This is a genomic window from Serratia sp. HNCC26DJ244 (assembly GCF_057180565.1).
Genome location: NZ_JBXUGO010000018.1, coordinates 1 through 98,171, shown reverse-complemented (window position 1 = coordinate 98,171; position 98,171 = coordinate 1). Strand labels below are relative to the sequence as shown.

Below are 98,171 nucleotides of genomic sequence, written 5' to 3'. Positions count from 1 at the left end.
GCTGCCGGTATTGGATAAGCTAAAATCATACAGCCCGTTGGCTACACGCTCACTATTTTGAGTGATGCCATAGCGCACACCTGGGTTCACTGCAGCCCCATTGAGCTGCATGTTTAACCCATTGACACTCCCGGCGCTGGTGGCGTTGACCAACTGAGTCCACTGGGTATTTATATTCTGGTTAAGTAAAGAACGACTCCCTATTAACGTATTAGTATTGATGGCACCATCGCCCACAATATTAATGGTGCCAGTGGTGGCGGTCAGTCCGGCGGCGCTAATGATGCTATCCGCACGATCACTGAATAAATTGCTATAAAACGTTAACCTGCCACCCGCTATGCCCAAACTGCCGATGGTTTGCGTCGTGGGGGCTCCCGCAGCCCCAACGGTGGTACTATTACCACTGCTTAGGGTAAGTGTCGCTCGGGTTAACGCTGTCGTATTATTACCGGTCAAGGCGAATAGGCTGTTTTGTAGATTCACGATACCGGTAAAAGCACTGCCGGCATTGGCACCAAAACCAAAGCTCAAATTCGCATTGCTGCCATTGACATTAATTTGCCCTGCACCGGTAATGCCATTATTCAAGGTATAGTTGGCGGTATTATTAATCAGCAAGCGGCTATTCGCATTGGTCATATTAAACCGGGCATTGCTATTTAATGATGTGGCGTTATTAATGGTTAAGCTTGAGGTGTTGATTAGGTTAAAAATACCGGTAAAGTTGCTGGCATTGGTACGGCTGGCCATACTGACATTACTGCCATTTAACGCCCAGGTCCCCGCACCACTTAAGGTATTGGCAAATGTTGAACCGGTAATACTGGTAAATAATAAAGTCGCGCCATTAGCCACACTAATGGTGCCATTCCCCAATGCACCGATAACACTCGTTCCTAATGTACCGGCGGAGATAGTCCATGGCGAAGTGGTGGTACTGCTACCGGTCAGTGTCCAGGTACTATTGCCGGTTTTTTGTAACGCCGTGAAACTGGTGAATTGACTGGCTAGCAGGGACATATTAAAGATAGCGTTAGTCGCCCCGCCCAAAGTCAACGTATTAGCGCCACTCCCGCCGACATTACCATTAATCGTGTAGCCCGCCTGTAACTCCAGGCGATTAGTACCCGCAGTAAATGAAATTGCCCGGCTGCGCGTGCCACCAGTACTAGTTAGACCACCACTGATAGTACCGGAGTTGATGATGGTCATATTACTGCCAGTGATACCAATGCCACCCGCCGCCAGTGCCCCCGGTGTACCCGACGCACCGGTGCCACTCGCTCCGCCATTCCCCCCCTGAATAGTTCCAGTGCTAGTGTTAGTGATGGTCAATGATGACCCGGTAATGCCGGTGCCACCAACCCCACCAGAGCGGCTGTGCGCAGCGGTGGTGGCATTGGTTCCGCCCACCCCGCCATTGCCACCGGAAATGGTCCGACTATTGCTGATACTGACGCCACTACTCACTATGCCACTACCACCACCACCACCAAAACCACCACCACCACCACCCGCGCCGGATCCTCCATTCCCGCCAGCACCACCAGAGATAGTGATATTAGTATTCACTGTGGTGGTACCGGTCCCTGTCAGTACAGCACCGGCACCTCCACCGCCACCACTGCCACCATCTGAACCACCGGTCGCTAAGGCATTACCCCCACTACCCCCATTGCCACCACGGATAGTCGCCGAGATCGCATTTATTGTGCTCCCGACAAAACCAGCACCCCCGCCCCCCCCACCACCAGCACCAAAACCATTAGAACAAGAAGGTGTACAGACGGCGTTTCCCCCAGCAATACCCGCTCCGCCTACCGGGGTACCCGCACTCCCTACGTTTCCACCTGCGCCTCCTGCTCCCACAGGATCATCGGCGTTTGTACCCGTACCTCTTGAGCCTGCGCCGCCAGTACCATTGGCTAAACCAGCGGAACCCGCTATAGAACGGGAACTAGGTCGCCCACCAGTGCCACTTGCTCCCCCGCCCCCGCCAGCACCACCATAAGCGCCATTGCCCCCCAAGAAAGAAGCGTTATCGCCACCCGCGCCATTGGCAAATACCCCTTGAGAGAATAAAAGCAGGCAAACCGCACTCAGCAGGGGCCAACCCCGTATTGATAAAGCGCTTTTTTTAAGTTGCTGACTATCTGCAACGTGATCACCGGAACCTTCAACCACGGTCTGACCAGAGGATGACTTACCAGTACGGCGCGTAAACTCAGAAGCCACCTGCATAAGCCCTAAAGCGTAGTTAAAAACAACACGGTATACACGATTCATAGTGTCCATCCCCTCTATATCAGTGTTATTCTAAATGAGGTGACAATATCTTGAATTTATTGGTTATATGGTGTCACCCATCGCATAATTATTTATGCAACACTGATACAGGTTTGTTAAATAAATTGAGTTAATGTTTTATAAAGTAAAGTGATAAGGTGTGAACCCTTTATGTCCTGCTTCATTCAAGTTACCGGTAAAGCCCTTTCGCACCCACATTACCTCTGGCGCCGAAACGAGTAATTACAGGGAACCAGGCTGAATAACTCAACCAACAGCCCTGTAATTGAAGTATGAGGAGTCTCATGAGTATCGGGTGAGAAACTCATTCGCTTCTTAAGAAAGTGTAGTAGAAAAAAAAGATCGGTTAGCCATTCTTTTATCTCGTTAATCTACTTTAAATGACCAAGTAAAATGCAGATGGGTTTAAACAACGTAAACCGCTAAGCAGGTGAGAAAAAGGCCCAATAATGGGCCTGATAAAACAGCGGATGATATAAACATGGCAGTCGCTTGAAAAATGGCAGAACGCTTTGCCGCCGATAGTTAATACAATTTCTGTGGTGGACCGGCAAAACTCAAGGGGCCTACGCTGTTCATCTCCACCTCGACCACTGATGGCCCTGAGTAGTTAATCGCCTCTGCCATCACACCGGCAAACTGCTCGGCATGATTCACTTTCCAGGCTTTGATTCCCATAGCTTCGGCAACCTGGCAAAAATCTGGGGTATGTAATTGGTTATAGTACTGCCGCCCGGCAAAATACTTATCTTGAATACCCCGCATCACACCATAACCATCATCATTCATAATCAGCAAAGTGATATTGGCTTTCTCCTGCGCCATGGTCGCCAATTCCCCTAACCCTAGCGCCACCCCCCCATCTCCCACCAGCCCCACCACTTTGCGTTGTGGGTTGGCAATCGCCGTACCAATGGCCATCGACAACCCCATGCCGATCGCCCCCGCCAAGGAGTGAATATTGCACAAAGGTGAAATAGCACGGAACAGGCGGCTGCCCCAAACACTGCCAGAGACGGTGATATCACGGACCAGTAAACCATCCGGTGGTAATGCGCTGGCGATCGCATCATTCAGTTTGGCGTATTCCCCCGACTGCTGGCGCAGTGCCGCTTCTGCCTGCTCTACCGCCTGAGCAATTTCCCTATCCCAGTCGGCATTCACTTTTTCTCCTGGGGTCAACCGTGCTGCCAATGCAGTGAGCAAAGCAGCACAATCACCAGAAATCTGTTCATCTGCCAGATAGTTACGGTTGGCTGCCGCCGGGTCGATATCAATCTGTACCAACGGGCGAGGCAGTGGTAGCGACCAAGTACGCGTTTCATTACTACGTAGCCGAGAACCCGCCACCAGCGTTAAGTCACACTGCGTCAGGATCGCCTCAACACTGGGTGAGTTATGGAATGCCCGCAAGCTGCGCGGGTGGCTATCGGGCAAAATACCACGCCCATGGGTGCTGGAAATGACCACCACGCCGGCATCTGCCAACTGTTTAACCGCTTCACGGCAGGCCAGTGCACCGCCCCCCACCCACAGTAGCGGGCGTTTGGCACTGCGCAAGCGCTGGTATAGGCGCTCTACCGCCACGTCAGCCGCCGCTGGCAACACCGGTGGCAAAATGGCATGACCTACCAGATTGGCAGGGATCAGACTGTTTTGAATATCGATCGGGATCTCTATCGCTACCGGGCCACAAGGAACGGTCTGCGCATCCAGAATAGCCCGTTGCAACACCGCTACCGCCTGTTCGGGCGTATGCACCCGATAAGCCTGCTTGGAACAAGCACGCAGAAAACCCAATTGATCTTTGGTTTCATGAATAAACCCGGCATCAGCATCCAGATAGGCTTTTTCTACCTGGCCGGTAATGTGCAGTAATGGCGTATTGGCATTCAGTGCTTCAATCATTGCCCCCACCGCATTGCCCGCCCCAGCGCCGGTGCTGGTCAACGCCACCCCCAGGCCAGAAAAACGCCCGTGAGCATCCGCCATGGTCACCGCCCCAGCCTCGCCGCGTGCAGGCACAAAGCGGATCGCCCCACGTTGCCCAATAGCATCGGCCACTGGCAGGTTATGGATTGAGATAACGCCATAGATTGCAGCCACTTGGTACTGTTCCAGCGTTCGGGCTATCGCCTCACCAACCGTTATTTTTTCGTTCATCTTCTACCTTCTTGATTATCTTGTTTTATGGAAGACGCTCAGTCACTCCAACGATTGGGCTGATTACTCAATGCCAGATACAGGCTTTTTTGTTGCATATAAGCCTGAATACCCTGGCGGCCCTTTTCACGCCCCAAGCCACTCTGTTTAAAGCCGCCAAATGGCGTAGAAATCGAGAATGTTTTGTAGGTGTTAATCCACACAGTGCCGGTTTCCAACTGTTCTGCCAGCGCCATCGCACGGGTAAAATCACGGCTCCAGATACCTGCGGCCAGGCCATATACTGAGTCGTTGGCCAGTTCAACCAACTGTGCTTCATCATCAAACGGCATTACCACCAGCACCGGGCCGAAGATCTCCTCTTGGCAGGCCCGAGCGCTATTACTCAGCCCTTCTATAATCGTTGGCAGGTAATAACTGCCTTGCGCCAGTTGTGGATCGGCGGGTACCTCGCCCCCCATCAGGATCCGTCCCCCTTCCTGCTGAGCCAACGCCACGTAGTCCGCGACGCTCTGGCGGTGTTTTTGGCTGATTAATGGGCCCAGATGAATACCGGGCTGTAGTGGGTTGCCGATACGCAGACCCGCCGTCAGTTCACACAAGCGTGCCAATAAGGGCTGATACAATGAGCGGTGTACAAACAACCGCGAACCGGCAATACACGCCTGCCCCGCCGAACTGAAAATACCGTAACAAATACCCCGTGCCGCTTGTTCCAGGTCAGCATCCGCTAAGACTATCGTTGGTGATTTACCCCCCAGTTCCAGTGAAGTGGGGATCAGTTTTTCAGCCGCAATATGGGCCAGATGACGGCCAGTGCCGGTACCGCCGGTAAAAGAGATCTTCTTCACTAGTGGGTGACGCGCTAGCGCTTCGCCAATCACTGACCCTTTACCCGGCAATACACTCAGCAAGCCGGCAGGCAAACCCGCTTGTTCAAACAATTCCGCCAGTTTCAGCGCCATTAAAGGCGTCGCTTCGGCAGGTTTAAGCACCACGGCATTTCCTGCAGCTAACGCCGGTGCCACTTTCTGCATTTCACTGGCAATGGGGGAGTTCCAGGGGGTGATGGCCGCAATCACCCCCAACGGTTGATATTGGCTTAAGGTCATTACGTCACGGTTGCGCTGAGTGGGCAGTTCCCCCTCAAGTACTTCGCAGGCGGCGGCAAAATAGCGCGCAGTGGCTGCAGCACTCATCACTAATCCACGGGTTTCCGCTAATGGCTTACCGTTATCACGGGTTTGCAGTTGTGCTAGGCTCTCTACCTGTGCGCTGATCAAATCACTAACACGGTACAAAATAGACGCACGCTGATGCGGCACCAGCCCCCGCCAGTTTGGGTTGCGCCAGGCTTGTTCCGCTGCCGTCACCGCTTCATTGACATCTTCAATGCTGGCGGCACGCAAGTGGGCATTCACGCTGCCATCAGCCGGAAAAACCGACTGCATCTCGTCACCTCGCCCCTCACACCAGCGGCCAGCAAGAAAAATCTTTAACGTTTCCATCAGGTACTCCTGTTGTTCAGGCAATAAAAACTAAGGTCAAAATCTCGGCTATCGCTGGCGTTCGCGGACCATTACAAGTCACGGCAGGCTTGTACCGCACTCAACGCTGCCAACATTGAGGTTTTGGGGTTACTCGCCAACGGGTTGCCACAGAGCTCAATCTGGAACTGGCCAAAGCGGCCAGATACCTGTAAGCGATGGGTATTGCGTTGGGTATGTGGATCCACCTGCAAGCGTACTCGCGTGGCATCCATCCCCAAGCCATGCAGTGCAATGGTGGCAGCCACATTGGCATTGGCTGGAAAGAGCCTTGCCGCCTCACGGGCTGAGCCTTCAAAGAACACTCGCGCTTCAGTGACACTATCCAGGTCGATCAATTTTTCCGCTTGGCTACCACGCCAACTGGCCGGGCTTTTGCTGGATTGGTAAGTGACACTTTCCAGCCCCCCCTCACGAGCCGCCGCCAGTCCATCCATACCCGCCACCGCACCAGACAGCACCATCAACCGGCCATGATGCGCTGCCACCGCCTGCTGTAAACGCTGTTGTAATGCGCTATCAGCCAACGCACCGGTAGAGATCACCGCCAGCGACCAACCACGTTTCAGGATAGCTTCACCAAACTCGGCAACGGCCTGTTGGCTGGCGCACTCCAACACCAGGTCAGGCCGCTCGCTGCATTGTGCCGGGTCACTCAATGCCACCACGCGCCCATTAAATGCCGCCGCGATCTCGCCATGATGTTTTTCCCGTGCCAGGATCCAACCCAATTCAACACCTGCCGGTAATCGTGCCACCACCTCTTTGGCCATTGAGCCATAACCTATCATCATGATTTTTTTCATTTTCTGGCCCTATCAGAGATGCCGGTTAAAACCACCGGAAACGTCCAGTGTCGCCCCAGTCGTAAAGGAAGCCATGGGTGAGGCCAAAAACAGCAAGGCCCGTGCCGCTTCTTGGGGTTTACCCAGTCGTTTCATCGGAATACCACGCCGCTGCGCGAGCGCCGCTGTCCACTGCTCCCAGCTCTGCTGCGGATCATCCCGTTGAGCAAAGCGGCGCTGCCACTGACCAGATTCCACCATTCCCAGCAGGATCGAATTGACACGCACTCCCTTACTCACCAGCTCTTTCGACAAGGTCAGTGTCATATTAAGTAGCGCAGCCCGAGCCGCCGAGGTGGCAATCATGTGCTCTTCCGGTTGCAAAGCCAGTAACGAGTTAACGCAGGTAATCGAAGCAATATCTGAACGTTGTAACGCGGGTAAAAATGCCTGTACCGGGTTAATCACCCCAAACAATTTGAGTTCTGCTTCATGCAGCCAGGCTTCACGTGGTGTTTGCTCAAAATTCGCCACAAACCCTTGCCCGGCGTTATTGATCAACATATCCACTGCACCAAAATGGTGGTTCACCTGGTCAGCAAAGTGGGCAACCTGGTCAACATCAAGCACATCACAGGGTAATGCCAGGATTTGTGCTTGTGGAAACTCATCGCGCAAATTGGCCTGTGCAGAAGCCAGTTTGTCTGGGTTACGACCACAGAAAGCCACTTTTGCCCCTTCCGCCAGTAACAGACGCAAGGTTGCAAAACCGATCCCTGAGGAGCCGCCAGTGACCACGGCAACTCGTTGCTCTATTTGAAAGTTCATGATGGGATCCCCCCCGTAAACTGCTGCAAATAACGGTTAAACAGTGCTGCGGCATCAAGATAGCTGGCATGCCCTGCCGCTGGGATCAGGCGCATCGGCGCAGCATACTGTTGTGCCAGACTTTCAGCCCCTGCAGGCGGGGTGATGCGGTCTTCACTGCCACACCACACCTGTAAGTGGCCCCGGTAAGCGCGCAAATATTGATGGATGTCATCATTGGCCAACATCCACGCCGCATTAAGAAAACCAGCGGGATTAAGCTGCTGCATACCACGACCTACCCAAGCGATATCCTGCGAATCCGCCCCCTCACGCAGTAACGCAGCCGCACGCTGCTCTGCGTAACCTTGTAGGCCGAGTGTTGCCATCAATTGTTTACGCTGTGCATAAACCTGCTGGCGTTTCTCTGCGCTGGCCGTGGCATAACCTTGCGCCGGATCAGCCAGGACCAAGCCACTGACACCATCAGGATGGGCGGCTGCGTAGGCACTGCCAATCAACGAGCCAAGGGAATGCCCAACAATCAGTGGCTGTTGCAACGCCAACTCAGCAACCAAGGCCGCTAACGCCTTGGCATAGTCGGCGGCACTGGCTGTCGTTTGCGCCAGTACCGCACTCTCACCATAACCCGGGGCATCCCAGGCGATCAGACGATGGTTAGCCGTCAAGGCGCTATCACTGAACTGCTTGACCCAGGAGGCGGAGCCGGAACTGATACCATGCAGTAACAACACCGCCTGGCCCTGTCCCGCCTCACGCCAGCTTAATGGGTAGCCGCCACAGTTCGCCTGTTGGCGTTGCGGTAAACCACTCATCAGTTACGCTTCACTTTGGATAAAGGGTGATCCGCCGGGTAGGTCGGTGTTTCCGGCTTGGGGGTACCCAGCATCACGCACATCAGGGCTTCTTCTTCACCATGGTTGAACAGGCCGCGATAAATCCCTGCCGGTACGGATATCAGGTCACGCTCTTTCAGGGTGGTTTCGTAGTATTCGTCACCATCTCTGATCATCACCGTGATGCTGCCTTTCAGCATAAAGAACACTTCTTCAACATCCGCATGGAGGTGCAGCGGCCCTTCGCATTTGGCGGGCAGCACCATGGTGGAAAAAGTAAAGTGCTCTGCCGGAACGGTGTTGCTATCGCTGGCGACACCGGTAGCACCAGTACCCAGATAGCGCATCTGCGCACGACGATATTTCGGATCATAATCCGCCTGAAACTTCAGTGCGTTCCAGTCGTATTTACGCCCCTCAAAGCGGGCGATGCGTGACTCTACCCGTTGTTTTATCGTCAGATCCTGCGGCTTGGTCACTGCTTTATCTTCAACTTGAGACATAGTTTCTCTCCTTTGTTATATCAAAATGGTCACATCAATATTTTTTCACTAACGGCAGCAAAATGACGCAGCCAACCAAGGCCATCACCACCAGGAACAGCAAGCCGTTATCCATATTGCCGCTAGCGGCGATCAACGCCCCCATCAGCACCGGAGCCAAAGCACCGGCAAAGTTACCTAACCCGTTAAAAATACCGCCAGCTGTGGCGCTAACCCGGCTGCTGGTGGCCTTAGCCAACAGTGCAAAGATATTGGGTGCCCCGGTACCCCACATAAAGGTGCTGAAAGACATGGCGGCGATCACGCTGTAAGTCCCCTGCAGATGTAACACCACCCACAAACCCAAACCGGCCCCAAACAATGAGATAAAACAGGCCAAAGCCCGACGATCCATTTTGTCTGATAGCCAGGCACCCAGCACTTCACCTAACAGCATGGCAATAAACGGCAGTGATGACAGGTAGCCAGCATGTTCCAGATGAATACCTTTGCCTTCAATAAGATAGCTAGGTACCCAACCATTCATGCCCCACAGGTAGGTCAGAAATGCAATATTGAATAGGCAAATCATCCAGAAATGCGGTGTCCGAAACAGTTCAGTGCGTAGCTGCCTACGCTCAGCAGCCAGCGGTTTGCTGCTACCGGCCCGCACGGGGCGATCCACATTCAGATGTCTGGTACCCCAAAGCACCAACAACATGACCGGCAGTGTCAGAAATGCCATAAAGAAGAAGGTACTTTGCCAGTCAAAGTTGTGCAGAATATATAAGGTTGCCGGGAAGCCGAGCGCCGCACCGATCGGCGTGCCTAATAACCACATCATGGTGGCGCGTGCCTGCAAATGTTGCGGGAACGCTTGGCGTACAATGGTGTAAGCCATCGGTATCAGTGGGCCTTCTGCAATCCCCAGCAAAACACGCAAGGTAATCATGCTGTAGTAGGAGCGTGTCAGGCCCATTAAGACCATCAGCACCCCCCAAGTCACCATCATACCGATCAGGACTTTAACTGGGTTTAACCGGTCACCAATACCACTCAGCAACATGGAAGAGATGCCGTAAGAGAACAGGAAGGCACTCATCAGTAATCCCAGCCGGGCAGGATCAAAACCAATGCCCATCGCCTGCTGAAACTCGGCGTCAGAAAACAGTGCAGCAATACTGATCTTGTCGAAAAATGCCAGCAATACGCAGGCAAACAGGGCGATAGGCGCTGACCAACGCACTCTGGTTGGCAAATTTTCGGCAACAACATCCCCCACCCGAGTATTACGGGTGTCAATATCTTGTATCGTCATAAAACGCTCCCTCAGGTCGGCGGCTATTTCAACGCCATCAGAGAAAACTCCACATCCGCCAGTTGCTGCGGATCCAATATCCGGCCACTGGCCAGCCAACGTTTACCCAGTTTGATGGCGCGTGCATCATTAAACGCCACCATTTGCACCAGTTGCTGCTCAGCATTCAGGGTAAAAAACAGCGATGATTGCGGTGTTCGGCGCACCACGGAGTGAACACCCCCATTAGGGATGCCAAGGATCTGGATATTGGCGTCATATTGATCTGACCAAAGCCAGGCGGCTTCATCGTAAGGTGCCGCAGTGGCATCCAGCATCGCGTGGGCGGTGCTAATCGCCTGGTTCTGTGCGTAAGCCCAAGACTGTAGACAGAGGCCAAGTTTAGGATGACGTGCCACATCGCCAGCGGCAAAAATTGCCGGGTGGCTGGTTCGCCCTTGCCCATCGACCACAATCCCATGCTCAACCCGCAGCCCAGCACTGTGTGCTAACGCCAGGTTTAGCTCCACGCCAATGCCCACCACCACCCGATCAAAAGATTGTGCGGCGCTTTTGCCACTGGTTATCCACGCAGTTCCCTGCCGGTCCTCAAGGGTGAGTTCGCCACAGTCGCAATGCACCGTCACACCCTGCTGTTGATGCAGTTCCAGCAACGCCTGCGAGACCTCTGACCCAACACTGCGCATACACAATGCAGGTTGCCGCTCAAATACCGTCACCTCAATGCCCAGCTTGCGGGCTGAAGCGGCGATTTCCAGGCCAATCCAGCCACCGCCAACAATTGCCAGTTTTTTACAGTGCAGCAAATTGTGGCGCAGGCGAATGGCATCATCCCAAGAGCGCAATGTCATCACGTGCGGATGACTGGCCCAGTGGGCATCCGGCAAGCGTGGCTGCCCACCGGTGGCCAGCAACAGTTGTTCAAAATGTAGTTGGCAACCATTATTGAGCGTCACCGTCTGCTGATGGGCATCAATCGCCTCAGCCCGTAATGGGCGATACCAGTCGATATCTAGCGCGGCAACTTCTTCTTCACTAAACAGGCGGCTTAGTGGAGCCTGTTCATCCAGCAACACGGATTTAGACAGCGGTGGGCGCTCATAGAAATCATAAGGTTCATCACTCACCACCGTGAGTTTGCCGTTGTAACCATCTGCGCGCAGGGTTTTGGCGGCCCAACCACCCGCTTGCCCAGCACCAATAATCACAATACCTGCACTCATAGCGCCCCCGTTTTGTGATGCTGGCGGCGGGTATCGTGGTCTATTCCCCCTTCGACCGCCCATTCGGTAAATGACACCAGCGAATGCTCCAGCTCACGGGGTTGCCAGTTTTCGGTCAGGTAATCATCATTGGTATAGTATTCAAACGCGCCGCCGGTCGGGCTGTTGACATACCAAAAGTAGGCAGAGGAGATCGGGTGGCGGCCCGGGCCAAGAAAAGTGCTCCACTGCTGTTTATTCATGGCGATACCACCGCCGATCACCTCATGGATATCACGCACGGTGAATGCCACATGGTTCAAGCCACGCGGGCGGTTGGGCAATTTGAGCAGAAACAGGTTGTGGTGAACCCCGCGTACCTGGGTGCGTAGAAACACCGCGCGGTCAATATAGCGGTCAGACACCTGGAACCCGAGCACATCGCAGTAAAAACGCTCCGTAGCCGGTAAGTCTTCCACAAAGAACACCACATGGCCGATATTAACGGGTTGTGCCTGGGTATAAACCGGGCTGGCTTGATCGATGCGGCGTACATCTCCCCACTGGTTAATCGGCGATACCGGCAGACTCACTGGCTGCTGCGCACTGACAGCAAAGCGTACCGTCATGCCGTTAGGATCTTGGCATTCAAACTCTTCGCCCACCTGGTGGAAGCCTGGCATGGGTGCCAGTTTCTTTTGTAATGTAGCCAGAGCAGTTGGGCTTTCAACCGCCCAAGTGATACGGCGCAGCGTAGAACCCGCTTCAAACGCTGGGGGTAATGCCCCGCTGTTTTGTGGATACAGCACCACTTTGGCCCCAGTGAGGGTGGTAAACTCACGGTAGAGATCCCCCTGCTGTTGAACCACTGGCTGCAAGCCAAAGTCTTTTATAAATTTTTCACACGTTGGCAGATCTTCAACGCCAAATTCCAGCTTTTCGATTCCGCTTATGCTCATTCGTTGTGCCTCAGGTTATCGCTGAATATGTTTTTCAGGCATGAGCGAACCCTGGCCCATTAATTTGCATGAGCCTGATTACTGCCTGAGTTAAAGAATCAGTCTGGTTGTAACAGTGACCTAGCTGGCGTACTCCTGCACCGATGCCCCTAGAAACCCGGATATTTTCACTGCGGCATCACGCACTTCGGCGCGTAACCGTTCGCGGTCCGCTTTCGGGATCTCATTCGAGGGCACCATAATGCTGACTACTGCCTCCACCTGCCGTTCGCGGTTAAAGATCGGGTAGACGATCGACGAGATACCTAGCCGGAAGAAGGATTCACCAATCACATAACCGCGCGCTTTATCTTGCTGCACCATTTGCCACAAAGCCTCACGGCTAGCGGGCGTACCCGGTGCCCTATCAGGTAAGGTTTCCTGCGGAAATAGCTTCTCAAACTCTTCCCGGCTGGTACTGGTCAGCAACATGCGGCCAAGAGAAGTACGGTGTACTGGCAAGCGAGTGCCCACACTCACCTGATTTATCTGCGAACCCGCCGCGCTGACACGGGCAATGTAGATCACATCATGCCCATCGCGGATCGCCAGATGACTACTGCACTGGCTGCGATCACGCAATTGCTCAATCACCGGTTGACCCACCTGAGCAACATCCAATGAGGCGATATACTCAAAGCCTAACCGCAGCACTTTGATCCCCAACGCAAAGGTATTGGTACGTGGATTACGCTCCAAAAAACCCAGATGTTCCAGTGTTTGTACCACCCGATAGGCCGTAGCTTTTGGCATATCGACCAGGCGATGTAATTCTGCAAAGGTCATTTCCTTATGCTGCTCACCGAATGCCAGTAGCAGTTGTAACCCGCGATCCAGCCCGGGGATAAGATATTTACACGCTTGTTCGTCTGCCATGTGCTACCTCTTAAGTCGTTGCCTACCTGTCAATTAAACACAAAGCCACCATTGACCGGTAATAACTGGCCAGTGACAAAATCCGCCAATGGTGACAGCAGATAAATCACACTGCCAGTCACATCGTCTGGATGTTGTACCCCCGTCAAAGCTCGGCCTTGCTGATACAATTGGTGCCGTTCAGCGGGAACATACTCTGTGGCTTCTACCCGGGTCAAACCTGGAGCAATGGTATTAACGCAGATCCCCTGCGGCCCCAGCTCGCGAGCCATGGAACGGGTCATGGCGATCACCGCCCCTTTACTGGCCACATAAGCCATCAATTTGGGCGCGCCCCACAACGCGGTATCTGAAGCGACATTAACGATTTTGCCATGGGCCGTCTGCGCCAACAGTGGAACCGCCGCCTGGCTTACCAACCAAGTACCACGCACATTCACCTGCATCACCCGGTCCCACAGATCAATATCGTACTCCATCATGGTCTTACCGCCCACGCCGGTGGCCAATGCGGCGTTATTCACCAAGCCATCAATCACGCCACCTTTAGCGATCTCGCTAAAAGCGGTGGTGATGGAAGCGGGAGAGGCGAGGTCGATAACCTGTACTTCCACCTGTGCCCCCTGCTGACGCAAGCTGTCGGCACTATCCTGCAATTCTGCAGCCAGGATATCGCACATCACCACACTGGCGCCGGACTGAGCCAGTGCCGCCGCAAAGCTGCGCCCAAGCCCCCGGGCAGCACCAGTGACCACTATCCGTTTCCCTGCCAGCAGGCCGCTCACTGGGCGGTCTCCTGTTGGCTGAGGGTCGCCAATTGTTTTTGGGCTTCCTTCTGCATTACACGCCGCAGGCGGGAGAGCCCCACATCATGCTGGTAAAGATATTCACGGCCACGTGCGTTCGGTACCATGTTTTCCAGCACGATACGGTCTTGCTCCAGCACGTCCCAATGTAAACCTTCCAAACGATTGCGATACATAAAACGCCAGGCATCACGCTGCCAATCTTTCACTTTACGGATCCGCCAGAAAAATACCCGGCAGTGATCTTTATCTTCCGGTACCGCCATCCCGATGATCCAGAAATGTCCCCCCGGCCCAAAGCGTTTTTTATACGGGATCGACAGGCGCATCCAATACGCCCCACTACTACCTAACTCTACCCAGTCAAAGTTCACACCACTTTGTTCATCCTTTTTAAAGATGAATCCACTGCCAGTGGGCTGCAACGACATATTGGCCTTGCGATCCCCTTCCGCCATAGAGTGGGAGGCGGAATGGAGATAAGAACCGTGCATCGGGTCCATCACGTTTTCCAAGGCATACTGGTAATTACAGTCCCAACTGGCAGTACAGAGGAAATGGCTATAACTTTCGCCATCCGCCAACTCCTGAGGAAACGTCAGTTCTGCAGGTGGTTCGTCAGCTGTGACCCCAAAATAGAGGAAAACCGCGCCGTAGGCTTCTTTCACCGGATAAGAACGCAGGCACTTCTGCCCCACCAGTGGACAACGATCTACCGCTGGGACATCTTTGACTACACCGTCACCATTAACTTCGACACCGTGATACCAGCAGGCGATGCGATCACCTAAGTTCCAGCCCACAGAAAGGCGCGCACCACGATGGGGGCAGCGATCTTCCAGCGCATGGAGTTGGCCTTGGCTATCACGCCATAATACGATCTGTTGCTCCAGGCGGGTGATCCCCACCGGGTTACTGCTCACTTCCCAACTAGCCAGCACCGGATACCAGAGACCACGTAAACCCTGATCGAGGTACTCCTGTACTGTCTGCGCGGAGGATGGGGTCTGATTTGTCATGTTCTTCTCCTATGCGGCTCAGAAACCGTTAACCTGAAGGAATTGGCGGAAAGTGTCTTCGTTCCATGGCTGCCCATGGCGATCAAAAAAGCGGCGCTGATTGAGGGCCTGGATAATCTGATCCAGCTCTTCCGCCCCCTGTTCAAAAATCTCTTCCAACGCGCCGACCAGGGCAGTTTCAAAGCCGTCTGGAACCCGCGCCCGACTTTGCCAAATGACATTTTGATATTTACCGGGATGATGGATTTGACCATTACCACCAAAACGGGAGGGAATCACTTGTTGGCTATCCGGTAGCCAAGGGTTGAAATCAGTAATCGGCTGCATGCTTATTCCTCTGTGATCAAGGTGATTTGGATTTGATTGTCGATCATCCGGGTAGGGTAGGTTCGCAGATCACGGCCACCCGGCTCGCGCAAACACTTGCCAGTACGCACATCAAACTGGGCTTCGTGCAGCGGGCACTCCACTTTTCCGTCATCAACAAACCCTTGGCTGAGCAAGGCATAGGCATGCGGGCAAACATCTTCCAGCGCGTAATATTGCCCCTCCACCAGGAAAACGCCGATCTCCCTACCCTCTATGTTCGCAGAGAAAGGAAAATCCTCGGTTACCTGAGATGCCTCACACACATTCTTCCAGCTCATATCTTCCATCCTTAACTATTTGTCTCATATATGAAACTTAGTTTATTATTTAATACAAGCACTATAAATATGGCGATTCTTTAGTCAAGGAAATCACCGATGGATTGTTAACAAATGGTTATTTAAAAGTTGCCTTTGAGGTGATGATCACAAAAAACGTACAGTTATAAAGCAACACAACAATTGCTTTAGTGACAAATAACGCAGTCAATAACGAGGGGAATAGCGCGACAGTTTTAATAATAACGGGGATAAAGAAGGGGCTGGTAGTCCTACCCAGCCCCGTAGCAGCCTAACAGCCTGGCCATCAAGCCATTAATGCAGTGGAGTTATCCCTCCAGCTTTTTGGCCGCTTGCAAATAGAGCATTTCCAGCCCTAGCGTTGCCGCCGCCAATGCGGTGATCTCTGACTGATCATAAGCCGGAGCCACTTCCACCACATCCATGCCGACAATATTCAACGACTGCATACCACGTACCAGTTTCAGAGCACGATCAGACGTCAGGCCACCAATCACCGGTGTTCCGGTACCCGGTGCAAAAGCCGGATCCAGGCAGTCAATATCAAACGTCAGGTACACGGGCATATCACCCACGATCTCCCTGATCTGGGCCAGAAGATCATCCACACTGCGGTCATTCACTTGCGCAGCATCCAGAACAGTAAAGCCGTTGTCATGATCGAACTCGGTACGGATACCAATCTGCACTGAATGATGAGGGTCGATCAGCCCTTCATTTGGCGCATGGAAAAACATGGTGCCATGATCGAATTTGCTGCCATTGGCATAGGTATCGGTATGCGCATCAAAATGTACCAGTGCCATTTTGCCAAAATGTTTGGCATGGGCGCGCAGCAATGGCAGGGTGACGAAATGGTCACCACCAAAAGAGAGCATGCGTTTACCCGCTTGCAGCAACTTTTCTGCGTGTGCCTGCAGTTTGTCACTCATATCTTGCGCATCACCGAAATTGAACACGATGTCACCACAATCGATGACGTTCAAGTGATCACGCAGTTCAAAACGCCATGGCCAGCGAGCCCCTTCCCATGCCAAGTTGGTAGACACCTGACGAATAGCAGCCGGGCCATGACGACCACCGGCACGCCCAGAGGTGGCCATATCAAATGGAATGCCGGTGATAACCCACTCAGCATCACTGTCGTAGGGCATGAAATTCAGTGGAAAGCGCAGAAAACCAAAGGCATTGGAGACTAAAGAATTATCAGGGTGATGGCCTAAGGTACTCATATTTAACCTCTTATTTAAACGGACTGCCCGTCGCCAATCGCTTGGGCGATAGCAAAAATACGATTAAATCCGTTGGTCATACATCGTTAAATCTAAATCTAATCGAACAGATTTAGCCAATTGATGTTAGGCGTGAAATACCACCTCTCACACCCAAGGCCGACTCATGGCACCTAATGACCCCATGGTCAGAACCTTCACTTTAGCAACAGTTTCAGGGCTAGCTAGTCGCCCTGAAACTGTCAATCCTCACTCGACAACCAATCAATCAAATAGATTTACTCATCTTCGAGATAGGTATAGCCATACAACCCAGCTTCAAACTCCTCCACAAACTGGGCCTGCAGTTCACTATCCAGATCGGTTTTTTTCACCTGGTCGCGGAATTTCGCCAGCAACGCTGTGGGATCGAGCTGCACATATTCCAGCATATCGGCAACGGTATCCCCCTCATCAGATAACTCGGTTTCCGCGCTACCATCAGGGAACACAAACACATCCACTGCGGAAGTATCACCAAACAGGTTATGCATATTCCCCAGAATTTCCTGGTATGCCCCCACCATAAAGAACCCCAGCGCCGGTAAATTTTCCGGGTCGTAAGGGGGCATCGGCATAGTAGTTGCCACACCATCACCATCAATATAGTGGTCAATGGTACCGTCAGAATCGCAGGTAATATCCAGCAACACCACCCGACCTTCCGGTGGTTTGTCCAACCCCTCGAGCGGCAATACCGGGAACAGTTGATCAATACCCCAAGCATCCGGCATTGACTGAAATAACGAGAAGTTAACGTATAACTTGTCTGCCATCCGCTCTTGCAACTCATCAATAACCGGGCGGTGAGCTCGATTACTTGGGTCAAGCTGCTGCTGAATTTTATTGCAGATATTCAGATACAACTGCTCGGCATAGGCTCGTTGGGTCAGGTCCAGCATCCCGTGAGTATATTGGGTATGCACATCGTGCAGATCCATCTGGCTATCGTGTAACCATTCACGCAGTGAACGCCGATTTTCCGGTTCATTCATCTCCTGCCAGGTTTCCCACATACTCTCCAGTGCGCGCGGCGAATCTTCCGGTGGGGGAACAGGCTCACAGAATTCGTTACGCTCAACCCCAATGACATTAGAGACCAGCACAGTATGGTGAGCGGTTACTGCTCTGCCCGACTCAGTGATCACCGTTGGATGCGGCAAATCATACTCATTGCAAGCATCCCCAATGCCCCAGATCACATTGTTGGCGTATTCGTTCAGACCGTAGTTAACCGAGCAATCGGATTGCGAACGGGTCCCTTCGTAATCTACACCCAGGCCACCGCCCACATCGAAACATTGAATATTAACGCCGAGCTTATGTAATTCGACATAAAAACGCGCAGACTCACGGACTCCGGTGGCAATATCGCGAATATTGGCCAACTGAGAACCCAGGTGAAAATGCAGTAATTGCAGGCTATCCAGGCGACCCACATTACGCAAGGTTTCCACCAATTTCAGCACCTGAATAGCGGCCAGGCCGAACTTGGATTTTTCCCCGCCACTGGCTTGCCATTTACCTGAGCCTTGGGAAGCCAGACGAGCACGAACCCCCAAACGAGGTATCACATTCAGGCGTTCGGCCTCTTCCAGTACCAGGCGAATTTCCGACATCTTCTCGATCACCAGATAGACTTTGTGGCCCAGCTTTTCGCCAATCAGTGCCAAACGGATATACTCGCGATCTTTATAACCGTTACAGACGATCACCGAACGAGTCATACCGGCATGTGCCAATACGGCCATCAACTCTGCCTTGGAACCCGCTTCCAACCCTAATGGCTCACCCGAATTAACCAGCGACTCAATCACCCGACGATGCTGGTTAACTTTGATCGGGTAAACCAGGAGGTAATCACCTTGATAACCAAAAGATTCACGCGCACGTTTGAAAGCGGCATTAATTGATCGCAAACGATGCTGCAAGATCTGAGGAAAACAGAACAGAGCAGGTAAACGCCCCCCCTCTGCCTGATGTTCTTTGACCAATTCAGCGAGATCAATACGCGCCTGTGGGACGTCTGGATCCGGGCAGACGCTGATATGTCCCAGTTCATTAACGTCATAATAATTGTTGCCCCAGTAGGCGACGTTATAAGTGCGCAGCATCTTGCTGGCAACCTGATCATTCATGGCAACCTCCTGCATGGAGCATAAAAATAAATTTCACCCGTTAATGGCGGACATCTATTCAGCATATACCCAAGTTCACCCAAGTTGCAGGCGTATTAACTGCAACTTGAATCAACGGCAAATTCACACCCTGCGTAATGCACTAAAAGCATTCTGGCGCTGTTTTTACCGGACACTCAAGGAAAATGCAAAATGAAAATTTGCCAGAAACTGTTTCAAGCGATGAAAATGGCGTAAAGACGGGCGATCGCGAGCACAAAAAATCAGAAATTGCTGGCAATCTTCTCAGCTCCTGACTTAAAATAGACGTCCAGATGTTAATCCATCTATACTTTTCTACTGCTTGACAGCTTTGCCTGAGAGGCGTTGCAGGATCAATTTATCACCACCAGAGCCCTGATGCTTTGCTGTTCGGATCGCCAACGCTGTGCAGTTATTTTTAACCCGTTTTGTGCAAGGTAAAGAATCACCATGGCTAAACACCTTTTCACGTCTGAATCTGTCTCTGAAGGACATCCAGACAAAATTGCCGATCAGATCTCCGATGCCGTTCTTGACGCCATTCTAGAACAAGATCCTAAAGCGCGCGTAGCCTGTGAGACCTACGTAAAAACCGGTATGGTGCTCGTTGGCGGCGAAATTACTACCAGCGCCTGGGTTGATATTGAAGAAATCACCCGCCAAACCGTGCGTGAGATTGGCTATGTTCATTCTGATATGGGGTTCGACGCCAACTCCTGCGCGGTTTTAAGCGCCATCGGTAAACAATCCCCAGATATCAACCAGGGTGTAGATCGTAGTGACCCATTGGAGCAAGGGGCTGGCGACCAGGGGTTGATGTTTGGTTATGCCAGCAACGAAACCGACGTGTTAATGCCGGCTCCAATCACTTACGCACACCGCCTGGTTCAACGCCAGTCTGAAGTGCGTAAAAATGGCACTCTGCCATGGCTGCGTCCAGATGCTAAAAGCCAAGTCACCTTCCAGTATGACGACGGTAAAATCGTGGGTATCGATACCGTGGTACTCTCTACACAACATTGTGAAGAGGTCACGCTAAAAGCGCTGCAAGAAGCAGTGATGGAAGAGATCATCAAGCCCGTGCTGCCCGCTGAATGGCTGAGTGCTGATACCAAATACCACATCAACCCGACAGGCCGTTTCGTTATTGGTGGCCCAATGGGTGATTGCGGCCTGACCGGGCGCAAAATCATTGTTGATACTTACGGTGGTATGGCGCGTCATGGTGGTGGGGCATTTTCCGGCAAGGATCCTTCCAAAGTTGACCGTTCCGCTGCCTATGCTGCCCGTTATGTCGCGAAAAATATCGTGGCCGCCGGGTTGGCTGAGCGTTGTGAAATCCAGGTTTCTTATGCTATCGGCGTGGCTGAGCCAACCTCTATCATGGTGGAAACCTTCGGGACTGAGAAAATTTCAACTGAGCGGTTGACCGTGCTGGTGCGCGAATTTTTCGATCTGCGTCCTTATGGGCTGATCCAGATGATGGATTTGTTAAAACCGATCTATCGCCAAACCGCCGCTTATGGCCACTTTGGTCGTGAACACTTCCCTTGGGAAGCCACTGATAAAGCCCCTTTGTTGCGTGAAGCTGCTGGCTTGAAATAAGCCCATATGAGGGTAGTAAAAACGGCGAGCCACTGGCTCGCCGTTTTTGTTACTGGATATATTTTATTGACCAAACATATCCTTGATCCACCCAGGAACACCATCGGCATCTTTCTGCTCATCCAGTTTTGGCTGCTGAGATTGCTGTGGCTGAGTTTGCTGCGATGGCTGTTGAGCCTGTTGTACCACCGCCTGACTCCCCTGGCATAATCCCTGTGGGTTTTCCGTCCACACGGGGAGGGTACGCGAGCCATTACCGCCACAAATGAAATTACCGTCAGAATCGATGGCCATCTGGCTGATTCCTTCTGGCTGTTGCAACGTCAACGCCAACGGCGTCTGATTCTCCAGATAGCGACGGTACAGTGTCAGAGCACCATTAGCACCGGTTAATTTAGCTGGGCCATTATTATCACGCCCAACCCAGGCTATCGCCACTTCCTTGCCATCAATACCTGCAAACCAACTATCGCGCAAATCGTTGGTGGTACCGGTTTTGGCCGCCAAATTGTAGTTGCCATATTTACCAGACAGTGAACGCGAAGTACCACGGACTACCCCCTGTTGCATCGCGTACAATGTCAGATAAGCCGCTTGAGCCGGGACCATACGCTCTGCCTGTGGCAAGCTCTGATACAACACGGTGCCATCCTCTGCAATCACTGAACGTACTGCAGACAGCGGGGCACGGTTCCCCCCGCTGGCGATAGTCTGGTATTCCTGTGCCACTTCCATCGGAGTCAGACCAATGGCCCCCAGCAACATAGAAGGCACCGGAGAAATGGCGGTTTTAGGGATACCCAAGCGTTGTAGCGTCGCGCTGATCTGATCCAGCCCCAACGACATCCCGAGATTGACCGTTGGCACGTTGAGGGAGTTGGCCAAGGCATCAACCAACATCACCCGGCCACGGAACTGGCGATCATAGTTGTTCGGTTGCCACGAGGTACCATTTGGCAACTTTATCGACAGCGGCTGATCCGCCAGCCAGGTATTCAGGCGGTACTTATCGGGCTGCGACAACGCCGCCAGGTAAGTCGGTGGCTTGGCCAGTGACCCCACCAAACGCCGCGCCTGAGTTGCCCGGTTGAAACCAGCAAACTGAGAATTAGCTCCCCCTACCATGGCACGAACTTCGCCGGTGAAACGATCCACCACCACCATGGCAGCTTCCAGATCATCAACATGACGAGCTGCACGCAGCGCCGGGACCCCTTCCTCAACCGCTTTCTCCGTCGCATCTTGCGAAACCGGGTCCAGTGTGGTGAAGATCTTCACCCCTGAAAGATCATTAATCTTGTCACCCAGCTTATTCTGCAACTCCTGACGCACCAGTTGCATAAAAGCGGGCTGCGGTGAAATCACGCCCCCTTTCGGCTGCACCCCCAACGGACGACTACTCAGCATGTTATAGAGCTCAGCGTCAATCATCCCCTGCCCCTGCAACAGCTTAAGCACCACATTACGGCGTTCCAACGCTAACTGCGGGTTACGCCATGGGTTATACAACGAGGCGCCTTTGACCATGCCCACCAGCAAGGCCTGTTGATCAAGACTCAACTCATTAACCGGACGACCAAAGTAATACAGGCTCGCCAGTGGAAAACCGCGGATCTCATCACCACCACTCTGCCCCAGGTAGACCTCGTTAAGGTACAACTCCAGAATACGGTCTTTGCTGTAACGATAATCCAGCAGCAACGCCATATAAGCTTCATTGAGCTTGCGCGAAAGTGAACGCTCACTGCTCAAGAACAGGTTCTTCACCAATTGTTGCGTCAGGGTACTACCGCCTTGCACCGCATGACCGGCGGACAGGTTAACGAATACTGCACGGCCAATAGAATAAAGACTGATGCCTTCATGCTCGTAGAACTGACGGTCTTCGGTGGCGATCAACGTATCCACCAGCAAATCCGGGAAGCCACTACGCGGTACAAACAGGCGCTGTTCACCATTGGGTGACTGCATCATGGTTATCAAACGCGGATCAAGACGGAAAAAACCAAAGTTACGCTGATTATCCATATTAACGATTTTTGCCAAGCCGTTGTTCTGGAAATCGAGCCGGGCGTGGATCTGCCCCTCTTTGCCATCCGGGAAGTCAAATGGACGGCGCTGCAGTTCAATACTGTTGCCCTCCACCGTAAACTCCCCTGGGCGCGTCATGCGACTAACCTGACGGTATTGCATCCCTTCCAGCAGATTAACCATCTGCTGTTTACTGTATGGCATTCCAGGTTCCAGGTTAACCATTCGGCCATACACCGCCGCTGGCAACTCCCAGACTTTGCCATCAATACGACTGCGGATCTGCGAATCGAGATAAACGCCATAAACCGCCAACAATGCGGCAACCACCAGGAACAGCTTGATCAGTAAACCCAGCCAACGGCGTTTTTTACGTGATGGGCGCGCTTTTACCTTGCGCGACATGCGTTTTTCCTCATATTCCTCATCATAGCCATCCTCGTCGTCGTCATACTCATCCTGATACTCGTTTTCTTCGTATTCATCATAATCGTCATAATCCTCATCACGACGACGGCGCATCGGTCTACGTGGCGCCTGACGTTTAGCTTGTCTCCCTTGGCGCCCAATCGGCTTGCGGTCATCCCCAGCCATTACTGTTGCTCTCCATATTGTGGCCCTGATGGCCATTATTTATCGCTTAATCTAGTCCTGTAGCAGGCTACAGAACAGAAGAAACTTCTGAATTATACCCATCACCCTTCAAAGGTGCAGAAAACCCATCCCCCTAAACTAGCGGTACCGTTATTGATATTTTTTGGTACGTCGGGTCGGGGGACTATTGGCTGGGTCATCCGGCCATACATGTTTGGGATAGCGCCCTTTCATCTCTTTTTGTACCTCTGGGTACGCCCCCTGCCAGAAAGCAGCCAGATCGCTGGTAATTTGCAATGGTCTGTGTGCGGGTGAAAGGAGCTCGAGCACCACCGCTATACGCCCCTCGGCCAACATTGGGCTACGTTGTTCACCAAACATCTCTTGTAAACGCACCGCCAGCACTGGCAGATTATCGCTGTCATAGCGAATCGGTAAGCGGCTGCCGGTGGCTACAGTGTAATGAGTCGGTAACGCATTATCCAGCCGCTGTTTTTGTTGCCAGTTCAATAGACGCCCCAGGGCTTCAGCCATATTTACCTGCTTGAGTCCACGAAGATCGCGCACGCCCCCCAATGACGGTAATAACCAACTTTCCAATGTCGCCAACAGCGACTCATCATCTACCGCAGGCCACGCAGCCTCAGGCAGCCAGCGCTGAGCGCAGTGTAAACGTAAACGTAACTGCTCTGCGGCGCTGTCCCAACTGAGTACACCCACCCCCTGCGTGCGTATCCAGTTTATCAGTGCCTGTTGCAACTCTGCATCTGCCGGTTTGGCCAGCGGTTGAGCCCGCAAGATTAAGCGGCCTATCTGTTGCCGCCGCCATGCGCGCAGAGTGCCTTTATCTTCGTCCCATTCAACGGCAGTCTGGCTGCTGACCAGCTGTGGCCGTTGAGTCACCAGGCTGTCAATCTCGATCGGTAACGCCAACAGGATACGAGCATCCGGGTTGTTGTGCCCTTGCAACAGGGAAGGAATGATCAGCCAAGGGTACCTGGATAGTGCGTCATGCTGATCCATAGCGGCCCCTAAACCATTCGCCAGCAAATAACGCCCATCGTGCCCACGCTGCTGCGCTAGACGGTCGGTAAAAGCCGTTGCCAGCAAAAAAGGGGCAAGCTCAGTATCCACCTGCCCTGATTTTTGAAGTAAGCGCTTACTTAGTTGAGTCGCCCGGCGTTGCCAATGTGATTGGGGGCAACTCAACCAATAGCCAATATCGATCTGCCCACCACGCGGCGGTTCTTCAAGCAGAGCCGCTAACATCGCTGCTGTCGCTAATCCATCAGGCCCCATCTCTGCGCCAGCGCAGAGCATGGCCGCTAACCGGGGTTCGCAACCCAATCCCGCCATCTTGCGACCTTGAGCCGTGAGTTTGCCCCCACTGTCGATGGCCGATAAGGTGTGTAACAACTGGCTGGCTGCCATCAATGCCCCTTGAGGAGGCTTATCAAGCCAGGTCAGTTGTTCGACATCCACACACCCCCATTGCAATAATTCAAGCCATAAGCTGGCGAGATCACTTTGCAGGATTTCCGCTGTTGCGTGCTCCGCCGCACGTTCCGCCTGCTCCCGGGTAAACAGATGCCAGCAGATACCAGGCTCCAGACGCCCAGCACGCCCGGCACGCTGTAACATGGAAGCCTGGCTGATGCGCTGGGTGACCAAACGAGTCAGCCCACTACGCAGGTCATAGTGGGCTACGCGCTCCAGGCCCGCATCAACCACCAGACGAATCCCTTCAATGGTCAAGCTGGTTTCCGCGATATTGGTGGCCAGCACCACTTTGCGGCGTCCCTTCGCTGCGGGCTGAATCGCTTTTTGTTGCTGCATCAAGGGCAATGCGCCGTATAGCGGGCAGAGATCAATGTCAGTGGCCACATCCCCTGTCAACCGTTCCAGTACCCGATTGATTTCCGCCACGCCAGGTAAGAAAAGCAGCAATGAACCCTGCTGCTCAGACAGTAAGCGCTTCACCACCGATGCCACCCCCTCCTCAAACCGCTGATGGCTAGCCAGTGGTTGATAGTGGCGCTCAACAGGATAACTACGCCCTTCTGAAACCACCACCGGTGCTGCCGGCAGTAATTGCGACAAACGCACATTATCCAGCGTCGCTGACATAATCAGTAACTTCAAATCGTCACGCAGCCCCTGTTGCACATCAAGCAATAAGGCCAAGGCCAAATCCGCTTGCAAGCTGCGTTCGTGGAATTCATCCAGAATGACCAAGGAAACCCCCTGCAGTTCAACATCCTGCTGCAACATGCGGGTCAGTATTCCTTCAGTCACCACTTCCAGACGAGTCTGAGGGCCGATTTTGCTTTCAGCCCGCATACGGTAACCGACGGTTTGGCCCGGCTCTTCCCCCAATTGCTGTGCCAGGCGATAGGCCACGTTTCTGGCCGCCAACCGCCGCGGCTCAAGCATGATAATACGCCCTGGCAACTGAGCTTTTGCCAGTATTTGTAGTGGCAACCAAGTAGATTTACCGGCACCGGTCGGCGCATGCAGCAAGACCTGAGGGGCGGATTGCAGTGAGGCAAGCAGTTGCTCAACAACCGCACTGACGGGCAATAAGGACACTAAATTCTCCGTGGAGTGGTTCGTGGGGTAGTTAATGAATGACACCCATTGTAGCATTACCCTCAGCGTTTAATTCACTTACCGGGGTTACATGTCCAGTTCGCGCCGCTTGTTCTTTGCACTTCCGTTACCTGATGCCTTGCAACAACAGGTGATACGCTGGCGTGCCACTGCCTTCGCTCCCGAAGATGGCCGCCCGGTTGCTGCTGCCAACCTACATCTGACTCTGGCATTTCTGGGCGAGCTTAGTGAGCAGAAAGAGCGAGCATTAAAAGCGCTGGCCGGACGCATAGTGCAAGCTGGCTTTCAGCTCTGCCTTGATGACCTCGGTCACTGGCCGCGCCCGGGTATCGTCTGGCTTGGCACCAAGCAGGCACCACGCGCCCTGTTGCAGTTGGCGGCCTTACTCCGCTCGCAGGCGGCCCGCAGTGGTTGCTATCAGAGCCCATTACCGTTTCACCCCCATATCACGTTACTGCGGGCGGCGACTAAACCGCTGGTTCTTCCCCCGGGCACGCCGGGTTGGCATTTTGATGCCCGTCATTTCTCGCTCTATCAATCGGTGTTTGAACAAGGTCGTACCCGCTACCATGAACTTGAGCAGTGGACACTCAACCAACAGGATAAAACATGATTTTTACCCCACCGCTAAAATCTGCCCAACTGATTAAGCGTTATAAACGTTTTCTGGCTGATGTGATTACGCCAACAGGCGAAACCTTGACCTTGCACTGTGCCAATACCGGGGCGATGACCGGCTGTGCGACACCGGGTGATACGGTTTGGTACTCCACGTCAGAGAATGCCAAGCGTAAATATCCCCAGAGTTGGGAACTCACCCATACGCAGGGAGGTGACTGGATCTGCGTCAATACGCTGCGTGCCAATACGCTGGTGCGTGAAGCAATTGAACAGAATATAATCACTGAATTATCCGGTTATTGTAAAATCAGCAGTGAAGTAAAATATGGTACGGAAAATAGCCGTATCGACTTGTTATTACAGGCAGAAAACCGGGTTAACTGCTATATTGAAGTCAAGTCTGTCACACTATTGCAACATGATCGTGGTTATTTCCCAGATGCTGTTACGCTCCGAGGACAAAAACATCTACGTGAGTTGCAAAGCGTGGTTGAACAAGGTCAACGGGCGGTACTGTTTTTTGCGGTATTGCACAGTGGTATCGCTCAGGTGACTCCGGCACATCATATAGATAAGCATTATGCGGCACTACTCAAGCAAGTTCAGCAGACAGGAGTGGAAGTGATTTGTTATGGGGCAAAATTATCACCTGACGGTCTATCACTCTGTGATAAGTTACCGTTTTTTATCGATTAGCGCGTGCGGGCAGTGATTAATTTTGCCACCAGATAGCCGCGTCGATTACGCCTTCCTTCACAGCATTGTCAAGTAGGCGACAGGAATAATTGCCATCCCTCTTCCCTTCTGTTATTTATAGCGGCCTGTTTTTCCCCTCTTCGGGGATTCGATATACCTGAACATCGTTGTAATAAAGGTATAGTGCGTGTGTATGTAGGAGAAGCAATATGCAAGAAGGGCAAACCCGTAAAGCCTCGTCCTTGAGCATTCTCGCCATCGCTGGGGTGGAGCCGTACCAAGAGAAGCCGGGCGAAGAATACATGAATAGCGCTCAGTTGGCGCATTTCAGACTCATTCTTGATGCATGGCGTAACCAGCTTAGGGATGAAGTTAACCGCACGGTTTCACATATGCAGGAAGAGGCAGCTAATTTCCCTGATCCAGCAGACCGAGCAACTCAGGAAGAAGAGTTCAGCCTTGAACTTCGTAACCGAGACCGTGAACGTAAACTGATCAAAAAGATCGAGAAAACGCTGAAGAAAGTAGAAGACGATGATTTCGGCTACTGCGAATCTTGCGGCGTGGAGATTGGCATTCGTCGCCTTGAAGCGCGTCCGACTGCTGATTTGTGCATCGATTGCAAGACGTTGGCCGAGATCCGTGAAAAGCAGATGGCTGGCTAAGCCGTCATTACCGCCTGTGGCGCGTGCCTCTATACGCGCCACACCGAGTAAAGGACACTGCTTCCTACTGCTATGGTAGACAGTCACTATGTGGGGCGTTTTGCCCCATCGCCTTCTGGAGATCTGCATTTCGGTTCGCTGATTGCCGCTCTGGGAAGCTACCTTCAGGCTCGTGCTCAACACGGGCAATGGCTGGTACGCATTGAAGATATCGACCCTCCGCGGGAAGTGGCTGGTGCAGCTGACCGCATCCTGACGACATTAGAACACTATGGCCTCCACTGGGATGGTCAGGTGCTATATCAGTCCCAACGCCTCGACGCCTACCGAGCTACCCTTGATTGTTTACAACAACAGGGAGCAAGTTATTACTGTACCTGTACACGCCAGCGTATCCAGCAGCTTGGTGGGCTATACGATGGTCATTGCCGTCAGTTACGACTTGGCCCACAAGGTGCGGCAATCCGTTTGCGACAATCAAACCCGATCTATACCTTTAACGATCGGTTGCAGGGGGAATTGCAGGCTGAACCCGCCTTGGCAGAAGAAGATTTTATCATTCGCCGCCGTGATGACCTGTTTGCCTATAATCTGGCTGTGGTGATTGACGACCATTTTCAAGGGGTGACCGAAATCGTTCGTGGTGCCGACCTGATCGCCCCCACCGTGCGCCAAATTGCGCTATACCAGCAGTTACAAGCCCCGGTTCCGCACTATATTCATTTGCCATTGGCATTAGGCCATCATGGGATCAAGCTGTCGAAACAAAATCAAGCACCGGCGCTACCCAGTGGTGACCCACGCCCGACGCTGATTAAGGCCCTCAAGTTTCTCCAGCAACCACAGCCAGAAAGCTGGCAAGATCTGAGCCTGTCGTTATTATTGAACTGGGCTGTGCAACATTGGTGCTTAGAAAATGTACCACGCCAACGGGCTATTCATCTCACCCCAGATTCATTGTAGTGATAACAGACGTCAATATAGTGAGTAAAATCACAACAGCATTCTCAAAGACGCCATGGTGAGCTATTATTAGCCGCTGTTTTTAATTAGCACTTTTTTATCCGTCACTATCGAGGTGTACTATTTTTACCCGAGTAGCCAATTTCTGCCGTAAGGTGCTTATCCGCGATGACAAATTGAACCGCGATAATGCGCGGGACAGCGAGCAAGCCCCAACTAGCGAGGAACTCGCCCCCGTAGAACAACCGGCGAAACAATCACCCCGCTCTGCTACCAGCGGCGCCCATAACCCTGCCCGCCGTCCGGCAGCGCGCAAGCGTGCGCCATTGCCGACCACAGCAGACGCACGCTCAATCACCGTGATCCCGCGTGATCAGCATTCGATTTCACGTAAAGACATCAGTGATAATGCCCTGAAGGTGCTATACCGTCTGAACAAATCCGGCTATGAAGCCTATCTGGTCGGTGGTGGTGTACGCGATCTATTGCTTGGCAAAAAGCCCAAAGATTTCGACATTACCACCAATGCTACCCCGGATCAGGTACGCAAATTATTCCGTAATTGCCGTCTGGTTGGCCGCCGTTTCCGGCTGGCACATGTGATGTTTGGGCCAGAAACTATCGAAGTTGCCACCTTCCGTGGCCATCACGAACAGCATCAAGAGTCAGACAAGAACTCTTCGCAACAAGCGCAGAGTGGCATGTTGCTGCGCGACAATATTTTTGGTTCTATTGAAGAAGATGCCCAGCGCCGCGACTTCACCATCAATAGCCTGTATTACGGCATTGCGGATTTTACCGTGCGCGATTACGTCGGTGGCCTGAACGATCTGCAACAAGGTGTCATCCGCTTGATCGGCGATCCAGAAACCCGCTATCGTGAAGACCCGGTGCGGATGCTACGTGCGGTACGCTTTGCCGCCAAACTGGACATGACCCTCAGCAAAGAAACTGCCGAGCCAATCCCTCGGCTAGCTTCATTACTGAGCGAGATCCCGCCAGCTCGTCTGTTTGAAGAATCGCTGAAATTATTGCAGACAGGGAGTGGTTATCAAACCTACCTCAAACTGTGTGAATATCAGCTGTTCCAGCCGCTGTTCCCACTGATTGCGCGCCACTTCACGCCAGACCAGGATACGCCAATGGAACGCATTCTGGTGCAGGTACTGAAAAATACCGATCACCGTCTGCAAAACGGTCTGCGTGTCAACCCGGCTTTCCTGTTTGCTGCCATGTTGTGGTACCCACTGCTGGAACACGCACAGAAGCTGGTTCAGGAGAGTGGGCTAACCTATTATGATGCCTTTGCACTGGCAATGAATGATGTGCTGGATGAAGAGTGTCGTTCATTAGCGATTCCCAAGCGGATCACCACATTAGTGCGGGATATCTGGCAGTTGCAATTACGCTTGTCCCGCCGTCAAGGCAAACGTGCCTATAAGCTGATGGAACACCCCAAATTCCGCGCCGCTTACGATTTGCTGGCACTGCGCGCCGAAGTGGAAAACAATGCCGAGATGCTGCGCTTGGTCAAATGGTGGGGCGACTTCCAGGAAGCTACTGCGGCACAGCAGAAAAATATGGTGAGCACGTTGGGGGAAGACCCGGCACCACGCAGAACGCGTCAGCGCCGCCCGCGTAACCGATCCCCACGTAAAGAGGAAGTATAATGGTACGCGTTTATATCGCTCTTGGGAGCAACTTGGCGCATCCCATTGAGCAGATAAATAACGCACTGGCAGCATTGGATCATCTACCACAGACCCAGCGCATCCTTTGCTCGCCGTTCTACCGTACCAAGCCGCTGGGGCCACAAAACCAGCCGGATTTTCTTAATGCGGTGGTGGCACTGGATACGCTGTTATCCGCAGAACAATTGCTTGATCACACTCAAGCGATAGAGCGCGACCAAGGGCGGGTCCGCAAAGATGAGCGCTGGGGGCCACGCACACTGGACCTGGACATCCTGTTATATGGTGACCAGGTGATTAATACCGAGCGCTTAACCGTGCCACACTATGGCCTGAAACAGCGTGAATTTGTGCTCTATCCGCTAGCGGATATTGCGCCAAATCTGGTGTTGCCGGATGGTGAAAGCCTGGCAGACTGCCTGAAACCTGTACCTAAAAACGGCATGACGTTATGGTAATCACCTGCCTGCTGAAACAACCCTAGAGGAACGTCTGCCACCTCACCACCCTGTATCATTAAGGTGGTGTCAATATACCCCAGCATTCCGCCCCCCGCTTACCACCTGCATGGCGCTGGGGATAAATTGTACGGCTATTCTTTGGAGAGATGATCGTGAAACCCACCACCGTGAGCCACTTACGCCAGTGGAAACAGCAAAAGAACAAATTTGCCACCATAACGGCTTACGATGCCAGTTTTGCCCAATTATTCGAGCAACAAGGCATTAAAGTGATGTTGGTTGGTGACTCGTTAGGGATGACACTACAAGGGCATGACTCCACACTCCCCGTTACCGTCGCCGACATCGCCTATCATACTCGTGCGGTGCGTCGTGGCGCACCAGCCTGCCTGTTATTGGCCGACCTTCCTTTCATGAGTTACGCTACCCCTGAACAAACCTGCCACAGTGCGGCAGAACTGATGCGTGCCGGGGCTAATATGGTCAAACTGGAAGGGGGCAGTTGGCTGATTGATACCGTAAAAATGCTGACAGAACGTGCTGTTCCGGTTTGTGGTCATCTCGGGCTGACACCGCAATCGGTCAACCTGTTCGGTGGTTATAAAGTGCAAGGGCGCGAGGAAGCCACAGCAAACCAACTGTTGGAGGATGCCAAAAGCCTGGAGCAGGCTGGCATGCAACTCCTGGTACTGGAGTGCGTTCCGAGTGAACTGGCGCGGAAGGTGACAGAAGCCTTGTCTATCCCGGTAATTGGCATTGGTGCCGGTAATGCTACCGATGGTCAAATACTGGTCATGCATGACGCCTTAGGGATCACCAGTGGCCATATTCCAAAATTTGCCAAAAACTTTCTGGCACAGAGTGGTGATATCCGCAGTGCAGTACAACGCTATATTCAGGAAGTTGAACAAGGTGTCTATCCTGCAGAAGAGCACTCGTTCAACTAATTTTGTCATTGCTTGAATGAATGATTGTTTGAAAGATTGATTGAAACTCCAGGAGTTATGGAATGGTAATTGTCGAAACTCTGCCATTGCTACGCCAACAAATCCGCCGCTGGCGGCAAGAAGGCAAGCGCATCGCACTGGTCCCCACCATGGGAAACCTGCATGAAGGCCACATGACGTTGGTTGATGAGGCTCGTGCTCGTGCCGATGTTGTGGTTGTGACTATTTTCGTTAACCCGATGCAATTCGATCGCCCTGATGATTTGGCTCGCTACCCACGCACACTGCAAGAGGATAGTGAAAAACTCACTCACCGTAATGTTGATCTGATATTCGCCCCATCACCAGCAGAAATTTACCCACAAGGATTGGATCAGCAAACCAGTGTCGATGTTCCTGGTATTTCCACCATCCTTGAAGGTGCCAGCCGTCCAGGGCATTTCCGTGGTGTAGCTACCGTGGTCAGTAAATTGTTTAATCTGGTTCAACCTCATCTGGCCTGCTTTGGCGAGAAGGATTACCAGCAACTGGCACTGATCCGCAAGATGGTCGAGGACATGGGGTACGATATTGACATTATTGGTGTACCCACAGTGCGCGCCAAAGATGGGTTGGCACTCAGTTCACGCAATGGCTACCTCAATGCCGAAGAGCGCAAAATTGCACCGCAGCTAAGCATGATTATGCATGGCATAGCAGAGCAACTCAGCCATGGTGAGCGCCATGTGGATAAATTACTTGGGCAGGCTGCGGAAAGGCTGCGCACTGCTGGCTTTACCCCTGATGAATTATTTATCCGTGATGCCGACACGCTGCAACCATTAGGTATAGAGAGCCGCCATGCAGTCATATTAATGGCTGCCTGGCTGGGTAAAGCGCGCTTGATCGATAATCAACAGGTCGACCTGTCGTAATAAGCCCTTTATAGAACACGGTTGCCGTGGTGACTTCATTGGCAGTAGACTGAGCCTGTTTATTGCTGAAGTGACCCGCAAGCAGAGTCAGATTTCAATCCAGTTGGCTGAAAAGCCGATATTCAGTTAGGTAACGCTATGATACGTACTATGTTGCAAGGCAAACTGCATCGGGTAAAAGTGACTCAGGCTGACTTGCATTATGAGGGTTCCTGCGCCATCGATCAGGACTTTCTGGAAGCGGCAGGGATTCTGGAATATGAAGCGATTGATATTTACAACGTTGATAACGGTCAGCGTTTTTCCACCTATGCCATCGCTGCTGAACGCGGTTCACGCATTATATCGGTCAATGGTGCGGCGGCGCGCTGTGCCTGTGTCGGTGACAAACTGATCATCTGTTCCTATGTGCAGATGAGTGATGCCGATGCGCGTCAGCACCATCCGAAAGTCGCCTATTTTGAGGGCGATAACCTTCTGCAACGCCAGGCGAAAGCCGTTCCTGTGCAGGTTGCCTGATAAAAAAAACGGGCGCGTAGAGCGCCCGGTTTTTTATCTTCCATACCCCAGCCAACTCACCCGGGTTGAATAAACATTTGCATCTGACCGATCATCATCAATGAGGCAAACTGCCCCCAGAAATCCATTAGGTCAACTGACTCCTGAGATTTCCCGTCACCATGATCTAACGACAAACTGGATAAACTTGGGTACAACGGTGTCGATAAGGATTCCCGCGTGTTGGCAACTCGCTCTGCCATCGAAGGAATAGAGTCGGTGCGTAGGATATATAACCGTTTCAAAGTATAAATATTATCCCCTGGCTTCACTTTGCCTTTTACCGTCGAAAACGCCAGATGCAGCCCTGCTTCTTTTGCTGCCTCGACCGCATCCTGGTTATAGCCGCCAAATGGGTAAGCGAGATAATAGATTTTCGGGTTAAACTGTTCCAACGCCCTTCTTGAACGCTCAAAGTCAACCCGAATATTATGTAGCGAACGACTCAGCAAAATGGGCCGGTGCTTGCCATCGGTACGATGCAGGAAATGGGTATGCGATTGAATATCAAAAACATCCTGAATTTCTTGTAATTCAGAAATACTCATAAACTGCAATGTATCTGCGTTCCACTGCTGTGGATGGCGCTTGATACGTGAAGAGATAACAAATGTTGTTGCCTGAAAACCGTTCGCCTTCAGTACTGGATAGGCATAGCGATAAACCGATTTCAAACCATCATCAAAGGTCAGCACCACAACCTTAGCAGGTAGATTGATCTGATTATTCAGATAAGCTTCCAGTTGATACAAGGTGATAGTGTCATAGCCAGCCTGTTTCAGATACGCCATCTGATTACTAAATGCCACATCAGAGGTGGTGGTTGACGTATTCCGAAAACGTTTGTTCTCTTCATTTTTCAACATGTGGTGATAGGTCAACACCGGGATACCATTGTCAATCTCGCTATCCTGCGCCCTGATAAAACCCAGACGATCGCCAATGTTAACTTCAAACCAAGTGTTATGCATCCGGTCTTTCAGTTTACCAATAATCGGATAACGCAGATTCTCTTCCAGTACAGCAAACACTTTACTTTGAACATCCGGAGTAGAATAAACCTGGGTTGGCCGCTGAGTAATCAAATGTTGTGGATTCGCGGGCTGTTTGCTCAGTTCCTTTGAGTCATCCTTCACCTGACGTGATTTAATGATCGGGCGAACATTGGCTTTATCAATAAAACCGGTACCATGCCCAAATTTGAACTCATAATATTGCGCATCTGCACGGAACACCTGGAGCAGTTGACCTTGCTTCACTTGCCCTACTGGAATGACCTGTTCGCCCACCAACGAATACATTTCGCTGTCTCGTTCTGCTTCCATGTACTCGGTTTTGACCGTACTGTCTTGCGACACCACCACCGCCGCGGCAGTTGGCAGCAGCAACGATATAACAATACCGAGTAATCCTGCGATTATTCTATGTTGAGACTGCATGGTTTGTTCTACTTACTAATCCCCGATAAAAGTGCGCTAGCATAACATGATTTAAATCACAGGTAGAAAGTGCTTATTCTGATCATACGGAGACCTGATAAATTAAAGTTACAAACAGTTAACAATGGTATCAGGTAACAAAAGAATATGTCTTTATGTGTACAGGGCAGACGCGCAGGTCTGCCCGCTTGGGGAAAGTAAGGAGTCAGTGGCGCTGCTAATGCGCCCGGCAACTTCAATGGCTACATCAAGTGCGTAGACCTTTGCCACGCTCAATCAGATACCAGGCCAACCCATAAAACACCACGATAAAAGCTACCAGCACCGCCATGGTCAGCGCTAAAGGAACATCGGCAATGCCAAGAAAACCGAAGCGAAATCCACTGATCATATACACAATCGGGTTTAATTTGGAGACCATTTGCCAAACCGGCGGCAGCAGTGTCAACGAATAAAAGACGCCCCCCAGATAGGTCAAGGGTGTCAGCACAAAAGTCGGGATCAGGCTGATATCATCAAAGGTAGTGGCATATATGGCATTTAGTAGTCCCCCCAGTGAGAACAGGATCGCCGTCAATAACAGTGTTACGGCAATCACCCACCAAGCATGTACCTGCAAGGGAACAAAAAACAATGAAATGGCGGTGACCAAGATACCCACACAAATACCTCTGGCCACGCCGCCCCCCACATAACCGGCAATCATGATATGAGTCGGTACAGGTGCGACCAGGAGTTCTTCAATATTGCGCTGGAACTTGGCACTGAAAAACGATGCAGCCACATTGGCATAGGAATTGGTAATCACCGCCATCATAATCAGCCCTGGAACAATAAACTGCATATAATCAAAGCCATGCATCTCGCCAATTCGCGCACCAATCAGGTTGCCAAAAATAATAAAGTACAACGTCATGGTGATCACCGGAGGAACCAGCGTCTGGACCCAGATACGGGTAAACCGGTTAATCTCTTTCGCCCAGATACTCTTCAAAGCCACCCAATACAAATGCATCATGCTTTTTCTCCATGGCTATTCACCAGTTTGACGAATAGCTCTTCCAACCGGTTAGCCTTGTTTCGCATACTCAGCACCTGTACCCCTTGGGCACTCAATTGGCTAAACAGCGAGTTCAAACCTTGTTCACGCATCACTTCTACTTCAAGCGTCGAGGTGTCAATCAAACGGCTTTGGTACCCCTCCAACTTAGGTAATGGACTTTTGGCTGCCAAATCAAGAATGAAGGTTTCTGACTTGAGCTTCGACAGTAGCCCTTTCATTGAGGTATTTTCCACCAATTCGCCATGCTGAATAATGCCAATGTTTCGGCACAGCATTTCCGCTTCTTCCAGATAGTGTGTAGTCAGAATAATCGTGGTGCCTTGCGCATTCAGCTCTTTCAAAAAAACCCACATCGAACGGCGCAACTCAATATCCACCCCGGCAGTGGGTTCGTCGAGGATCAATAATTTTGGTTGGTGCATCAAGGCACGAGCAATCATCAGGCGGCGCTTCATACCACCAGAAAGCATACGAGCCCGCACGTTACGCTTATCCCATAAATCGAGCTGGTTAAGATATTTTTCTGCCCGTGCATGGGCCTCGCGACGTTCAACACCATAGTAACCGGCCTGATTGGCGACAATCTGAAATACCGTCTCAAACGGGTTGAAATTGAATTCTTGTGGCACCAGCCCAAGCTGACGCTTGGCATTGACAATATCTTTGTCAATATCGTAGCCGAACACCCGCACAGTGCCTGACGTTTTGTTGACCAGCGAACTAATAATCCCAATGGTGGTTGATTTCCCAGCACCATTGGGTCCTAACAGAGCATAAAAATCCCCTGCCTCTACCTTGAGATCAATACCGCGCAATGCCTTTACGCCACCGGCATAAATTTTGGTCAACTGCGCTATTTCCAGTGCATAATCCATCATTGATGAGAGTGCCTTGTGAAGATAAGTATTTTGCTAGCATATACCCGAGTTTGCTCGAGTTGCCAGCAAGCTATAGCGATAGGAAACCTACCCCACGCAAAAAAATAGCTGTACGGTTTCCATTTCCAAATTGTGATGCTTACCCTATATTACATCAACGCAATTCGTTCATCACAGGTCAATCACTGCCATGAAAGAAATCGAAACGCTTATAGCCAACAACCAAACCTGGTCCGCTAACATCAAGCTAGAAGATCCTGGCTTTTTTGAGCGGTTATCCCAGGCGCAGAAACCACGATTCTTATGGATAGGTTGCTCCGACAGCCGAGTACCCGCAGAGCGTTTGACTGGCCTGGAGCCGGGAGAACTGTTCGTCCACCGCAATGTGGCAAACCTGGTCATTCACACTGACTTGAACTGCCTGTCCGTAGTGCAATATGCCGTTGATGTGCTCGAGGTTGAACATATCATTATCTGTGGTCACTTGGGATGCGGTGGTGTGGAAGCGGCGGTAGAAAACCCGGAACTGGGGCTGATCAACAACTGGCTGCTGCACATTCGCGACCTCTGGTACAAGCACAGTTCATTGCTGGGGGAACTGGAGCCAGAACAACGCCTGGATGTCCTGTGTGAAATCAATGTGATTGAACAGGTTTATAACCTGGGCCATTCCACCATTATGCAGTCTGCCTGGAAACGTGGCCAGAAAGTGATGATTCATGGTTGGGTCTATGGGATCCAGGATGGTCGTTTACACAATCTGGAGGTCACCGCCACCAGCCGTGAAAGCCTGGAGATGGGCTACCGCAAGGCTATAGCCACCCTCACCCGGGACAAAGGTGTATCCTAGTGCCTGATGGGGCCACCTTGTGGCCCCCATCGTTTAATCACTCATCCAACATCACCACTTTACCAATGTAGGGCAAATGGCGGTAACGCTGGGCATAATCGATGCCATAGCCAACGATAAACTCATCTGGGATAGAGAAACCGACATATTCCACCGGGACGTCCACTTCTCGACGCTCAGGTTTATCCAGCAAGGTACAAATCGCCAAGGATTTTGGCCCACGCAATGCCAAAATCTCGCGCACTTTGTTCAAGGTGTTGCCGGAGTCGATAATATCTTCCACGATCAACACATCTTTACCATGGATATCTTCATCCAGATCTTTGAGGATCTTGACATCTCGAGAGGTCGACATGCCGCTGCCATAACTGGAGGCGGTCATAAAGTCCACTTCATGCGGCACCTCAATAGCGCGGCACAAATCGGCCATAAACATAAAAGAGCCACGTAGCAGCCCAACCAGCACCATCTCACTACCACTATGACGGTAATCTTCACTAATTTGCTGCCCAAGTTCGGCGACGCGGGTGCGTATCTCCTGCTCGGAAATCATTACTTCTACAATATGTTTCATGGTTTTTAGGTCAAATAGTTTTAGGTCAATTACCGGAACACGTTGCCGAAGTTTAACATAGCTGGCAAACAGTGGCGATGTGAGAGCCTACAACAGGCCCTCATTCACGATGTCGCTTGCATAATGGCAGGTCTATCAAGCGGTAACGGTAAAGCCCAACATCATGCCAGTATCTTCGTGCTCCAGCAGGTGGCAATGAGCCATATAAGGCTGCTGCGCATTAGCCAAGTGATTAAAGCGTACCAGGACTTCACTGCGTGCGCCCTCAACCAGCACGGTATCCTTCCAACCCACACGATGAGCCGCTGGTGGCTTACCATTCTCTGACAGAATGCGAAATTGCGTGCCGTGAATATGGAACGGGTGCAGCATCATGTCGCCCTCTCCAGAAATGGTCCATTTCTCATACTGACCACGTTTGGCTTCAAACATTGGCTTGTTCATATCGAACGCTTTGCCATTGATGGTATTGGCATGACTGAAATCAAACGATGAGTGATTCTGCTTCATGCCGCTCATCTTGCTATGATCCATACCCTGCATATCACCATGATCCATTTTTCCATGAGCCATCTTTCCATGATCCATTTCTGCCATGTTATGGTTTGAACTGCCGTGGTTCATACTCATGCCCGCCATCGCCTGATGTCCGTAGCGATCCATCAATGCTTTCATACCCATCATATCGAGTTTCGGATCCATCATCAGTTGTAAGAATCGCTCTGGTCCCCCACTCGATGAAGGCAACACGGGAAGTTTGACTAAACTGTCAGGCATTGATTTGATGCCCTGAGCCAAGGAAGGTTGAATATGTAATACTGGCAATGGTTGATCGAATGGCGCTAATGTCATGCCCATCTGCTTCACGGGCAAAGTGACAATATCAAATGGCTTACCATCCGTCGCATCGACCATGACCTCAAAGCGTTCCCCCATAAAAATCGGCAATTCAGTCAATTTTACCGGCTCGGCAAGAAATCCGCCGTCACTGGCAATCACATATAACGGCCGATTGTCACTGGCTGCCAGATTGAGAGTGCGGGCATTACAGCCATTCAGGAAACGCAAGCGTAACCAACCGCGTGGCGCGATATGTTGTGGATAGAGGGCACCGTTGGTAAACATGCGGTCACCAAACCAGCCTACCGCAGCACTGATAACATCTAATTGATATTCGATCTGCCCCGCTTTATCCAAGCGTTTATCTTGCAAGATCACCGGGAAATCATCCTGGCCCCAGGTTTTGGGTAACGGTAACTGACTGCTTTCGTCATCTTCCAGCAGGACTAATCCGCCTAACCCCTTCATCACTTGCTGACCGGTTGTCCCATGTGTATGGGGGTGAAACCAACAGGTGGCAGCACTTTGATCAACAGTAAAAGCCACAGTGCGCGTACTACCCGGCTGAATCAAGGCTTGTGGCCCCCCATCAACATCCCCCGGGATCTCCAGCCCATGCCAGTGCAGCGTGCTGGCTTGCGGCAATTTATTATGGATATCTACCGTGACCGACTGCCCCCGTTGCAAGCGCACTGCCGGGCCAAGTAACGCGCCGTTAACGCCCCAAGTCTGAGTCGCCACTTTAGGTAACCAGTTCATTTGCCCCGTTTGCATGACCAACGAAATTTTACCTTGGGCATCAGGGGTTAAAATGGGGGGAATGGGTAGGGATGGCCGACCCGCCGCCCAGGCCGAGTGACTCCATAATGGTAAAGTGCTTGCAGCCCCGAGTGCGGCAGTTAATTTGATAAAATCACGACGCAACATTTCAGACTCCCTTTTCTCAGTGTTCGAAAAATTCATCATCGCTGTTTGAATCCTTTAGCGTAAAGCCTCCCCTTAGAGGAAGGTCAAGCCTTTATCTTTAAAAAAGTTAAGCTACAGTAATAAAACTTGGTGCCTTTACAGGCAAATATGGTAACGTCAGCACATATTGCACAGGTCTACTTTGATGATGAAAAAAACAACGTTATTGATGCTATTGCTGACAATGCTAGGCTTCTCCAAAGCCAGTCTGGCCCTTAATGAAGCCGAAGCTGAAGATCTTGCTGATCTGACCGCGGTGTTTGTCTATCTAAAAAGCAATTGCGGCTACAGTGATCTGCCTAATGAGCAAATCAAACGAGCTATTGTCTTTTTTGCTCGGCAAAATCGTTGGGATTTAAGTAATTACAGTAGTTTCAATATGAAAATGCTGGGGGAAGAGAGTTATCGTGACCTCAGTGGAATTGCCATTCCTACCCCCAACAAGTGCAAATTGCTGGCACGCGATTCATTAAACCTGCTCACTTACGCCAACTAGGTTGTCTCCCCCACAGCAAAACCCAGCGGTGAACGCAAGCTGAGTGAAGCGCTAGACAAGTCGGACAAGTTTGTAATTTGCCGCAGGTCCGGTTTATCATGTTGCGCCCGTTTTTCATGGCTGTTATCACGGAGTAACCCCTCACATGACCCAGAAAGATATTTGGTATGAGACACTTCATGCCAATTTCGGCCAATACTTCTCTGTTGAGAAGGTGCTTTATCGTAAACAGACCGAACATCAGGATCTGGTGATCTTCGAAAATTCGGTACTCGGACGTGTAATGGCCCTGGATGGCGTCGTGCAAACCACTGAACGTGATGAATTTATCTATCACGAAATGATGACCCACATCCCTTTATTGGCACATGGTCATGCCAGCAATGTATTGATTATTGGCGGTGGCGATGGCGGTATGCTGCGTGAAGTGAGCCGTCATCCGGGCGTTCGCCAAATCACCATGGTGGAGATTGACGCCGGTGTGGTGGAGTTCTGCCGTCAATATCTGCCTAATCACCATGCGGGAGCCTATGATGATCCGCGTTTTAAACTGGTGATTGACGATGGCGTCAACTTTGTTAATCAGACCACAGACAAATTTGATGTCATTATTTCTGACTGTACCGACCCCATCGGCCCCGGTGAAAGCCTGTTCACTTCCACATTCTATCAAGGTTGCGCTCGCTGCCTGAATGAAGGCGGTATCTTTGTGGCGCAAAACGGTGTCTGTTTTCTACAACAGGATGAAGCGGTCAACAGCCATAGCCGATTAAGCCAATATTTTAATGATGTCAGCTTTTACCAGGCCGCGATTCCTACTTACTACGGCGGGATCATGACATTTGCCTGGGCCAGCCAGAACCCGGCATTACGCCAGTTGGACGTAGCCACGCTACAACAGCGCTTTAATCAGAGTGGATTACACTGCCGTTATTACAACCCGGCAATTCACATCGGCAGTTTTGCTCTGCCACAGTATTTACTCAATGCACTAAACGTACCACGTTAAGCGAGAAGATAAGGAGGTGAGCCAAATTGCATAAGCTCAAATTGCACGGCTTTAATAACCTGACCAAGAGCCTGAGTTTTTGTATTTACGATATCTGTTACGCCAAGACCACGGATGACCGTGACGGCTATATCGCCTACATTGACGAACAGTACAATGCCAACCGCCTGACCGAGATCCTCAGTGAGACCTGCTCGATCATCGGTGCCAATATTCTGAATATTGCACGCCAGGATTATGACCCCCAAGGGGCCAGTGTCACTATTCTGGTTAGCGAAGAACCCGTTGACCCTAAAGATGTGGATACTTCGGAACACCCTGGTCCGTTGCCTAATACGGTGGTTGCCCACCTGGACAAAAGCCATATCTGCGTCCACACTTACCCCGAAAGTCACCCGCAAGGCGGTCTGTGTACCTTCCGTGCCGATATCGAAGTCTCTACCTGTGGGGTCATCTCACCGTTAAAAGCGCTGAACTATCTGATTCACCAGTTGGAATCCGATATTGTCACCATGGATTATCGGGTACGTGGTTTTACTCGCGACGTAAATGGTGTGAAACATTACATCGATCATGAGATCAATTCGATCCAGAACTTTATGTCCGAAGATATGAAAGCGCTGTACCACCTGATGGATGTGAACGTCTATCAGGAAAACATCTTCCACACCAAGATGCTGTTGAAGGATTTTGATCTGAAGCATTACCTGTTTAATGCTCAGCCGGAAGCGCTCAACGAAATTGAACGGAAAAGGATCACTGCTCTGCTATGGAAAGAGATGCAGGAAATCTACTACGGGCGGAACATCCCACAGCTATAACATCTCATTACCTATCCAGGCTTACCGCCGGGTTCATTCAAGTTGCGGCCAGGCGGCAAGTAAATAAGTCCCCACGAGCATAAATTCTATGTGACTGGGGCGCACAGCCTTAGCCAACACCGCGGCAGCTTGAAGACGATAGGTATATCGTTATTCAAGCACTCTCTACGAGGTATTAATGCACCGTTATTCCTTCCCGCTCTCCCTAGTTGCTTACAGTCTGTTGCTAACCACCCCTTCCGTATTTGCCGCCTTACAACCGATTGAAGAGGCACCGCTGTCGGGCGAGACAGAGCGCCGTTGCCAGTTCAATGCAGATAACAGTACCGATTGTGTCACTACCTACAGCTTTACCATACTCAAACCCAGCGGGCGTGAAATGCTCTCGCGTATTGACCGCAATTATGCGGAAAATGACACCCTGACACTTGAGAAAGCAGAAGTGACCCAACCGGGTGAACAGCCAGTCCCCTTGGCAGAGTCACAGATCGATACGCGCATGGCTCCTAACCCTGATCAAGGTTTTCTGCGAGAAAAACAGATTTCCCTGGCCTTCCCCAATCTGCGCGTTGGCACTCGTATCAGCTATACCTTACGTGAACATTTTGTCGCCAAACCTTTAAATAGCCAATTCCATTACGTACTTGGTCTGGGGCCAATACCCGTTCGTTATGATCGCTTTGAGGCAGAATTCACTGCTGAACGCCCAATCCTGATACGCAGTGAGAAGATGGAGGCTTACCACATTGAACAGAGTGACGATAAAAAAAGCGTCAAGGTCAGCCTTAAGTCATCCCCGTACTATTTGAACTATATCAACGAAGCGGACAGTAGTTACTTCCGGCAGATACCTCGCCTGGAATTAGGCAGTTCACTTGATCTACAGGACAATCTGTCTGCTTTAGCCAAGCGTTATAATCAGTTGCTGGCCGCCGAACTGCCGCAAAATATGGCAGCTGCTGTTGCCACTAACCAAGGTAAACCTGCGGCACAACAGGTTGCCGCGCTGATGCAATACATCAACAATAACTACCGCTATCTCGGTGACTGGCGCAGCAGTGAACGCGGCTACATTCCCTTTACCTTGGGCGAAATCGAGCGCAATGGCTATGGGGACTGCAAAGACTTGGCTACCATGCTCACCGCCATGCTCAAAGCAGTCGGTATCAAAGCAGAAACCGCTTTAGTCAATCGTGGCGATGTCGCGCCAAACTTGTTGATTCCAGGCATCTACGCCCCCAACCATGCCATAGTGCGCGCAGAAGTCGATGGCAACATCTGGTGGCTTGATCCCACCAACCCGGCGTTTATTCCTGGGCGTACCATGCATGACCTTCAGCAGCGCTGGGCATTGGTGCTAGGTGAGGCGGGGCAGGTTCGGCAAGAGAATATCCCCCTGGAAAACCCCGATGACACCGTGCGTGTCACCCGTAGCGAACAATATACCCACGACGGTCAAGCCAAAATCCAAGCAAGCGTAGAACTCTCCAATATCCCGCTAATGCAACTTAGCGTCGCTGACCACCAGGATGGACGCACCAGCGTTGATCAAATGCTCTGTCGCAATTTTGCGAATCAAGTCAGCGATTGTAGTTTGCAGCGTGATGAGAGCCAGTTTGTCATCCCGCCCCAGTATCGCATTGAGGCCAAGCTGACCGACCTGCATGGCCTGGAGCTTATCGGGGGGCAATATACCTACCATCGCCAGAGTCTGGCCCAAAACTGGCGTGCCTTCTCTACTTATCGCCTTGAGGGGCAGTTGGCAGATATCTACCTAGGGGACCCGCAGACCATCTCCTATGACGTCAGTTTATCAGGGGAGACCCAGGAGCCAGCGCACCATTGCCAGATACGCTCCCCCTGGTTCGATATTGATTTACAAGCAGAACCCAGCAAAGCGGGTTACCACTATCGCTACCGGGAAGTGCAGAAAGTCAGTTGGTTGAGCCACGATGAGATCAACAGCGAATCCTTCGGCAAACTGATCGAACAAGGGGATGATTGCGTCAAAAAGCTACGTTTGGTGATGCAGCCCGTGAAAGCTTAGCCCCGCAGATGGGCTAATTATCGTGATGAGAGGGCTGCCCTGCCTTCTCATCACCACATCTGAATTCAGTGATTCAGCATAAAATGGCGGTAGGCTTGCAGCGCGGCCAGAAAGTCTTCTACACCACAAAAAGAGAGGCTTTCTTCATCATAGTAGTTCATTCCCTCCTCCATTTCGTCACTCTCAAATTCCAGCTGATTGGCTCTGATCATCACTTCTTCACTATCCAGTAGTAACGTATATTCATGACCGGCTAACTGCCACTGACGTTCACTGCCTTTAAGCTCCGCCGCTGCGGCCTCAATCTGATCAAGTATATTGAGATCCCCTTTCAGCTCTTCATTGATCCAGTGACCAATCGCCTCATGCCCCATAGAAAATTTGACAACCACCTGGCCAGTGACATCACGTAGAAATTCGTAATCCATAGCCTGTTCCCCCTGAGTCGTTTTTATAAGTTTAAACGCTAATTGGCGACTGTACTCAAGTTACTTTGCATAACAGATTTAGCGACCAAGACAAAAAAGGGGAACCCGCAGGTCCCCCGATAATACTAGAGATAATAATACGCTGACTTATACCGCAGTCTGGAAAATCACCCCATCTGCTTTCTGAGTATATTGGCTTAACTGGTCAAAGTTCAGATAACGGTAAGTATCCGCTGCCGTCTTATCAACCTGTGCCATATAACTCTGATATTCATCTGGCGTTGGCAAGCGCCCCAACAGAGCAGCCACTGCCGCCAGTTCCGCGGAAGCCAGGTAAACGTTGGCTCCGGTTCCCAAACGGTTCGGGAAGTTACGGGTTGAGGTAGAGACCACGGTCGCGCCATCCGCTACCCGTGCCTGGTTGCCCATACAGAGTGAACAACCCGGGATCTCGATACGCGCCCCACTCTTGCCAAAGACGCTGTAGTAGCCCTCTTCCGTCAGTTGAACCGCATCCATCTTGGTTGGCGGTGCCACCCACAAACGGGTTGGCAGTTGGCCTTTATGCTGCTCCAACAACTTGCCTGCCGCACGGAAGTGACCGATGTTGGTCATGCAGGAGCCGATAAAGACTTCATCGATCTTGCTGTTAGCCACATCGGACAACAAGCGCGCATCATCTGGGTCATTTGGCGCACACAGGATAGGTTGCTTGATATCCGCCAGATCAATTTCAATCACTGCGGCATATTCGGCATCGGCATCACCGACCAGTAGCTGTGGATCGGCCAACCATTTTTCCATCCCTTGAATACGGCGCTCCAAGGTACGACGGTCACCATAACCTTCAGCGATCATCCACTTCAGCAGCACGACATTGGAACTCAGATACTCCTGGATCGGCGCCTTATCCAGCTTAATGGTACAACCGGCAGCAGAACGCTCAGCAGAAGCATCCGCCAGCTCAAATGCCTGCTCCACTTTCAGCTCAGGCAAACCTTCGATTTCCAGAATACGGCCAGAGAAGATATTTTTCTTACCCTTCTTCTCAACCGTCAGCAGGCCCTGCTGAATAGCATAGTAAGGGATGGCATGAACCAGATCACGTAAGGTGATCCCGGGTTGCATTTTACCTTTGAAGCGTACCAATACTGATTCCGGCATATCCAGCGGCATGACGCCAGTGGCGGCAGCAAACGCCACCAGGCCAGAACCCGCAGGGAAAGAGATCCCGATAGGGAAACGGGTATGCGAATCACCACCGGTGCCCACGGTGTCCGGCAACAGCATCCGGTTCAACCACGAGTGAATAATACCGTCACCAGGACGCAAGGAAACGCCACCGCGGTTCATAATAAAATCAGGCAGGGTGTGATGAGTGACCACATCCACCGGCTTAGGATAAGCCGCAGTATGGCAGAATGACTGCATCACCAGATCAGCAGAGAAACCCAGGCAAGCCAGGTCTTTCAGCTCATCGCGCGTCATTGGGCCGGTGGTATCCTGCGAGCCCACTGAAGCCATCTTGGGCTCACAATATTCACCTGGGCGAACACCAGCGACACCACAAGCACGACCAACCATTTTCTGTGCCAGTGAAAAACCTTTATTGCTAGCCGCAACCGGTTTAGCAACATTGAAGACATCGCTGTGTGGCAACCCAAGGGCTTCACGCGCTTTACTGGTCAAGCCACGGCCAATAATCAGTGGAATACGCCCACCAGCACGCACTTCATCCAGCAACACATCGGTCTTCAATTCAAACTTGGCCAACACTTCGCCTGTTTGGTGGTTCCGTACTTCACCCTGGTATGGGAAGATATCGATAACATCCCCCATATTCAGGTTAGAAACATCGACTTCGACGGGTAATGCACCTGCATCTTCCATGGTATTAAAGAAGATAGGGGCAATTTTCCCACCCAGTACCACACCGCCAGCACGCTTGTTCGGCACATAAGGGATATCGTCCCCCATAAACCACAGCACCGAGTTGGTGGCAGATTTACGGGAAGAACCGGTACCCACCACATCACCCACATAGGCTAATGGAAAACCTTTTTTGCTCAGTTGTTCAATCTGTTTGATCGGGCCAACGCTGCCAGGCTGATCTGGCGTGATACCTTCACGTTCGTTCTTCAGCATCGCCAAGGCGTGCAATGGGATATCGGGACGTGACCAGGCATCCGGTGCAGGTGAGAGATCATCGGTATTGGTTTCACCGGTGACCTTAAATACAGTGACGGTAATTTTTTCTGCCAGCTTAGGGCGTGAAAGGTACCATTCGGCATCCGCCCAAGATTGCATGACCTGCTTGGCAAAGGCGTTACCGGCCTTGGCTTTTTCTTCCACATCGTAGAAGTTATCAAACATCAGCAGGGTATGAGAAAGTGCCTTGGCGGCAATCGGTGCCAACTTTTCGTTATCCAATGCATCAATCAGCGGATGAATATTATAACCGCCTTGCATAGTACCCAATAACTCGATGGCTTTTTCTGGAGTAATCAGAGGAGAAGTGGTTTCACCTTTCGCGATAGCGGCCAAAAAACCGGCTTTAACATAGGCAGCTTCATCAACGCCTGGTGGTACGCGGTTAATCAGCAGGTCTAACAAAAATTCTTCTTCACCTGTTGGCGGATTTTTTAATAACTCGACCAATGCAGCCATCTGTATCGCATCTAACGGCTTAGGGACAATACCCTCTGCAGCACGCTCGGCTACGTGCTTACGGTATTCTTTTAGCACGACGTTCTCCTCGCTCACATTGTTATTGATTATGATTGTTCCTGACAGGCACTGTTATCTGGGTGGCAAGGTACAGCACCTCGTTTGACTCAGCCAGCATAGCAGGCTTTAAAACCGTTGTTAATTCCTTCACATAAAAGCAACATCAAATCTTTGCTGAATCGTTGCGGGCGGTGTAATCGTCTGGCAAGCCGTTGACGCTGGCAACGCCTCAGCTTAACTCATAAAAAGTGGCACATAAAAAAACGGCCCCTATATAGGAGCCGCTGATTAACCGCAAGAGCGCAAAAATTACTTCTTCTTGGCTTTCGGGTTAGGCAGGTCAGTGATACTGCCTTCGTAGATTTCTGCTGCCAAGCCGACAGATTCATGCAAAGTCGGGTGCGCATGGATAGTCAATGCCAGATCTTCTGCATCGCAACCCATTTCGATAGCCAAACCAATCTCACCCAGCAATTCACCGCCGTTAGTGCCGACAATCGCGCCGCCGATGATACGGTGGGATTCTTTGTCAAAAATCAGTTTGGTCATACCATCAGCACAATCAGAAGCGATAGCACGGCCAGAAGCGGCCCATGGGAAGGTCGACACTTCGTAGCTAACGCCTTTTTCCTTGGCTTCTTTTTCGGTCATACCCACCCATGCAACTTCGGGTTCGGTATAAGCAATGGATGGGATCACTTTCGGATCAAAGTAGTGCTTCATGCCAGCGATAACTTCGGCAGCGACATGGCCTTCATGGACACCTTTATGTGCCAGCATCGGCTGACCCACAATGTCACCAATGGCGAAAATATGCGGCACATTGGTACGCAGTTGCTTGTCAACATGGATAAAGCCACGATCGTCAACTTCCACGCCTGCTTTGCCAGCATCGAGCAGCTTACCATTAGGTACACGGCCAATGGCAACCAACACGGCGTCATAACGCTGTGGTTCAGCAGGTGCTTTCTTGCCTTCCATGCTCACATAGATGCCATCTTCTCTGGCTTCCACCGCAGTAACCTTGGTCTCTAACATCAGGTTAAACTGTTTGCTGATACGCTTGGTAAAGACCTTAACTACGTCTTTGTCAGCAGCAGGGATCACCTGATCAAACATTTCAACCACATCAATATTTGAACCCAGTGCATGGTATACCGTACCCATCTCCAGGCCGATAATACCGCCCCCCATCACCAGCAAACGCTCAGGAACGCTTCTCAGCTCCAAGGCATCGGTTGAATCCCAGATGCGCGGATCTTCATGGGGAATAAATGGCAGTTGGATTGGGCGGGAACCTGCAGCAATAATGGCATTGTCGAAGTTAATGGTGGTTGCACCATTCTCCCCTTCCACCAGCAGAGTGTTGGAACCAGTAAACTTGCCATGACCATTGACCACGTTCACTTTACGGCCTTTAGCCATACCCGCCAGGCCACCGGTCAGTTGGGTGATCACTTTTTCTTTCCAGATACGCACTTTATCGATGTCGGTTTTCGGCGAGCCGAAAACAATGCCGTGCTCAGCCAGCGCTTTGGCTTCTTCGATCACTTTGGCAACGTGCAGCAATGCTTTAGAAGGGATACAGCCCACGTTCAAACAAACCCCACCCAACGTGGGATAACGTTCAACCAGAACGGTTTCAAGACCTAAATCAGCGCAACGGAAAGCAGCAGAATAACCTGCCGGGCCCGCCCCAATTACCACGACCTGAGTTTTAATTTCAGTACTCATCATGACCTCTTAATTGTTTGTCCGCCGGGTCAGACGTTTATATATCCCCTGCGCCTTTCAAGTTGCTGCATTGTTAGCGTTACTTGTGCTTTAAAGACGTCCTTGACTAACCCGCTTCTACTGCCTGACATCAAATAAATCGAATTATTTTGTGTATAAGCAGTTTACAGAATTGTTAATAAGCTGCAAAGCGTGTTCGAGTGACCCGTGTCGCAACAATTCTGTCGAGTCATGTAAAACTCGTCAGAACCGCAACTGAATTGCAAAAGGGGCAGCATCTCTACCGCCCCTTGATTCATTACATCACCAGACGGCGAATATCAGACAGCATATTATTGATAATAGTGATAAAGCGTGCGCCATCAGCTCCGTCGATCACACGGTGGTCGAAGGAGAGAGACATCGGCATCATCAAGCGTGGCATGAACTCTTTACCATTCCACACCGGCTCCATAGACGACTTGGAAACCCCCAGAATAGCCACTTCCGGCGCATTAACAATCGGCGCAAAGTGGGTCGTCCCAATACCACCCAAACTGGAGATGGTAAAACACCCGCCCTGCATTTCACCGGCCGTCAGCTTACCGTCACGCGCTTTTTTGGAGATAGCCATCAACTCGCGGGAAAGCTCCACAATGCCTTTCTTATTCACGTCCTTGAACACCGGCACTACCAGACCATTTGGCGTATCCACTGCCACACCAATATTGATGTATTTTTTCAGTGTCAACTTTTGGCCATCTTCAGACAGAGAACTGTTGAAACGTGGCATCTGTTCCAAGGCGGCAGCAACTGCTTTCATGATAAACACCACTGGTGTGAACTTCACATCCAGTTTGCGCTTTTCTGCTTCACTGTTCTGCTGCTTACGGAACGCTTCCAGGTCAGTGATATCCGTTTTGTCGAAGTGAGTTACATGGGGGATCATCACCCAGTTGCGGCTCAGGTTGGCACCAGAAATTTTCTGGATACGGCCCATTTCAACTTCTTCGATCTCACCAAACTTGCTGAAGTCCACCTTCGGCCATGGCAGCATACCAGGCAGACCACCACCAGCCGTAGCCGGCGCAGCTTCCGCACGTTTAACCGCGTCTTTCACGTAAGCCTGAACGTCTTCGCGCAGAATACGGCCTTTACGCCCGGTACCTTTCACTTTCGCCAGGTTAACACCAAACTCACGCGCCAAGCGGCGGATGACTGGGGTAGCATGAACGTAAGCCTCGTTCTCAGTAAACTCACCGCGGTTGGTATCAGCAACTGGTGCCGGTTGTGCAACCGGAGCCACAGCAGCAGGTGCGCTGGCAACAGGTGCAGGTGCGGCAACCGCTACGGCCACAGCCGGAGCCGCCGCATCAGCCACGGCAAAGACCATAATCAGGGAACCGGTCTTCACTTTATCGCCAGTATTGATTTTGATCTCTTTAACCGTACCAGCGAATGGCGCGGGAACTTCCATCGAGGCTTTATCGCCCTCGACAGTGATTAGTGACTGCTCGGCGGCAACCACATCCCCTACCTTCACCAGAATTTCGGTGACTTCCACTTCATCCGAGCCAATATCGGGCACCGCAACGTCTTGGTCAGCACTTACCGCAGCAGCAACCACCGCTGGTTTTTCCGCGCTGTTGGCGACTGGTGCAGCTGTTTCAGCCCCAGCGGCTCCGGCAGCGTCAAAGATCATGATCAATTTGCCCGTGGTGGTTTTATCACCCACAGCAATTTTGATCTCTTTCACCACACCAGCTTGTGGCGAAGGAACTTCCATAGAAGCCTTGTCACCTTCCACCGTGATCAGCGATTGTTCTACTTCAACTTTATCGCCAACCTTCACCAGAATTTCGGTGATTTCAACTTCGTCTGCACCGATGTCCGGCACTTTGATTTCGATAGACATTATTCTTTACCTCTTATGCCAAACGTGGGTTGACTTTATCTGCATCGATATTGAATTTGGCGATAGCTTCCGCAACCACTTTCTTATCGATTTCACCACGTTTAGCCAATTCGCCCAGGGCCGCGACCACGACATAAGTAGCGTCGACTTCGAAGTGGTGACGCAGGTTCTCACGGCTATCAGAACGACCGAAACCATCAGTACCCAGTACACGGTAATCCGTTGCCGGGATGAAGTTACGGATCTGCTCTGCAAACAGCTTCATGTAGTCGGTCGCCGCGACTGCTGGTGCATCACTCATCACCTGAGCAACGTAAGGCACATGTGGCGCTTCGGTTGGATGCAGCATATTCCAACGCTCACAATCCTGACCTTCACGCGCCAGTTCGGTGAACGAAGTCACGCTGAATACATCTGAACCGATACCATAGTCTTTCGCCAGGATCTGAGCTGCCTCACGAACATGACGCAAGATGGCACCTGAACCCAGCAATTGTACTTTGCCTTTGCTGCCTTCCAAGGTTTCCAGCTTATAGATCCCTTTACGAATGCCTTCTTCAGCGCCCTTAGGCATGGCTGGCATATGGTAGTTTTCGTTCAGTGTGGTCAGGTAGTAGTAGACGTTTTCTTGCGCGTCACCATACATCCGCACCAGACCATCATGCATGATTACGGCCACTTCGTACGCATAAGCCGGGTCATAGGAGATACAGTTAGGGATCGTCAGCGATTGAATATGGCTGTGACCATCTTCGTGCTGCAGACCTTCGCCATTGAGCGTAGTACGGCCTGAGGTTCCGCCAATCAGGAAACCACGAGCTTGTTGGTCGCCAGCAGCCCAACACAGATCACCGATACGTTGGAAACCGAACATCGAATAGTAGATATAGAACGGGATCATCGGCAGATCGTTAGTACTGTAGGAGGTGGCAGCAGCCAACCATGAAGAAGCAGCCCCCAGTTCGTTGATCCCTTCCTGCAGAATCTGCCCTTTCTCGTCTTCTTTGTAGTACGCCACCTGCTCACGATCTTGCGGCGTGTACTGCTGACCGTTCGGGCTGTAGATACCAATTTGACGGAACAAGCCTTCCATACCAAAGGTACGCGCTTCATCAGCGATAATTGGCACCAGACGATCTTTGATCGACTTGTTCTTCAACATCACGTTCAAAGCACGAACAAAGGCGATGGTGGTAGAAATTTCTTTATTCTGCTCTTCCAACAATGGGGCAAACTCTTCCAGTGCTGGCATTTCCAGTTTCTCGGTAAACGCTGGCAGGCGAGTAGGAACATAGCCTTCCAGTGCCTGACGACGTTGGTGTAGATATTGGGATTCTGCAGAATCTTTGTCGAAAGTGACGTACGGCAGTTTTTCGATGTCAGCATCGGCAACCGGCACATTGAAACGATCACGGAAATGGCGAACGCCTTCCATGTTCATTTTCTTCACCTGGTGGGCAATATTTTTGCCTTCTGCAGTTTCACCCATGCCGTAACCTTTAATGGTATGGGCCAGGATAACTGTCGCTTTACCTTTGGTCTCTTGCGCTTTTTTCAATGCCGCATAGACTTTCTTCGGATCGTGACCACCGCGGTTCAGTGCCCAGAGCTCATCGTCGCTCATGTCTTTCACCAAGGCAGCAGTTTCCGGGTAACGACCAAAGAAGTGCTCACGCACATAAGCGCCGTCTTTGGATTTGAAGGTCTGATAATCGCCGTCCAGCGTTTCACCCATCAATTGAACCAGTTTGCCGCTGGTGTCTTTGCGCAGCAACTCATCCCAGCGATCACCCCAGATGACCTTCAATACCTGCCAGCCAGCACCCGCGAAGATACCTTCCAGCTCATTGATAATCTTGCCATTACCGGTAACTGGGCCATCGAGGCGCTGCAAGTTACAGTTGATGACAAACACCAGGTTATCCAGCTTTTCACGGGTAGCGATAGTGATCGCCCCTTTGGATTCTGGCTCATCCATTTCGCCATCACCCAGGAAAGCGTAAACGGTTTGTCCTGAGGTGTCCTTCAGACCACGATGTTCCAGATACTTGAGGAACTTAGCCTGATAGATAGCGCTGATGGGGCCTAACCCCATAGAGACCGTTGGGAACTGCCAGAATTCCGGCATCAGTTTAGGGTGTGGGTAAGAAGAGAGCCCTTTACCATGAACTTCCTGACGGAAATTGTTCATTTGATCTTCGGTCAAGCGGCCTTCCAGGAAGGCACGAGCATAAACGCCAGGGGAGATATGACCTTGGAAGTAAACCAGATCACCACCATCTTTGGCATTACGGGCACGGAAAAAGTGATTAAAGCAGACTTCATAGAAGGTAGCTGAGGATTGGAAAGAAGCCATATGGCCGCCCAGATCCAGATCTTTCTGGGAAGCACGCAGTACCGTCATGACCGCATTCCAACGGATCGCGGAACGAATACGACGTTCCAGATCCAGGTCCCCGGGGTAGGCGGGTTCATCTTCTACCGCAATGGTATTGATATACTTACTAGCGCCAGCGCCCGCAGCAATGCTAACACCACCTTTGCGGGCCTCCCCCAAGAGTTGATCAATCAGAAACTGAGCTCGCTCAACACCTTCTTCACGGATGACCGATTCGATCGCCTGTAACCAGTCGCGAGTTTCGATCGGATCCACGTCATTGTTTAAACGTTCTGACATGGTGGTATTCCTTATCTGTCTAATGGTTTTGTTTATTCCCATCGTTTCTCAAGCGGCAGTGTTATTGGCTACAACTCGAATCAACTTGGGTATCGGTTTCTACTTTAAATGCTAAATTCAGCACTTCGAGCTTTATCTCCACAGGCTGGTGTCCACTGCAGAGAACCACTCTATTAATCCTTGCGTTGCTGGAGACGCCGCAGCGATCGCTCGCGTCGGGTGCGTTCTCTGTCGAGATCCAGCAAAATTTCCTCAATAAACGCCAAATGACGATGCGAGGCTTCACGGGCCTTTTCAGGTTCGCGAGCCATTATCGCCTCAAAAATTCTGGCGCGATGACTACTCACTGTTGCCAACATCTCATGGCGCGAGTAAAGCAATTCAAAGTTCTGATGGACGTTTTGTTGCAACATTGGCCCCATACAACGCAGCAGATGGAGTAACACCACGTTATGAGCCGCTTCGGTTACCGCAACCTGATACTGCATCACCGCCTCAGCTTCCGCGTTGGGATCGCCGCTGTTTTGAGCTTGCTCAATAACATCATGACAATCGCGGATACGCGCCAGATCCTCATCGGTGCCACGTAGTGCGGCATAATAGGCGGCGATGCCCTCAAGGGCATGACGGGTTTCAAGCAGATCGAATTGTGATTCGGGATGGTCAGCAAGCAGTTCAGCCAACGGATCGCTGAAGCTCTGCCACAAATTGGTTTGTACAAAGGTGCCACCACCCTGACGACGCAGCAGCAGCCCCTTGGCTTCAAGGCGCTGAATAGCTTCTCTCAACGAAGGACGAGAAACATCAAATTGCTTTGCCAGCTCCCGCTCCGGGGGTAGCTTTTCGCCCGGACGCAGTGTCCCCTCAAGGATCAGATACTCGAGCCGTTGCTCGATAACATCTGACAATTTAGGTTGGCGTATTTTGCTGTATGTCATGGATGCTTTCTTCTCTGCGAAGGGCGCGGAGTCAATTGGTAATACCAATTCCAAAAACGTGCCGACAAAGTAACAAATCATTCACCTATTGTCCATATGGAATTTGATCGAAATCATTTAAGCCGCCATTTTTAACTTGTCAGACCACAAAAATGCGTAATCCATTAACGCCGTATTGGTAATACCATTTACTCGGTCAGTGACGAATTTAACTTTTATGAAACTTATGGTTAGCATGAATATCAAGCTGTTATGACAGCATAATGGCAGCAGGGAGAGTTGGCATACTGACTGCCTAGCGTTGAAACAAAGAAGCATAGAACACTGAACACGCCCCTATTCCCTCTCAATATGAATAAACTTGAGTATAAAACAGGTGCAAACTTTCGTGCTTACCACTATTCTGTGCCGCATGGTAGTAGAGGGATAGATTTCCGATATCAAAAAATGTAAACAAAAAAATACACAAATTGTAATTTAAAATTTACAGCATTGGCATTCTGCAACATCGGTGTTCTGCAACAACATCTGCAACATTCATGTTCTGCAATATTCGTGTTCTGCAACAACAGAGGATTCTTTTAATGAGTGGTCAACAACACGACCAGCTGAAACGCGGCCTGAAAAACCGCCATATTCAGCTTATTGCCTTAGGCGGGGCAATCGGTACCGGTTTGTTTCTGGGTATCGCCCAAACCATAAAAATGGCTGGCCCATCAGTCATTCTGGGTTATGCCATTGGCGGTTTTATTGCGTTCCTGATCATGCGTCAATTAGGTGAAATGGTCGTTGAAGAGCCAGTCGCTGGTTCTTTTAGTCACTTTGCGTATAAATACTGGGGGGGGTTCGCAGGTTTCTCCTCTGGCTGGAATTATTGGGTGTTATATGTGCTGGTTGCCATGGCGGAACTGACGGCTGTGGGTATCTATGTACAATACTGGTGGCCAGAGATCCCAACCTGGGTTTCGGCCGCCGTGTTCTTTCTGGTCATCAATGCCATCAACCTGTCCAATGTGAAGGTCTATGGAGAGATGGAATTCTGGTTTGCCATCATCAAAGTGGTCGCCATTATCGGTATGATCGCCTTTGGTTCTTATTTGTTGCTCAGCGGCCAAGGTGGACCAGAAGCCACAGTGACCAATCTTTGGGCTCAAGGGGGATTTTTCCCGAACGGTGTTATGGGATTAGTGATGGCTATCGCGGTGATCATGTTCTCATTTGGTGGGTTGGAACTGGTGGGGATTACCGCAGCTGAAGCTGATAACCCGGAAAAAAGCATTCCCAAAGCCACCAACCAGGTCATCTACCGTATCCTGATTTTTTATATCGGCTCCCTGACCATTCTGCTGTCACTCTATCCGTGGGGTAAAGTGGTTGAAGGTGGTAGCCCATTTGTCCTGATCTTCCATGCATTAAACAGCAATATGGTGGCAACGGTACTCAATATCGTGGTACTCACTGCCGCACTATCGGTCTATAACAGTTGTGTTTACTGCAACAGCCGCATGTTGTACGGTCTGGCGAAACAAGGTAATGGCCCGAAAGCCCTAATGAAGGTCGATGGCCGTGGCGTACCAGTGATTGCCATTGGTTTCTCTGCCGTGGCAACCGGGTTCTGTGTATTGATCAACTACCTGATTCCTGGCCGTGCCTTTGAGCTATTGATGGCACTGGTAGTCTCTGCGCTGGTGATCAACTGGGCGATGATCAGCCTGGCGCACCTGAAATTCCGTGCCGCTAAAATGCGTGAAGGGGTACAACCGAAGTTCAAGGCGTTCTGGTATCCGTTCAGTAACTATCTATGCCTGGTATTTCTGGCGGGTATTCTGGTGATTATGTACCTAACACCTGGCATTCGGATTTCCGTTCTGTTAATTCCAGTGTGGGTTGCCATTCTCGGTATCGGCTATGTGATTAAACAAAAAACTCAACAATCAGTAAATTGACTCATCGGCCAGCCCCCTGCGGTTTGAGTAAGATACATTAATCAAATCACAGAGGGGCTGGCTATAGCGCTTTAAGCCTTTCTGAATAATGCAATTACCAACAAATCAATTAACCGATTAACCGATAGAGCCTAACAACGCCCCGCAAACCTGGTTCTTGCCATTTTTCTTCGCCTTATATAATTGTTCTGCTGCCTGGTGCAAAAAATCATCAAGGCTCCCTGAGCTCTTGGCACCTCGGCAACAGACGCCCAGACTAGCGCTGACAAACGGCGATACAAACGAATCACTATGATGGATCTCAAGAGCAATAATTTGTGCTCTTATCTTCTCGGCTATCGCCATCGCATGATTAAATTCGGTATTAGGCAGTAAACAGGCAAAGTTTTCATCACCATAACGTGCGACAACATCTCTTGGCCGCGTAACAACCAGCTGCGTTGACTTCGCAATACGCCGCAGACTAATGTTTCCCTCCTGGTGCCCATACAATTCGTTATATTTTTTAAAAAAATCGACATCAATAAGAATCAAGCTCAGCGGTGCCTGGCTATCAAACTGCCACTCCTGATGTAATCGCTCATCAAAGTAACGGCGATTATGAACCTCGGTGACCTCATCAAAATAAAGTAATTGTCGCAATAAGTTCGCTTGTGCCCGCAATAACAACTGGGTATGAACCCTGGCTTTAACTGTATTTCTATTGATCGGCTTACTGACAAAATCAGCTGCCCCTTCCTGGAAACAACGCGTTTCAGTTTCTTCATTACTATGAGAGGTAACAAAAATAATCGGAATATCTTTGGTTTCAGGCATCGCCTTCAATTGTGCACACACCTCATAGCCACTGATATCAGGCATTTCAATATCCAGCAAAATCAAATCTGGCTGCTGCTTTAAACAGACCTCCAGAGCCTGCTTACCATTCGTCGCCATATAAACTTGATGATCGGCGGAAAACACTTGATATAGCATCTGAATATTGATCGGGTGATCATCCACAATCAGCAGCTTCGCCGTTCCCTGTTGCGGAAAAAACAGTGTTGAATCCAACTCAGGTAGATTACTTATTGGCATTATGGCTCTCTCCCTGAATAGAAAGCGCACTTAACAATGCCTGGCTTACTTCAATCGCCAGAGTAAAATCTAACTGATTGATTGCATCACTTAATGGGCGCAACTGTTCACCAAAATGATAACCAAAGTTCGTTTGCAATTTACGCATTACCTCTAATGCCGCCATATCTGAATTTTGCAGCAAGGCTATCAAAGCATTCAACTCAGAAAGAATAGGATGCGTGTCTGTCTCTTCTTTTGACGCTGCCTGATGTACATCATCAGGTGATAACTGACTTAGCTGTACCAGTGCCATCTGTATTGATTGTGCTTCCTTTTTTACCTCATCAAACAACCTAGCCATCCCTTCTGATGGCAGTGTTGGTGAGTTCTTCAACAATTGCTCGCCATCACTGGCCATCTGCGATAAGTAAGGTGCCCCCAATTGCGCCGCCAACCCTTTAAGGGTGTGCAACAACCGCGATAAAGCGGGCCAATCCTGCTGAACCACAAATTTATCCAACTGCTGCGGGAAATCAGCCAATTCGGAGGAAAACAACAACAACATATTCTGATAAAGTTCAATGTCGCCACCTAATCGATCAATGGCAGAGGTAATATCAATACCTGCGGCAGCCGCTACATTTTTCCATTCCTGTCCTAATGGTGAACTGGGGTAATTTTCACTGGCAACCAGCACCAATTCAGGGCGCTTACTGTACTTGCGAATCACCCGGATCAAATTATTCAGCTCAAAGGGCTTGCCGATATGATCGTTCATCCCTGCGGCTAAACAAGCATCACGGTCAGAAGTCATCGCATTGGCCGTCATGGCGATAATCGGTAAATCAGCCAACCCTAAAGTGCCACGAATATAGCGCGCAGCCGTTAAACCATCCATGACCGGCATTTGTAAATCCATCAGCACCACATCAAATAAAGCCGAGTTATCCTGAAGTATATCAATGGCTTCTTGCCCTTGATTAGCAATCTGAACAATAGCTCCTTCATCCTCCAATAACTCTCGTGCGATTTGCTGATTATTTAAATTATCTTCAACCACCAACAACCTGATGCCCTCTAATCGATGAGAGGATGTCTGCTGCACCATCTTTGAATTGTCTGACTGATTATTATGACTTAACACGTCAGTAACTGAATCCAGCAACATCGAGGCAGTAATCGGTTTAATCAGATAACCGTCAATCAATGTTTGATCTTCTTCACTGCGTGCTAACAACATTTCGCGACCATGAGCAGTAATCATCACAATCATTGGCGAGTTACCTTTCGACATCAGTTCACGCACGGCTTTACTGGTCTGCCAACCATCTAAGCCAGGCATTTTCCAGTCAATAAATAATGCACCGTAAGTCATTCCTTGCTCACGCTGTGTATTAATCAATTGCAAAGCGTCATTGCCGCTGGTTGCCACATCAACTGTCCAGTTGAGTGACTCCCCCATCCGTTTAATCAGATTACAAGAGGTCAAATTATCATCAATAACCAACACGCGTAGCTGATGCAGGACATTGACTTTATTTGCCAAGGTCCCTGAAATCTGCGGCCCTGAAAGCGGCTGAGAAGGTATTGGCAGAGTCACCGTGAAATGGAACAGGCTACCAAAACCGAGCTGGCTTTCCAGCTGTAATGTTCCCCCCATCAAACTGACAAAACGCTGGCTGATGACCAACCCTAGCCCAGTACCACCAAATCGGCGGGTGATGGAGGCTTCTGCTTGAGTAAATGCGCTGAATATTCTCTCTTGGTGCTCAGGAGCAATCCCAATTCCGGTATCACGGACCCCAAACTGCAACGTCACATAATGACTCTCTTTCTTCACCACCTTGATAAACAGAACCACTTCACCTTTCTCAGTAAATTTCAGCGCATTACTGCCAAGATTGGTTAATACTTGCTGCAACCGCATGCTATCCCCTTCAACAAAAGTGGGTAGTTGCGGATCAATATCAAATAAAACTTCGACACTTTTAACTTTCAAATTACCGGATAAAATAACCGACAGATCCCTCAGCATTTCATGAATATTAAATGGAATACATTCCAATACCATCTTGCCTGATTCAACTTTTGAAAAGTCTAGAATGTCATTAAGCAGATGCAGTAGTGAGCGTGCCGCTGCTTCAATTTTGACCGCATAATCTGCCTGTTTGGTATTTAACCCGGTTTTTCTCAGTAGTGTCATCATGCCAAGAATAGCGTTCATTGGGGTGCGCAGTTCATGGCTCATGGTCGCTAAGAATGCAGATTTGGCGCTATTGGCCTCTTCTGCTGCCTGCCTGGCTGCACGCAGTATATTTTCATTCTCACGTTGCTGAGTAATATCACGATTGATACCCATCATCAACACAGGGTGCCCATTCTCATCCCGCTCCACGGTACCGGTGGATTGAATAAAGCGTACTTGATTATCAATAACCACCCTAAAGTCTTGGCGGTAAACATCTTCACCTTCTAATGCCTGGTTTAAAGCAGATGCGACATCCTGACGATCTTCCGGGTGCAATAAATCAAACCAGTAATCCTGTGAAATAGGGCCATGGCGTAATTCAAGCGGTAATGCATAGATATCATTCATCCGCTCATCAAAAGAGAGCGTACTTTCAGGAATATTCCAAGACCAAATACCCAGTTCAGCCACATCTGCCGCCCTGACTAATTGATTACGCGCGATAATCAAACTGGCTTGTTGATTTTTGCTGGCGGTAATATCGGTCTGAATAGAGACATACCGATCAATTTCGCCCGCGCTATTTTTAAAAGGTGCAATAGTGGTATCAACCCAATAGAGTTCGCCGCTCTTCGATTTATTGCAAATAACCCCCCGCCACGGAACTCCACTCGAGATATCATTCCACATGGATAACCAGAATTCGGGCGAATGCGCATGAGACTCCAGCATCCGGTAATTGTTGCCAATCAACTCCTCGCGCTTATAGCCACTGATGCTACAGAAAGCATCATTAACATCAATAATCTGCCCATTACAGTCTGCAGAAGAGACGATGCCATATAAATTAAGTGTACTGAGCAAGGCATTGTTTTCTCGCAAAGCAGCTTCCAGACGGAAATAAGTGGCTTTACGTTCACTGATATCCGATTCAATTGCCATAAAACCGATGGCTTCATTCTTATCGTTATAACGCGGCTGGATCTCCAGCTCAATCCAGTACTCCTTACCCGATTTGGAACAATTGATGATTTCTCCTTTAAACGACTCTCCGGCATGTAAAGCGTTTCCCATTTGCGCCAGAACTTTTTTATCACTGTTCGCACACTGTAATAATGCTCCTGGTGATTTACCGAGCACTTCACTTTTACTGTACCCCGTAATGCGCTCAAACCCCTCATTAACCCAAACAATCAAGCGGTTTATATCAGTAATAACCACTGCGTTAGAGGTATTTTTAGCCACCAAGGCCAGCCGTTCAAGATCAGCCGTCATATTATAAGCCAAGCGTTCGGCACGATAGCGACCATTAATTTGCTGGCGGAGAAACAGTGCCAACACGCCACTTAACAAACAGCCAAGTAAAAATAACAACCAAGAGGCATAACGTTCAGTCGTATCTTCATAGTTTGCAAACCGACTGACTCTTAGTGTCATATCGCGGCCAGGAAGATGCAATATGCTGGTGTCAACAAACTCGCCGTCAGCCTCAAACTGATCTTTTTTTGCTTCTTTAGTGATAAAATCAGACTCTTTATTGGCGGATGCATCAAAAATCAAATTCTGTGTAGATATATTATTTATACTATCAAACAGTTCTATATTGACTCTTCTATTAACAAACTCAGGAATATCACTTAGCAACTCTGCTATCACTATGGGTGAATAAACTAACCCTACCAGTGATTCCTGCCGCTGTTCAGGAGTAGTCGGCATACTCCCTGTGGCGTAAACCGGAACATATAATAGTACCCCTGGGATTTTACGGCTCTCTTGTACCAGATTAACGGCACCCGTTAATGTCGCATTCCCCGTATTAATAGCCGATAATGCAGCTGCCCGTCTCACCGCTTCCGAGCCAATATCTAACCCCTCAGCACCTTTATTACCTTTGGCTGGCTCGAGAAATTTGATGATATACAGATCATTGTAATTTTTATCATTCAGCTGACGAAGAGTAAATTCAGGTGCCCCATCCGCCCTAACGGCTTTTATAAACTCATCGAGATTATTACGCTCAACCCGTTGAATAAAACCAAACCCTCTCACGCCAGGAAAGTCCACCGGCAAGTCACGTGAAGCCACATAAGCGCGGAATTGCTCTCGAGTTAAATGATTATTAGTCGCATAAACTCCGCGCGCACCATTCAAACCATTTACCGTTTGTAGGAAACGACGAACCAGTTCCCCTGAGACCCTTTCTACATCATTTTTAAACTCAATTTTGGCATGATCTTCTATTTCACGGTAGATCTGCCAAGTGCCAACTGCAGACAGAACTACCCCAACGATAAATAACATCAATGGCAGTAGATTAATTTTTATTAACCGATTTTTGGCGAAAGAGAACTTACCTCTGGCTGTGCGGGTAGCCTCTTCTGGCTGTGGCCTCGTCATGCGACATCACTTTTCAGTCATCAATAATGAATTAAGCATAGTTGTAATACCCTATGATTCAAGGCGTTTAATCATCGAGTGGGTTAGCAAACTCTGGACTCCAGAAATATCGGCTACGGCGGAATTAGGCTACTGCGGCACAGAAAGAAAGAGGCCCAGCAATGGGCCTCTCGATGACGGTCAGGCTACAACTTGAATCAACCGGGCTGGGTTACTTCACACAACCTGTACATTGTGATGACAGAACCTGCTGGAAGAAATCGTTGCCTTTATCATCCACCAAAATAAAGGCCGGGAAATCTTCCACTTCAATTTTCCAGAGCGCTTCCATACCCAACTCAGGATATTCCACACACTCCAGGCTCTTGATACTCTGCTGCGCCAAAACGGCGGCCGGGCCACCGATACTCCCTAGGTAGAACCCACCATGCTTGTGACAAGCATCAGTCACCTGCTGACTGCGATTCCCCTTAGCCAGCATAATCATGCTGCCACCATGAGACTGCAACTGATCGACATAAGAATCCATACGCCCAGCGGTTGTTGGCCCCAAAGAACCTGAAGGATAACCTGCTGGTGTTTTGGCCGGGCCTGCATAATAGATCGGGTGGTCTTTTATGTATTGTGGCAAGTCTTCACCACGATCCAGCCGCTCTTTCAACTTGGCGTGAACAATATCTCGCCCAACAATAATGGTTCCACTCAAAGAAAGGCGAGTTGAGACCGGGTATTGTGACAACTGCTTGAGGATCTCGGCCATTGGCCGGTTAAGATCCACTTTGATGGCCTCACCTTCCCCCGCCTGACGCAGTTCTTGCGGAATAAACCGACCTGGATTATGTTCCAGTTTTTCCAACCAGATACCTTCACGGTTGATCTTGGCTTTGATATTACGATCGGCTGAACAGGAAACCCCCATCCCTACTGGGCAAGAAGCCCCATGACGCGGTAAACGCACCACACGAACATCATGGGCGAAATATTTACCCCCAAACTGCGCCCCGATGCCCAGTTTTTGCGCCTCTTTCAGCAGTTCTTCTTCCAGAGCCACATCGCGGAACGCCTGGCCGTGCTCATTACCTTCTGTTGGCAAGCCATCATAATATTTCGTTGAAGCCAGCTTGACGGTTTTCAGCGTTGCTTCGGCAGAAGTACCACCGATAACAAAAGCCACATGGTACGGTGGGCACGCCGATGTCCCCAGAGTACGCATTTTATCCACCAGATAATCTTTCAACTTGCCTGGTGACAACAACGCTTTAGTTTCTTGGTACAAATATGTTTTATTGGCTGAACCGCCACCTTTGGCAATACACAGGAATTTATACTCTTCGCCATCCACACTATAGAGATCGATCTGCGCAGGCAGATTGCAACCGGTATTGACCTCTTTATACATATCCAGTGCGGCATTTTGCGAATAACGCAGATTATCGGTAATAAACGTGTTGTATACCCCACGTGACAAGGCTTCTTCGTCGCCACCACCGGTCCAAACTCGCTGCCCCTTCTTACCTACAATAATTGCGGTGCCGGTATCCTGGCAGGTAGGCAAAATGCCCTTGGCTGCAATTTCGGAATTGCGCAAAAATTGCAAAGCAACATACTTATCATTCTCGCTGGCTTCTGGGTCATGCAGAATATCAGCAACTTGTTGTTGATGACCGGTACGCAGCATAAATGAGGCATCGTGAAAAGCCTGCTGAGCAACCAGCGTCAAAGCTTGCGGATCAACCTTAAGCACCTCCTGACCAGCAAACTGATCGATGGAAACATAATCGCGGCTTAATAGGTAATATTCCGTATCGTCTGCCTTTAGTGGGAACGGGTCTTGGTAATAAAACGGTTTATTCGACATTGATCTCTCACTTGCAACATCAGCTGCGTTAAATTCACACGTGCTCTGCATGCTCAGAGCGCGCTGCGTCAAAAACTCTCTATACCTTACGTATTTTCAGGCCATCAGTCGTTGCGCTAAATCGCAAAATAGCCGCGATTAACTCAGTAGCTTAGCAATAACGGTGTGTTTTATCCTACCTGATGAAATCTCCATTACTACGGTATATCATCTCCGTTCATATCCCCTTTTGCCAGCCATTGCCTCATTACTTAAGCTAACATCAATGAACCGAATAAGAGTCCCCATTGCACTACAACAAGCGGTGATGCGCTGCCTACAGGATAAATTACAATTGGCGCAGCAACATTTAGCCGTTGAATTTCCTGAACCGAAAGTCATTTACCAGCAACGGGGCACCAGCGCGGGCACCGCCTGGTTGCAAAGCTGGGAAATCCGCCTCAACCCGGTGCTATTGCTGGAAAACCAACAGCCGTTTATTGATGAAGTCGTCCCCCATGAGTTGGCCCATTTGCTGGTGTTCCGCCATTTTGGCCGCGTTGCACCCCATGGTCGAGAATGGCGCTGGATGATGGAGCAAGTGCTACTGGTTTCCGCCCGCCGCACCCACCGATTTGAAATCAGCTCGGTACAGAGCAAAACCTTTCCTTATCGCTGCGCTTGCCAGCAACATCAGTTGACGCTGCGCCGCCATAACCGAGTGATGCGTAGCGAGAGCGAATACCGTTGCCGCCAATGTGGTGAAAAGCTGTTATTTTCAGGCTGACAACCAGTAAGCGTGTACAAATTCACCCGCAAACGCATATAAGTTTCTACTCACATCCCGCCGTTTGATTCACGACGGGTATATCACCATTTGCTACTGCCGATAACTTCGACTACCCTGCCTACTTTGCCATTTCAAACAGTTTTGGAATATGCCTCGCAAAATTTTATTTATAGTGGCCTTAGCCCTCTCCAGCAGCGCCTTGGCACAAGGTATTAATAACTTCACCCAAGCCAAAGCCGCCGCAGCTAAAATCAATCAAGATGCCCCAGGTAGCTTCTACTGTGGCTGTAAGATCCATTGGCAGGGAAAACAGGGTATTCCTGACCTCACCAGTTGCGGTTATCAGGTGCGTAAAAATACTCAGCGTGCTGAGCGCATTGAATGGGAACATGTGGTCCCGGCCTGGCAGTTTGGCCACCAATTGCAATGCTGGCAAAACGGTGGCCGCAAGAACTGCGATAAAGACCCCGTTTATCGCCAAATGGAAACTGACCTGCATAACCTGCAACCCGCCATCGGCGAAGTGAATGGTGACCGCAATAATTTTATGTTCAGCCAATGGAATGGTGGGGAAGGTCAATACGGCCAATGCCCAATGAAAGTCGATTTCAAAAATAAACAGGCAGAGCCGCCAGCCCGTGCGCGCGGTGCCATTGCCCGTACTTACTTCTATATGCGTGACCGTTATCACCTGCAACTTTCACGGCAGCAAACCCAACTTTTTGACGCTTGGGACCGTCAGTACCCCGTCAGCCTCTGGGAATGCCAAAGAGAAGCGCGTATCGCCCTCGTACAAGGCAATAATAACCCGTATATTCAACAGGCTTGTCAGCAACGAAAAGACTGACCTACTATTGCTGACCTACTATAGTACTTTAATGCGTAAATACGTTCGCGCTGCTTGAAAACAGCGCACTTTCATCAAGCCAGGATCTGAGAACCATTATGCGTATACCTCGCATTTACCATCCTGCCCCATTGAGCGCTAATAGCGAAATCGCTCTGAGCGAGGATGCGACTAATCATGTTGGCCGAGTACTTCGCATGAGCACTGGGCAAAAGTTGCAGTTGTTCGACGGCAGCAACCAGATATTTGATGCCGAAATCACCCGGGCCGATAAAAAGAATCTGCTGGTTCAGGTTCACGGCGCGCAGTGGGAAGACCGTGAATCACCGCTCAATCTGCACCTTGGCCAGGTTATCTCCCGTGGGGATAAAATGGAGTTCACCATCCAAAAGTCTATTGAGCTAGGCGTTAACCTCATCACCCCGCTGTTTTCCGAGCGTTGTGGTGTTACGCTTGCTGGTGAACGCTTGGCCAAAAAACGCCAACAGTGGCAAAAAATTGCCATCGCCGCCTGCGAGCAATGTGGCCGCAACCGCATTCCAGAAATCCGTGAAGCCATGTCACTATCAGACTGGTGCGCAGAACAAGATGATAGCCTCAAACTGAATCTGCACCCTCGCGCGAGCCAAAGCATCAATACACTGCCATTACCGGTGAAGCATGTGCGGTTACTGATTGGGCCAGAAGGGGGATTATCCAGCGATGAAATTGCCATGACTGCAGGTTATGGATTTACTGATATTCTGTTAGGGCCGCGGGTTTTACGTACCGAAACCACCGCCCTCACCGCAATTACCGCCTTGCAGGTCCGTTTCGGCGACCTGGGCTAATAGCCTGTGATAACAGGTTTGTAAGGAGAAGAGATGATCAAGCTCGGCATCGTGATGGACCCTATTGCATCCATCAATATCAAGAAAGACACCAGTTTTGCCATGCTACTTGAAGCACAACGCCGTGGTTGGCAAATTCACTATATGGAGATGGGTGACCTCTATCTGCATGCCGGTGAGGGCCGAGCCCGCACTCGACAACTGACGGTAAAACAAGACCAGGAGAACTGGTTCAATTTTGGCACTGAGCAAGACCTGCCACTGCATGAGCTGGATGTGATCCTGATGCGTAAGGATCCGCCATTTGATACCGAATTCATTTATGCCACCTATATTCTAGAACGTGCAGAAGTGAAAGGAACCCTGGTCGTCAACAAACCGCAGAGCCTGCGTGACTGTAACGAAAAACTGTTTACCGCCTGGTTCCCAGAACTGACACCAGACACCCTGGTGAGCCGCAGTGCAGCCCGTATTCGTGAGTTCCACCAGCAGCATGGCGATATTATCCTCAAACCGCTTGATGGTATGGGGGGAGCTTCCATCTTCCGTATTAAGCAGGATGATCCGAACCTGTCGGTAATTATCGAAACCCTGACCGAACACGGTAGCCGTTTCTGTATGGCACAGAACTTCCTGCCAGCGATTAAGGACGGGGATAAACGTATTCTGGTGGTAGATGGTGAACCCGTGCCTTATTGCCTGGCACGTATCCCGGCACAGGGGGAAACCCGTGGTAACCTGGCAGCAGGTGGCCGGGGTGAGGCTCGCCCGCTAAGTGCCAGTGATTGGGAAATTGCCCGTGCAGTGGCCCCAACCCTCAAAGAGAAAGGATTGATTTTTGTTGGATTGGATGTGATCGGCGACCGCCTCACTGAGATCAACGTCACCAGCCCAACTTGCGCTCGCGAGATCGAAGCCGCCTTCCCTGTTTCAATCACCGGCATGTTGATGGATGCCATTGAAAAGCGCCTGGCGAAAAGCTAACTACCCCATCCCCTTTCTCTGAAAGGGGATGCTATAACGACTCGAATTATTTAGAGTGTATTGACTATCCCTAATTAAAAACCACTGACTTATATAACCATATGAATTTACAGCACCATTTCCTGATCGCCATGCCTGCCATGGAAGATCCGCGCTTTAAGCATGCAGTGATATACGTTTGCGAACATAACGATGAAGGAGCCATGGGGTTGGTCATCAATAAACCAGTGGAGCATTTCACCGTTGAAACGGTGTTGGAAAAACTTAACATCCAACCTTCACCGCGCGACCCATCAATTAACCTGAAGAAACCAGTATTCTCTGGCGGGCCGTTGGCCGATGATCGCGGTTTTATTCTGCATACGCCACATCAAGGCTTTGACTCCAGCATCCTGATCTCGCCAACGACCATGATCACCACCTCGAAAGATGTACTGGAAACGCTCGGTACCCCGAACCAACCCGCAGAGGTACTGGTTGCACTCGGCTATGCTGGCTGGGACAAGGACCAGTTAGAGCAAGAAGTGCTGGCTAATGCCTGGCTAACCACCGAGGCCGATAACGAGATCCTGTTCCATACGCCAATCGCTAACCGCTGGCGTGAAGCGGCAAACCGCTTAGGGATTGATATTCGTAGCATTGCCAACCAAGCAGGACATGCCTGATGACCAACCGTACTATTATTGCCTTTGATTTCGGTACTAAAAGCATCGGTGCGGCTATCGGCCAGGAAATCACCGGCACCGCACGGGCATTACCTGCCTTCAAGGCACAGGATGGCGTACCGGAATGGCAAAAAGTTGAACGTCTATTGCAAGAGTGGCAACCCGATTTAGTGGTAGTCGGTTTGCCGCTGAATATGGATGGCACTGAGCAACCGTTAACTGAACGTGCCCGTAAATTTGCCAATCGCCTGCATGGTCGCTTTGGTGTGCAGGTAATTCTGCATGATGAACGTTTAAGCACCGTTGAAGCCCGTTCACACCTGTTTGACCGGGGGGGCTTCCGGGCGCTCGACAAAGGTAGTGTGGATTCAGCCTCTGCGGTGGTTATTCTGGAAAGCTGGTTTGAGCAGCATCCTTAGGCCCTCCCCCGCTGAGTATCCCCGCTTGAATACGCTGCTGTAGCCCTTGTTCAAAGGTTTGCATACCCGCTTGCCCCCCGCTATGTAACACACTGGCCAACTGATGGGTTTTCCCCTCACGGATCATGCTGCTAACCGCCGCCGTGGCGGTAAGAATTTCGTAAATAGCCACTCGCCCTCCACCAGGCCGGCTCAACAGCTTTTGGGCAATCACCGCTTGCAGGCTGTTAGCTAACTGCGCGCGTACATAGGGCTTTTCCTCTGCGGGGAATACATCCACCAGCCGCTCTACCGCTTGTGCTGCACTACGCGTATGCAGGGTCGCCAGTACCAGATGGCCGGTTTCCGCAGCCGTTAAGGCCAGCCGAATAGTGGTGGTGTCACGCAGCTCCCCCAGCAGGATCACATCAGGGTCTTCACGTAATGCGGCACGCAATGCAGCGTCGAAGCTGTGAGTATCACGCCCCAGTTCCCGTTGCTGAATTAAGCAACAACGACTGTGATGAACAAACTCGATAGGATCTTCCAAAGTGAGAATATGGCGGTGCTGATGCTGATTAATAAAATCGATCATGGCCGCCAAGGTGGTGGATTTGCCGCTGCCTGTGGCGCCAGTCACCAATATCAGACCATCAGAGCGCTGTAACAAAGTGGGGATAATCTCCGGGGTGGCCAATTCCGCCAGGTTTGGGCAATGGCTGGCTATCCTGCGTAACGCGACGGAAAGCCCACTGTTTTGTAAAAAGAAATTAGCCCGTAACCGCACACCATCCGCCAGGGTCAATGCCAAGTCAAGCTGCCCAACCTGCTGCAATTGCTGCCACAGACTTGGCGTTAATAACGGCTTACACCCGGCCTCCATCTGCTGCGGCGAGATAATTTCTTCCCCCGCGACCGCCTGCAACTCACCATCAATACGTAACATGGGCAGATGACCGCTACAAAGGTGCAGATCTGAAGCATTATGCTTTACACTAAGAGCCACAAATTTATCGATATCCATATCAATCTCCTGGGTTAACTATGAGTACTATCCAACAGAACCTGCAAGATGTCAGGGGGCGTATTGCTACCGCAGCGCTAAGTTGCGCGCGCTCGCCAGAAGAGGTGGTATTGCTTGCAGTCAGCAAAACCAAACCTGTGGAAGCGATCGCAGAAGCCATCGCGGCAGGTCAGCGCGCATTCGGTGAAAATTACGTGCAGGAAGGTGTGGAGAAGATCCAGTATTTTGCTCAGCAACCCAACGGAATTGGCTTGGAATGGCACTTTATCGGCCCGTTGCAATCCAATAAAAGCAGACTGGTTGCCGAGCACTTTAACTGGTTCCATACCCTTGATCGCCTGCGAATCGCCGAGCGACTCAGCGATCAACGCCCTGCGGGTATGCCAGCGCTTAATGTACTGATCCAGATAAATATCAGTGACGAACAGAGTAAATCAGGCATTGCCTTGACTGAACTGGCCCCCTTGGCTGAAGCTATCGCTACGCTACCCAATATCACCTTGCGTGGATTGATGGCGATCCCGGCACCGGAAAGCGATTATCAGCGCCAGTTAGCGGTATTTGGCCAGATGAACAGCGCCTATCAGGCGCTTAAACAGCGTTATCCGCAAGTGGACACGCTGTCGATGGGGATGACTGACGATATGTCCGCCGCTATCGCCGCGGGCAGTACCCTGGTACGTATCGGTACCGCTATTTTTGGCGCTCGGGCCTAACAAATCCATACAACCAATGAGGAAGTCCATGCAACACCGTAAAATAACCTTTATTGGTGCCGGCAATATGGCACGTGCGATTATCGCTGGTCTGGTTGCCAGTGGTTATCCGGCTTCCGCCATCAGCGTTTGCGCACCATCACCGGGCAAGCGTGATGCGCTGGCCGCCGAGTATGGCGTGATCAGCAGTGCCGACAATATCGCCTGCGCACAAGCCGCCGATGTGGTGGTGCTGGCGGTAAAACCACAGATGATGGCGCAAGTCTGTCAACCGTTACAACAGCAGGTTAATTTCTCTGGCAAACTGGTGTTATCCATTGCAGCGGGTATCCTGGTCAGCCGATTCTATCAAATGCTCGGCACCGCCTTGAATATTGTGCGTATTATGCCCAATACACCCGCACTGGTGGGGGAAGGCATCAGTGGGCTGTATGCACCGGCTCAGGTAAGCCAACAGGACCGCGATTACACCAGCAGCCTGATGAGTTCAGTGGGTAAAATCTGTTGGGTCGATGACGAAAACGATATCAATGGCGTAATAGCCGCTGCGGGGAGTGCCCCGGCCTACTTCTTCCTGTTTATGGATGCGATGCAGCAAGAGGCTGAACGTATGGGCTTCAGCAGCCAAGCGGCCCGTAACCTGGTGCAACAGGCCGCTGTGGGGGCAGCCGCATTGGCTAGCGCCCACCCGGAAATATCTTTAGCAACCCTACGAGATCAAGTAACCTCTAAAGGTGGCACCACCGCCGAAGCATTGCGGGTATTCAATGAGCACCATCTGCCAGAGACCGTCGCTAAAGCAATGCAGGCCGCCGTTTCCCGTGCGCAGGAAATGGAAAAATCATTTTAACTGTACCTGAAGATATTCAGGTTGCTAGGCAACTTGAACTCTCAAGGGCATCACCAAGAGTTAAGGAAAAGGGTAACCTACATGCTAACGCTGACTTTCCTGGTCAAAACTGTTATCGATATTTATGTGATGGTGCTGTTGCTGCGCATCTGGATGCAACTGACACGCACCGACTTTTATAACCCCTTCTCACAGTTCGTGGTAAAGGTCACCCAGCCGATTATTGGGCCATTGCGCCGTATTCTTCCTTCTATGGGGCCGGTAGACAGCGCATCTTTATTGCTGGCCTTCCTGTTGATGACCATCAAGTACCCGCTGTTGTTGCTGATCCAAAGTGGCGGCATGTCACTCAGTCTGTATAACTTGCTGTTTGGCCTGATCGCCTTGATCAAATCTGCCGGGCACCTGATTTTCTGGGTGGTGATCATTCGGTCATTAATGAGCTGGGTCAGCCAAGGGCGCAGCCCAGTTGATTATGTTATGCATCAGCTTACCGAACCGCTGATGGCCCCGATCCGTCGGTTGATTCCAGCGATGGGTGGGATTGATTTCTCTGCGATGGTGGTGATCCTGATCCTCTATCTTCTCAACTCTCTGGGCGCGGACGTGTTTGGTCAGATCTGGGTCCTACTGTGAGTGCAGTCACCCCAACGTCCGGCGCGCTGACTATCAGGCTTTATATCCAGCCTAAAGCCAGCCGTGACCAGATTATTGGCCTGCATGGCGACGAGATAAAAGTCGCCATTACCGCACCTCCGGTAGACGGTCAGGCCAATGCCCACTTGGTCAAGTTTATCGCCAAGCAGTTCCGGGTGGCGAAGAGCAATGTGGTGATAGAAAAAGGCGAATTGGGGCGACACAAGCAGCTACGCATTATTAACCCACAGCAGATCCCTGCTGTGATTGCAGCACTATATCCGGCCGAATTTTGACCCGGCCGCTTGATTGACGACGGGTATCAACAAATCATTTCCAAGGTAATCACTATGCAAAAAGTCGTTCTTGCCACTGGCAACCCGGGCAAAGTACGTGAACTGGCCGATCTGCTAGCCGATTTTGGTCTGGACGTGGTAGCACAAACCGAGCTTGGCGTGGACTCCGCTGAAGAAACTGGCCTGACATTTATTGAAAATGCCATCTTGAAAGCTCGTCATGCGGCACAGATTACTGGCCTGCCAGCCATTGCTGACGATTCCGGTCTGGCGGTAGATGCTCTGGGGGGGGCTCCGGGGATTTATTCTGCCCGCTATGCTGGTTTGGAAGCCAGCGATCAGCAGAATCTGGACAAATTACTGGTCACGCTGCAAGACGTACCGCCAGGCAAACGTGGTGCCCAATTCCACTGCGTACTGGTCTATATGCGCCATGCAGAAGATCCAACCCCATTAGTGTTCCATGGTTGCTGGGCTGGGGAGATCGCTTTTCAATCCTCAGGGGCGGGCGGTTTTGGTTACGACCCAATCTTCTACATACCAGAATTGGGCAGCACTGCAGCGGAATTAACCCGGGATGAAAAAAGCGCCGTTTCGCACCGTGGTAAAGCATTAAAGCTGATGCTGGAAGCCATGCGTAATGCCAGTTAAAACCATGCAACTGCCGGTCAAAACCATGCAACTGCCACCACTGAGCCTCTATATTCACATCCCCTGGTGTGTACAGAAGTGCCCATACTGCGATTTCAATTCCCATGCGTTAAAGGGCGAAGTACCACACCAGGAGTATGTTGACCATTTGTTGGCTGACCTGGAGGCTGATTTGCCACTCACCAGTGGCCGTGAAATCAGTAGCCTGTTTATCGGTGGCGGAACCCCGAGCCTGCTAAGCGCAGAAGCCATGCAAGCGCTGCTGGACGGTGTGCGAGCACGGGTTAAAGTTGCGGATAATGCCGAAATCACCATGGAAGCTAACCCAGGCACGGTGGAGGTTGACCGTTTCAGTGGCTATCTGCGCGCTGGCGTGAACCGCATCTCCATCGGCGTACAGAGCTTTAGCAGCGAAAAACTAACCCGCCTGGGCCGCATACATGGCCCAGATGAAGCTAAACGCGCAGCCCTCCTGGCAGCAGGGCTTGGGTTACGCAGTTTTAACCTTGACCTGATGCATGGCTTGCCGGACCAATCACTGGCAGAAGCCCTGGACGACCTACGCCAAGCCATTGCGCTGGATCCCCCCCATCTGTCGTGGTATCAGCTGACTATTGAGCCCAATACCCTGTTCAGCTCACGCCCACCAAAACTACCCGATGATGACGCACTCTGGGATATCTTCGAGCAGGGGCATCAGTTATTGAGTGATGCGGGTTATCAGCAATATGAGACTTCCGCCTATGCCAAGCCGGGCTATCAGTGTCAACATAACCTCAACTACTGGCGGTTTGGTGATTATCTTGGCATTGGTTGCGGTGCGCACGGCAAGTTGAGTTTTGATGATGGGCGCATACTGCGTACCAGCAAAACCAAACACCCACGTGGCTATATGCAAGGGAAGTATCGCGATAAGTCGCACCAGGTTGCAGCCGATGATCGGCCGTTTGAATTCTTTATGAACCGTTTCCGTTTGTTGGAAGCGGCACCTCGAGCAGAGTTTACCCGCTATACCGGGCTGGATGAAAGCGTGATCCGCGCACCACTGGAACTGGCACTGGCCAACGGTTATCTACTGGAGTCTGAGCAATACTGGCAGGTGACAGAAAAAGGCAAACTGTTCCTTAATTCACTGCTGGAACTCTTTTTAGCCGATGAATAATAGATGGGGCAACCTCTGCCCCATATCTATCAAACCTTACTTCAGCGCTTTAATCAGGCCTTTACGCTGGTTTTCTAATGCACTCACCCGGTTGCAAACGTCGCGGCCAAAGTTCTGGAACCCCTGCTCCTGGCTGCTCCATTCATTTTTAATGGCTTGTTGCAAGCCACCCAAATTGCCCATGAGCGCCTGCAGTGGGTTGCCTGCAGCATTAGCTACCTGCTTGATCCCCATTTCATTCAGGCTATCTTGCAATACACCGCCCAAACTCTGCTGCACAATATTGCGTGAATCCTGTTCAACCTGATTGATCGCCTTGTGGTGAAATGCCAAACCATCACTGCGACGCTCAATAACACGATTCATCTGCTGCTTAAGCTGGGTATTCAGTGTGGTCAGGCGATTACGCACATTACTGCTGCTACCCAACTGTTTGACAATCACGTTATCCAGCGCCACCCGGGCTTTTTCCAGGTGCTGCTGTGCCCCTTGTTCGATCAAGGGTAAATCTTTGCGCAATGCCTGCTGATAACTAAACGCCTTTTGACGCTGGTTATCATTCAGGCTCATCACCTTACCGTTGTGCGTGACATCACCATCAGGGGAAATATTAAGGTCCCCACTTGCTCCCACCACTTGCACCTGATGTGGCGTGATAATGACATCATCTTGCGGCCTGACATTGCACTGGTACTGCGCAGAAACCGGCAACGCAGACAGCAACAGTAAAGCTACTGCGGTTTTCTTTAACATGGTTTTCATTAACCTGATTTTCTTTAAAAGAGCTTCCTGTGATACCCGTTACCCGTTCTGCGGTCTATCTGGCAAGGTTAGTCCCACCAAATGTCAAACAACGCGCTAACCTTTACCTCATTCAACTGGCGTGCTTCCAACCAGTTTTTGATCAGGTCGCGCTGGGCATCGGTACAATGGCCAATCTGCTGCAAACAGACCAAGCCTTCCCACTGTAGGTAGCCGCTGCCATCAAACGCTAACCCGTTAGGTTCGATAACCTCATCAATAAACGCATCCAATGTGCTGTCAATATCTTCGACAGCAGTACCTTCAGCAAAACACCAGGCAACGGAAAAGCCCAATTCCTGAAACTCGTCAATATGCATTTTTTTACGTAAGCGACGACTGCGGTTCTTAGCCATTATTTAACCCTCTCAAACATCAAATCCCAAACGCCATGTCCCAGGCGCTGGCCTCGTAATTCAAATTTTGTCAGCGGACGTGATTCTGGCCGAGGCACATAATCCTGAGTGACAGACAGATTACGGTACCCGGCGGTGTTATTCATCACTTCCAGCATATGCTCTGCATAAGGTTGCCAGTCGGTGGCCATATGAAATACCCCACCGATTTTTAATTTACCTAACACCAGTTCAACAAACGGCGGCTGTACAATGCGACGTTTGTTATGCCGTGCTTTGTGCCACGGATCGGGAAAAAACAACTGCACCATATCCAGTGAAGCGTCTTGAATCATATTTTGCAAGACTTCTACCGCATCATGGCACATTACCCGCAAATTACTCAATTGCGCTTCATGGGCATCCGCCAGACAGGCCCCGACACCCGGGGAGTGAACTTCAATCCCCAGAAAATTCTGCTGCGGATTTTGGGTCGCCATCGTGACCAGAGACGCCCCCATGCCAAAGCCGATCTCCAGTACCGTCGGGGCTTCTCGGCCAAATAGCGCCGCCATATCGACAGGTTCAACTTGATATTCTAACCCCATGACCGGCCAATAGTTATCCAGCGCGTACTGCTGGCCTTTGGTCAAACGCCCTTGGCGGCGGACAAAACTGCGAATACGGCGCATCGCGCGGCCGTTCTCATCAAATTCCGGAGAGATGACGTCATTAATCATAGTGCTTTCTATCTGTTGAACTGCCAATTAGGGAAACGCGCATTATGCAAAGATACCTTGGTTTAGCAAGCATTCATCACGCTACTTGCCTGAAAGTTCCGGTTTACAGCACCTTGACTCTATGCTGCAATCGCCCATCAATAAGATCATTAACCGCCGGATAACGCCCCCATTTATGATGCAAGCGCAACAGTTTTCGCACCTGGTGCTTGAGTGGTACCAACGCTATGGTCGCAAGACGCTGCCATGGCAACTCGATAAAACACCTTATCAAGTATGGCTCTCTGAGGTGATGTTGCAACAAACTCAGGTTGCCACAGTGATCCCCTATTTTCAGCGATTTATGGCACGCTTTCCAAACTTGCGCGCCCTTGCTGAAGCACCATTGGATGAAGTGCTGCATCTCTGGACCGGTTTAGGTTACTACGCACGCGGCAGAAACCTGCATAAAGCGGCTCAAACTATTGTGGCACAACACGGCGGCGAGTTCCCGACAACCCTGGAAGAAATTGTCGCTCTGCCTGGTATTGGCCGTTCAACCGCCGGGGCGATCCTCTCTTTATCGATGGGCAAGCACTACCCCATCCTTGACGGCAACGTCAAACGGGTACTGGCACGTTGTTACGCAGTCGATGGCTGGCCAGGTAAGAAAGACGTGGAGAACCGCCTCTGGCAACTGAGTGAAGAACTGACGCCTGCGGACGGTGTTGGTCAATACAACCAGGCAATGATGGACCTGGGGGCGATGATTTGCACCCGCAGTAAACCCAAATGTGATCTTTGCCCCCTCAATCTGGGTTGTAGCGCCAACGGTAACAGCAGTTGGGCCAACTACCCGGGCAAAAAACCGAAACAGACCCTGCCAGAAAAAACCAGCTACTTCCTGCTGTTGCAACAAAGCGATAAAGTCTGGCTGGAACAGCGACCAGGCACAGGTTTATGGGGCGGGTTATTCTGCTTTCCACAGTTCAGCACCCAAGAAGAGCTGGCGTATTGGTTACAACAGCGCGGCCTGAGCACTAACCACCTACAGCAGTTGACGGCATTTCGCCACACTTTCAGCCACTTTCATCTGGACATTGTGCCCATGTGGCTAAACATCGATAAAGTCGCTTGTGCCATGGATGAGAATGCTGGTCTCTGGTATAACTTAGCGCAGCCGCCATCGGTCGGGCTGGCAACGCCTGTTGAAAGGCTGTTGCAGCAGTTGGCGAAACAGTCCCTGACCTAAGCCGGTATCACTATTTCGGTATAACTATTAATGAGGAATTAGCATGAGCAGAACCATTTTTTGTACTTTCCTGCAACGTGACGCCGACGGGCAGGATTTCCAGCTCTATCCTGGTGATATTGGCAAGCGCATCTATAACGAAATCTCCAAAGAGGCCTGGGCAGAATGGATGAAGAAGCAAACCATGCTGATCAATGAAAAGAAACTCAATATGATGAACATTGATGACCGCAAACTGCTGGAACAAGAGATGATCAACTATCTTTTCGAAGGGCACGATGTGCATATTGAAGGTTACACACCACCCAGTCAGTAAATTTACGCAGCTAGCGTTATGTACCTAAGTTCATTCCAGTTGCAGGACAACCGCAGGGTGTTTTAAACAACGCTTACGCTGGCTCCGCAGGAGCCAGGCCCTGATGGACCAAGTCACGCAGCAAGTATTGTATACGGCTTTGACATGAAGAAAATTTTAACGTTACTCATGATAGCACCTTTGCTGATCTCTTGTTCCAGCAACAAAGATGAAGCAGTTAACGAAGCCTATATCAAAGACACCAACGCCTTTGACATTCTGATGGGGCAATTTGCCCACAACATCGAGAATATCTGGGGAATGAACGAAGTTCTGATCGCTGGCCCGAAAGATTACGTCAAATATACTGACCAGTATCAAACCCGAAGCCATATTAACTTTGTTTCAGGCACCATCACTGTCGAGACCATTGCCACTACCGATCCCGCCGCTCATCTACGTCAGGCGATTATCACCACCTTGCTGATTGGGGATGACCCCGGTTCTATTGATCTTTATTCTGACGCCAATGACATCCAGATCAGTAAAGAGCCGTTCCTCTATGGGCAGGTGCTGGATAATGAAGGCCAGAGTATCCGCTGGGAATGGCGCGCTGCTAAGTTTGCCGACTACCTGCTGCAACATAAATTACAACGCCGCACTTCTGGCCTGCATGTGATCTACTCGGTAACCATTCAGTTGGTGCCTAACCACCTGGATAAACGTGCGCATAAATACCTGCCAATGGTACGCAAAGCTTCACAAAAATACGGTGTCGATGAGTCGCTGATCCTGGCAATTATGCAGACTGAATCCAGCTTCAACCCCTATGCAGTAAGCGGTTCAGATGCACTGGGGCTGATGCAGGTCATGCAACATACTGCCGGTAAAGATGTTTTCCTGATGCAGGGGAAATCGGGCATTCCAAGCCGCAGCTATCTGTTTGATCCAGAAAATAACATTGATGCCGGCACCGCCTACCTGGCGATTTTGCAGAACAACTATCTGGGTGGTATTCAAAACCCGACTTCACGCCGTTACGCGGTAATCACCGCATACAATGGTGGCGCAGGCAGCGTGCTTCGGGTATTCCACAGTGACAAAGCGCGTGCCGCGAGCATTATCAACAGCATGCCCCCGGGGGATGTTTTCCAGACCCTCACCACCAAGCACCCGGCCAGTGAATCACGCCGTTACCTGGTGAAGGTCAACAACGCCCAGAAAAAATATCGGTGAAAATAACTCATCACCCTGTCATGACCTGATGAAAAATGACTATTTTGACTGAAAAGAGAACAAGTAAAACTGTTTGTAGCAGAAACTGATTGACGCCACACCAGCAATACGGTTTAATGCGGCCCGTTGCCCGGATAGCTCAGTCGGTAGAGCAGGGGATTGAAAATCCCCGTGTCCTTGGTTCGATTCCGAGTCCGGGCACCACTTATTCAGAAGCGCTTGTCATTCTTTCAGAATGAAAAAATGATGGGTTCTAAAGCGAGCACAAACTAGCAATAACCCAACGCAGAATGGTAGTTTTATGTAGTGATACCATTACTCGGTTGTTGTAAAAGGCTCTTGAAAAGCCCACCTGTTACCGCAGGTGGGCTTTTTCGCTTACGTGTTTTACATTTTCTACATTCAAATATCAAACTGCGTCAAGGGAAGTTCCTCCCCTCCCCCATCTAAACCCACAATTCCTGTTCTAGCAACTCGCGTAAGCTATCGATATCCTGATCAATGTACTCCAACGTAGAACGCAAACTGGAATGCCCCAACAGGCGTTTGACGGCCTGCAGATTACGATCTGGTGATTTCATCAAGTTAGTGGCCACAGTGTGCCGAAAACGGTGCGGACTGACGACAAACCGACACTCCTTCGATAACCGCCGAAAAAAGGCTCGAATTGGATAGATGCCCATGTCGGTCATTTCACCCTGTTGTTTTGCCCTCCGTCCCACATCAAAACGGTTCACATTGAACAACTGTTCTTCCGGTTCGGCACCCGCTTCCAGTGAGCGGGTCACCAGTATCTCCAAACGAGGAAAAAGTTCGGTAATGATGGGAATACGCAGTTCACGGTGATTCTGCGCACTGGCGATAATCAAATCAAGCCAACGATCTTCAAGATTGACGTCACAGATACGTATGTGGCGAAGTTGGTTCTGACGTATCGCGGTGTAACTGAGGGTATCAAGCACCATCAGCCAGAACCAGGCAGGCATGGATCCGCCAGTTCACCGCCAAACTCATGGCCTGCAACCGCTCCAGCTCCTCATACTGCGCCATCAGCCGATAGACGGCCTCCGTCTGTGCCTCTGTCAGGATTTTCTTCTTTTTCCTTCCTGCCCGCACCACTGCTTTGTTAAAAGGATTATCCTTATGCTGTAGTAATCCGTTCTTCATTCCGAAATTGAACAGCGCCCTCATATGCGTCACCTTATTATTCCAGGTTGTCGCTTGTAATTGCTGCTCCTTCAAAACATGCCTGCGCCATTCGAGCACCACTCTGTTATCAACCTCATTAGGATTTTTAGTGGTAAACCTTAAAAAAGTCCTCACCACCTTTCGATAACTCCACTCGGTGTCATTACGGAGCGCATGACTGAAAAAATAATGGTCTAATAGCGCATCAAATGTTACTAACTGTTCACAAGTCACCAGATGTTCTCCAGGATTGCTCCATAAAGTAATCAAAGAACTACCTGCCGGAAATGCGAAAACATTTCAGCAATATTCATTTGCCAAATTGGTACTGGCCACCTGTATCGAATATAAACTGCATCAAGCAGTTGCAAAACCTGACCGTTTCCTTCTGGTATGTGCATAGCGTGGGTATCCTGATAGTTAACAGGTGTTCCACTCTAGGAAGAAAAATAACGGCTACTACAAAAAACTCTATATGTGTTTTAAAAATTTATTTCATAAAAGACGCTCCATTGTTACCGGAGCGCCACATGAGTTCAGCAAGAAAAATCCAATTTAAATAACAACATAAAGCATAATTTAATTACTTATTCCCTTAGTATTATTATTATTCCATCTTCCCCCGGTATTAGTTATCACGCATCATTTACATCACAGAACCTACATCAAATAGGTATCATTTGCAATATTTTGACAACTATTGCGATATTAAATTATATTTATGATACTTTTGAGAAATAAATTATCATTAAAAGACATAGAAAGGGATTGTTTTTATTGATAAAAAAAACTTTACGGTTAGAATCACTACTGATAAGAAACGATATAGTTCTGAGAGGGTGTGACTAATGATGAACTGTGATCTAGATCAAAAAATTGACAATTCTCTGGGAGAAATGATATCCAGAGTTCTAACAATGAAGGGAGTACCAAAGCAAAAGCACATTGGCTATACTGGCCGAGTTTTGGATATCACTACAGCCGCCGCTCATAAAAAATTGAGTGGAGCATCAAAATGGGAAGTGTCCCAGTTAATTAAGGTCATTAAATCTATCGATATGGAAATGAGTGACTTTTTTGACATGTATAACCATTCAGTAACTGAAATTCATGAAGCAACATGGAACAATGGCAAAATTGATTTAACATGTAAAATTTATCTATCTGACGAAGACATCAATAAAACCACAGAATATTCAGCTCTAAAAATTAACGATGGATGGTTTGTTATTAGAACCGATGAAATTAAAGACGATTTTCTTTTTGAGTCAAAAAGAAACATTAAATATCTACATGTTTATCCACAAACTTTAGAGACTGTAAAACATAGAATAGCTATTCTTGATGACGACAAAATAATTGTCGACAGTCTAAAAGATATTATAAGCAGAGATTATTATAGCGTAGATACATTTTATAGAATTGAAGACCTGGAGAATAGCTTAAATAACTCCCCATATGATGCATATATTTTAGATTGGGTTATTGGTGACAAAACCGTTTTCAATACGATTAAGAAAATCAGGCAGTCGAAAAAGAAAAACTCAATGATACTGGTACTCACAGGGCAACTAGAAGGGATCGTAGATCAAGAAGTTTCATATGCCATTCACGACTACGACATCACTGGTCCTTACGAAAAACCAATTCGGGGAAATTTAATTAAATCTAATCTAGATAAATACTTTTCTAAATAGACATATATGAATAAATTATTGTTAGAATATAATGGCAGCCTGTTATTAGAAGGGAAATTTATTGTTTCACCTTACGGTGTTAGCAAGGTAGTGCCTGACGGAAATTTAATGCCACTAGAAAAAGATATAATTCATAACAATTCAAAAAAGAAAATAAAAGTAAATTACAAAAATATAAAAAAACTTATCATTATAAATGGTATGGGAGTCACACTCGGCGATTCTGTCATCGGAATAGATGCATTATCTACAGTAAAAAGAATAAACAAGAATATCAATATTGAAGTCATAAGACCAGAGAAATGCCCTAGCTATGTTAATGACGTTTACACATTGTCAAGCAATGTCATTGACACTTTATCATACATGCCTTTTAATATAGAAAAAATCCCCTATTCCCAAGATGGTATAATTATAGACATGGGAAATCAATTGTATTGGGAAGAATTTTCTAAAAGAGAAATGCATGATTTCTTTCTATACAATCTTGGAATTGAACCAAACGATATTGAAGACTGTGAAAAATCAAACCATTGGCTTAAAGATATAAAACTACCTGAGTTTGCATTAAATGATTACGTTTTATTTTGCCCTAATGCAAGCACTAAAATTAGAAGTATCCCATCACGTTTTCATCAAAAAATAGTAGATGATCTCAGTAAGAAGTATCAAAGAAAAGTAATTGGATTTACTGACATTGAACATGATAACTACACAAATATAAGTGAGTTTTCAAGAAAAACAGAAGACTTCATTTCTATAATAAAGAACTCAAAATATTTATACACATGCGACTCATCAGCTCTTCATATTGGCGCAGGATTTGAAATACCAACAACATGTATATTCACTACTGTAAGACCTGAACTTCGTAGTTTGTATTATAAAAATTGCGAGTCATACTATATTGGTACAGTTGAAACCGACGGAATACATAGTAATGAGGATGCCAATCTCATTAAGTTAATTGATTCCAAATTTGAGGCTTTTTATGCTTAATATTATAAAATATTCTTCTTTGTTAATTATGTTATTCATCGTTCCACTCTCTTCCATGGCTAAAGTTGGAGATATTATAATAGAAGGTAAGATAAAAATAAAAAATAGTGATGGTTTTTTTATTTTATCAAAGGAGATTTTTGATGAAATGGATAAATCAACAATAAAAACAACAACATCTTGGACACCAAAAGATTACCGTGCAACATTTGAAGGTGTCGCGCTTAAAGATATATTACATAAAGTAGGTGCATATGGTACTACTCTTAGAGTCAGTGCGTTAAATGATTACTGGGTAGATATTCCGATTTCTGACGTTGAGGACTATGGTGTTATTATAGCGAATAAAATGGATGGTAAGACGCTCACAACAAGAGATTTTGGTCCTTACTTTAGCATTTATCCAATTGATGACATTTCAGGTCTAAACAAACCAATATATTTATCGCGGTTTGTTTGGCAAATAAACAAGATATTGGTGATGTAAATGAAAAAAAACTTCCTTCTTTTACTTTCAGGAATATCAATTGCGTTAACTTTTTCTATTTCCGCTATCATAAAATATAACTCAATGCTTTCGGATAAATCCTTGTATGCTATAACTGGCACACAAGAAAACTACTCATGGGCGATTGCTAAATTTTCAATTCAACTATCTGAGTTTTATTCACTAGTTAAGATTTCAGAAGTTAATTATTTAACCGGATCTAATGATAAAGACATGGATGAGATAAAAGAAAAACTAGATATATTATATTCAAGAGTGCAATCAATAAGAAATAAAAGTGAGTCTACGATACCGTTATATAGACAAGAAGGATATAAAGAAACCATTGACGCCATATATGATAAACTTAATATTGTTGATTCATATATCAACACAGACAATACAGATATAAAAAAAGCCGTTGAAATCGTCAATGAAATGAAACCTTACTCTACGTTATTAAACAACTTGGCTGACCATGCCGAAGTCAAGCAAAGAACAATGGCACTAGAAGATTTCAAAGAAAAAAGAAAGCAACTTTTTATTCTACTTACTATAACTGCCATTTTAATTTCATCGCTATGCTTTATAACCTCCTTTTATCTTTTTAAATTAAACCGACTGTTAGATTCAGAGAAAAAAGCATTTAACAATAAAAATGCATTCTTAGGGGTTATTGGCCACGAATTAAGAACATCATTACAAGCAATAATATCTTCTGTAGATGTTTTAATTAGTAACAATGCTTATAACAAGCAACATTTTTATCGCTTAGAGAATGCGGCGACAAAAATGGAGCGACAAATGAAGGATTTAGCCGAATTTGCGAAAATTGACAACGGAAACGTTGAAATTAACACGTCCTCATTTAATCTTAAGCGCCTAATAAACACATCCATTAGCGACTCTGTCGTTCTACTACCTAAATCCTCAGTTATAGTTACGGCGAAGGACATACCTGATATTTTCATTATTAGTGATTCAGCTCGACTGATGCAAATAATGGAGAACCTCATCACCAATGCTATTAAGTACACAGAGATAGGCAATGTCTTGATAACAGCATCAATCGAAAACAATAACATGCTAATTATTAGTGTGGAGGACAGTGGACAAGGAATACCTAAAGACAAAATAGCATCGATATTCTCCCCATTTGTAAGAATAAACAATAGTAAAGAGATCCCTGGCTTTGGTATGGGCCTTGCTATCGTTAACGGGGTTATAAAAGCAATGCGAGGAAGCATTTTTGTTAAAAGTGACATTGAAAAAGGAAGTGTTTTTACTGTGAAAATCCCTATAGAAATATCTCCCTTCGTTCATGAGCATCAAGTAGATGAACAGGATCATTCATTTAACTCAAAGTATGAAAATATCAGAATTCTTCTCGTCGATGATAATGAAATGTCTTGTACTTCGATAGCATCATTATTGGATAGTGCAGGTTATAAGGCTGAGTACACAACTTCACCCAAGCGTGCTTTGGAGAAACTATTGAGGAAATCATATGACCTGGTATTGAGTGATCTTCAAATGCCGATAATGACCGGTGATGAACTTTACAAAAAAACTCGTACTATGGATGGTCCAAATAAAAATACACCGTTTATTTTCATCAGTGCGTATTCGGCTGAAAGCCCTATATCATCTGTGCCCATGCTGACTAAACCGGTCAGAATGAGAGACATCAATAAGCAAATCTATTTAGTTATGGAAGCTAAATAAAGTGCATTTTTGTTTGAGTGTGCTCACCTTGCTTCAATTCATACTGAAATTGAAGAAATGCCAATGAAATATGAAACGATGGTGGGTGATATGGGGAGTGCCCTGTCGGGTGGACAACGACAGCGCGTTTCCTTGGCACGAGCGTTGTACAAACGTCCACGTATACTCTTTCTTGATGAAGCCACCAGTGATCTAGATGTTGATAACGAAGCTCGAATCAATGACTCGATACGCACGTTGAAGATCACCCGAATTTTTGTCGCTCATCGGCCAACAATGATCGCGATGGCAGATAGAGTATTTGACCTCAGCAGCAACTCTGAAGTGGAGAATCCGCATGCGATCTTTACTGAATAAACACATTACAGCGATCACGCTCGCCCTCTTATCCTCGACAATATCATTGGTTGCAACAGAGACAATTGCTTCTGAAGAGATCATGCATATGCCTTTTGCGTTAGATGATGCTTCTTTACCGATGGCCAATGTTGATATCAATGGAAAACGTCAAACATTTATGATCGATACGGGCTCACGCACTGCCCTCCATTTATCTAAAGACGTTATGGCAAAACTCCCAGGGCTGACAGTAGCTCCTGAAAAAGAGCGCAGTACCGATCTGACAGGTAAGGTATTCCTCAATGACAAGTTCCATATTCCGCAGTTGTCGATCAATGGAATGATGTTTAAGGACGTTAAAGGAGTTTCGTTTACTCCACGGGGTATGACGCTCACCCGCGATAGTAGCCTCCCCAACTCAATGATGATCGGCCTGGATTTATTCAAGGGGAAGGCCGTGCTGATTGATTACAAAAACCAACGTCTGTCGGTTGCTGATCGCGCTCAGTCATTCGGCATCAGCATGGCTGATGGTTGGATTTCATTACCGCTGCGACTCACACAGGAAGGGATCGTAGTCAACGTCTCCCAGGGCTCACAGAGTTACAACATGGTTCTTGATACTGGGGCCTCTGTATCGGTTTTTTGGAAAGCGCGTCTTAAACTCCCTTTTGCTAGCATATCTTGCCAGACTGTGATAGCAGAGATGGACAACGAAGGGTGCACGGCATCGGAGTTTCAACTTGCTGAGATTGGTACAGAAAATATCAAGCTAAATGCGCTACTACTCGACGGTACATTCGAACAGATGGACACCGATGGGTTAATAGGTAATAACTTCTTCAAGAAATTCGCAGTCCTCATCGATTTCCCAGCTCAAAGATTACTTATTAAGGGGTCTACTCATGAAACGGGAAAAAATTGAATGTTAAACCTCATCGGGTATCGTCATGAGTCGCCTTAGCAGATAAGCAGTTACTACGTTATAGCCCTCAGTATGGGTCCTTATTTCGGAACCACCCCGAAACACATTCAATACATCGACAGGAGAAAACAGTATCGAACCTATTCCCTTTTTGATGCCAAACCACCCGGGGGCCCTATTGGTGGCTCCTTGAATTATCGAACACAATAATATCGTTAAATAACAAAGGTTTTATTGGTTTATTTCGATTCCGAGTCCGGGCACCACTTATTCAGAGAACCCAGCCTATGGTTGGGTTTTTGCTTTCTGGCGCTCCGGTAGGTAGATTGCTGGTCGTTCTTACCACCTATGCCACAGCTTTACCCCTGCCCCCCATATCTCAACTGCTCCAGACCCCGCTCAAATGCTTTAGGGCCAGCGCCAACTCGTCTTTCTCGCTGCCCTGAACTGGCCCGCCGCCGAGAGCAGACAAACAGCTAGGTAGCAAACAACTAGAAGGTCGAAGGGGGATTTTGAAAATTTGGTAAGCGACAACAGCAGGCCACGTCATCCACTTGGTCCGAACAGCGTAACAAGCTATACTGGTCAAAAGAGCAGCAAAGAAAGGAGTAAGTCAATATGGTAACCAAACTGTCCCCCATCGTATCCGAGTTTGAGACTCAGGAGCAGGCAGACAGCTATGACCGCTGGTTCCGTGCCAGAGTAGAAGCAGCGATGAACAGTACCAAGCCCCGTATACCTCACGATGAGGTGATGGCAGAAATCCGTTCTCGTCTGGAGGCTAAGCGGAAACTTCATAATGCGAGTTGATTGGAGTGATGAAGCACTGGAAGCATTGTGGACCATTATTGATTACATAGATACACGTAATCCCAGTGCTGCTGCCAAACTCTCGTCGGATATAGAGCAAGCTACGCAATCCCTACCATTACAGCCTTATATGCATCGTATTGGTCGCATGCCAAGCACGAGAGAAATCATCGTCCATCCTAACTATATCGTAGTATATCGGGTACAGCTTGATAGAGTTGAAGTACTTGATGTTCTACACGCCCGCCAAGAATACCCGTAGAATATCGAGAAAAATAGCTTAAACCGCCTCCATAACGAAGGTTGTTCTTGCCGACTCAGAGGTACTTTTTAAATTCCCCCATCGTCACCGAAATCGCCAACTCCATCAGCATTGCTGCGGGCAGCAACAATAAGTTTGGTTAGACGGCGAACGGCGCGAACTGGTGCAGCACGCAAGGGAGTTGTGTCGCGTTAACGCAAGCAGGTCAACAAAAGCTGCGCTGCCGGTTATTCAGGCAGCGCAACGGTTGCTAACTTCACTACGCTAATGCGACAGAACCTTGTGAGGGTTAAATCAGCGTTTCCTTAGAACGCTATGCGGAAATTGGCCGCAACGCCATTTGATTGAATGTCGCTGTTAAAAGAACCTACGTAAGACAGGCTGAGTTTCACCGATTCGCTAAGAGTCGCATCAACGCCAGCGCCGAGATTGAGCATCGGGTTGTCCATCTTTCCGCCCTCAATTCTGGCCTTGCCGAGATCCATAATCTGCAGATAGGCCTCTGGAGTGGTGTCGCCCATGAACGTAGTTCCGGAGATATAGCCCCGTGCCGCAAGCTTCACGGTACCGGCCGTAAGAAGCGGAGCGCTTCCGCGAACGCCTAGGGTCGCCGCACCAAGCGTCTGCGAGTTGCCGTCGGTATGGAACTTATAATCACCGACGCTTTCATCGAAACCGTCTGATTTGAGCCACAACATGTTCATGCCAAGGTAGGGCTCAATGGAGTACTTATCCTTGTTGAACCCCGTGTACGCCGCATCGGCGAAGACTTGGGTGATATCCGTAGTGGTGGTAACGTTATTGAGCTGCGACTGGTCAATAACAGTCAGTTGGCGGCTCGACTCCCGGTCCTGGTTGGTGTACATGGTGCCGTAAGTGAACTTTGCGATCTCAGGGATATCGGAAACGCCGTAAACCCCGACGTGCAGGTCGTTGCTGTTCACTGTACCGTACTGGCCGCCCCTGAACTTGCTCTCACCCGCGCCAAAGAAGAGGCCAGCCTTGTTGTTGGAGGTGATGTCGGCTTCCATACCGACAAGAGCGGCGTAGAATTCACCGTCCAGATCGGAGCGACCAAAATCTACACTGGACCAACTGCCGACACCCGTGGCCCATACGCGGGCCGTGTCACTGATTTGGATGCTTTTGTCGTGGCCAAAACCCGATGCCTGGTTTTCGAGCGTGCGGGACAGAGTCAGTGAATTGACAATGCTCGTATTGTCGACATTGAGGTACATGTCATTGCCCAGCGAATCAAGGGTGGAGTGAACTTGATCCTTGGTTGACCAAAGAAGTTGATCCATAAACATATTAGGAACCTGGGTCGAAATCACGTTTGCGACAGTGCGACCGTTGCTGTTGGCCGCATAACTGGCAAGATCGGTGTCATTCCAACTAAGAGTTCCTGTGATGGTGGAGGGACCGCTAGCACTCCTGGTGGTGAGCACATCCATATTAAAGAACGCATAGTCTGGATCTACCACCATGTATTCGCTGCCAGCCAAGGTGTCAGCGGCTACGGTGCCCGTTGCGACGAGGTTGTGGTTGTTGAACACATCTCGCAGAATATCAGTATCGGCGGCCGCAATCGTAAGCTTGGAACCTTTGTTGAAGGTCAGTGTACCCACATTGACATCATTTCCCGTCACGATGACATACGTACCGCCGCTATTGACGTTGACGTTGGCCAGACGGCTTTCCGTGGTAGTCAGCAGGCCTTTCATCGTGAAAAGATCGTTGTAGTGTGAAAGCACGCCGAAATAGCCGCCGTTAATGTTGACCGGCGCGGTGCCGAAGGATTCGGTGAAGCCGTACAGCGTGCCAGCCTCAACCATCGTGCCGCCTTCATAGGTATTGCTACCGGTCATGACCAGCATCCCAGGCCCCTGCTTGGTCAGCGAAGCCGTGTAGAGGCCGTTGGTGATCTTGTGCTCAATGTAGGCTGCGTTCCCATCCATCCATTCCTTGCGCCACTTGACAGCGTCCTCATAGGCGATCTTGTCGTACATCTCGGGGTGGCCGTTAGTGATCGCCTGTATGTAAGGATCATTCAAAATGCCCTGAGTCATGAACGCTTGCTCGTTAAGAGTGCCATCCGGGTTCAGCACGTTGGGGCCGTAGTCACCGGCGTAGGCAATGCCCTGCGCCTTGTAGCCCGCCAGCCACGCCAGGTCTTCCCTTTCCCTTTCCTTGATCGCAGTCTGGCTAATATTATTCGACCAGACGTCCAGGGATGCCTTATTCATGGTGTATACCATCGGGCTCAGGAATTGGCCGGGGCCGTACATGCCCTTGGCCAGATCGGGGATCCCCCAGCCCCAGCGTTGGTCCGGAAGGCCGTCAGGAGCAGTCCAGGCGATGGATTCCCCGGTGGCAGAGGTTTGCCCAGTACCGAGGAATCTCACACCATCGGACATCTTGTTGTTCGCTGTGGTGAACATTAGTTCGCGCACCTGCATGGCGTTCATGTTTGGATAGCGGGAGAGCAGAACCCCCATCACCGCTGTCGCAACGGGTGTTGCTGGTGACGTACCGCTTGAGCCTGAATAGGTCGTGTCGCTACCGCTGCCCGAGGTCCAAATGCTGTTTGAAGGGGTAGACACGGTCCACCATTTGGCGAGCCCCGCCTCGTTAAACCTGGACTGCTTGGTATATTCTGGATTGGCATCAGTGGGTGGTATCACCCCACCGACGACGACCCACTGGTTTTCCGCCCAGGGATTGAAGATGGGATAGGCCGGACGGTAATAGGGATTGTCCCAGTCGTTGTTACCAGCCGAACGTACGTTGACGGTACCGCTGTCTTTGATGGCGTCCCATATGGCGTCCATAAAGGAAAGCCCAGGGTGGTTCTTATCATATTGAATGCCACCTTCCGAATAGCTTTTTTTGAAGAGGAAATACTGGTACTCAAGATCCTTCAGGTTCTGGCTTGGGAGAATAGTCGCCATTGCCGTGCTGCTGGCGCTGTCTCTGCCGGCTAGCTCGTAAGCGTTGGCGAGGTTGCCATCGGCGCCGAGATCGTTTCCGTAACCATCATAGCGGGCTCTGTCAAGGGTCTGGACGTAGGAGCCCCAACTGCTATTGATGACCTGGGCACCCGCGTCGACCAGCGCCTTATTAGCTGTATACCAGTACTCGTAATCGTGGAACGGACCGTGGGATTGACCATCGGAACCGCCGGTCTTGGCGACATACATCATCGATCCAAAGGCGATACCGTGCTGGTTTTTACCGTCACGGATGCCAGAGGTAACCCCGAGCATACCGGTGCCGTGCGAGTAATCGCTGGTTAACGCCTGATCACCAGCCACAGTGAACCTATCGCCCGCGTAAAACGGGTTATTTGGGATTGCGCCACGATACCCGTAGCCGGACGTGCCGTAGACGCCCTCCGCGGTAACCGACTTGATCAAATCGGTTTGAAATGCTTCGTGTGTGGCCCTGTAGCCAGAATCCATCATGCCGAGCGTGACGCCTTGCCCGAAGTACCCTAGGGCATAGGCGGTGGATGCGTTTACCGCGCTGAGCTGCCATGGAGCGTTGACCGCCGAGCCATCAGTAGCAGGGTTATGGCCGGTATAAAAACCATATTCCGCCGTTTCCCAACTGGCTTTCGCGCTGGCCATTTCTCCCGGGCTAGTGGCGACAAAGCCCGGGTCACCATAGTAGGTAAATATAGGTGCGCTGGCCGCACCAGCCGGAATAGTGAAGACAAGGGGTACCCATAAAAATGCCAGGACAAAAAATTCTTTCCTGGCACGACCTTTTTGCTCCTTGGATAGGTGTGGAACTCTCATAGGATCTTTGACCATCTAACGCCTCCATAAAACAGTTTAAATAGGTAAAACCTACCTGTCGCATGAAACCTCCCTGCGGACGGAAAGATTATCCAACAATAATTTGGTCTTGGTCGTGAGCACCATCCCAACCCACCCTTAAGTGGTGTTCGCTGACGCTAAAGTGAGTCATTGAGGAAGCACGGAGTGATGCAAGAAAGGTTATCGCCTGGCTCGATAACTGAACAAGCCCCTTCCCTCCCCTTAAAACTATTTTCCTGAGCAAAACATCACCCTAGCAAAACGTTGCTGCTTGCCAGTCAGTAAAATCGTCAGTCATGGTGCTGCTTATTTATACAGTTTTTTTACAGGCGTACATCGGCATGAAGATAGGCTATATATGACTACATACCGATCAAGTTGATTTAAATTGCCGTATTGATACGGTTGCCCTGTGCCGTAGCGCTGCAAGTCTGGTTTTGCTGAAGGCCCCGGGCGGGTAACTGACGGGTCTACCCATTTTAAACCCCGTTAACGTATTTTTACCGTCACCCACATCGCAACAAGCACAGAGATAACCAGACTCCACAGCCCGATACCAAGGTAGAGTAATGCTGCAGTTATGCAACCCAGTACAAATCCACTCAAATTTAACCCTATTGGTTGCATCCTTTTTTTAATCACGGTTCTTTTCTCTGCATCGGACTGAACAATAAGTTCAAACAGATCAATGGCAATCTGGGTTACGTTGCCTGTCATCAGCGTCGTCGGGGGCGCTCCTGGCAAATGAGTACGCGATATTGCGTTCTGGATTGCCATCGCAGAGACTGCCGTCATTCCGGTCAGTAATGCCAACGGACTATCACTGTTGGTAAATGGCCCAAACCAGACAGCGAATAACGTGAACAATGCCAACAACAGGGTATGAACGCCCAGTAACGGGCGTAGCGGCGCATAACCTCGTCGGCCAAGTGATATCGAACTCAGATGGGTTAAACCCACCACGAGAGCAAACAAAGGCAAGGCCAGGAGCTTGGCAATCGCACCCGAGGTGCCATCCACAATGCTGACGCCCAGTGTGACGAAGTTGCCTGTCACATGCGCGGTGAATAAACCTTGCAATGCAAGAAAGCCGATAGTGTCGACATACCCGCCGTTAAAACTTAGCGCAGGGGCTATAAATCGGTTAAGTGACGGCATTATCTCTCCCTGGTTTGCTGGGGATATCGGGGATATAACGTGAATAAGCCCTTTGCAGGGCTTTATATTTCGCTGTGGCATGATACTGCTGGCATCATGACAGAGGCGAGGTTCACCGTTTCATTTTCAATGCAATTTCAGCAACATACTTGCCTTGATGATGGGCGATGTCCAACTCGCGGCTGTCTGGCTGACGGGAGCCGTCGCCACCGGCGATTGTCGTTGCGCCATAGGGAGTCCCCCCACCGACTTGGGAAATATCGAACAGGGCTGGCGTGCTATAACCCAGTGGAACAATAATCATGCCGTGATGTGCAAGGGTGGTCCAGGTAGACGCAATGGTCATTTCCTGTCCACCACCGGTACCGGTAGAGGCGAACACGCTGGCGACTTTGCCTATCAGCGCCCCTTTTGCCCACAAACCGCCAGTTTGATCGAGGAAAGTCCGCATTTGTGCCGACATGTTGCCAAAGCGTGTCGGGATACCAAAGATGATAGCGTCATAGTCAGCCAGTTCAGCGGGGCTGGCGATATCCGCCGCCTGTGCGGTTTTACCGCCCGCCGCCTTAAAGGCATCGGGATCCATGGTTTCAGGAACGCGCTTGATCACCACATCAACACCAGACACACTTTTGGCCCCTTCGGCAACGTGCTGTGCCATGGTTTCAATATGTCCATACATTGAATGATAAAGGACTAATAATTTGACCATTTTTGTTTCCTTATTTATTTGTTCAAGATTATGGGGGTTTTCTTGGGTCGATTTGCCAAGAATTTTCTCTTTCAACGTGCTCAAAATGCCCACGTAATTTCTCCTATATTGATGCGGATACTTTTGCCATTAAACGAAAGTACCCGCAGGAAAACCCTGTCGTTGGCCTTAAATAGCCCAACAAGAACATCCCAACGCACCAAAGAAACCTTTAACATCAGAAATGGGCAGTGTTGATGTCCAGGCCCCCGCATGATCATGACCATGCAGGTTACAGTTATGCGAACATCCACAGGAAGCCATCGCCATTTGTCTGACGGCCAGCGAGTTTTTACCTGCACCGTCGGGTTCACCCCACGCCGAAAAGCCTTTGAAGGTATTCACCGGTGACCAGTCCGGCATGGCAGGGGGAATGGGATTTTCATCCTCGGAAGCAAATGGCCCCGCTCCCCAGACGATCTTTCCTCCCACCATGGTCAATTCAGACGTCAGGAAAGAAATCTCGTCTTCAGAACACGCAAAGAAGTCTTTATCGGGTACCATCAGATCGGCGAACTGCCCCACTTGAATACGACCTTTTTTGCCCTCTTCATTGGAAAACCAGGTGACCTTTTCAGTCCACATACGCAGGGCCGTTTCACGGTCAAGGCAATTACGGCGAGGATAGAGCTGCATTCCCCCCACGGTTTTACCCGTGATCATCCATGACAGTGATACCCAGGGATTATAAGAAGCCACGCGGGTGGCATCGGTACCGGCAGAGACTTTCACCCCTTTTTCCAACATACGGGCAATCGGGGGGGTTGCTTCTGCCGCGCCAGCACCGTAACGCTCGACGAAGTACTCCCCTTGATAAGCCATGCGATGCTGCACAGCGATCCCCCCGCCCAGTGCTGCCACACGATCTATAGATCGTTCTGAAATGGTTTCAGCATGGTCAAAAAACCAGTTAATACCGTCCAGTGGGATCTCACGGTTAACTTTTTCAAACACATCCAAGGCGCGGGAAATGGTTTCGTCATAGGTGGCATGCATGCGCCAAGGCCAGCGATTTTCTGCCAAAATTCTCACGACCTCTTCCAGATCGTCTTCCATGGTGGCAGGCATCTCTGGTCGAGGTTGGCGGAAGTCTTCAAAATCGGCGGCGGAGAAAACCAGCATCTCCCCCGCACCATTGTGGCGGAAGTAATCATCGCCTTGCTTGTACGTGACGGAACGAGTCCAATTGAGAAAGTCTTCTTTTTCTTCTTTCGGTTTCTGGGTGAACAGGTTGTAAGCCAATCGAACGGTCATCAACCCTTCATCTGCCAGCTTCTGGATAACGGCGTAGTCATCTGGGTAGTTCTGAAAACCGCCCCCGGCATCAATCACACCGCTCACGCCCAGGCGATTCAGTTCACGCATAAAATGGCGTGTTGAGTTGACCTGATAATCAAAGGGCAATTTCGGCCCTTTCGCTAACGCGGAATACAGAATGGTGGCGTTGGGTTTTGCCAACAGTAGCCCCGTGGGATTACCTGCGGAGTCGCGGGCAATTTCTCCCCCTGGAGGGGCCGGGGTGTCTTTGGTATAACCGATGGCACGTAACGCCGCACCGTTGAGTAACGCACGATCATAAAGATGCAACAGAAAGACCGGGGTATCTGGCGCAACCGCATTAATCTCTGCCAGCGTTGGCAAACGCTTCTCGATGAACTGGTGCTCGGTAAAGCCCCCCACCACGCGTACCCATTGAGGGGCTGGTGTTATCGCCACCTGCCGTCGCAACATGTCCATTGCATCGGCCAAAGAACGGATACCATCCCAGCGCAGTTCGAGATTATAGTTGAGGCCACCCCTGACGACATGCGTGTGATTATCAATCAACCCCGGTAATACACGTTTGCCTTTGAGGTTAATCAGTTTCGTTGCCGGGCTGGCGAAGGCCATGACTTCGGCCTCTTCTCCCACCGCCAGGAACGTGCCATCTTTAATCGCCACCGCACTGGCGGTAGGATTGGCTGTATCTAGCGTCGTAATTAAACCGTTATGCAAGATAACATCGGCACTAACATGTTGTTTCATGAGCGTTTCTCCTCAACGGATTTGTCGGGTTGCTCTGCCTTTTGTTGGCGGCCAGACAATTGACCGAATAGGTGACTGGTTGCCTGTGTTTTGTTGCAGGCGGAGCTGAAGGCTGTGCCGTTCAGCAATTGTTTGCCGACCGGGATAATTTGCTCCCCGAGCAAAATACCCAGGAGCCCAATCAAGGCGACTAGTGGGGGCGCGGGAGAACGCACGCTGAGTAAGCTATAGACGATGCCAACCAGTAAGCCAGCAGCCAGGGATAAGACGTAGAGTTTCATGGATCACCTCAATTTGTGACCAAAGGCGCACCGATGAACTGGGCGTACGACCAATAGACAGTGTTGTTCAGTGTTGTTCAACAGCGGTACCGGACAACTCTCCATACCGAAGAGTTGCCAGCACTTTCGTTCAGGATCACTTGGCTGGATTAGGTCCAATGTATTCGCCGTGTTGCTCGCGCTCAGGTGCCTTGTGTACCATGGTGTAAGCGTAATCCACGCCCATGCCGTAGGCACCGGAGTGTTCCTTGACAATATCTATCACCGCGTCATAGGTGTCCTTGCGAGCCCAATCACGCTGCCATTCCAACAGGACCTGCTGCCACGTTACTGGCACGACGCCAGCCTGGATCATGCGCTGCATGGCATAGTCATGCGCCTCTTTGCTGGTTCCACCTGACGCGTCGGCCACCATGTAGATCTCGTAGTCCGTGTCATGCAGACACGACAGGGCGAAACCGAGGTTACAGACTTCGGTCCACAGTCCTGAAACCACAATTTTCTTGCGGCCCTGAGCGGCACCGGCAGCCAATGCATCGCGCACGTTTTGGTCATCCCAGGAGTTCATCGAACTACGTTCCAGGAGTTTGTTCTGCGGGAATACAGCCAGCAGTTCAGGGTAGGTATAGCCGGAGAAACTCTGGGTCTCAACGGTCGTGATGGTGGTCGGGATCTGGAATGCCTTGGCCGCCTTGGCCAGACCGATGACATTATTTTTCAGTACCTGGCGGTCGATAGACTGCACGCCGAAAGCCATCTGTGGCTGCTGGTCGATGAAAATCAGTTGGCTATTCTGAGGGGTCAGTACTTCAAGATATTTGTTAGACATAGTTTATTCTCCATAACGGATTAAAGATTCAGGGACATCGATACCACATTCAATCCCGACCAAACTGTGATTGGCCAGGCTTAGGCGCATGGAACGCCCCAAGAACTCCACGCGCCGACAACAGCGGTGGATTAGCTTGCGGTGTCCACCAAAACCAGTTCAGCATCTTCACTGGCGGTCACGCGGATCACGTCTTCACCATGGATCGCCGCACCATCACGTGCCTGCAGGGTAATGCCGTTAACCTCGGCCTGACCGCTTGCTAACACCAGGTAACCATAACGTTCTGCGCCCAGACGATACTCGGTGGTTTCCCCGGCTTTCAGTGTTGCGCCCAGCACGCGGGCCTGAGAGCGGATCGGTAACGCCTCTTCGTCGCCTTCCATACCACTGGCCAGTGCGACAAATTGGTTGGAACGCTCGTCTTTCGGGAAGGGTTTGGTTCCCCAGAAGGGTTCTCCTCCGTTACTGTCCGGGAAGATCCAGATCTGGAAAATGCGCGTGATACCCGGCTCCATGTTGTATTCAGAGTGGCGAATACCGGTACCTGCACTCATCACTTGCACATCGCCCGCCACGGTACGTCCCTTGTTACCCAGATTATCCTGATGGGTAATGGCACCTTCGCGAACATAGGTGATAATTTCCATATTGGCGTGTGGATGTGTTGGGAAGCCCGTTCCAGGCTGGATGGTGTCATCGTTCCAGACACGCAAGGAGCCCCAATGAATACGTTCTGAGTCTTGGTATTCGGCAAAAGAGAAATGGTGTTTGGCATTGAGCCAACCGTGGTTGGCACCACCTAGGCTACTGAAAGGGCGATGTTCGATCATGATGTCCTCTATATATGTATGTTGATATGGATTATCTTAGAACGTCCTTATCATTTACAAAATAGAGGTAATAGAATACAACCGTTTCCTTTTTTATAATGATTGATAGATTATACTAACTTTTCCCCTTGGTTGAGTTTAGAACACACATATGGCAATCGCATTGTCTGGACTCTTTTATGAAACGACTCCCTGATTTCGATGCCTGGGCAATCTTCGCCAAGATTGCTGAAACAGGTTCTTTTGTACACACAGCGACTGAATTCGGCTTATCGCAGGCCACTGTATCCAAGGCTATCACCCGCCTTGAAGGGCGGATGAAAAGCACACTGTTCCATCGCACTTCACGGCGCATATCCTTAACCGAAAGTGGTTTTATTGCGCTGGAGCGCGCCAAGCGAATTCTTGCTGATGGGGAGGCTGTGGAAACCGAGGTGGCCGAGCAGTCGCACAATTTGCGTGGGACTGTCCGGATCGCAGCGCCTATGTCGTTTGGCATATCACACCTCGCCCCTCTGCTACCCAGCTTTATGGATCGGCACCCGGAAGTCTCTTTGGACATTCATTTCAGTGACGAACAGGTTGCTTTGGTAGCCCAGGGTTTCGACTTAGCCTTGCGTATTGCTTCCCTACCCGACTCCAGCTTGCTGGCCAGGCGGTTATGCACGGTACGCATCCTACTGGTAGGATCGCCTACCTATTTCGAGCGGTACGGGCGGCCACACCATCCGCGCGAGCTGGCACAGCACAAAGCCCTACAGTATAGCTATGCTGGGGACGGTGATATCTGGCGTTTTCGGCACCTACGGCATGGCGATTTCACGCAGGCGGTGCCAATTTCCTTACGGGCGAACAATGCTGAAGCCCTGTCACCAGCGTTACGAGCTGGACTTGGGCTGGCTCTGCAGCCCGAATTCATGATTTGGCAGGATCTGCAATCAGGTGCAGTGGAAACTGTGATGGAAGATTGGCAAGTAGAGCCTATTGCCTTGAATATCGTGACACCACCAGGGCGTGGGCGGCCAGCACGGGTGCAGGCGTTGATCGAATACCTAGTGGCAAGCTTCAGCAAACATGGTTAGAGGATAATCGAGTAATCCTAAATAGCTGATCCTAATACCG

At 49.9% G+C, this 98,171-nt stretch carries 82 protein-coding genes, 1 tRNA gene and 4 pseudogenes; 41 read left to right on the top strand and 46 right to left on the bottom strand.

The window, feature by feature from the left end; translation table 11 throughout:
- From AC2A06_RS14465 to speA, 17 genes are all read right to left on the bottom strand, one after another.
- Positions 1–2,289, bottom strand: a 2,289-nt coding sequence (locus tag AC2A06_RS14465; protein ID WP_484380741.1) for an ESPR-type extended signal peptide-containing protein, incomplete at its 3' end; no start/stop codon positions are given.
- Between the two features lie 546 nt (positions 2,290–2,835).
- Positions 2,836–4,473, bottom strand: a complete 1,638-nt coding sequence (locus tag AC2A06_RS14460) for a thiamine pyrophosphate-binding protein (RefSeq protein ID WP_484380740.1) — start codon at positions 4,471–4,473, stop codon at positions 2,836–2,838.
- 38 nt (positions 4,474–4,511) lie between these two features.
- Positions 4,512–5,981, bottom strand: a complete 1,470-nt coding sequence (locus AC2A06_RS14455; protein WP_484380739.1) for an aldehyde dehydrogenase — start codon at positions 5,979–5,981, stop codon at positions 4,512–4,514.
- 71 nt (positions 5,982–6,052) lie between these two features.
- Entirely contained in the window at positions 6,053–6,826 is a 774-nt protein-coding gene (locus AC2A06_RS14450) for an aspartate dehydrogenase (protein ID WP_023489518.1), read from the bottom strand.
- A 12-nt stretch (positions 6,827–6,838) separates the two neighbouring features.
- Positions 6,839–7,633: an SDR family oxidoreductase gene (locus AC2A06_RS14445; protein WP_484380738.1), complete on the bottom strand. Its 795-nt coding sequence runs from the start codon at positions 7,631–7,633 to the stop codon at positions 6,839–6,841.
- Positions 7,630–8,448: an alpha/beta fold hydrolase gene (locus AC2A06_RS14440; RefSeq protein ID WP_484380737.1), complete on the bottom strand. Its 819-nt coding sequence runs from the start codon at positions 8,446–8,448 to the stop codon at positions 7,630–7,632. The genes AC2A06_RS14445 and AC2A06_RS14440 overlap by 4 nt, the downstream gene beginning before the upstream one ends.
- Entirely contained in the window at positions 8,448–8,972 is a 525-nt protein-coding gene (locus AC2A06_RS14435) for a cupin domain-containing protein (RefSeq protein WP_484380736.1), read from the bottom strand. The genes AC2A06_RS14440 and AC2A06_RS14435 overlap by 1 nt, the downstream gene beginning before the upstream one ends.
- A 34-nt stretch (positions 8,973–9,006) precedes the next feature.
- A complete protein-coding gene (locus tag AC2A06_RS14430) occupies positions 9,007–10,254 on the bottom strand; it encodes an MFS transporter (RefSeq protein WP_484380745.1) in 1,248 nt (415 codons plus the stop codon).
- Positions 10,255–10,292: 38 nt separating this feature from the next.
- A complete protein-coding gene (locus AC2A06_RS14425; protein WP_484380735.1) occupies positions 10,293–11,492 on the bottom strand; it encodes an NAD(P)/FAD-dependent oxidoreductase in 1,200 nt (399 codons plus the stop codon).
- Positions 11,489–12,430, bottom strand: coding sequence for a VOC family protein (locus AC2A06_RS14420; RefSeq protein ID WP_473196993.1), 942 nt, complete (start codon positions 12,428–12,430; stop codon positions 11,489–11,491). The genes AC2A06_RS14425 and AC2A06_RS14420 overlap by 4 nt, the downstream gene beginning before the upstream one ends.
- A gap of 120 nt (positions 12,431–12,550) precedes the next feature.
- Entirely contained in the window at positions 12,551–13,345 is a 795-nt protein-coding gene (locus AC2A06_RS14415) for an IclR family transcriptional regulator (protein WP_023489525.1), read from the bottom strand.
- A gap of 29 nt (positions 13,346–13,374) precedes the next feature.
- The gene (locus AC2A06_RS14410) at positions 13,375–14,130 is read right to left on the bottom strand and encodes an SDR family oxidoreductase (RefSeq protein WP_484380734.1); all 756 of its coding nucleotides are present in this window, start codon (positions 14,128–14,130) and stop codon (positions 13,375–13,377) included.
- Positions 14,127–15,170 carry a Rieske 2Fe-2S domain-containing protein gene (locus tag AC2A06_RS14405; RefSeq protein ID WP_473196991.1) on the bottom strand — a complete coding sequence of 348 codons (1,044 nt, stop codon included), beginning with the start codon at positions 15,168–15,170 and terminating at the stop codon, positions 14,127–14,129. Before AC2A06_RS14405 ends, AC2A06_RS14410 begins: the two co-directional genes overlap by 4 nt.
- Before the next feature lie 18 nt (positions 15,171–15,188).
- Complete coding sequence (locus AC2A06_RS14400) at positions 15,189–15,497, bottom strand: recombinase-like helix-turn-helix domain-containing protein (protein ID WP_023489528.1); 309 nt, start codon at positions 15,495–15,497, stop codon at positions 15,189–15,191.
- A gap of 2 nt (positions 15,498–15,499) precedes the next feature.
- Positions 15,500–15,817, bottom strand: coding sequence for a non-heme iron oxygenase ferredoxin subunit (locus AC2A06_RS14395; RefSeq protein WP_023489529.1), 318 nt, complete (start codon positions 15,815–15,817; stop codon positions 15,500–15,502).
- A gap of 329 nt (positions 15,818–16,146) precedes the next feature.
- Positions 16,147–17,070 carry an agmatinase gene (speB, locus tag AC2A06_RS14390; protein ID WP_023489530.1) on the bottom strand — a complete coding sequence of 308 codons (924 nt, stop codon included), beginning with the start codon at positions 17,068–17,070 and terminating at the stop codon, positions 16,147–16,149.
- Between the two features lie 278 nt (positions 17,071–17,348).
- Positions 17,349–19,262 carry a biosynthetic arginine decarboxylase gene (speA, locus tag AC2A06_RS14385; RefSeq protein WP_200874161.1) on the bottom strand — a complete coding sequence of 638 codons (1,914 nt, stop codon included), beginning with the start codon at positions 19,260–19,262 and terminating at the stop codon, positions 17,349–17,351.
- A gap of 456 nt (positions 19,263–19,718) precedes the next feature.
- On the opposite strand from speA, the gene metK reads away from it, so the two are divergent.
- Positions 19,719–20,873, top strand: coding sequence for a methionine adenosyltransferase (gene metK / locus AC2A06_RS14380; protein WP_023489532.1), 1,155 nt, complete (start codon positions 19,719–19,721; stop codon positions 20,871–20,873).
- Between the two features lie 63 nt (positions 20,874–20,936).
- On the opposite strand, the gene mrcB is transcribed toward metK, so the two are convergent.
- Positions 20,937–23,498, bottom strand: a complete 2,562-nt coding sequence (gene mrcB, locus AC2A06_RS14375; protein ID WP_484380733.1) for a bifunctional glycosyl transferase/transpeptidase — start codon at positions 23,496–23,498, stop codon at positions 20,937–20,939.
- Between the two features lie 150 nt (positions 23,499–23,648).
- Complete coding sequence (gene hrpB / locus AC2A06_RS14370; protein WP_484380732.1) at positions 23,649–26,087, bottom strand: ATP-dependent helicase HrpB; 2,439 nt, start codon at positions 26,085–26,087, stop codon at positions 23,649–23,651.
- Between the two features lie 91 nt (positions 26,088–26,178).
- Between hrpB and thpR the strand changes: the two genes are divergently transcribed.
- The 9 genes from thpR (at position 26,179) to panD (ending at position 33,585) form a co-directional block, all read left to right on the top strand.
- On the top strand, positions 26,179–26,721 hold the full coding sequence (thpR, locus tag AC2A06_RS14365; protein WP_023489535.1) for an RNA 2',3'-cyclic phosphodiesterase: 543 nt from the start codon (positions 26,179–26,181) through the stop codon (positions 26,719–26,721).
- Complete coding sequence (gene sfsA, locus AC2A06_RS14360; protein ID WP_023489536.1) at positions 26,718–27,425, top strand: DNA/RNA nuclease SfsA; 708 nt, start codon at positions 26,718–26,720, stop codon at positions 27,423–27,425. The genes thpR and sfsA overlap by 4 nt, the downstream gene beginning before the upstream one ends.
- A gap of 209 nt (positions 27,426–27,634) precedes the next feature.
- A complete protein-coding gene (gene dksA / locus AC2A06_RS14355) occupies positions 27,635–28,090 on the top strand; it encodes an RNA polymerase-binding protein DksA (protein ID WP_023489537.1) in 456 nt (151 codons plus the stop codon).
- Between the two features lie 72 nt (positions 28,091–28,162).
- Positions 28,163–29,053 (top strand): tRNA glutamyl-Q(34) synthetase GluQRS, encoded by an 891-nt coding sequence (gene gluQRS, locus AC2A06_RS14350; protein ID WP_473196987.1) that lies wholly within the window; start codon positions 28,163–28,165, stop codon positions 29,051–29,053.
- Between the two features lie 122 nt (positions 29,054–29,175).
- Positions 29,176–30,723 (top strand): polynucleotide adenylyltransferase PcnB, encoded by a 1,548-nt coding sequence (pcnB, locus tag AC2A06_RS14345; RefSeq protein WP_484380744.1) that lies wholly within the window; start codon positions 29,176–29,178, stop codon positions 30,721–30,723.
- Positions 30,723–31,202 carry a 2-amino-4-hydroxy-6-hydroxymethyldihydropteridine diphosphokinase gene (gene folK, locus AC2A06_RS14340; protein WP_473196986.1) on the top strand — a complete coding sequence of 160 codons (480 nt, stop codon included), beginning with the start codon at positions 30,723–30,725 and terminating at the stop codon, positions 31,200–31,202. The genes pcnB and folK overlap by 1 nt, the downstream gene beginning before the upstream one ends.
- A gap of 155 nt (positions 31,203–31,357) precedes the next feature.
- Positions 31,358–32,152, top strand: coding sequence for a 3-methyl-2-oxobutanoate hydroxymethyltransferase (panB, locus tag AC2A06_RS14335; protein WP_484380731.1), 795 nt, complete (start codon positions 31,358–31,360; stop codon positions 32,150–32,152).
- 62 nt (positions 32,153–32,214) lie between these two features.
- Entirely contained in the window at positions 32,215–33,066 is an 852-nt protein-coding gene (gene panC / locus AC2A06_RS14330) for a pantoate--beta-alanine ligase (protein ID WP_484380730.1), read from the top strand.
- A gap of 138 nt (positions 33,067–33,204) precedes the next feature.
- The gene (gene panD, locus AC2A06_RS14325) at positions 33,205–33,585 is read left to right on the top strand and encodes an aspartate 1-decarboxylase (RefSeq protein WP_023489543.1); all 381 of its coding nucleotides are present in this window, start codon (positions 33,205–33,207) and stop codon (positions 33,583–33,585) included.
- 221 nt (positions 33,586–33,806) lie between these two features.
- Here the strand turns inward: panD and AC2A06_RS14320 are convergent.
- From AC2A06_RS14320 to AC2A06_RS14310, 3 genes and pseudogenes are all read right to left on the bottom strand, one after another.
- Positions 33,807–35,063: pseudogene (locus AC2A06_RS14320) on the bottom strand (polysaccharide deacetylase family protein); the annotation flags it as partial.
- 247 nt (positions 35,064–35,310) lie between these two features.
- The gene (locus AC2A06_RS14315; protein ID WP_023489545.1) at positions 35,311–36,081 is read right to left on the bottom strand and encodes an ABC transporter permease; all 771 of its coding nucleotides are present in this window, start codon (positions 36,079–36,081) and stop codon (positions 35,311–35,313) included.
- Positions 36,078–37,001, bottom strand: coding sequence for an ABC transporter ATP-binding protein (locus AC2A06_RS14310; protein ID WP_484380743.1), 924 nt, complete (start codon positions 36,999–37,001; stop codon positions 36,078–36,080). Before AC2A06_RS14310 ends, AC2A06_RS14315 begins: the two co-directional genes overlap by 4 nt.
- Positions 37,002–37,194: 193 nt before the next feature.
- Here AC2A06_RS14310 and can point away from each other — a divergent pair, with 193 nt between their 5' ends.
- Positions 37,195–37,854, top strand: coding sequence for a carbonate dehydratase (can, locus tag AC2A06_RS14305; protein WP_023489547.1), 660 nt, complete (start codon positions 37,195–37,197; stop codon positions 37,852–37,854).
- Positions 37,855–37,891: 37 nt separating this feature from the next.
- Here the strand turns inward: can and hpt are convergent, their stop codons facing one another.
- Together hpt and cueO are read right to left on the bottom strand one after the other, a co-directional pair.
- On the bottom strand, positions 37,892–38,428 hold the full coding sequence (gene hpt, locus AC2A06_RS14300) for a hypoxanthine phosphoribosyltransferase (RefSeq protein WP_023489548.1): 537 nt from the start codon (positions 38,426–38,428) through the stop codon (positions 37,892–37,894).
- 135 nt (positions 38,429–38,563) lie between these two features.
- Positions 38,564–40,195 (bottom strand): multicopper oxidase CueO, encoded by a 1,632-nt coding sequence (cueO, locus tag AC2A06_RS14295; RefSeq protein WP_484380729.1) that lies wholly within the window; start codon positions 40,193–40,195, stop codon positions 38,564–38,566.
- Positions 40,196–40,382: 187 nt separating this feature from the next.
- On the opposite strand from cueO, the gene AC2A06_RS14290 reads away from it, so the two are divergent.
- The 4 genes from AC2A06_RS14290 (at position 40,383) to AC2A06_RS14275 (ending at position 44,607) form a co-directional block, all read left to right on the top strand.
- Positions 40,383–40,730: a YacC family pilotin-like protein gene (locus tag AC2A06_RS14290; RefSeq protein ID WP_037383575.1), complete on the top strand. Its 348-nt coding sequence runs from the start codon at positions 40,383–40,385 to the stop codon at positions 40,728–40,730.
- 145 nt (positions 40,731–40,875) lie between these two features.
- On the top strand, positions 40,876–41,739 hold the full coding sequence (speE, locus tag AC2A06_RS14285) for a polyamine aminopropyltransferase (RefSeq protein WP_484380728.1): 864 nt from the start codon (positions 40,876–40,878) through the stop codon (positions 41,737–41,739).
- Positions 41,740–41,765: 26 nt separating this feature from the next.
- The gene (gene speD, locus AC2A06_RS14280; RefSeq protein WP_023489552.1) at positions 41,766–42,560 is read left to right on the top strand and encodes an adenosylmethionine decarboxylase; all 795 of its coding nucleotides are present in this window, start codon (positions 41,766–41,768) and stop codon (positions 42,558–42,560) included.
- A gap of 178 nt (positions 42,561–42,738) precedes the next feature.
- On the top strand, positions 42,739–44,607 hold the full coding sequence (locus AC2A06_RS14275) for a DUF3857 domain-containing transglutaminase family protein (RefSeq protein WP_484380727.1): 1,869 nt from the start codon (positions 42,739–42,741) through the stop codon (positions 44,605–44,607).
- A gap of 65 nt (positions 44,608–44,672) precedes the next feature.
- Here the strand turns inward: AC2A06_RS14275 and yacL are convergent, their stop codons facing one another.
- The 6 genes from yacL to pdhR all read right to left on the bottom strand — a co-directional run bounded on the left by yacL (position 44,673) and on the right by pdhR (position 55,005).
- A complete protein-coding gene (gene yacL / locus AC2A06_RS14270) occupies positions 44,673–45,035 on the bottom strand; it encodes a protein YacL (RefSeq protein ID WP_473196980.1) in 363 nt (120 codons plus the stop codon).
- Between the two features lie 147 nt (positions 45,036–45,182).
- Positions 45,183–47,780, bottom strand: coding sequence for a bifunctional aconitate hydratase 2/2-methylisocitrate dehydratase (gene acnB / locus AC2A06_RS14265; protein WP_484380726.1), 2,598 nt, complete (start codon positions 47,778–47,780; stop codon positions 45,183–45,185).
- 291 nt (positions 47,781–48,071) lie between these two features.
- Positions 48,072–49,496, bottom strand: coding sequence for a dihydrolipoyl dehydrogenase (gene lpdA / locus AC2A06_RS14260; RefSeq protein ID WP_473197964.1), 1,425 nt, complete (start codon positions 49,494–49,496; stop codon positions 48,072–48,074).
- A gap of 298 nt (positions 49,497–49,794) precedes the next feature.
- Complete coding sequence (gene aceF / locus AC2A06_RS14255) at positions 49,795–51,390, bottom strand: pyruvate dehydrogenase complex dihydrolipoyllysine-residue acetyltransferase (protein ID WP_484380725.1); 1,596 nt, start codon at positions 51,388–51,390, stop codon at positions 49,795–49,797.
- Between the two features lie 13 nt (positions 51,391–51,403).
- Entirely contained in the window at positions 51,404–54,067 is a 2,664-nt protein-coding gene (gene aceE, locus AC2A06_RS14250) for a pyruvate dehydrogenase (acetyl-transferring), homodimeric type (RefSeq protein ID WP_484380724.1), read from the bottom strand.
- Between the two features lie 173 nt (positions 54,068–54,240).
- Positions 54,241–55,005: a pyruvate dehydrogenase complex transcriptional repressor PdhR gene (gene pdhR / locus AC2A06_RS14245; protein WP_037383573.1), complete on the bottom strand. Its 765-nt coding sequence runs from the start codon at positions 55,003–55,005 to the stop codon at positions 54,241–54,243.
- 584 nt (positions 55,006–55,589) lie between these two features.
- On the opposite strand from pdhR, the gene AC2A06_RS14240 reads away from it, so the two are divergent.
- Entirely contained in the window at positions 55,590–56,951 is a 1,362-nt protein-coding gene (locus tag AC2A06_RS14240; RefSeq protein ID WP_484380723.1) for an amino acid permease, read from the top strand.
- A 117-nt stretch (positions 56,952–57,068) separates the two neighbouring features.
- Here AC2A06_RS14240 and AC2A06_RS14235 read toward each other — a convergent pair whose 3' ends face one another.
- From AC2A06_RS14235 to fumA, 3 genes are all read right to left on the bottom strand, one after another.
- Positions 57,069–58,028: a GGDEF domain-containing response regulator gene (locus AC2A06_RS14235; RefSeq protein ID WP_484380722.1), complete on the bottom strand. Its 960-nt coding sequence runs from the start codon at positions 58,026–58,028 to the stop codon at positions 57,069–57,071.
- Positions 58,015–62,595, bottom strand: a complete 4,581-nt coding sequence (locus AC2A06_RS14230; protein ID WP_484380721.1) for a CHASE domain-containing protein — start codon at positions 62,593–62,595, stop codon at positions 58,015–58,017. The genes AC2A06_RS14235 and AC2A06_RS14230 overlap by 14 nt, the downstream gene beginning before the upstream one ends.
- A 211-nt stretch (positions 62,596–62,806) precedes the next feature.
- Complete coding sequence (gene fumA, locus AC2A06_RS14225; RefSeq protein WP_484380720.1) at positions 62,807–64,453, bottom strand: class I fumarate hydratase FumA; 1,647 nt, start codon at positions 64,451–64,453, stop codon at positions 62,807–62,809.
- A 265-nt stretch (positions 64,454–64,718) separates the two neighbouring features.
- Here fumA and AC2A06_RS14220 point away from each other — a divergent pair, with 265 nt between their 5' ends.
- The 6 genes from AC2A06_RS14220 (at position 64,719) to ruvX (ending at position 68,967) form a co-directional block, all read left to right on the top strand.
- The gene (locus AC2A06_RS14220; protein ID WP_484380719.1) at positions 64,719–65,219 is read left to right on the top strand and encodes a SprT family zinc-dependent metalloprotease; all 501 of its coding nucleotides are present in this window, start codon (positions 64,719–64,721) and stop codon (positions 65,217–65,219) included.
- A 151-nt stretch (positions 65,220–65,370) separates the two neighbouring features.
- Positions 65,371–66,069, top strand: a complete 699-nt coding sequence (gene endA, locus AC2A06_RS14215) for a deoxyribonuclease I (RefSeq protein WP_473196974.1) — start codon at positions 65,371–65,373, stop codon at positions 66,067–66,069.
- A 98-nt stretch (positions 66,070–66,167) separates the two neighbouring features.
- Positions 66,168–66,899: a 16S rRNA (uracil(1498)-N(3))-methyltransferase gene (gene rsmE / locus AC2A06_RS14210; protein ID WP_484380718.1), complete on the top strand. Its 732-nt coding sequence runs from the start codon at positions 66,168–66,170 to the stop codon at positions 66,897–66,899.
- A gap of 33 nt (positions 66,900–66,932) precedes the next feature.
- A complete protein-coding gene (gene gshB / locus AC2A06_RS14205) occupies positions 66,933–67,883 on the top strand; it encodes a glutathione synthase (protein ID WP_023489064.1) in 951 nt (316 codons plus the stop codon).
- A 101-nt stretch (positions 67,884–67,984) separates the two neighbouring features.
- Positions 67,985–68,548, top strand: coding sequence for a YqgE/AlgH family protein (locus AC2A06_RS14200; RefSeq protein WP_484380717.1), 564 nt, complete (start codon positions 67,985–67,987; stop codon positions 68,546–68,548).
- Entirely contained in the window at positions 68,548–68,967 is a 420-nt protein-coding gene (ruvX, locus tag AC2A06_RS14195; RefSeq protein ID WP_023489066.1) for a Holliday junction resolvase RuvX, read from the top strand. Before AC2A06_RS14200 ends, ruvX begins: the two co-directional genes overlap by 1 nt.
- On the opposite strand, the gene AC2A06_RS14190 is transcribed toward ruvX, so the two are convergent.
- Positions 68,933–69,970: a type IV pilus twitching motility protein PilT gene (locus tag AC2A06_RS14190; RefSeq protein ID WP_484380716.1), complete on the bottom strand. Its 1,038-nt coding sequence runs from the start codon at positions 69,968–69,970 to the stop codon at positions 68,933–68,935. The genes ruvX and AC2A06_RS14190 overlap by 35 nt on opposite strands.
- 20 nt (positions 69,971–69,990) lie before the next feature.
- Between AC2A06_RS14190 and AC2A06_RS14185 the strand changes: the two genes are divergently transcribed.
- From AC2A06_RS14185 to hemW, 6 genes are all read left to right on the top strand, one after another.
- The gene (locus tag AC2A06_RS14185; RefSeq protein ID WP_484380715.1) at positions 69,991–70,686 is read left to right on the top strand and encodes a YggS family pyridoxal phosphate-dependent enzyme; all 696 of its coding nucleotides are present in this window, start codon (positions 69,991–69,993) and stop codon (positions 70,684–70,686) included.
- 28 nt (positions 70,687–70,714) lie between these two features.
- A complete protein-coding gene (gene proC / locus AC2A06_RS14180; protein WP_473196969.1) occupies positions 70,715–71,536 on the top strand; it encodes a pyrroline-5-carboxylate reductase in 822 nt (273 codons plus the stop codon).
- Between the two features lie 81 nt (positions 71,537–71,617).
- Entirely contained in the window at positions 71,618–72,172 is a 555-nt protein-coding gene (locus tag AC2A06_RS14175) for a YggT family protein (RefSeq protein ID WP_023489070.1), read from the top strand.
- The gene (yggU, locus tag AC2A06_RS14170) at positions 72,169–72,468 is read left to right on the top strand and encodes a DUF167 family protein YggU (protein WP_484380714.1); all 300 of its coding nucleotides are present in this window, start codon (positions 72,169–72,171) and stop codon (positions 72,466–72,468) included. The genes AC2A06_RS14175 and yggU overlap by 4 nt, the downstream gene beginning before the upstream one ends.
- A gap of 54 nt (positions 72,469–72,522) precedes the next feature.
- Positions 72,523–73,119 carry an RdgB/HAM1 family non-canonical purine NTP pyrophosphatase gene (gene rdgB / locus AC2A06_RS14165; protein ID WP_484380713.1) on the top strand — a complete coding sequence of 199 codons (597 nt, stop codon included), beginning with the start codon at positions 72,523–72,525 and terminating at the stop codon, positions 73,117–73,119.
- A gap of 25 nt (positions 73,120–73,144) precedes the next feature.
- Positions 73,145–74,281 (top strand): radical SAM family heme chaperone HemW, encoded by a 1,137-nt coding sequence (gene hemW, locus AC2A06_RS14160; RefSeq protein ID WP_484380742.1) that lies wholly within the window; start codon positions 73,145–73,147, stop codon positions 74,279–74,281.
- A 36-nt stretch (positions 74,282–74,317) separates the two neighbouring features.
- Here the strand turns inward: hemW and AC2A06_RS14155 are convergent, their stop codons facing one another.
- From AC2A06_RS14155 to trmB, 3 genes are all read right to left on the bottom strand, one after another.
- Positions 74,318–75,034 (bottom strand): YggN family protein, encoded by a 717-nt coding sequence (locus AC2A06_RS14155; protein ID WP_023489074.1) that lies wholly within the window; start codon positions 75,032–75,034, stop codon positions 74,318–74,320.
- A gap of 77 nt (positions 75,035–75,111) precedes the next feature.
- Positions 75,112–75,438 carry a YggL family protein gene (locus AC2A06_RS14150; protein WP_484380712.1) on the bottom strand — a complete coding sequence of 109 codons (327 nt, stop codon included), beginning with the start codon at positions 75,436–75,438 and terminating at the stop codon, positions 75,112–75,114.
- Positions 75,438–76,157 (bottom strand): tRNA (guanosine(46)-N7)-methyltransferase TrmB, encoded by a 720-nt coding sequence (gene trmB / locus AC2A06_RS14145; protein WP_473196967.1) that lies wholly within the window; start codon positions 76,155–76,157, stop codon positions 75,438–75,440. Before trmB ends, AC2A06_RS14150 begins: the two co-directional genes overlap by 1 nt.
- Before the next feature lie 175 nt (positions 76,158–76,332).
- On the opposite strand from trmB, the gene mutY reads away from it, so the two are divergent.
- From mutY to AC2A06_RS14125, 4 genes are all read left to right on the top strand, one after another.
- On the top strand, positions 76,333–77,388 hold the full coding sequence (gene mutY, locus AC2A06_RS14140; protein WP_484380711.1) for an A/G-specific adenine glycosylase: 1,056 nt from the start codon (positions 76,333–76,335) through the stop codon (positions 77,386–77,388).
- Positions 77,389–77,431: 43 nt separating this feature from the next.
- Positions 77,432–77,704: an oxidative damage protection protein gene (locus tag AC2A06_RS14135; protein ID WP_023489078.1), complete on the top strand. Its 273-nt coding sequence runs from the start codon at positions 77,432–77,434 to the stop codon at positions 77,702–77,704.
- A 144-nt stretch (positions 77,705–77,848) separates the two neighbouring features.
- The gene (mltC, locus tag AC2A06_RS14130; protein WP_484380710.1) at positions 77,849–78,919 is read left to right on the top strand and encodes a membrane-bound lytic murein transglycosylase MltC; all 1,071 of its coding nucleotides are present in this window, start codon (positions 77,849–77,851) and stop codon (positions 78,917–78,919) included.
- A 128-nt stretch (positions 78,920–79,047) separates the two neighbouring features.
- Positions 79,048–79,123 (top strand) — tRNA-Phe (locus AC2A06_RS14125).
- Between the two features lie 242 nt (positions 79,124–79,365).
- Here the strand turns inward: AC2A06_RS14125 and AC2A06_RS14120 are convergent.
- Positions 79,366–80,341, bottom strand: a pseudogene (locus tag AC2A06_RS14120) (tyrosine-type recombinase/integrase).
- 614 nt (positions 80,342–80,955) lie between these two features.
- Between AC2A06_RS14120 and AC2A06_RS14115 the strand changes: the two are divergent.
- From AC2A06_RS14115 to AC2A06_RS14080, 8 genes and pseudogenes are all read left to right on the top strand, one after another.
- A complete protein-coding gene (locus AC2A06_RS14115; RefSeq protein WP_484380709.1) occupies positions 80,956–81,804 on the top strand; it encodes a helix-turn-helix domain-containing protein in 849 nt (282 codons plus the stop codon).
- Between the two features lie 6 nt (positions 81,805–81,810).
- Positions 81,811–82,803, top strand: a complete 993-nt coding sequence (locus tag AC2A06_RS14110) for a glycosyltransferase family 9 protein (RefSeq protein ID WP_484380708.1) — start codon at positions 81,811–81,813, stop codon at positions 82,801–82,803.
- Positions 82,796–83,290, top strand: coding sequence for a putative pterin-binding protein (locus AC2A06_RS14105; protein ID WP_484380707.1), 495 nt, complete (start codon positions 82,796–82,798; stop codon positions 83,288–83,290). The genes AC2A06_RS14110 and AC2A06_RS14105 overlap by 8 nt, the downstream gene beginning before the upstream one ends.
- Complete coding sequence (locus AC2A06_RS14100; protein ID WP_484380706.1) at positions 83,291–85,015, top strand: hybrid sensor histidine kinase/response regulator; 1,725 nt, start codon at positions 83,291–83,293, stop codon at positions 85,013–85,015.
- A pseudogene (locus AC2A06_RS14095) lies at positions 85,016–85,372 on the top strand (ATP-binding cassette domain-containing protein); the annotation flags it as partial.
- Complete coding sequence (locus AC2A06_RS14090; protein ID WP_484380705.1) at positions 85,353–86,279, top strand: pepsin/retropepsin-like aspartic protease family protein; 927 nt, start codon at positions 85,353–85,355, stop codon at positions 86,277–86,279. The pseudogene AC2A06_RS14095 and the gene AC2A06_RS14090, both read left to right, overlap by 20 nt.
- 618 nt (positions 86,280–86,897) lie before the next feature.
- Positions 86,898–87,089 carry a type II toxin-antitoxin system RelB family antitoxin gene (gene relB / locus AC2A06_RS14085; protein ID WP_473196904.1) on the top strand — a complete coding sequence of 64 codons (192 nt, stop codon included), beginning with the start codon at positions 86,898–86,900 and terminating at the stop codon, positions 87,087–87,089.
- Entirely contained in the window at positions 87,079–87,351 is a 273-nt protein-coding gene (locus AC2A06_RS14080) for a type II toxin-antitoxin system RelE/ParE family toxin (RefSeq protein ID WP_484380704.1), read from the top strand. The genes relB and AC2A06_RS14080 overlap by 11 nt, the downstream gene beginning before the upstream one ends.
- A gap of 55 nt (positions 87,352–87,406) precedes the next feature.
- On the opposite strand, the pseudogene AC2A06_RS14075 reads toward AC2A06_RS14080, so the two are convergent.
- From AC2A06_RS14075 to AC2A06_RS14040, 8 genes and pseudogenes are all read right to left on the bottom strand, one after another.
- Positions 87,407–87,541: pseudogene (locus tag AC2A06_RS14075) on the bottom strand (TIGR03747 family integrating conjugative element membrane protein); the annotation flags it as partial.
- Between the two features lie 115 nt (positions 87,542–87,656).
- Positions 87,657–91,166, bottom strand: coding sequence for an autotransporter domain-containing protein (locus AC2A06_RS14070; RefSeq protein WP_484380703.1), 3,510 nt, complete (start codon positions 91,164–91,166; stop codon positions 87,657–87,659).
- Between the two features lie 495 nt (positions 91,167–91,661).
- On the bottom strand, positions 91,662–92,330 hold the full coding sequence (locus AC2A06_RS14065; protein ID WP_484380702.1) for a YoaK family protein: 669 nt from the start codon (positions 92,328–92,330) through the stop codon (positions 91,662–91,664).
- Between the two features lie 112 nt (positions 92,331–92,442).
- Positions 92,443–93,042 (bottom strand): NAD(P)H:quinone oxidoreductase, encoded by a 600-nt coding sequence (gene wrbA, locus AC2A06_RS14060; RefSeq protein ID WP_484380701.1) that lies wholly within the window; start codon positions 93,040–93,042, stop codon positions 92,443–92,445.
- A 168-nt stretch (positions 93,043–93,210) separates the two neighbouring features.
- Positions 93,211–95,106 (bottom strand): amidohydrolase, encoded by a 1,896-nt coding sequence (locus AC2A06_RS14055; protein WP_484380700.1) that lies wholly within the window; start codon positions 95,104–95,106, stop codon positions 93,211–93,213.
- Entirely contained in the window at positions 95,103–95,387 is a 285-nt protein-coding gene (locus AC2A06_RS14050; protein WP_484380699.1) for a XapX domain-containing protein, read from the bottom strand. The genes AC2A06_RS14055 and AC2A06_RS14050 overlap by 4 nt, the downstream gene beginning before the upstream one ends.
- Before the next feature lie 136 nt (positions 95,388–95,523).
- Positions 95,524–96,216 carry a hydrolase gene (locus tag AC2A06_RS14045; RefSeq protein ID WP_484380698.1) on the bottom strand — a complete coding sequence of 231 codons (693 nt, stop codon included), beginning with the start codon at positions 96,214–96,216 and terminating at the stop codon, positions 95,524–95,526.
- A 131-nt stretch (positions 96,217–96,347) separates the two neighbouring features.
- Complete coding sequence (locus tag AC2A06_RS14040; RefSeq protein WP_484380697.1) at positions 96,348–97,049, bottom strand: pirin family protein; 702 nt, start codon at positions 97,047–97,049, stop codon at positions 96,348–96,350.
- A 179-nt stretch (positions 97,050–97,228) separates the two neighbouring features.
- On the opposite strand from AC2A06_RS14040, the gene AC2A06_RS14035 reads away from it, so the two are divergent.
- Complete coding sequence (locus tag AC2A06_RS14035; RefSeq protein ID WP_484380696.1) at positions 97,229–98,131, top strand: LysR family transcriptional regulator; 903 nt, start codon at positions 97,229–97,231, stop codon at positions 98,129–98,131.
- Positions 98,132–98,171 lie beyond the last annotated feature (40 nt).

Excerpts from the sequence above, each read along its gene's own strand:
- AC2A06_RS14115 (WP_484380709.1), top strand. The coding sequence starts at position 80,956 with ATGATGAACTGTGATCTAGATCAAAAAATTGACAATTCTCTGGGAGAA.
- AC2A06_RS14405 (WP_473196991.1), bottom strand. The coding sequence starts at position 15,170 with ATGACAAATCAGACCCCATCCTCCGCGCAGACAGTACAGGAGTACCTC.
- AC2A06_RS14415 (WP_023489525.1), bottom strand. The coding sequence starts at position 13,345 with ATGGCAGACGAACAAGCGTGTAAATATCTTATCCCCGGGCTGGATCGC.
- hpt (WP_023489548.1), bottom strand. The coding sequence starts at position 38,428 with ATGAAACATATTGTAGAAGTAATGATTTCCGAGCAGGAGATACGCACC.
- AC2A06_RS14175 (WP_023489070.1), top strand. The coding sequence starts at position 71,618 with ATGCTAACGCTGACTTTCCTGGTCAAAACTGTTATCGATATTTATGTG.
- panD (WP_023489543.1), top strand. The coding sequence starts at position 33,205 with ATGATACGTACTATGTTGCAAGGCAAACTGCATCGGGTAAAAGTGACT.
- AC2A06_RS14450 (WP_023489518.1), bottom strand. The coding sequence starts at position 6,826 with ATGAAAAAAATCATGATGATAGGTTATGGCTCAATGGCCAAAGAGGTG.
- gluQRS (WP_473196987.1), top strand. The coding sequence starts at position 28,163 with ATGGTAGACAGTCACTATGTGGGGCGTTTTGCCCCATCGCCTTCTGGA.
- AC2A06_RS14050 (WP_484380699.1), bottom strand. The coding sequence starts at position 95,387 with ATGAAACTCTACGTCTTATCCCTGGCTGCTGGCTTACTGGTTGGCATC.
- AC2A06_RS14290 (WP_037383575.1), top strand. The coding sequence starts at position 40,383 with ATGAAAAAAACAACGTTATTGATGCTATTGCTGACAATGCTAGGCTTC.
- AC2A06_RS14135 (WP_023489078.1), top strand. The coding sequence starts at position 77,432 with ATGAGCAGAACCATTTTTTGTACTTTCCTGCAACGTGACGCCGACGGG.
- AC2A06_RS14105 (WP_484380707.1), top strand. The coding sequence starts at position 82,796 with ATGCTTAATATTATAAAATATTCTTCTTTGTTAATTATGTTATTCATC.
- AC2A06_RS14045 (WP_484380698.1), bottom strand. The coding sequence starts at position 96,216 with ATGTCTAACAAATATCTTGAAGTACTGACCCCTCAGAATAGCCAACTG.
- mrcB (WP_484380733.1), bottom strand. The coding sequence starts at position 23,498 with ATGGCTGGGGATGACCGCAAGCCGATTGGGCGCCAAGGGAGACAAGCT.
- AC2A06_RS14185 (WP_484380715.1), top strand. The coding sequence starts at position 69,991 with ATGAGTACTATCCAACAGAACCTGCAAGATGTCAGGGGGCGTATTGCT.
- folK (WP_473196986.1), top strand. The coding sequence starts at position 30,723 with ATGGTACGCGTTTATATCGCTCTTGGGAGCAACTTGGCGCATCCCATT.
- AC2A06_RS14155 (WP_023489074.1), bottom strand. The coding sequence starts at position 75,034 with ATGTTAAAGAAAACCGCAGTAGCTTTACTGTTGCTGTCTGCGTTGCCG.
- AC2A06_RS14035 (WP_484380696.1), top strand. The coding sequence starts at position 97,229 with ATGAAACGACTCCCTGATTTCGATGCCTGGGCAATCTTCGCCAAGATT.
- speE (WP_484380728.1), top strand. The coding sequence starts at position 40,876 with ATGACCCAGAAAGATATTTGGTATGAGACACTTCATGCCAATTTCGGC.
- proC (WP_473196969.1), top strand. The coding sequence starts at position 70,715 with ATGCAACACCGTAAAATAACCTTTATTGGTGCCGGCAATATGGCACGT.
- hemW (WP_484380742.1), top strand. The coding sequence starts at position 73,145 with ATGCAACTGCCACCACTGAGCCTCTATATTCACATCCCCTGGTGTGTA.
- speB (WP_023489530.1), bottom strand. The coding sequence starts at position 17,070 with ATGAGTACCTTAGGCCATCACCCTGATAATTCTTTAGTCTCCAATGCC.
- cueO (WP_484380729.1), bottom strand. The coding sequence starts at position 40,195 with ATGTTGCGTCGTGATTTTATCAAATTAACTGCCGCACTCGGGGCTGCA.
- AC2A06_RS14395 (WP_023489529.1), bottom strand. The coding sequence starts at position 15,817 with ATGAGCTGGAAGAATGTGTGTGAGGCATCTCAGGTAACCGAGGATTTT.
- relB (WP_473196904.1), top strand. The coding sequence starts at position 86,898 with ATGGTAACCAAACTGTCCCCCATCGTATCCGAGTTTGAGACTCAGGAG.
- AC2A06_RS14275 (WP_484380727.1), top strand. The coding sequence starts at position 42,739 with ATGCACCGTTATTCCTTCCCGCTCTCCCTAGTTGCTTACAGTCTGTTG.
- AC2A06_RS14055 (WP_484380700.1), bottom strand. The coding sequence starts at position 95,106 with ATGAAACAACATGTTAGTGCCGATGTTATCTTGCATAACGGTTTAATT.
- gshB (WP_023489064.1), top strand. The coding sequence starts at position 66,933 with ATGATCAAGCTCGGCATCGTGATGGACCCTATTGCATCCATCAATATC.
- aceF (WP_484380725.1), bottom strand. The coding sequence starts at position 51,390 with ATGTCTATCGAAATCAAAGTGCCGGACATCGGTGCAGACGAAGTTGAA.
- AC2A06_RS14460 (WP_484380740.1), bottom strand. The coding sequence starts at position 4,473 with ATGAACGAAAAAATAACGGTTGGTGAGGCGATAGCCCGAACGCTGGAA.
- AC2A06_RS14230 (WP_484380721.1), bottom strand. The coding sequence starts at position 62,595 with ATGACGAGGCCACAGCCAGAAGAGGCTACCCGCACAGCCAGAGGTAAG.
- AC2A06_RS14420 (WP_473196993.1), bottom strand. The coding sequence starts at position 12,430 with ATGAGCATAAGCGGAATCGAAAAGCTGGAATTTGGCGTTGAAGATCTG.
- AC2A06_RS14425 (WP_484380735.1), bottom strand. The coding sequence starts at position 11,492 with ATGAGTGCAGGTATTGTGATTATTGGTGCTGGGCAAGCGGGTGGTTGG.
- trmB (WP_473196967.1), bottom strand. The coding sequence starts at position 76,157 with ATGATTAATGACGTCATCTCTCCGGAATTTGATGAGAACGGCCGCGCG.
- AC2A06_RS14435 (WP_484380736.1), bottom strand. The coding sequence starts at position 8,972 with ATGTCTCAAGTTGAAGATAAAGCAGTGACCAAGCCGCAGGATCTGACG.
- AC2A06_RS14315 (WP_023489545.1), bottom strand. The coding sequence starts at position 36,081 with ATGATGCATTTGTATTGGGTGGCTTTGAAGAGTATCTGGGCGAAAGAG.
- rsmE (WP_484380718.1), top strand. The coding sequence starts at position 66,168 with ATGCGTATACCTCGCATTTACCATCCTGCCCCATTGAGCGCTAATAGC.
- panC (WP_484380730.1), top strand. The coding sequence starts at position 32,215 with ATGGTAATTGTCGAAACTCTGCCATTGCTACGCCAACAAATCCGCCGC.
- can (WP_023489547.1), top strand. The coding sequence starts at position 37,195 with ATGAAAGAAATCGAAACGCTTATAGCCAACAACCAAACCTGGTCCGCT.
- AC2A06_RS14400 (WP_023489528.1), bottom strand. The coding sequence starts at position 15,497 with ATGCAGCCGATTACTGATTTCAACCCTTGGCTACCGGATAGCCAACAA.
- wrbA (WP_484380701.1), bottom strand. The coding sequence starts at position 93,042 with ATGGTCAAATTATTAGTCCTTTATCATTCAATGTATGGACATATTGAA.
- fumA (WP_484380720.1), bottom strand. The coding sequence starts at position 64,453 with ATGTCGAATAAACCGTTTTATTACCAAGACCCGTTCCCACTAAAGGCA.
- AC2A06_RS14065 (WP_484380702.1), bottom strand. The coding sequence starts at position 92,330 with ATGCCGTCACTTAACCGATTTATAGCCCCTGCGCTAAGTTTTAACGGC.
- sfsA (WP_023489536.1), top strand. The coding sequence starts at position 26,718 with ATGATTTTTACCCCACCGCTAAAATCTGCCCAACTGATTAAGCGTTAT.
- AC2A06_RS14220 (WP_484380719.1), top strand. The coding sequence starts at position 64,719 with ATGAACCGAATAAGAGTCCCCATTGCACTACAACAAGCGGTGATGCGC.
- speA (WP_200874161.1), bottom strand. The coding sequence starts at position 19,262 with ATGCAGGAGGTTGCCATGAATGATCAGGTTGCCAGCAAGATGCTGCGC.
- AC2A06_RS14110 (WP_484380708.1), top strand. The coding sequence starts at position 81,811 with ATGAATAAATTATTGTTAGAATATAATGGCAGCCTGTTATTAGAAGGG.
- AC2A06_RS14445 (WP_484380738.1), bottom strand. The coding sequence starts at position 7,633 with ATGAACTTTCAAATAGAGCAACGAGTTGCCGTGGTCACTGGCGGCTCC.
- AC2A06_RS14100 (WP_484380706.1), top strand. The coding sequence starts at position 83,291 with ATGAAAAAAAACTTCCTTCTTTTACTTTCAGGAATATCAATTGCGTTA.
- mutY (WP_484380711.1), top strand. The coding sequence starts at position 76,333 with ATGATGCAAGCGCAACAGTTTTCGCACCTGGTGCTTGAGTGGTACCAA.
- thpR (WP_023489535.1), top strand. The coding sequence starts at position 26,179 with ATGTCCAGTTCGCGCCGCTTGTTCTTTGCACTTCCGTTACCTGATGCC.
- pdhR (WP_037383573.1), bottom strand. The coding sequence starts at position 55,005 with ATGACATACAGCAAAATACGCCAACCTAAATTGTCAGATGTTATCGAG.
- AC2A06_RS14235 (WP_484380722.1), bottom strand. The coding sequence starts at position 58,028 with ATGCCAATAAGTAATCTACCTGAGTTGGATTCAACACTGTTTTTTCCG.
- AC2A06_RS14240 (WP_484380723.1), top strand. The coding sequence starts at position 55,590 with ATGAGTGGTCAACAACACGACCAGCTGAAACGCGGCCTGAAAAACCGC.
- ruvX (WP_023489066.1), top strand. The coding sequence starts at position 68,548 with ATGACCAACCGTACTATTATTGCCTTTGATTTCGGTACTAAAAGCATC.
- AC2A06_RS14440 (WP_484380737.1), bottom strand. The coding sequence starts at position 8,448 with ATGAGTGGTTTACCGCAACGCCAACAGGCGAACTGTGGCGGCTACCCA.
- yacL (WP_473196980.1), bottom strand. The coding sequence starts at position 45,035 with ATGGATTACGAATTTCTACGTGATGTCACTGGCCAGGTGGTTGTCAAA.
- AC2A06_RS14080 (WP_484380704.1), top strand. The coding sequence starts at position 87,079 with ATGCGAGTTGATTGGAGTGATGAAGCACTGGAAGCATTGTGGACCATT.
- AC2A06_RS14455 (WP_484380739.1), bottom strand. The coding sequence starts at position 5,981 with ATGGAAACGTTAAAGATTTTTCTTGCTGGCCGCTGGTGTGAGGGGCGA.
- AC2A06_RS14190 (WP_484380716.1), bottom strand. The coding sequence starts at position 69,970 with ATGGATATCGATAAATTTGTGGCTCTTAGTGTAAAGCATAATGCTTCA.
- metK (WP_023489532.1), top strand. The coding sequence starts at position 19,719 with ATGGCTAAACACCTTTTCACGTCTGAATCTGTCTCTGAAGGACATCCA.
- AC2A06_RS14090 (WP_484380705.1), top strand. The coding sequence starts at position 85,353 with ATGCGATCTTTACTGAATAAACACATTACAGCGATCACGCTCGCCCTC.
- AC2A06_RS14070 (WP_484380703.1), bottom strand. The coding sequence starts at position 91,166 with ATGGTCAAAGATCCTATGAGAGTTCCACACCTATCCAAGGAGCAAAAA.
- endA (WP_473196974.1), top strand. The coding sequence starts at position 65,371 with ATGCCTCGCAAAATTTTATTTATAGTGGCCTTAGCCCTCTCCAGCAGC.
- mltC (WP_484380710.1), top strand. The coding sequence starts at position 77,849 with ATGAAGAAAATTTTAACGTTACTCATGATAGCACCTTTGCTGATCTCT.
- lpdA (WP_473197964.1), bottom strand. The coding sequence starts at position 49,496 with ATGAGTACTGAAATTAAAACTCAGGTCGTGGTAATTGGGGCGGGCCCG.
- AC2A06_RS14310 (WP_484380743.1), bottom strand. The coding sequence starts at position 37,001 with ATGGATTATGCACTGGAAATAGCGCAGTTGACCAAAATTTATGCCGGT.
- AC2A06_RS14040 (WP_484380697.1), bottom strand. The coding sequence starts at position 97,049 with ATGATCGAACATCGCCCTTTCAGTAGCCTAGGTGGTGCCAACCACGGT.
- AC2A06_RS14150 (WP_484380712.1), bottom strand. The coding sequence starts at position 75,438 with ATGGCTAAGAACCGCAGTCGTCGCTTACGTAAAAAAATGCATATTGAC.
- dksA (WP_023489537.1), top strand. The coding sequence starts at position 27,635 with ATGCAAGAAGGGCAAACCCGTAAAGCCTCGTCCTTGAGCATTCTCGCC.
- rdgB (WP_484380713.1), top strand. The coding sequence starts at position 72,523 with ATGCAAAAAGTCGTTCTTGCCACTGGCAACCCGGGCAAAGTACGTGAA.
- aceE (WP_484380724.1), bottom strand. The coding sequence starts at position 54,067 with ATGTCAGAACGTTTAAACAATGACGTGGATCCGATCGAAACTCGCGAC.
- AC2A06_RS14200 (WP_484380717.1), top strand. The coding sequence starts at position 67,985 with ATGAATTTACAGCACCATTTCCTGATCGCCATGCCTGCCATGGAAGAT.